Origin of the sequence: Methanoregula sp., from assembly GCA_041645435.1 — an archaeon.
GTDB lineage: Archaea > Halobacteriota > Methanomicrobia > Methanomicrobiales > Methanospirillaceae > Methanoregula.
In genome coordinates this window covers 1-115343 of the sequence record JBAZQB010000003.1, presented here as the reverse complement: position 1 = coordinate 115343, position 115343 = coordinate 1, and the positions used below count along the sequence as shown (strand labels likewise).

Genomic DNA, 115343 nt, shown 5'->3' with positions numbered 1-115343 from the left:
GCCCACTCTCTCTGTGTCACTTGTGTCACTTTAACCCCCTTTTCCGGAAAGTCTTACGAGAAAATCGTACAGAAAAAAGATCCCGGAAAATGCCATCAATGTGACACAAGTGACACGCTCCGGTACCTGCCCGGTCCGGTGCCCGTTCCTGTACCGTGCAATTGTCAAACGGCATGCGATGACCGGTTCAGGGCTGGGCTGTTACAAAGAGACCGGCCAGCCCCCGGCTTCAGCAGAACCGGGAAAACTATATTCTCTTGTGGGAATAATGATGGTACAATGAATGAAATCCAGTACGTTTATGACGCCGGCGGCCATAAGAAAAGCGTCATAATACCCGTTGAACTCTGGGAGCGGACACTTCAGGTGCAAAAGCCGAGGCTTGCACCATGCAATCCGCAGGATTATTACGGGATATACCGTGACAGGATTAAAAATCCACAGGAAGTAGCGCGGGCTCTCCGAAGTGAGTGGAACCGCGGATGACCACCTATCTGATCGATACCAATATCCTCATCTATTATCTCGCGGGTGCAATTCCTGACAACGAGAAACCGGTCATTGACCAGATTCTTCAGGAATCTTTTAACATTTCAATCATCACCCGTATCGAACTTCTCGGTTGGAAAGATCATACTCCTGAAGGACTTGCCCAGGCACGACATCTTCTTGATTGTGCCCAGTGCCTTCCTCTTACTGATACCCTTGCGGAGAAAACCATTGATCTCCGTACGAGGGTAAATATCACCCTTCCCGATGCAGTTATCGCTGCCTCTGCCTTGTCTCTGGATGCGACTCTCGTTACCCGGAACGAGCGGGATTTTGATCAGGTGCCGGATCTGGTAATCTACAATCCGTTTAGTAAAACATCCTGAGTCTAATCCACCCGTTGTTCCCACAATATTCGCTGTCGCATACGCTAAGGCATGGTCTTCAGCGGGGATTGGTGAGGCCTGCCTTCCGGTTCCAAAACATCTAATCCCTCCGGCACTTCCGGCACATTGTACCTGTTTTCCGGAAACTCTCACGAGAAAAATGTACAAAATAAAGATCCCGGAAAATGCTGGCAATGTGCCGGATGTGCCGGTACTGGCACATCCCGGTGCCCGTTCCTGTTCCGGGCAATTGTCAAACGGCATGCAATGACCGGCTCAAGGCTGGGCCGTTACGCGAGAGTGGCCAGCCCCCGGGTTTTTGAGGGGACGGGTGGGGCCCGGGCCTTTCTCATGGTGGGCACATGGGGCACTTAGACCCCATTTTCTGTAAAGTCTTACGAGAAATCTGTACATAAAAAAGATCCCGGAAATGACACTCAATGTGCCCCATGTGCCCCATGTGCCCCATGTGCCCCATTTGTTCACTCACTCCCCCAAAAATTTCCGGTACTTGCATGTCCCGGTGCCCGTTCATGTACCGAACAATTGTCAAACGGCATGCGATCGCCGGCTCAAGGCTGGGCCGTTACGCGGAGACAGGGCCAGCCCCCGGGTTTCAGCGGGGCCGGAAATTTCCCGGCCGGACTTTTCCCGGAAAATTTTCAACCGGAATTTTCACGAAAATTTTTCCCGGCCCCCGCTCAAAAAAGATTTCACGCGATCTCTTCCGGAACGAAGTCCACCTCCAGGATAGTTTGCATGAACTCAGGGTTGGAAATAACGGGAAATTCACGTCGGTGTCAGACGTGAGAGTCCTTCGTTCCGGGCCTCAAAAAGGGGGTTCTTTTCCTTTTGACCGTGCTACCCCCCCAGCCCCTTCGGGTTTTGCCTCCCAATAGCGTACAATAGCGTTTCAGGGCTCGATGGAAATCGCTCCGTTTGGCTTAAATCATGCGGAAAACGCATATTCTAAAAATCTGTGTAAAAGTGCAGTGTTTTTGGCAAGTCGTTTGCGAAAATGATCATCAGAATGGACAATCGGGGGCCGTAGAGCGCCCGGATTGGGGGTGGGAGATAGGGTATCCGGGAGGGTTTTTGCCGACGGTAAATGGGTGCGATCACTGGATACTGCATAAGCTGAGGATTTTTTGCTAAGCCTTGCTACGTTTTCTAAACCCGTCGAATTCGATGGGTTTAAAATCCGGATTATTGAAACGTTTCCGTATTCCAGGAATCCAAATGTATTTCGATTCCGTACTCGGTTCCTGGTTACATCATCGGGGTTGTCCGGTCATAAAATACTCATCACTTTCACTCTCTTGATAGTTATCTCGGGAAAACCCATTCGCTCAACAATCAGTTTGGTTTTGGTATTTCTCACATACCCGCGTTTTGCCAACTGGAGTGGTAATTCAGGTGCAACAAGCTGAACCGAATGTGTGCCATTCAGTGCTGCCCGGATCCAGCGGCTGCGGGTCCACGAAGGTTTGAAGATCATGCGTTGTTCGGCAGGTGTCACATTCCCGCCATTCATGCAGGCATTGAGCGCAATATGCCAGCTCTGGAAGTCCATGAATATTCCATCAATGGTGTCAAACGAGAACACGGCAAGGTTGGTGAAATCTCCCTTGTGGTTGTAGATCTTTTGGTATCTCCCATTGACCATCTCACCGCCCGTCAGGTACCTCCAGTTATCTGCATAACCCGTCATGGGTAACACGGCATCAATCTGCCCGACCGCATAAAAAATGGGAAAGAACCCGGTTATCTCCTCCACCCATTCGTACGCAGGTAAAAATTCCGGATCAGAAAATTTCCGGTCCGGCCTGATTGTTCCAAACCGTACCGCATCCAGAGAGATGCAGTGATGAAAGAGAAGTTCTTCTGAAGAATTACTGCCGGAGGAAGATAGTACGGTATCACCCAATACGGATTGATAGTTTTGTTTTGATTATTTTCTGGTTGGATCGTGATCGGTTATCTTCTGTCAGGCTCACCGGCTATGCGAGTGGTACAGAAACCAAAACGTAAAACTGAATTAAAGAATCAAATAATTGATGAAAAAAGATCAGACCCGGGATTTTATTATTTGTTCTTCGCTTTCTCGTGTGCGATAATCGCGGCAATTTCTTTTTGTAAGACCGGGATCTTATGCACGATGATATCCCAGAGAATCTCCAGGTCAATGCCAAAATATCCATGAATCAGGGTGTCACGGAACCCGGCAACCGCTCTCCAGTCAGTTGCCGGGAACTGTGCCTTCAGGTCATCGCTCAGGTTCTTGACCGCTTCCCCGATAACCTCAAAATTGCGTACAACCGCATCAATTCGCATCCGATCGTTTTTGAACTTCTCAAATGTCAGGTCACCTACATACGACTGGATATTTCCTGCTGCCTCTGAAATATCGTTCAGGTAGAGCAGCTGGGACCTAGGCATAGACTACATCCTGAAGAATCGGATCCCGGATGAGGGGCTTGAGTGCCGCGTCCGTCACCAGATCAACTTTCCGCTTGAAGAGATCTTCGAGATAGAATTTGGTTCCCATAAAATTGTCAAACGTTTTCCTGCCGTTCTGGAATGTGACGAGAACGTCAACATCGCTGTCCGGCCGCTCCTCTCCGCGTGCGAATGAGCCGAAGATGCCGATTTTCGTCACACCGAACTGTTTTTTCAGTTCCGGTTCGTGCTGACGGAGGAGTGCGAGTGCGTCCATATATTCCTGTATGTGTGTGGTTGGTGTGTTCTTGTTATTAATGCATTTACGATTTCGGGAGTTTTATCAATTCCGCTGATCGCTCCCTCTCCCAAACACTCCGGTACATGCACGTTCCGGTACCCGTTCATGTTCCGGCAATTGTCAAACGGCGTGCGATGACCGGGACAAGGCTGGACTGTTACGCGAGAGCCGGCCAGCCCCCGGGTTTCGGAGGGGGCGGGTGGGGCCGGGGGGGCCGGGCCGGAAATTTCCCGGCCGGATTTTTTCGATAGGGGAAGTGTAACCCTTGGAGCTTTGAAAAAAAATTAATCGTAATCCCGGAACAGCGTCGGGTTCTGTCTCCGGATCCACCAGCGCCGGATCAGAAAACCTCCAGCGACAAGCACCACAACGACCCCCCCAATAATCGCGAGGGTCAGAAGCGGGAGAGCGGGTGCCGGTTGAGAGACCGCCGGTATGGCTGTGGTCTGCGTTGTTACGGATCTGACGACAACCGCAACGGGTGTGGGGGTTTTGGTAGCTGTTGCTGGTGACAGTTCACCATAGGTCTGCCCTGCTGGCGTAAGTGTTGCCAACGGTGTACCGGATGTGACACCGGCCTGTCCGGTGATCGCAAACCGCGAGAATCCGGGGCTTGCTGCCGTGTAATACGCGACTCCGTTTTCAACTTTGACCAGCGTTGTGGGGAGTGCAACCCATGTTTGTTCCACCAGATGGTACATGATGACATTCTGCGGGGTAAGTTGGTGTTCAGTCAGCCACGTGACCGGCACCTTGAATGAGATGATCGCTTCGCTGATGGTGGTGTACCGTGCAGGTGTGATATCCATATACTGGTACACGTTACCGGTCGGTGGTGTAGTGTTCTGTCCCGGCCCGGAGACTACGGTACCGGTTACGATAGCTCCGGAGATTCCTGTGCCGGTAATTGTAACCTGCGTGACGGCAGAATCACCGCCAACATTTACTTTAGTGGTTATGGGTACCTGCTGCGGGGTTACCATGCTGACGGGGCCATCGCTATCTCCGCCCCCACCGCCACCTCCGGAAGGACCGGGACCGGGTGTAGTACTTGTTCCACCGAGCCCAAATTCTGAAAATCCGTTCACTGAAGTTGCTATGAAATAATCAATACTTCCCGCATCGGTGACAACGAACGTAGTAGGCAGCATCTGCACTACCCCGGTATCAGAGTACCTGAAGATCCTTATCGCACCAGTACCTCCATTTGCAAGAACCCATGTGTGACTGGCGCTCATGTTTATGATCACGCCGCTTGCAGTGAGATTTCTATTGAACGGTGCAGCACCGCCAATTTGCAATGTGTATGCGATATTTCCCAATGTCAGACCGTTGTTTGTTGCAGCAAGCTGGAACGCATTCGTTACTGTTGTATTAGCTCCGGGTATAATCTCCTGCTGAAGTGTGCCGCTTGTTGTCTGGTTCTGTCCAATGATAAGTGATGTGCTCACCGTTCCAAGACCCGGTAATGATGCTGTAAATGGGGTGCTGTCCATCGTGACATTGGAAACTGATATGTTTACATAGCAGGTATTTTTCGTAATATTCGCGCCGTCAAAGGTATATTTCTGCCACCCGAGTGCAGGATTGATCACAAGAACCTGAGTGGTGGTATTTGTTACGGTCATTCCCGGATCACAAGTGGAAACATTAACATTAGTCTGTCCACCGTTTGTCGTTTGGGTGATATTTGCATTTGCTGTGCTATTCTGTCGGGAAACCGCAGCGACTGATATATACTGAGACATCGTTTTGGCATTCGATCCGAAGGCATTGGCTGCAGTCAGCTTTACCGTGAAGTAGCCGGAGGTTACATACGTGAATACCGGATTCGTTGATGAGCTGGTGTTTCCGTCACCGAAAACCCAGTTCCAGCTTGTCGGAGTTCCGGTTGAGGTGTCTGTGAAGGTCACGGCAAGTGGAGCCGTGCCTGATAGGGGAGTCCCGGCGAAGTTGGCGACCGGGGCTGCCGGCGCGGCACTCACATTCACCCACGTAATTCCGGATATACCGGAGCCTCCGCTGTTTGTTGCGGTTAAATTGACCGACCAGTTCCCTGCAACAAATGCCTGTGTGGCGTTATTGGTTGTGCTGAACTGTTCCCATGCGGCAACAGTGAGATTGTTTCTACCCCATTTCCACGCTGTCGGAGTGTTCGTTGATGTGTCGTTGAACACCATGCTAAACGGTGCAACACCCGCCCAGCCCTGCGAGGAAGTGTTGGTTGCTACTGATGTGTTCGTGGAACTGAAACTGGCGACGGGAGGAGTTCCCGTAGCTGCCGATACATTCACCCACGTGACCTGCGTTGAAATGCTCGACCCTAACGTGTTCGTTGCGTTCAGTTTGATCGTGTAGTTGCCTGCCGTTTTGAATTCGTACGATATGTTTGCCAGCGTCACGGTGGTGGTATTGATGTAAAACGGTACATTATTGCCGGTTACATTCGTTGCGTTCCAGACCCAGCTTGTCGGTGGACCGGTCGATGTGTCATTGAACACCATGCTAAACGGTGCAACACCCGCCCAGCCCTGCGAGGTAGTGTTGGTTGCTACTGATGTGTTCGTGGAACTGAAACTGGCGACCGGGGTTACCGGAGCGGCACTCACATTCACCCACGTGACCTGCGTTGAAATGCTCGACCCTAACGTGTTCGTTGCGTTCAGTTTGATCGTGTAGTTGCCTGCCGTTTTGAATTCGTACGATATGTTTGCCAGCGTCACGGTGGTGGTATTGATGTAAAACGGTACATTATTGCCGGTTACATTCGTTGCGTTCCAGACCCAGCTTGTCGGTGGACCGGTCGATGTGTCATTGAACACCATGCTAAACGGTGCAACACCCGCCCAGCCCTGCGAGGTAGTGTTGGTTGCTACTGATGTGTTCGTGGAACTGAAACTGGCGACCGGGGTTACCGGAGCGGCACTCACATTCACCCACGTGACCTGCGTTGAAATGCTCGACCCTAACGTGTTCGTTGCGTTCAGTTTGATCGTGTAGTTGCCCGCCGTTTTGAATTCGTACGATATGTTTGCCAGCGTCACGGTGGTGGTATTGATGTAAAACGGTACATTATTGCCGGTTACATTCGTTGCGTTCCAGACCCAGCTTGTCGGTGGACCGGTTGATGTGTCGTTGAACACCATGCTAAACGGTGCAACTCCGGACCAGCCCTGCGAGGTAGTGTTGGTTGCTACTGATGTGTTCGTGGAACTGAAGCTGGCGACCGGGGTTACCGGAGCGGCACTCACATTCACCCACGTGACCTGCGTCGAAATGCTCGACCCTAACGTGTTCGTTGCGTTCAGTTTGATCGTGAAGTTGCCTGCCGTTTTGAATTCGTACGATATGTTTGCCAGCGTCACGGTGGTGGTATTGATGTAAAACGGTACATTATTGCCGGTTACATTCGTTGCGTTCCAGACCCAGCTTATCGGAGTACCGGTCGATGTGTCGTTGAACACCATGCTAAACGGTGCAACACCCGCCCAGCCCTGCGAGGTAGTGTTGGTTGCTACTGATGTGTTCCTGGAACTGAAACTCACCACGGGCGCCAGACTCCTTCTGAACTCAAGGCGTGCGCCGACCACCGCATACGTATACGACGCAATATCAGATGGAGCCAGAGCCCCGATCCCCGCGTTCCCGGCATCATTACAATAGCCGCCCGACTGCAGAATATTTGGAGAGGCAGCAGTTTCTGATCTCGGCGCATAATAATAATCCGATAAATAGGAGTTTGTATATCCTGTAGTACTAGTTTGTGACGGTAGGAATAACGGTCGGGCAACATCCGTATTAGTTAAATTTATTTGCCAGCCTTCTGGGGGAAGTGCTCCGACAGATTGGTTGTCGTTTACCCCCAAGGGAATGGCAAATGTTGTTGCCTGACCGGTTAGTCCCAATCCCGTTGCATTAATTACATTAGAACCGGTTGTTGTTGCGGCAAACCCGTCCTGGAACTGCCAGACATTCCCCCACAGGTTTTCAATACCTCTGTAGGATACAGGGGTGTTACCATAGAGACCCGTCCCGTTACCCGTGGCATTAATTGTGTAGATTGCTGCATCGATGCCATCCGCTCCACTGTTTTTAGGGGTGGAGCCACCAGTATCAACAATTCCCCTCGAACCCGTCCATGCTGTCTGACTGTCTAAGGTAACCATTTCGGTATAGAACAGTTGTCGTAACGCTGATAACGTCCAGACGTTGGTTATACCCCACCCGGCACCTTTGTTTTCAGCGTAGGTTCGTGCGGAAGCGATAGTCATATCCACTTTCGGCGATTTGTCGGTTGCACTTTGTAATTTACTGCCAACCAGATTCGCATCGTATCTGCCTACGTAATAGTATGCTGCTGCTGTTCCCGCTTCGGTTCCGGTACCCCGTTGGTTGAACATCGGTGCTGCGGTATAATGGAGTGCTTCTTGTGCAGTGGGTGAAATCCAGTAAGAGAAATTCCCATTGGCATAGGTACTGCACGTATAAAATAGCGGGATCTCCACCATCACATCCCCGTATGTGCCGGTTAAATCCAAACCGTCACCACGATTGTTTGTGCCGTAGAGAACCGGCGTAGAGTTGGTTGCATTTACCACAACCGTTTTCATGCCACTCCACGGCGGGTGAGTGTTGAACCAGTCCCCGGTCGCATTAGGAATTACCGCCCCGTCTGAATCTATCTGATACAACCGGGGGGAAGGATCTGATGTGTTCCACCGGAACCCGATAACACCGTCGATTGCTGCTGCGCTTACGGGCGATGTTCCGACAATTGCCAGAATAAGAATCAGAATGAAAAAAAGTTTCCTGTTAAACAGTTTTGGAATAATCGCTTCGAATAATCGTCTCGATTTATCAATCGAAATAATCACAGTATGTGTTTGTTCAGATCTTGTAAAAAAAGTTGTTGTAAATTCAAAAATGCCCTGCATGGCACCCGACTCGTTCCGGATTAGCCGGGCCCATTCTGGTACCGTTCCCTCTCCCAAAATCTCCGGTACCTGCCCGGTCCGGTGCCCGTTCCTGTTCCGGGCAATTGTCAAACGGCATGCGATGGCCGGCTCAAGGCTGGGCCGTTACGTGGAGACCGGCCAGCCCCCGGCTTTCAGCGGGGACGGGTGGGGGTCCGGGCTTTCCGGTAGCGTAGTGGCCGGAGCCCTTTCCGGTACCGTTCCCCCTCCCAAACGCTCCGGTACATGCCCGTCCCGGTACCCGACCTTTACGGGCTCCGTCTCACCCCAACCGGCCCCGGCTGCATAACCGTTCTACAGTGACAAAAACCCATCTCCCGGCCACTCCAAAAATTCGATTGTATCCAATTTACCAAGAAAACCGTTGTTCATGCCGAAAAATAATAAGCCATCAAGATAGAGATCGTATCGTGACCCGGATTCCGGGAAAGACGGTGCTTGTTGACGATGTGACACATCGACTCCCCCTTTGTCTTATAATGATTGTACTTCTACTTACCGGGTTCATCCTTTTCATGGGATGTACCAGTACGGTTACGGATTCCAGCATTGTCAGGACAGAATCCGGCCCGGTCTCCGGAACCTCCTCTGACGGCATCAGGGCTTACCTCGGCATACCCTACGCAGCGCCCCCGACCGGTGACCTGCGGTGGAGACCACCGGTCCCGGCCCAGCCATGGCAGGGTACCCGCCCGGCAACCGCATATGGGCCGGCATGCCCGCAGGTTGTCCAGTCAGATAGATCTGCAGAAGGCCAGCCGGGGAATATGAGCGAGGACTGCCTGTACCTGAACGTCTGGACCCCGGCCTTGAGCCCGGATGAAAAACGTCCGGTCATGGTGTTCATCCACGGCGGCTCGTTCCTTCAGGGAGCGGGCTCCATACCTCTCTATAACGGGACCAGCCTTGCAAAAAAAGGCGTTGTTCTCGTCAACCTGAATTACCGCCTGGGACCGCTCGGATTTCTGGCCCATCCTGCTCTCGCGAACGAGTCCTTGAAGAACTCTTCGGGCAACTATGGATTGCAGGATCAGGCCGCTGCCCTCCAGTGGGTAAAGAAAAATATCGCGGGATTCGGCGGGGATCCGGATCGCATCACGATCTTCGGGGAATCTGCCGGTGCTACAAGTGTTCTTGTCCATCTCGCGGCCAATGACACGAGGGGGCTGTACCGGCAGGCGATTGTCGAGAGCGGGCCCCTGTGGACAAACGGGTCTGCGTTAAATATCATCAGCTCGAAGGCAGAAGCCGAACAGTATGGCATAGAATATGCAAAAAGCCTCGGGTATGAAGGCCCGGACGCTATCAGGAATATGCGGAGTCTGGATGCATGGACCCTTGTCAATGCAACACCCGATCCGGCATCGGCATTCTGGAAGGTCCACACGCTCCGGTTCAAACCTACTGTTGACGGCCTCCTGATTCGTGAGGATCCGGAGAAGATCTTCTTTGAGAAACGGCAGAACCCGGTCCCCCTTATTATCGGGACCAACACTAATGAAGATTCTACGCTCGCCGCAAATACCGGGATGAACGTTACCCAATACAACACCTATATCCGGTCTCGCTTCGGCGAGTATGCCCCGGAAGTCCTAAAAAAATACCCGGCTACAACTACAGAAGAGGTCCAGCAGCAGATGGGGCGGATCATGACGGATGTTGATTTCAGCGCTGCGGCAAAGTTTGTTGCCGGGTCGCAATCGCAGCTGAACCCGAACACGTACCTGTACCGGTTCTCGTATGTGATGCTGCCGGACAGTTCGCTTGGTGCATTCCATGGCGAGGAACTCTTCTTCGTCTTCCGGCCTTCTTCGATTGTCCCGGATCCCGCTGGCGCCCGGGTCTCCGATATGATGATGGATACCTGGGTACGGTTTGCAAAGAACGGCGATCCGGCCGGTGGCAATGTCACGTGGCCGCAGTACACCCGGGAAAAAGGTCAATACCTTGACATCGGGATAAACCCGGTCGTGAATATGGGGTACTGATTTTTCTTAAATTTTTCAGTTCGGATACGTTCTTTTGAATTCTCCTCCAAAAAGCATGCGATCACCGGCTCAAGGCTGGGCCGTTACGCGGAGACCGGTCAGCCCCCGGGTTTCAGTAAAAAAATTGCGTATTTCATAAGACTTTAAGACGTGTCGTAACCTTTATCCTTTATCGTTCTGTTTATTCTCTCATCGGGAAGCATGTCATCCCGCATATCGTACTGAGGAAAACAAACCATGGCTCAAAAACTCTCGCCCAATCTCACCAATGTGACGTATCACAGATTATATGCAGACGCACAGGGGGGTTCGCACTTTGATACAGTAACGGTCGAACAGAATCTCGCGACTGGAGCGCCCCCCGCTGCCCCGTTCTACATCTCCGTGGACAAACCCGCGTCGAAGTATCGCTTCTATTCGTTTCAGCCCGGCTGGATCGGCGACTGGCACCCCTGTCCCACCCGGCAGTTCCTGGTCCTCATGTCGGGTGCAGTGGAAATGGAGACAACCGATGGCACGGTAAGGCGGTTGGGACCGGGGGACCTCGTCCTGCTGGAGGATACCTCGGGCAAGGGCCACGTGACCAGGAACATCGGTAACGGGTACTCTATGTTCTTCGTGGTCCCCGTCCCCCAAATCCAATAAGTGCATGTTTCGTTGCCCGTTCCTGTTCCGGGCAATTGTCAAACGGCATGCGATGGCCGGCTCAAGGCTGGGCCGTTACGTGGAGACCGGCCAGCCCCCGGGTTTCAGCGGGGACGGGTGGGGCCCGGGCCTTCCGGTTCGAGAAAAAGATCCCGGAAAAATCAGGTCTTGATTTTAATGATTTGCCGGAGAGCAATCTGGATTAAGTTCAAAAGATATCTGTTCTAAGAAAAGGTAAAAAAATGGAAACGAATGAAAAAGTGCCCGGGGATCAGTTGCCAAAGAATGCTCTCGTAGTTGTGTTTTCCTATCATCACAAAAATACCGAGAAGATCGCTCACGTCATCGCAAAAGTGCTTGGTGCACCGGTAAAATCACCACAGCAGGTTAATCCTGACGAGATTTTAGAGTATGACCTTGTAGGTTTTGGCTCAGGGATCTATAGCGCGACATTCGATGCATCCATCCTCGACCTTGCCGACCGGCTGCCGCAGGTAAACAATAAAAAAGCATTCCTCTTCTCGACCTATGGAGCCCCGGCCTTCGCGGCCAACAGGGAATTTGTTGAGAATAACCACTCACAGATCCGGGAAATACTGAAGTCAAAAGGGTACACGGTCATCGGTGAATTCGGGTGTGCGGGGTGGAACACGAACAGTTTCTTAAAATATTTCGGGGGTCTCAACAAGGATAAACCCGATGCCGAAGACCTCAGGAATGCGGAAGAGTTTGCCCGGGACATGAAGCAGAAAGCCCAGGGATAAAGGGCAATTACGAGTGAACCGGATGGCGCCCGTTCCTGTTCCGGCAATTGTCAAGCGGCTTGCGATTCCCGGCTCAAGGCTGGGCCGTCACGCGAACCGGCCAGCCCCCGGGTTTCAATAGGGACGGGTGAGGACTGCCTTCCGGTTCCGGAGTAGCTGAGCCCTTTCCGGTATCGCTCACTCTCCCAAAACTCCCCTTTCGCGAAATTCACCGAGCCCCAAAAACGCCGGAACCGGCCAAACTTTCCACTCCCGTATGGAGATCCCGATTGATCCGAGGCTTTGTCATCGCAAGCACTATCAGGGAGAACGATCACCACATTACTAAGAAACAGACTCCCAAGAGTCCGGGATCTACCCATGCACCGCATCATCGAGCAGAATTTAGAAGAGATAATCAGGATATGTACTCACCGCAGGGTCCGCCGTCTCGCAGTATTCGGCTCAGCGACAGATGACCGGTTTGATCCTGACAGGAGTGATCTTGATCTGCTCGTTGAATTTGAAAAGATGCAACCCGCGGAGCATGCAGACCAGTACTTCGGGCTCGCAGAGGATCTCGAACACCTGCTCAATCGCCCGGTTGATCTTGTCGAGCCGGGTGGAGTCCGCAATCCATATTTCCGCAAATCCCTTGAAGATACGCAGGTCGAAATTTATGCAGCCGCATGAGACAAAGAAATATTTTTTCGATATCGCAGAAGCTTCCGATCTGATTGCACAATTTACTGCCGGTAAGACTCTTGCCGATTACCAGAACGATCCTCTACTTTGATCGGGTGTCGAGCGCCAGTTTGAAATAATCGGAGAGGCGCTCAATCAAGCCATCCAGCACGATCCTTCTGTTGCAGAATTGATCAGCAACTCATCGAGAATTATTTCTTTTCGTAACCGGCTGACTCATGGGTACGCAACAATTTCAGACAAAGTTGTCTGGGGTGTACTGGAAACCAACCTGCCCACGCTCAACCGCGAAGTGAAGGCTCTCCTGGAAAGAGCTGATGACTAATTTATAATAGCACTCGTCCAATCTCCCAAAATCTCCGGTACATGCACATCCCGGGCCCGTTCATGTTCCGGACAATTGTCAAACGCCCCATGCACACCGGCTCCCGGCTGGACCGTTACGCGGTGACCGGCCAGCCCCCGGGTTTCAGCGGGGACTTGGGAAAATAGTCTTCTGAATAAAGATTTGAACGTTAATACACTTCTTCGTGTGAACCGATATCGATCAGTACAACTTGTGTCCGGCTTTCATCAATAAAATCGAAAATGAGGCGGTGCTCGTACGTAATCCTGAACAACCAGAGTCCTTTCAGGACCCCGCTTAACGTATGGGTTTTTAATGAAGGATGAAACGGATCTTCTTCAAACTGAACAATCTTTTTGGCAAATTGTGCTTTCAGATCCGGGTGCTGGTTCGACCATTTCTTGTAGATCTTCTTGAACCGCTCCTCCCAGATGAGTTTAACCATTCAGATCCGCCAGAAGATCTTTTGCCGTTCCGCTCCGGCTTTTGTTTTTCTGCACGTTTGCTTTTGCCTGCTTTGCCCTGCTGACAATAGCCATGCGTTTTGCGTCGATAAGCCTGCGGTGGATGATCTCCTGGAGATATTGCTGGTCTTCGATATCGAGCTTCTCGACGTATTCAAGAACGGTATTGAGGGATACTCCTTCGGTTCCCATAAAGATGCCTCTGTACCATAATTGTTGTTGCCCTACAAAGGCATTTTGATGGTATGGGGAGTTCCCAACCCTCCGGTACCGCTCACTCCCCCAAAATCTCCAGTAACTGCCCGCCCCGGGCCCGTTCATGTACCGGACAATTGTCAAACGGCATGCGATGACCGGCTCAAGGCTGGGCCGTTACGCGGAGACCCGGCCAGCCCCCGGGTTTCGGAGGGGACTGGTGGGGCCCGGGCCTTCCGGTTCCGGAGAAGCTGAGCTCTTTCCGGTACCGCTCACTCTCCCAAAAGTCCCCCCGTGTTTTTCTCCAAGCCCTAAAAACGCCGGCACCAGTCAGAACCGGTGCAGACTGTTTTTTTTTTAAAAATAATCAGCACCATTTTTCACGAATGTAGCACAAAATGGAGGCTGGGCTCCCTTCGTAGTGAGGGAGCCTCTGACCTAAAAAAGGTGGTGGGAAGAAAGCCGGTCTCCGATGGCCGGGGACTATCGTAACCGTACACAAGCATTTATTGTCATTCTATTCCTATCGTCTATAAGTGTCAATGGTTGTGCAGGGAACCGGTTCATGACGTTGTTGTCAATCACACCTCTTGTTGTTGCAGGACTTACTGCCACTTTTTTCCTTCTTATCATCGGTTATCTTACCTTGCAGTTCCCGTACGGTTTGATTGGGCGGGTCGCGGTACTCATTCTGGCTTGTGCATCCCTGTACTCGTTCCTTTTCACCCTCTCTTTGGCAACTGTCGATCCCACGCTGAGCTTGATTCTTGTCATACTTCAACTGCCGCTGCGGCTTTTCTTACCCGTCTTGTCGTTTTATTTCATCCTCTTGTATATCGGAGAAATCGAGCGCATTACTCCCCGTATGCTTGCGCTAACCTGCCTGATTCCCGCTCTCGTACTCATAGTGGCGATGACCCCTTCGCTGCACAACCTCTTTGTAATCGGGATCTCTTCAACAATTATTGATGAAAGGTTAATTTTCTGGTTCACACCCGGCCCATTCTTCTGGCTCAGTCATCTCTATTCTTCGGTGCTGGTCATTGCAGGTCTCTCTCTGGCAGTAAGCAGATTTTTTCGTTCACCCCCTGTCTACCGGATCCAGATTGTGGCAATCCTGCTCGCATTTGTTGTGCCTTTTTTCATGCACAACGTTCTAATTTTCATGCCGGATTCCCTATTTTCGGTAGCGCTTGTTCTCGGTGGTTTCATTCTCACGGCAGTTGCCCTCTATGTTGCGACATCGCGTTACCAGTTCCTCACCCTGACACCGGTTGCCATCCCCGTTCTTTTTGACCAGATGACCGACGGGGTCATCATCGTCAATATCCAGAACAAGGTTGTGGAAGTAAACCCTGCAGCTGCACGGATCATAGGAACAGATCGTAACACGCTCATCGGCGTGATGGCAGATTCCCTTGTTCCTGATGTAGTCCTGTCCGATCCCGGGTGCGGGAAAGGCCTTAAAGCCCCCCGTACCATCACGCTCCCCCTTGAAGGCCAACCCCATTATTACGATCTCCGGCATATCCCGCTCTGCGGCTATGACCGGGTACCCGGTGGAAACATCATCCTGCTCCACGACAGCCATACACGGCACCTTACGGAACTCGGGCTCGTAAAATCGAATGAGAAACTCCAGTTGCTCACTTCCATCACCCGCCATGATATCCTCAATACCCTTACGGCCCTCATGGGTTCGCTCCAGCTGGCCCGGGCCGGACCCCTTCCGAAAGAAACCGATCACTACCTGACAAATGCCGAGAATCACGCGGAGCTTCTCCAGAGCCAGATCGAGTTCACGCGGGATTACCAGACGCTCGGGCTCCAGTCTGCACAATGGCAGAAGGTAAAAAACGCTCTTGACCCGTACCTTCCCGGACTGGAGAAAACGCGGATTTTCGTTGACCCCCTGCTTGCAGATGTTGTCGTCTTTGCAGATCCTATGTTAGGCCGGGTCTTTTACAACATGATCGATAATTCGCTCCGGCACGGGGGTCACATTGCCGAGATCAGGATCAGGGGGCAGGAGTCCGGGGAAGAATTTCTCATCACCTACGAGGATAACGGGGCCGGGATCCTGCAATCTGATAAGGAACGGATCTTCAATAAAGGGTACGGGAAGAATACCGGTCTGGGTCTTTTCCTTACCCGGGAAATCCTTGCCCTCACCAGGATTCAGATCCGGGAAACCGGAATCTACGGGGAAGGTGTCCGGTTTGAGATCCATGTTCCGCACGGGGCGTACAGGATAGTACGAGATAAGGTTTAGCTCATTTGATGATTCAGGTATTCCTGGACTGGTTGCATCGTCACTTCGCCATTCCTTTGTTTAGCCTGCTTATTTTCTATTCCTCCCCCGCCCACTTCACTATTCTGACCTGTTCCTGTCAATCCTCGCGAGACCAGCCAGCCCCCGGGTTTCAGTGGGGGCGGATAGGGGCTGTGCCGGGAAATACCCCGGACGGACCCCGGATGAAAAATTTTCAACCGTACCTTCTAAAAAGTGATTCTGTTAACCGGTCATCACAGAAGGGGTACTATTGATATTGAGATACTGGCCCTTCTGCCGGGTATAGTTCGGCCAGGTGACAGTCATCCCGCCGTTAGGGTTCCCCGTCTTGGCAAACCGTGTCCAGAGATCCACGACATTGTCAGCCACCGCCGGGTCCGCCGGAACTGGCACACCGAACAACAGGAGCGTCTCGCTGCCATGGAAGGCCCCGTTGGGCTGCCCGGGCAGGATATAGCTGTACCGGTACATGTAAGTGTCCGGGTTTATGTCTCCCATCGAGCCGGCGGCATACTTCACCGAGTCGCTGAAATCATAGTCAGTCATGATCTGCGCCAGCCGGAGCTGGACCTCGGCAGTCGAATTGGCAGGATATTTCACCAAGACCGCATCGGCATCCTTCTCGAACCTGCCCTTAATGAAGCTCACGTACTCCAGGACGGTCATATTGGCGCCCGCTGAGAGCGTGGTCCCATCATTGGCATTGTTCCCGATCATGAGGGGGACCGGGTTCTCCTTGTGGAGAAGGTACAGGTTATCCATAGTATCCGAAAGGATCCACCCGTCGACGGTTGGCTCGAACTGGACGGTGTGGGTAGTCCAGAACCCGGGTGACGGGGATGGCGTTGCATTGATCAGGGCTTCGGGATTTACCTGTCGCATCCGGGCGATCGCATCCGGGCCTGAGTACCCGAGGCTTGTTGCGTACTCCACACCGAACTGTTCGGCATACGCTTTCGGGTGAGTGGCATTGATGATCGCCCCGTGTGCCCAGAAGGGGCCGCTCTCAACAATTGCCTGCTGGAAGAGGCCTTTGCTCGTGGGGCTGGCAACGTGGATGAGGACGCTCTCGGCTCCTGCCGACTGCCCGAAGATGGTCACCCGGGACGGGTCCCCGCCAAACGCCCCGATATTTTTCTGCACCCACTTCAGGGCAGCCTGCTGGTCCATAAGTCCGTAATTGCCCGACGTATTATGCACAGACTCGCTGTCCAGCTGGGGATGGGCAAGGAACCCGAGAGCACCCAGCCGGTAATTTGGCGTGACAACGATGACTCCTTTCTGTGCAAGGGTGGTCCCGTTATACATCGGCATGTTGAAGGCAACATCCTTGAATCCCCCGCCAAAGAAAAAGACCATGACCGGCAGTTTCTCGCCAGCACTTTGTGCCGGGGTCCAGACATTGAGGTAGAGGCAGTCCTCGCTCATGTTCAGGGGAGCCGGAGATCCCGGCTGGGGACAGGTCGCTGAATACCCCTTCGTCTCCTTTACGCCGTCCCAGGGCTTGACCGGTGCCGGAGGTCTCCAGCGCAGGTCCCCGGTCGGGGGGGCCGCGAACGGGATGCCGTGGAAGACCCGGAGGTTGTCCTGCCGGATTCCTGAAACAGAGCCGTCGTCAGTCTTCACCATCACCGGTTCAGTGACGACACCGGTTGCCGGTGCCGGCTGGGTACATCCTGCCAGGAAGGAAAATCCGATGAGCAGGCAGATTACCAGAACACAACTTGTTACGTTACCTGTTTGCATACAATTTCATCCTCTTTTTACCGGCAAAAAAGCCGGGTTCTGGCAGGAGGTGAATTTCTCTAAAAAGCCCGCCATCGCGCTCTCGCCCCCGTATAACACGGCGAGTTTATGGTGATTATAGGCGTGTTATTGTTTAATGGTATGGCTGGTTGGATACGAGGACCGGGTACTAACCGGGGTCCGGGTGCTCCTGGTCCCTGAGTAAAATGAGAGCGGGGGTGTTTATTCTCTATTCATGGAAGACAAACATCTTGCCTTCGTCAGGGCACCCGGTTGTTTTACCGGGCAGGGATGGTGAAGGTATCCCCGTTTTCCCACGAACCGGTCACCGGATTCAACTGTTTCTCTACCCCGTCGATCGTCCCGGTCCCTTCGTGGACCGTGATGACAATGTAGCCGACTCTCTGGTCATTCTTGGTGATGGTCTTCTTTGGGTATTCCAGCGTAAGTGTGGGATCCACATTCGCAGGATCGAATGCTATCGCATGTGCCCCGGCGTTCCCGCTGACAACCTGCTGGACACCCTGGGATTGGCCCCTGACATACAGGTGGGCATGCCCGCAGAAATAGGCAGATACGTTGTTGTCCACCATGCTCTTCCAGAAAATATCGCGCTGCGGGGAATGCACATCGATGGCGTAATCATCCTCTTCAGCATCGTTAGCCACTGCATACGCAGGAGAATGCCCGAAGACAAACATGAACGGCCGGGTCTCCTGCGTGAGCTGTTCGTCGACCCAGCTCTGGTTCACCGTCTCTTTCTGACCATTGTGTGCGATATAATTGTCGTTCATGAGGAATTTTGCACCCTTGTGCGTGAACGAATACGTCAGCTTCTCTTCACCGGGCGGGCCGTTTGCCGGCATGCCGGCAGCCGCTGTTGCGAGATAGGCATCGAGGAGGGGCATAACGGTCTGGTTCGGGCCGTCCTCGTGATTACCCCGGATTACATACAGCGGGATACCGGTACCGTCACGGTAATTATGGATGGGAGCAACGTATTCCATCCAGTTTTCGAACTGGCCCGTGTAATTGCCCGCCATCGGGGACGCTTTGGTTAACATCCACCCGTTGACCATATCACCCAGGTACAGGGTGAGGTCAGGCTTCTCTTCAGCTATTGCTTTGGCAATCGGGATGAGGGACGGACTGACACCGGTGGTTGTGTTCCCCGCCGGGTCGGGGGAATCTGCGAATACGACAAATTTCCAGTCCCCGGACCCGGTGGGTGGTGTGGGGACTGCTGTTACCGGAGTGGTGTGAACCGGGGCTTGAGACGGGGCCGTGCATCCGCAGATGCTAACGGCAAGTATCAGGATCAGGGACAGGGACAACTGAAGCAATCGCATGGGGGGGTATTTCCATCCGGGTATTATAAAGTCTGTGATAGTTCGTTGTTGTTGTTTTGCATGCGAAAAAAGGAGTGCTAATACCCGCTCTTCACGATAGGATCAGCCCCGATATCGAGATATTGTTCCCCGACACGGGTATACTTCGGCCAGGTGACATTCATCCCGCCGTTCGGGTCCCCGGTCTTGGCAAACCGGGTCCAGAGATCGATCAGGTTGTCAGCGACAGCATCATTCACCGGATCCGAAGGAATCGGGACCTTGAATAACAGGATGGTCTCGCTCCCGTGGAATGCGCCGTAGGGCTGCCCGGGGAGGATGTAAGAGTACCGGTACAAATATATGCTCGCGTTTAAGTCTGCCATCGATCCCGCTACAAACTTTGCAGCGTCATTAAAGTCGTAGTCCGTCATGATCTGCTCAAGCTGGATCTGGACCTCTGCAGTTGAATTGGCAGGATATTTTGCAAGAACTCTATCTGCGTCCATCTTAAACCGGTTCTGGATGTATGTCCGGTATTCAGGAACGGTCATGTTTGCGTCTGCAGCAAGCGTTGTCCCGTCATCGGTGTTGTGCCCGATGATGAGGGGAACCGGATTCTGACAGTGGAGACGGTACAGGTTGTCCGGGGAATCAGGGATTAACCACCCGTCAATCGTTGGCTCGAAATGCCTGCTGTTTACCATCTGGAACGGGGATGCCGGCCAGGGGGTTGCATTGGCGATCTCCTGTGAACTCAGTTTTCTCATCTGCAAAATCGCATCCGGGCCGGAGTATCCGAGGCTTTGTGCGAATGTTTCCCCGAGCTGCTCCGCGTCGGCTTTTGCATTGAGGGAATCAATTTCCGCACCGTTTGTCCAGAACGTGCCACTCTCGACGATTGCCTGCTGGTAGAGCCCCCTGCTCTGCGGGCTGACAAGATGGATAAGGGTACTCTCCCCTCCCGCCGATTGCCCGAAGATGGTCACCCGGGACGGATCGCCGCCGAACTTCCCGATATTCCGCTGGACCCATTGCATCGCGGAAATCTGGTCGAGGAGCCCGTAATTGCCCGAGACGTTGTTGGGGGACTCGGTATCGAGCTGGGGGTGGGCAAGGAACCCGAGAGCGCCCACCCGGTAATTGGTCGTAACGACAACGACGCCCTTCTCTGCAAGGGCTGTGCCGTTATACAGCGGCATGGAGCCGGCTATCTTTCCGAACGCCCCGCCATAGAAAAAGACCATGACCGGCAGTTTCTCATCGGCACTCTTTGCAGGAGTCCAGACATTGAGATACAGGCAGTCTTCGCTCATGTTGAGAGGAGCCCCGGGACTCGCAGCGGCCGGCTGGGGACAGGCCGGTGAATACATCTTCGTTTCCTTCACGCCGTCCCAGGATTTGACCGGCGCGGGTGGTTTCCACCGAAGCTCACCGGTCGGGGGAGCTGCAAACGGGATGCCGGTGTAAACCTGAAGCCCGTCCTGCTGTAATCCTGAAACCGGGCCGGCGTCCGTTCTGACAACTCCGGCACCGGTTTTCACCGGACCGGCATCCGGTCCCTTCTGGGTACAGCCTGCCAGGAAAGAAAAACCGGTAAGGACCAGGCAGATTACCAGAACACAACTTGTTACTTTACCCGATTGCATACGACTTCATCCCTCTCTGCCTTCAGACAAAAAGTGCCGGTGTTCCGCTGAATGGCAGAATGTTAAGGGATCTGCCTTCTTTTTGTCATCTCGATAAGACCAGAGAACTTTTTGTGAATATTACGCTACAATATTTTTAACGCTATGTATCTGCCATTTTCCCGGCCACCATTCCATTCTGGGATCGCTCAGTCGTTTCCGATGTTCACTCTGCCAAGAGCGGCGAAACGTGCATGTCCGGAGCACATCTTTAAGGTACCCGGCCAAAAGTGACACTCCTCACCAGCCCACGGTTGCACGGACACGGGGGGGCCTGTGCCGTGAAATTTCCCTGCTGACCCTGCCTGGAAAATAGTAACCAGATCCTGCCCGGAATTTTTTCATCGCGATGCGGATCGCAATAAAAATGTGTTTCCGGATCAATCGGACCCTCCGGGAAAAAAGCTACCTCCGACCTTCTGATATTTCATGCAGCGTTTTGCCGCTATCACCTTAAGAAAAAAGAAGTATCAGTAGCCCCCGCCGCCCCCGCCCCCGCTGTCACTACCGCTGTCTCCATAATCAAAGGTCGGGGTTGGTGTCGGAGTTGGAGGAATAGTCGGTACCGTTGTCGGGACGGGAGGTACGAACCCGGACATGTTTGCCACGAACCACACATTGTTTACGCCCTGCCCGTTCATGTCCCCCGGTTTAGTGTCCTTGATGAAATAATAGAGCGGCCGGTCCTGGTACAGGGACTGCATGCTGCCATCCTGGCGTTTACCGCCGGAGAAAGAGGCTGTTTTCAGTATCGATGGCGCTATAAGCGGGCCAGATGAGAACGCCGGCCAGTTAGAAATACATGAACCTGTACAGGCTGTTGCCCCGGGATTGTCGGACGCAAAGAAATACAGGGTCCTGCCAGCCCCGTCTGTCAGGAATTCACCGGCACCGGGCTGCTGGGAGAGCATAACGGAGTAGTCGGGTTTTGCAACAAACCAGTTTTCGGTTATGCCTTCCCCTTTCATGTCGCCGGCTTGTACATCCTCCTGATAGTAGTAGAGCGGCCAGCCCTTGTAGCTTGTCTGGGGTGTACCATCAGCGCGAGTGATCACGGTGAAGTCAGAGGCCGCAAGAGGTGGGGATATGACCGGGGAATTTGTGTAAAATACTGGCCAGATCGTGGCGCATTTTCCGTAGCAGGTGCTGTTCCCGCTGCCGGGACGGTCCCGTGCAAAGAAATAGAGGGTCATTCCCCGTGCATCCGTGAGGATTGTCCCGAGTGAAGAGGTGATAGTTTTAATCGAATCTGAAGGTAAGGACTGTGTGACCGGTGCCGTTGCAACAGGATTCGCAACAGGTACCGGGGTGTTCTGCGTGCATCCTGCAGCCAGAACAATTGCGCATACCGCAATACATAGTACGACATATGCAAGGTTTTTCATACGGAATCACTGTTTCCCGTTTGGAAATATACCGTGGGGTAAATAATCATTGTGGCAAATTACAAAAAAAATAACTTCATGGAGTTCCGGTGTCAAAAACGATCCGGCGGCGGAAAGTACCTCGGATGGGGCCCGGCCTTCCGGTCCCGGCATATATCAGCCCTTTCCGGTATCGTTTACTCCGTCCTCCGGTCACCCGGCTGAACGGGGCTTAGTACCTGCCCTCTGAAGATTTTACCTGTTTTTTCCCTTGCTGCCGGTAAACCGGTACACTCCGTTCGGCACAAAAATCTCGAACCGTGCACCTTTCCCGGGTTCGCCGGTTTCCTTAATTGTCATGTCGGTGATGGAAAGAATCTCACGGGCGAGAAACAGGCCCATACCTTTCTTTTCCTCAAATCGCCTGTCAAAAATCTTTTCTTTCATATCGTTTTGAATCCCTGCACCGTTATCTTCAAAGATCAGGGTGAGCCCGTCCGGGGATTCATGATAACGGAATACGATTTCCGTTGCCGTTTTCCCGTGCATAACCACATTTTCAGCAAGCGTAAAAAAGACATTCTCAAGGAGAGGATCGGCAAAGATCTCCAGTTCTTCAACATCAAGTCTCCGGGATAAATTTGAAATGTCCAGGTGAGAAATACCAAAGAGGAAGGATTGTAAGACATCCTGCCATTCGGGGGGCTTTAATCCCAGGCTCTGATAATTAGCTGAAAATGTTAAGGATTCCTTGATGGTCTCAACAATTCCTATCTCCTTTTTCAGGTACTGCTGCAGTTTTTCATTCATCGGGATTGTTTTTTCCAGATCCAGATACCCGGACAGGGAAAATACCGCGTTCTGGATGTCGGCAAAAGTGATGGAATTCAACAGGTTCAGTTTCTTTGTTGCCCGGTCCAGCGCATCCTGTGCCATCTTTCGCTCCGTAATATCATGGAAGATGCCGAGGATGCCGGTGATATTTCCTGTATCATCCCGTATGGGGGTCTTTGACATGGAAATCCAGGATTCTCTGCCATCCTTGATGTACCGCTCTTCAATCGTCCTCGTTGTTCCGGATGCGATGACGGTCCGGTCAACCTCGTGGTAATGGTCCGCCAGATCGCGGGGAAAAAAATCAAAATCGGTCTTACCCGCAATCCCTTCGGCTGCAATGCCAAGATCGCGGGCATAGTGTTCGTTGCATGATACATAGGCAAGTGCAGTATCCTTGACAAAGATCTTCTCGGGAATATTTTCACCAAGTGTCCGGTACTTGCGTTCGCTCTCCTGCAGCGAATGGAGAAGGGAGTCCCGCTCGGTTACGGTCCGGGCGAGCTGGAGATTGCGGTAACTGATCGACGAGATCATCTGGGCAAACTTCGCATAAAATGTCATTAAGGTGTCAACCTTTTCCCGGCTCCAACGGGGAACCCGTTCAAGCGCGGCAAGGTATGCCTGCTCGTCAAACCCGTACCGGGCAGCCTGCGCACGGAAGAGTTCAATGTCAATGGATTCATCATCATACAGGAACTGGCCAAGGAAAATATTGCCCACGTGGTTCCCGCCAACGATAATGGGGGTGACAATGTCCCACATGTTATTCTTACACCGGTATTTCCTGAAAGTACCCGGCTCAACCTCTTCTGTGAGATGGGTATCGCTTTCAACACAGTTTGCACAGGTCTCGGGATTTACCCGGTGAAATCCTGTGCAGATCTCCTGCCAGCCGGTACCTACAAGGACATTTCCCTGGATATCAATAATGCCGATTCCCATATGCGTAATGGCATAGAAGTCATCCATCATCGACTGGAATTCCTGCGCATTAATGATGTCCCCCAGTTCCAGCGTGCCGATATCCCCTCCGGGAGAGAGGAGACTTTCAAGTTTCACCCTGACCTGTTCCTCACTCTTCCGCAGTTCCTGCTCACTCCTGCTCAGTTCGTCGACCGTATGCCGCAGTTCCTCTTCGGAAGCAGTCAGCTGTTCGTAGGAGCCCCTCAGTTCCTGGTTCTTTCTTTCCAGATCTGATTCAATCCGCTTCCGTTCGGTGATGTCGATGAACGTTCCGATCAGGCCCCCGACAGACCCATCGGATGTGTAGAACGGGGCCTTGTAGAAAATAACATCATGGCGGGAACCGTCCGCAAACATGATCTGCGTTTCATATTGCTGGCGAGCCGGGTTCTCAATCATCTCCTGGTCTGCTGCCCTGTACTTGTCCGCAAGGTCCTTGGGGGAGATATCATACACCGTTTTTCCGATCAGTTCACTGCGGAGGATCCCGATATATTCCTCGAACGGCGGGTTGCATCCAAGGTACTTTCCGTCTGCGCTCTTGTAGAATACCGGGACGGGAAGGGTATCGATCAGGGTTGCAAGGAACCGTGAAGATTCAGCGATCTTCTGCTCTGCCTCTTTACGTTCGGTAATATCACGATTACTGGCGCGGTTCCCCAGGTACTCGCTGTTGGTATTGTATACCGGCTGGCATTCATGACCTATCCATCGTGCTTCCCCGTTTTTCGTAATGATCCGGAATTCAAGCGCGTTATGTTCTCCAACGCCGCTCTTTACATTGGAGAGATGGGTGATAACCCTGCCACGGTCGTCAGGATGGGTAATAGTAACCAGGAGACCAGGATCGTGGATAAACTCTTCAGGACGATAACCGGTGATGCGTTCACAGGATGGAGAGACATAGATAAATTTCCCGTCGGGGACAATCCAGTATTCCCAGTCAAATGTAAAATCAGCGACAACCCGGTACCGCTCCTCGCTCTTATGTAACAACTCTTCGGCCTCTTTACGTTCGGTGATGTCTTCATGCACTACAACGACATTGCGGATCGCCCCCGCTGCATTACGGACCGGATAGATATGGCCCAGTACCCACCGTTTCCCTCCGGCACCCACGGTCTTTCCGGGATCGTAGAGCACCGGGGGAATTGTACACGCTTCTCCGGAGAAGCCTCTATTAATATAGGGCATTATTCCAAGGGCGGTGAGCTGCTCGTCCCAGCGCATATTGTAATCTTTCAGATTCTCAAGGGTCAGTCCCCAGAGTTCCTCAAAGGCACGATTGACCTGCACTGTTCGCCCATCAGGAGACAAAACCTGGATACTCAGGGGGGACTGCTCGATCGTGGTCCTGAAACGTTCCTCGCTCTCCCGCAGCACCTCCGCCGCCATCCGGCGTTCAGTGATATCCCGGCATAAGGTCAGGATGATCTGTCCCGAATCAGCCTGGATGACCGAGGCATTGATCTCCACGGGCTGGATAGTACCGTCCGGTTTCTGGTAATCGATCTCAAGGCCCCGGACCTGTCCCGCTTTAAGGCATTGTTCAACTTCCCGTGCATTCCTCTCGAGATCATAGGGGGCGGTCCAGTCTGTCACCGTTCTCCCCTGTATCTCGCGAAGTGTTGACCGGCCGCAAAGCCGGAGGTATTCCTGGTTTGCCGTTATGACCCGGCCGTCTTTGTCAAGGATAACATACCCGGTACCGGTGGTCTCAACAAGGCTCCGGTACTGTTCCTCGCTCTTTGCGAGATTTTTCTGGATGCGGCTGAGTTCATCGAACTGGCTTTTGAGTTCCTCCTCAGAAGCGGTCAGCTGTTCATAGGACGCCATCAGCTCCTGGTTCTTTTGTTCCAGTTCGGATTCAATCCGTTTGCGCTCATCGATATCGGTATGGGTCCCCACCATACGGATCGGATTGCCCCCGGAATCCCGTTCAACTACTTTACCCCGGGCAAGGATCCATTTCCAGTCCCCCTGTTTTGTCCGCATCCGGAATTCTACTGAATAACTTTCGACTTTTTGCCCGATGTGGTCCTGGATCTTCTGTTCTGCCCGACCCGCATCGTCCGGGTGGAGCAGGGAACGCCATGTGGCATACGTTGCGGGTAGTTCACCGGGGTCATAACCGATCATGGTATACCAGCGGTAGGAAAAAAAAGTCCCGCCGGTGGGGATATTCCAGTCCCAGATCCCGTCATTGGTGGCATCCAGCGTGAGCCGGTATTTCTCCTCGCTCTTTTGTTGCGCCTCTTCTGCCTGCTTTCGAGCTGTTTCATCACTGTAACTCGCAACGATCTCCCCGGAGGGAAGTTTAAAGATAAAATTATCCCGCCACCCGGATATACGGTTATCTTTATAGAACGAGATGGGAAACGATTCTGGAATGCCCGTGCGCCAGACGCGCCGGAAGACGTCAAGAATCCCGAATTCCTGTACCCCGGGAAAAATATCCGTCACCGTGCGCCCGACAATCTCATCCCTTGCTACCCGCTCTGTTTTCTCCGCAGCCTTGTTGAATTCCAGAATCAAAAAGTTCTCACCGTCGGCGACAGCCTTGTAGATCGCTACGCAGTCATGCATGTTATCGACAAGGGAGCGATAGCGGTTCCCGCTCTCTTTCAATGCTCTCTCCGAAGTGCGCCGCTCGACGGCGGTACGGATCTTATGCGAGAGCTCGGCGTACTGCGCTACGGGATCGCCGCCTTTCTGGAGGTAGAAATCCACACCGCTGTTGATTGCCTCAATGACCACTTCTTCCCTGCCCCTCCCGGTAAACAGGATGAACGGGAGGGTTTTGTGGATTTCACGCACCTTCTTTAAGAGGGTGATCCCGTCCATCTCCGGCATCTGGTAATCCGAGACTACTGCATCATAGTGCCCTGCAGCAATCTGGCTGAGGGCTTCGCTTCCCGAGAGGCTGCAGTCAACAGAAAATCCTGCTTTTTTTTCAAGGTACAGTTTGGTAATTTCGAGCAGGGAAGGTTCGTCATCAACATAGAGAACGCGATAGCTGGAGGCCATGGAATAAGATCACTGTATAGTCCAATCGTGAATAAAAAGCCATGGTTGCGGCCCCCCATCCCGGGAACTCCCTGCACAAAACCGGTCAGCCCCCGGGTTTTTGCGGGGACGGGTGGGGCACTACCCTCTCTCTTGTGGGGTACATGGGGCACTTATATCCCATTTACCGGAAAGGCTTACGAGAAAACTGTACAGAAAAAAGATCCCGGAAATGACCCTCAATGTGCCCCATGTGCCCCCGCGATTGTTCCAGGCCCTGCCGGATCAACGTCGGTTGTGAAGATCGAGATCGTATTGTCCATATTGCGGACTATGTCAAACGTGCGGAACTGCTGAGGGTTACCCCCAATCATGAAATTTTTTGGTGGGCGTTTAAGCATTACGAATATTCATATCAATAGAAGGAATATTATCTCCCCTTATAACTCTATAATAATGTCCGGCGAGGTAACACCGGCCGGAATGTGATACCATGTATAAGCTTGACATCAGCACCCTTTTTCTGACACTCTTTCTTGTCAATGTCGTCCTCACGCTGATGCTCTTTACCTTCTGGAGGTCCCAGAAGACCCATGACGGGTTCCGGACATGGATGCTTTCCCTGCTGGTCACATCCTGCGGGTATTTTCTGTACGTGATCGGTGGATCCCTGCCCCTCCTGCTCTCCTCAACGGTGGCAGGTCTTTTGATTATGTTGTCGGTCATGATGCGGCTTGACAGTACCGGGAAATATTTCCGGTCACGGGCGCTCCCTGTGATCATATACTGCAGCCTGATACCGGCCGTTCTCCTGTTACTCTGGTTTACGTTCCGTGTCGATTCGCAAATCATGCGTGGCGTGATTATAGGAGTGGTCATTGTCCCCTGCTTTGTTGCGACCTCACTCATCGCGATCCGGTTCAGGGAACCGGAAACCCGGTCGCTCAGGTACAGCTTTGCCGCGGCCCTCCTGGTTACAGCACTTCTCTGGACCGCGATCACTGTAAACGCGATTATCACTCCCGGTGACCACTCGCTTAGGGGCCCGGATCCCATTAACCCGATCTTCTTTATCGTCACGATCCTCATGGATATCGTCTCCACGGGTTCCTTCCTGATGCTCAATATGGCCCGGTCCCAGGGCGAGCTCCGGCAAAGCGAGGAGCGGTACCGGAACCTTGCGGACAACCTCCCTGATTATATTCTCGTCCACGACAGGGGGTTTATACGGTACGCCAACCCGGCAGCGGCCCAGTTCATGGGACAGCCCGACAAAACCCTTGTGGGATCATCAATCTATTCATTCCTGACAGCGGCGAGTGCTGAAGCTTATCGGGCATATATTCATGCACTCCATAGCAGAGATGCCCCGGATCCCCTCACCATGATTGATATCCAGCTTCACGATGACACGATCAGGCATTGCCTGATCAAGACCGTGCCGATTGCAGACAAAGGAATGCCGGTACTCTTATCCGTGATTACCGATATCACCGAGCGCAAAGCAGCAGAGGATGCACTCTCCCGGGTTAATAAAAAACTCACGATTCTCTCATCAATAACCCGGCACGACATCAAGAACCAGCTCATGGCACTCTCGACATATCTCGAGCTTTCGAAAGAAGAACTCGATACCATTCCCACGGCATCAGAATATCTCAAAAAAGAGATGAAGATTGCTGAAATAATAGGGCATCAGATCGATTTCACAAAAATCTACGAGAATATGGGAACAAAATCTCCAGTCTGGCAGAATATCAATACCAGTGTCCAGCGGGCAGTTGCCGCCCTTCCCCTGCGGGATGTGGGAGTGGTGGTTGAACCGTTGGATCTTGAAATTTATGCCGATTCCCTGTTCGAAAAGGTCTTTTATAACCTGATCGATAATGCCCTGAGATACGGCGGTCGGGCAATGACGACCATTCGCATCACCTCTTCTGAAACCGGTGACGGGCTCGTGATTGCCTGCGAGGATGACGGGGTGGGGATCCTGGGCGACGATAAAAAATGCCTGTTCGAGCAGGGCTACGGGAAAAATACCGGTCTTGGCCTTTTCCTCACCCGGGAGATCCTCTCGATTACCGGCATCACCATCGCTGAGACCGGTGAGCCGGGAAAAGGGGCACGTTTCGAAATCCTGGTGCCGAAGGACTGCTACAGGGTGATACCAGATGCACGTGAATAATTTCGTCCGGTTCCCGTCCGGGTTTCCCGGCCGGACCCTGCATGAAAAGATTCCAACTGCACTTTAATGGAAAATGTTTGTGCAGATCGGGATATTTTGCATAATGAGGGGGAGATGAAAAAGATTTGATACTTTTTGTAAAATCTTACGTGGAAAACTATTCATTTATTGTTTAACTTTCATTAAAAAACAAATAATAATCCTTTTCTCTGTTATCATTAAATCAATATTCTGGATCTCATAATATGCCAAATCTGAAAATTCCCCCTGAAAAAGCAATTCTTCTGATTAGTGAGAGAATCGATGATATAAAAACGATTAGAAGAAATCAATATGGTCTTGAATATTACGATTTTATTGGCTGGTGTTCAAAAACCTGGTCTGTGATTGATGGAATATATGCAGCTGATGATACACATTCCGAAGAAATCCGGAGTATTGGGCTTTCAGGTTGCTCATGTAATTCCCATCTGGCGGCACAAATTCTTGCAGATGCATATCATTCCCGCCTTTTGCATTATATCAATGAAATTGAGAATTCGATGAAGACATCCCCGTAATACTGATCTGAATTATAAACAGATCCAAAAAACAAAGGTAATCAGGTTTTTCCCTTTCTCATCTCTTACCAATAATACACCTCCCCTTTTGTGCCCCAGTCCTGTCGGTGCCATCCCCTGAAAACTCCCCGCTCAGATTCTGGCAGAGATCGGACTGGCTTTCCGATGTAAAATAATCACCGCGGTTATCCCGCAGGTAATACATTAAAGCTCCGGGGGCCGGGCAGGTATCCGTGCAGCGGCCGCAGAGATAGCATTCCCCCTTCGAATCGGGTTTTCCTGCCGTATTGGCCGGGCAGGCCTTCTCACATCTCTTACAGTTAATGCAGGCCCCCGTGCGTCGCAGCCGGAATAAACTGAACCCTGCAAGAAGAGAAAAGAGGACACCAAAGGGGCAGATGATCCTGCAGACCGGGCGGTACAGAAATACTGACAGCAGAATGATACCTGCTGCTACCACCAGCCCTGCCGAAAGGGTAAGGGAGAACACGTCGTACAAGCCGGTGAATGCCATAATGTCGATCAGGTATACCGCAGCAATGACTGTTGCAGCGAAAACGACAAGCCGGATCAGTTCAAGGATTACCGTGCGACGGATAACGATCTTTGTCATTGGTACCGCATATGCCAGTTCCTGCAATGATCCCACCGGGCAGATAGCGCCGCAGAACGTTCTGCCCACGCCGAGCGTGAGTGCAATGACTGCGCAAATCACGATGATGCCCGGATTCAGGTTTGATTGTCCGGTCATCACATTGACAAGTCCCCCCAACTCCATGGGCATGATCGGTGCCAGGAAGATAAAACCGGTGAGCGTGCTTAAGCCCGCCGCCAAAACTACTATCTTTTGTGTCATGACTCCGGTGTGCCAGAGGTATGCGGCGAGCAGGGTTTCGGCCCCCATGTAGCAGAGAGCATACGTGGTCCCTGCAACGGCCGCTCCCGCAAGGAATGAAGTGACAATGAGTGAGATGCCCAGAGCACAGAGGGACGATAGTGCAAGGGCCGGGAGTGTCTTTTCGATCCGTATTCCCAGAATTCCCGTTCGGATGAACACAAATAATATACCGGTAACCATGAGAAAGAGTGCGGTTTCGGTTATGGGTGCAGACAGGTTGAGTGCATCGAGAAAACTCCCTGGGGAGGTATTCTGGAGAACGGATGCAGTAGTATCCGGCATTGCAGGAACTGATGTTCCCGAAGGGGTGGAAACCGGAAGCGAAGATACCTGTACACTCGTCGGATCTGTAGCCGGTGTTGCAGTGGCCCGGGTTGAAATCTGCGGATTTACCGGTGCGGCCGGGCCGGAAGAAACCGGGCCTGCTGAAGCTTGTGATACGGTGCGTGCGGTATAATCGCACAATGAATTGCCGTCTGCATCGACAAAAAGGAAGCACCTGCCCGGAGAAGTACAGCCTCCGATACCTTTTGGACAGACCGCGGCACAGGCCGGGTAGATGAGTCCCGCTGTGAGGAGAACCGACGCGATGGTGCGTCTGATAGAAGTAGTAATCTGCATAATTCTGTTCGTCTCGTGTCGGTAGTATCCAATGCAATAAACCACAGATGCAGGATGGAATTAAAGAATGAGTGCATGGCCCGGCGGTTTTTAATTACCCGGGAGGGATAATATTCCCCGTCCCCATGCTATCAATTCATATATAACAAATCGTTCCCGTTATTTCCCGGGGATTGCTGCTTTTATCAGGACTAAAAAAGTAAACTGGCGCAGAGATAAAAATAATCCTGATAAATACCTCCGTGTTTATTGATAACCGGCTCCGCACGCACCACTCCGCGAGACCCGGCCATTCTCCCGGATTTCAGCAGAAAAAAGGTACGGGGAGATCATCTCCCTGACAGGTCCTGTTCTTTAAGGTACGTGAGAAGTGCCGTTCGGACCGGCCTGAGGTTGTCGGTTGACATATCGGCTGAATTCAGGTTGAGGGTAATGTAGGTATCCTTTTCCGGCAGGTAATCCCAGAGCGTGAACGAACCCGGGTATCCACCGCCATGACCCTGCAAGGTCAGGTTCGAGGCAGCATTGAATCCGGTCATATACCCGAGACCGTAGCCCTGCTCGCGGGATTGTGGCGAGGGTTTTTCCATAGTGGCGAACGACGATTTGCTGATCAGTTTCCCTTCCCGCAGCGCACGGTGGAAGCGGTTGAGATCAGCAGTTGTGCTCACAATGTCTCCAGCCCCGCGATCGAACTGTACATACAGGTTGGATAAATCTACGTACGTGCCATTCTCTCCGCGCTGGGTAGCAGTCATGTGCGATCCGGGGATGTGGTTGATCTCCTGGATGAACGTGTCGTTCATGCCCGCAGGAACAAAGATGTTCCGGGTTACGTAATCCTCATAGGGAACCCCGGCTGCTTTATCGATGATCAGCGTCAGGAGTATATAATTCACGTTCGAGTAGGTGTAATTCGTTCCCGGCGGGTAGAGCGGGCTTTCGCTGATGCCTTGTTCCATGGCTGCCTGGTACGTTACCGGAATTCCCGGGTCCTGGTATTCCCGGAGAATGATGGAGATTTCGTTATAATCCGCGATGCCGCTGGTGTGATCAAGAAGCTGGCGGACCGTGATCACCCGGCCATTGGGAATTTTCTCCACGAGATCGGCCGGCAGCCAGCGTTCGATAGGGTCATCGAGCGAGAGTTTCTTCTCTTCTGCAAGTTTCTGGACTGCAACGCTCGTGAAGGTCTTTGTGACGCTGGCAATCAAAAAGCGCATGCCGGGCTGTGCCTTCTCTCCGGTGATCGGGGACGCGTTTCCGGCAGCGGAATTCCAGGTCCATTTCGAGGTTGCGATTTCCACCTGAGCTCCGGGAATGCCGGCGGTGTGGATCTCGGTATCCATGATCTGCTGGAGGGCAGCCCGGGTCTCTTCGGGTGGCGGATTTGGCCCCTTGCCCCCTGCCTGCTGCTGCGGGGTTACGGATTGCGTGCACCCGGAGGAAACGATTGCTGCGATGACAATGAAGAGGATGAGGATACGCGGGATGTCAGACATAGATGTGCCATCTCTGTTGTTGGTATGAAAGATGATAAATGGCAGTCTTTTTCTTCAGATGGATTTGCCGGAAAAATCCCAACAGAAAAAATCGCTGGTGGAAGGGGTATCCACCCCATATTTTCCGTTGGTTTCTTAACGAAACTAAATCTTCTCCCCAGGGGTACTTCTGTTATCAGTTCCCTTATGCAAGCCCGCTTTTTTTGAACAGGTCAGAGTACTGTTTATCCGTCTCCCGGATATGTTTGTTCACCCAGTCCTTAAGGAAATTCATAAGTTCGATGGTGACACCGAGCCGGTTGCTGGCAAAATCTTTCTGGAAATCGGTAACTTTTTTCACAAATGCAGTATGCTCGGCCTTATGCTTGAGATACCCGGGGTACTTGAACTGCTGCATGTATTTCTCCTCGGTCTGGAAGTGATAGACGGTATATGCAGCAAGCTCCTGGAGCGTTTCCTCGAGCACATGTTTTCCCTGCCCGGCACGCATTGCATCGTGCAGCTTGTTGATCAGCGCGATGAGTTTTTTGTGCTGGTCATCGATCTCTTTGACATTGACACTCAACTCATCAGTCCATTCCATGATTGGCATACCCTGCATTTTCGCAGGTTTTCTATTTAAGCCCTTTTCAGGATCACAAGAACCGCTTCCTGATCTCTACGATCGTACTTGTTCTTCCGTGCCAGGGGATTTTAGGGTACCCCCGGAATTTCCCCTGTTGGTCGACAGGATGGCAGGATTTACCGCAACCGATCTCTTTTTTATTTCGTCCAATTCATTATTATCAACCACCGGTTTTCTCATGAAAAGAGTATGTGCCTATTGTAATGCGGTTATGAGCCCGGGAGATTCACCCGACTCTCCCGATAGTCCGGTTACCCACGGTATCTGCGATTCCTGCTCCCGTCATTTTCTTTCCCAGCTTGGCGTTGACATCAGCAAATACCTTGACATGCTCAATGCACCGGTTATTTTCGTCAATCCGGATGGACAGGTGCTGGATGCAAACAGCGATGCGGTCTGTTTCATGGGTAAGCCGCTTGACAAGATCCTGGATACCCTGACGGGAAATGCCCTCGGATGCAGTCATGCCGGCCTTCCTGAAGGATGCGGAAAAACAGCTTTTTGTTCCGGTTGTGCTATCAGGAACTCAGTTCAAAAAACCTATGAAACCGGAGAACCGGTCGAGCAGTGTCCTGCAGTACTTCAGCAGGGAACACCGGATCACTCCTGTCCGATCAATCTTCTCGTATCTACAAGAAAAGCCGGGCCGGTGATCATGCTCAGGGTTGAGCCTGTAGATGCAGAGGGCACCATTCCACCTGTTGAATAACTGCAGCAACCCCGAATTGTTTTTTTTATCCGGTTGCCGGGAGCCCCCGATCACACCGGTGGACCTACCCGGTCTTACACTCTTTTGCATCCTCCGCAAGCTCCCCCTCGATCCTCTTTGCCCGCTTTGCAAGCACCTCTAAGAGCCGCTCTTCTTCCACCGCGTGCCGTTCATCTGCCGTGGGGCCCTCCGGAATCCATGCTGGCCGCGGCTGGTCTTTGAAATAATTCCGGATTGCCCGGCGCAGGGCCCCAACTGCGAGAATGCCGCAGTGGGCTTTCACCGCAGGAAGCGTCCCGAGTTCGTCCGAGATATTCTTCCAGCTGATCTGCCAGGCCTGTTCGAGGGTTTTTCCTTTGGCCATGACAGTCATGACGCTCGATGCTGCGATATTTGCGGCACATCCGTAACTCTCGAACATCGCTTCGGTAATCGTCTGCGTTGGTTTATCGACCCGTAAAAAGACTGCGATCATATCGCCGCAGGCCAGGCTTCCGGCAACGGCCTCGGCATCCGGGTTCTCCATTTTGCCCAGGTTCTTCGGGTTCCGGAATATCTCAAGAACCTTCGGGTTATAGGCTAAGGGAATGCGACTTGACATGGTTTTACCCTCCTGTTTTAAACGGACTCATGGATCTGATCCGTCGTGCCGCTTCCGCAAAGCACGGGATAACGTACTCGATATCCTCCTGCGTGTGGAACGGTGTGGTCTTCATTAAAATACTGCCGTGAGCTTCTTCGTACTTGCGGTGGATCGCAAGGAGAACGTGGCTGGGCTCCAGCACCCGGCTTGTGCAGGCGCTCCCGCTCGAGACGTACACGCCTTTTAAGCTCATCTCCACCGTCATGGCCTCGCCTTCGCAGTTTAAGAAGCTGATGTTCACATTGTCCGGTGCCCGTCTCCGGCCGGCAGGGCCGTTGAGCAGGGTCTGGCCGACGGTTTCCGTGATACCCGTTATGAGCCGGTCCCGCAGCCGGGCCATATGGGCGGGATACTCATCAGCATGTTCCTGCATGAGTGAGACGGCGGTTGCAAAACCCGCTATCGCAGGGATATTCTCGATACCTGCCCAGAGCTTCTGGGTGCTCAGCTGGCCGTGGATGATGGGTTTGAGTTCGATACCCTCACGGATATACAGGGCCCCGGCACCTTTAGGGCCGTACACCTTGTGGCTGGAGAATGAAGCAAGGTCTGCACCGGTTTTTTCCAGGTCGAGCGGGATCTTCGAAAACGCATCACGGGCATCAAGGTGAATTTTGATCCCGGGATCCCTGTCCTTCACGATATCCACGATGGCCCGGGTGTCCTGGATGGCCCCGATCTCGTGATTGACCGGTGCGATACTGACAAGCAGCGTGTCTTTGTCCAGCTGGCCGGCCAGTGCGTCCAGATTCACCAATCCGTCGCGATCAACCGGAATTTTTACCACCCGGAACCCGGCCTGCGCCAGCTGTTCGGCCGGGAATACAACGCTCAGGTGCTCGATTGAGGAGATGATGATTTTCTTCCTTGTGTCTGCTGCCAGTGCAAGGCCGGTGATGGCGAGGTTGTTTGCTTCCGTGCCGCTGTGGGTGTAGGCGATCTCGTCCGGCTTGCAGTGCATTGCATCCGCAAGGACCAGCGTGGACTGGTAGAGAGTCTCGTAAGCCTCCCAGCCTTTCCGGTGAGTGATTGAGGGATGGCCCATCCCGCTGCCGGTGTATGCACTCTGCATGGCCTCGAGCGCCTGCGGGAAGACCATGCCGGAGTTCTCGGAGTCCAGGTAGACCTCACGTTCAGGAACGCCATGGGATTGAAGAAGCGCTGTCACATCCCGGGACATATCGCTGAACATCAGCCGGACACTCCTACGTAGAACACATAAACATCCCCGCTCTTTTCGGTTGCGATCAGTTTGTGCCCGACGCTCTGCGCCCACTCCTTCACATCCGATGGGGAGGCAGGGTCAGTGGCAAGCAGTTTTACAACCTGTCCCGGCTGAGCCTTTCCTACTGCATCGGCAAGGGCGATAAGCGGACCCGGGCACGATTTGAATTTCGCATCCACCGTTATATCGGCATTCACCTCATTCACCCCCCTTTTTAGGAAATGAAGAGCGAAACATCGGATCCCTTCGCTTTGGAAAGGAACGTTGCGGCCCCGGCGATACTGTCAACGAAACCTTCAAGGTCTTCTTGCTTTAAGTTGAACATCCCGAGAGTGGTGGAACAGGCATAGATTTTGATCCGCCCGGTAGCGAGACCCTGCTCAAGTACGGTTTTCCAGCCGGGTATCGACCCGGAGGCAAGGGCCTCGGTCAGTTTTCCTTCGTAAGCCTTGTAATCGAGCGTCACTCCGGAGGGCTGGTATCCCTTTTTCAGTGCAAGCAGTCCCCAGAAGGTAAAGAACATCTCTGCATTCCACCCGGAGATTGCTGCGGTGGTTGCAAGCGTGACGGCGGGAAAGAGTTTGTCCATCTTCTCCGATGCCACGATAATGGCAATTTTCGACATATGGTACATACCTCCACCCAGTGCGGGTATAATGGGGACTAACCATGCGAGATGATAAAGTTATTGCCGGGACCGGAAACGCCCTTCAGGAAAAAACGGAGCATGGTTTCTTTCCATCTGCGGTCCTGGTAACCTGAACCCGCTCTCTGATCCTCCAAAGAAAAGCCCCGTCCCCCCACATTTGCCCGGAGGGGCGCCATCTTCGGCACCGGCTCACGACTGCACCCACGTTTGCGAGACCCATACCGGCCCCCCGGGTTTCGGCAGGGACAAATGAAGCTTTTCCGGAAAATCTCACATAATCCTTTATCCGATCACGCGGATCAGTAGTACCTATGGAACAAAAAGAGCAGGAACTGCAGGTCAAAAACGATCTGGAGAACCTGACCCGGACACTTACGGGGGATAATCTCAATGTGGATGAGATGTTCTCCCCTAAACGGGGGATACGGGCATGCACTCCCCCGTTCAAAAGTGCGCACGAGCCCGGACATTCGGTCAGTGAGCGGTTAAAACGCGTCAAGCTCCCGGAATAATTCTTTTTCTTCGTTTCTTTACGCTCACTCAGAGGTGAGCCTCGCACACCCAGAGATCGTAGATCGGGTCTGCGGGATTCTCGGTGACTTCAACTGTCCGTCCCATCTCCTCCCCCCATGCGGCCACGAGCCGGGCCTCGGGTTCCCTACCCACCGTGATCAGCGTCTCTTTGGTGGCGGCGAAGAGCTCCTTTACGATCGCTTCCCACATATCCTGGGTAAACGTGTTGATATCGCCCATCATGATGCCGATACCCTTAGGGGAGGGTTCCACGTACTGCGAAGCTACCATCGCATTGATGCACATCGTCTCTGCGGGCAGGAGCCGGCCGGTAAAAAGCCCCCGTGACAGGAGCGAACTATCGTTGTCATACGAGATCGGGGAGTAGCCGATATCCCGGAGTACCAGCGAACCGACACCGGATCCGCAGCAGCAGTCAACGCAGGTCTCACCACTGCCGCCCCCCCAGGTATTCTCAATCAGTGCCCCCAAAATCCCTCTCCGGGCGGGATTGAGATCCTCAATCGCCGGGGGGACTTCAGCGGCCAGCATCGTGCTGAAATATTCCCGCACTGCGGCAGTAAAGACCGACCGGTTCTCCTGGAAGATCTCGCCGTTCACGCTCTCGAACAGGTCGATGAGGGGGACCGAAGGGTGCCGGCAGAGAAAGGTGCCGGCAATCCAGCCATGCGCACCCTGGAACGCAAGGGCGAGCGGCTCTTCCCCTTCATCCAGTAAGAGGCGCCCTTCACGGGCATCCTGTCCTGCAAGCAGGGTATTGTACCTGCTGTCCGTAAGATCGGCAAACGATGGTTCGATCAACCGGAGGTTTTCAAGTTCAAAAATTTCTGCTACGTTCATGGTCCCCTCTCGATCCGCATCCCGTGCGGTGCCTGGATGGTCCCGTCAATTTTTGCATCCTCGTGAAGCACAATCGATTTTGCGATCACATTCCCCAGGATATGGGCCCCCTTCTTCACATGGACGGTGCTGCCACTCTCGACATTACCGTGGATCGTGACCCCGTCAACTACGCTGATCTGGTTCCGTGCCCGCAGGCTTCCGAAGATGACCGAGTTCTGCTGGACATCGATCGAACCAGCCCGTATGTTGCCGTGGAGCCGGCAGTTTTTCCCGATCTTCATGGTGGAGGGGACGGAAAAGAGCTTCATGTTGAGTTTCGAGCGGGCCGGGATCATGAGCGGGATCTCCCGTTTTTCCTCGTCTTCCGAGAAGAGATTGTCGATGATCCGGTCCAGTTCTTTCTCGTTCTGGATCTTTAACATCGTCATGAAGTAGATGAGGATGAACATGAAGACCGGCATCGGGTTTCTCACCTCGATGTCGCCTTTGGCCTCAAACCCTTCTTTGATCTCGACTTTATCGCCGATGTCAAGTGCCCCTGAAACGACCAGCCTGCCGTTGATCTTCACCCCTTCGCCGATGTACGCATCCTGCTTTGCAATGACATCGCTGCCGATCTCGCAGAGGTTGCCGATCCGTGCGTCGCCGTTTGCCCAGACGTACTCGCGGATCTTTGACGACTCACCAACGTAGACGTCTGCACCCCGCAGGCCGTAATCGATCTGGCAGAACTCCCCGATCACGATATCCCGGTCGGTCTTTAAGCTGTGCTCCTGCAGCTCGGTGCCATCAGGAAGCAGGCAGTGTTTATGCCAGTTTTTTACGGCTCGCTCTTTCATCCCCTTCTCCGCCAAAAGCCCTCAGGCTCCGAATTTGTGTGACTTGTTGATCAGGTCGAGTGCAATGGGTAACAGGTCGGTTCCCCGGATCCGGTTAAGCCCGCCGTTCGCGCAATGGTATTCATCGTAGCGGACTACGTCGTCCATCCGGACACCGTCGCCCCGGATCAGGACCGGGACCGGGTCGGCGCTGTGGTCCTTGATGGTACAGGGTGTCGAGTGGTCCCCGCAGATGATAACGATGGTATCTTTGAGGCCCAGCAGGGGTTCGAGCAGCGGGTCGATCTTCTGGATAAAGTCTCTCTTCTGTTCGGCAAGCCCGTCATGGCCAGACTCGTCTGCCCCCTTGATGTTCAGGAGCACGAACTCTTTGGTCTTTAACTCCCCAAGCGCTGCCGAGATTTTGCCGGCAACGTTGCTGTTCTGCGAGCCGGTGGCACCGGCGACCTCGATATGCGGGAGGCCAACTGCCCGTCCGATACCGGTGATGAGGCTTGCTGCGGAGATGACCGATCCCGAGAGGCCGTATTTTGTGGAGAAGGGTTCATACTTCCCCATCTCGCCGGCACCCCGCATCAGCACAATGTTTGCCGGGCTGATGTTCTGTGCGAGACGATCGCGGTTCATCGGATGCTCAAAGAGAATCTTTGTGGACTGCCGGACAAATTCATTGCAGATCGCGGCGGTTTTTTCATGGGTGGGCATGACCTTAGTCGCGCTGACGGTGAGCGGTCTGACGCCCTCTTTCTTGGGATCATTGGAGGTGACACAGTGGCCGATTCCCTCTCCTTTGAGAGCGAGGGCGGCCCGGTGCCCGGCGCCGGAGCGGAACGTGAATTCCACGCCGAACTCCGAGAGATCAACTCCCTTCTGTATGGCGGCACTTAAGGCAGCGGTGTCATGGATGCGCCCGGCACGGCGGTCGATGACCAGCCCTTCTTTGGATATCGTGGCGTAGTTGCACCGGAACCCGATCATGCCCGGCTCCATGTGGATGCCCGAACCCTCGCACTCGAGCGGTCCCCGGCCGGTGTAGTACTTGTAGGGATCATACCCGAGGAGGGCAAGGTGTGCGGTATCGGAACCCGGGCGGATGCCCGGCGCGATGGTATCCATGATGCCGCAGCAGCCTTCCTGCGCAAGTTTGTCCAGAACCGGTGTTTTTGCTGCTGCGAGCGGGGTGGTACCCCCGAGCGCGGGACAGGGGCGATCGGAAATTCCATCGAGAACGATAAAAAGAATCCTGCTCGCGGTCATTGGTAGGGAATGTTGGACGGGCGGGGTAATTAGGTTTCGGGGGGTGGAGGAAAAACCGGATAAAGTCTTTACCCTCCGATTATTGATGACTCTGCCGGGGATTCGCCCTGGTACTGTGGTGTCCATTGAGAGTTATGCCGCTTTCTTCTCATCCGGCACGATTGCCGACAGCACCAGCGGGAGCACTGAAAGCACGAGGCCCGCTGCCATCGTGATGTGGAAACCGGTCAGGAATGTTGCGGAATCGAGTGCGGTAAACGCAACAATCCCCCCGGCATTTGCGGTTGAAAAGGTGAAGAGCATCGCATAGATCGCCGTACCCAGAACGCCGCCGAAATAGATGGTGGTCACCATCAGCGAGGACCCGGTTCCCTCTTCGCCTTTTGGAGCGCTCTCGATGATCCTGCTTGAGGCCGGCCCGGCTGCGATCCCGAAGGCCACTCCCATCAGGACGAGGCCGGCAAGCAGGGGAAGAATCCCGGATCCAGGAGACAGGACCGCAAAGATGGCGCTGAAGAGGACGAACAGTCCGCAGGCTGCGACCGCAAATGCCCGGCGGCCGTGCCGGTCCGACCAGTGCCCGAACGGGATGCTGATGCATGCGATCACTGCAGGTGGAATCAGGAGGCAGAGGCCGCTTGTCGCCATATCGAAGTGCATCTCCATCGTGAGATAGAACGGGAGCAGGTAGATGATGCCCATGAAGATGATATTGACCAGCAGGTATGCGACGAGGACCGCGGTGAACTGCCACTTTAAGAAGATCCGGATATTGAGAAATGGCTCTGTTGTTGTGAGTTCCCGTATGACAAATACCCCCGAGCAGAGCAGGCAGAGTGCTCCACAGGTGAGGATCAGTGGGTCCGTTACCCCGCGGGCGGCTACCTCTTCCAGCACAAAGGTGCAGAACACCATGGCGCCAAAGAGCGTGACCGCGCCCGGGTAATCGAAGGATTCCGTGTGGTCTTCCGGCTCATCACCCGGGATTACCCGGGCCGCAAAGAGGATCCCAAGGATGCCGATCGGGATGTTGACTAAGAAGATCCAGTGCCATGACAGGTACTGGGTGAGGATACCCCCGATTGCCGGCCCGGCCGCAAACCCGATGGAAGCGGTTGCGGCGATAACCCCAAGGGCCGTGCCGAGCATCTCTTTGGGGAGGTACCGTATGCAGAGCAGCGGGGCAACGGCAGCGATCATCGCGGCCCCGAGTCCCTGCACGAGCCGTGCAGCGAGCAGGATGTCAAGCGTAGGGGCGATCCCGCAGGCAGCAGAACCGAGCGTGAAGATGACAAACCCCAGGAGGAACAGTTTTTTTGCATACCCCCGGTCCGCAAGTTTCCCGAAGACGAGGAGGAGCCCTGCCATCATGAGCAGGTACGTGATAATAACCCACGCGATCGTCCCGGTGTCCGTATCGAAGTACGCAGCCATGGTCGGGAGCGCCACGTTCACAATGGATCCGTCGATCCCGTCCATTACCACACCGAGCGCTATAGCAGAAAGCAGGAGTTTCTGGCGGAGAGGATCGGTGATAATGGAGGTCATGGAAGTACCCTTTTTGGCGGGGAATTGTATTAACGTTCGGGACCCGGGCACCGGGCTGCGGCACTCTCAAATCCGCCGGTCACTCCCGGCCGGTTCTGGAATTAATTAAAAGGAAAAAAAATTATGCTGTTGAAATCCGTGCTGCCACGGGCTCAACCTTTGACTTGATGACCTCAACCCTGCGGGTCGGGTAGATGATCTTGACTGCCTTGAAGAGATCGCGTGAGATCTCTCCGGATACAATCACGTTGACAAGCGTGGTCAGGTCCCATGCGGATGCCTGGGCTTTGACGGCTTCGGTAATGATCTTCCGGATTGCGTGCTCCTGCGAGACGTTGGCACGGGCAAACGTGTAGCAGCTGATGGTCAGATGGACTTTCTTGCCATCCTTGGTGACCAGCGGGACATGGCAGTCTACGCGGGTGCTGCGGCGCTTGACGAGCGAGCGGAGGTAGTCCCTCGTTACGTCGTGGCCAACGAACTCGGTGTATGCCGCATCGCCGGTAACGGTTGCGATCTTAAAGCTCATCTTCATGTGCTGCTTGGCGTAATCATTGGTGATCTCGCCGAGTGTTGACGTCATGATCCTGCCGACAACGCTCTCAGCATCGTTTGCAATGGTGTCACCGATGAACACTTTCCCGAGGTTGTCGGGGGTGTGCACCTTGAACCAGCTCTTGGCCTTCCAGCCTTCTACTCTTCTTCCAACCTGTTTCTTCTTTGCCATACTTACATCACCTGGTGATTGTTGTTGGGGGCGGAAACGCTGCACGCGTCTTCCGCTATTGCCAGATTCATCAGATAATCATCCACCGATGCAATGACCGACCGGATCTGTGTTCCGGTGATCACTGTTGTTACCCTGTCGCCCTCTGCGGCGGTGCTCATGTTGTGCATGTTGTCCGGGGTTAATGCCGATGCAACTGCTCCTGCATTCCGGTGCAGGGTTGTGATCCTGCCTTCGATCTGCATCATGATGCCACCGCTTCGTGCCATGCTTTTGTGAACGCACCGATCTGGTCGCAGGGGATAGTTGCGCCTGCCCGCCGGTTGTGACCGCCACCGTTTCCATTGCTTGCATGGGCAAGTGCCCGGAGCAACGGGCCGAGTTCTTTTTCAACGCCGGCAGGACAGCGTGCCGAGATCCGGCAGGCATTTCCATCCCGTGCATAGACCAGCACCGGTTGTGCATTCACCCGGTCGCGGGCTAATATGTCAGCAACATCGCTTGCAAGGGTGACGTCTTTGACTTCGAATACGCCCGGTGCACCGTCTGCAGGGTGGGCAGTCCGGATGGCATCGATCACGCCGACGCGGTGCTTTCGTGCAATCTCCCATGCCCGGTCTATGTCGTGGGACGACCGGAGGCAGAGGGATGCAGCGAGATCGCCACGCCCGGCTTTACCGCAGGCATCGATGACTGCGGTGAGTGCGTGGGCATCCTCGATCACTTCGCGCTGGAGGTGGTAGGTGTCGCCGTAGATCGCACCCAGGCCGGCAAGCGTTGTTTTCGGTGCTGCCGTTATCACGACCTGCGAGAGCAGGGTGTCGAGCCGGACGCCATCAGTGCCAGCGGACTGGTTGATGAGCGTCGAGACGAGTTCTTCTGCGCCACTCACGCCTTCAAGGTAGGGGCTGATCGCGGTGTAGAACCGTTCGGTCATGTCCCTGCCCGGCAGGATGAGTCCCCGGTCCGGTACAATGATGCCGTTTGTTATTGCCTCGTTGAAGATCTCGAGGTTTTTGCCGGTCATCTGTTGTCCGTCACCGAGTATGCCGGGTATCACGAGCCCGGCGAGGTCGCGGTTGTCCCCCATCTTCTGGGCGACGAGATACGCGGTGCCTGCTGCCGAGAGTTCGCGATCGCCGTCGATACTGGCAAGCCGCGGGTTTGCATGGAACTCGCCATCGAATGCCGGGATGTGGTGATCCACCACGATTGCGTCATTCGGGAGATCTTTAATGCCAGAACCGAGATCGCAGAGCAGGTAGGTATCGTCACCGGTCAGGTCCTTTGCAGTAATTTCCTGCCGGACGCGGAGCCGGAAGCGGATACTCAAACGCAGCATCGCATGGCAGAGGATCGAGGCAGCGGCTATGCCGTCTGCATCGTGGTGCGCGAACACCTCGATGAACTCCTGCCGGGAAATCTGTTCGGCCACGGTTTCTGCTGCGGTATCGAGCGACATGATGGTGTGGATAATTATACAGATGGATTATCTGGACAGCAGGATCTCTGCCGTCTCCGGCTTGTACACAAACTCTTTGGGCAGTTTCTTGCTTCCCGTGTAATACTTCACGAGACGGCGAACCTTGGATTCGACCAGCTGAAGCTGCCGTTTGTTGTGCAGATCTTTCTTGTTCTCACTCAGGTGCTTGCGCAGACCGAGCGCCTTTGTCATGAGGTCCCGGAGATCTTCGGGGATCTCGGTTGCGACCTTGTTCTCTTTCAGGATGTCCCCGAGACGCTTGCCGGTGGCAAGTTTAATATCGGGAACTCCATAGCTGTCCCTGAGTACCAGTCCAATCTTGCTGCTCGACGCGCCTTCCTTCCGGAGTTCAAGGATAACTTTTGTGATCCCTGCTACGTCCTTGTTGGACCATGCGGGGACTTCCTTGCGGTAGGGGCGGACTGAGCATGACTTGCCTCTTCTTCGAGCATGCATTCGTGCCATAGTGTAGCCTCCTTATAGACTAAACGTAAGTCCAGAAAAGTACAGTTTATTTACTGACTCTCTGTAATCCCAAAGCCATGTTTGAGGCCATGCGTTTGTGTCGCACGTCGGACTTACATCTGCCAGCACATGTATTAAAAGTGCTTACCATCATTCGATGTGAGGTATAATAAGGGTAACTGAGCCTGACTTCCCGCTTTTCGCGCGAGACCTCCCCTCACTATCCGTAAATACTCCCTCTTCCCAATCTCTCCTGACGATGACTTCCCCGCCCATAGAACTCCATCCCATAGGATACGTCCGCTCTCCCTACAAAGCAAAGGGCGATGCCCCGCGACAGGGTCGCTTATCAGATACCATCTCCGAGATCGTGGTTGATGAACGCTACCGCCCCGCCCTTTACCAGATGGAGGGGCAGAAACATCTCTGGGTCCTCTGCTGGTTCGACCGGGCGGACCGGACCGTGCTCCGGGCAATCCCGCCAGGGACTGTGTATGAGAAGGGAGTGTTTGCGATACGATCCCCGGACCGGCCGAACCCGGTCTCGCTCTGCATGGTTGACCTTCTTGAAGTCAAAGACGGAGTCCTGAAAGTCTGGGGACTGGACGCATTTGACGGGACACCGGTTATCGATATCAAAGTTTATTCCGCTGAGATTTACGGTGTCCGGCAAGGGTGACCGTTCGTACGTAATTTTCAGAGATTGGATGGTGTTGGCGTGAAAAAAATTTTGGTAAAATCCGTTTTCAGACAATTGTCAAAATCTTCACGACCGCTTGGAGTGTGACCCCCTCTCTCCCCCAGAGGGGGAGGCAGCCCAAGGGGAGCATCCCCTTGACCCCCGTTATTTCAGAAGTTTTCATCAACCGTATAAGTTACCGTACTATTGACAGATAATCAAGTGGCGATCAGCCCTGTCGAAAAATTCCGTTGGAGAAAATCTCCTTGCCCCGCCGTGCCTCGGAGAGGCCCTGAGGCGGAGGAGAATCACAAAAACGATTTTCATGGTTTGGGTGTGAATTCCCGTTCATGTCCGTTTCAACAAAATCTAAAAAAAGTGGATATTACCCATTTGCAATCAGCCGCGAGATGTAGGCCCGGGCCCAGATGAACGCGATTGTCCCCCCGACAATATCCCCGACAACAATCCCCCACCATACGCCATGCTCGCCAAACCCGAGCACGATCCCGAACAGGTAGGCAAAGACTGCGATGAAGACAAGGTTCCGCAGCACTGAGATAACAAGCGAAGTCATTCCCTTTCCTGTTGCCTGGAATATCGATCCCGACATGATGCCCGGCGGGATGAACGGGTAGAAGAAGCACATGATAGCAAGGAATGCGGCGATCTCCGGTGCGAGATGGGCGCTGTCCGGCGAGTACGTGAAGATGACGGCGATCTGCCGGGCAAAGATGAAGGTGATGGCGCTGATGACCAGCGAGATCGCAATTCCGAGCGAGATTGAGAAGGTATGGACCGTCCGGAGCTTGGCAAACTGCCGTGCCCCGTAAGCAGCCCCGGCAACGGAGATAACCGAGGTGCTGATGGCGATGAGGGGGATGACCGCGAAGAACACGACCCGCCACCCCGCGGTATAGATTGCGACAGCATCCGTGCCCGCAGTTGCAACTAACAGGCCGTTGATGAAGATCGCGAGGATCGCCATGAGGAAGAACTCAAAGCTTGCCGGAAGGCCAACCCCGAGGATGTCCTTTATTGTCCTTTTGTCCCACGAGAAAGCCGTGTACGAGATCGTGACGTAGGTGTCCCGCTTCATAAAGAACCAGTAGAGGAGTACGCCCGAGACCATGACCAGCGAGATGATCATCCCCCACGCGGCCCCGGCAATGCCCATGCCGGCGGTGTAGATCAGCAGCGGGTCGAGGATCATGTTCAGGACCGACGACGCTGCCATGACATACATCGCCCGTTTGGCATCTCCTTCGGCCCGGAGGATTGCATAAGCAATATTGGTAAAGAGGATGAGCACCATGCCGAGGAAGACAACCTGCCCGTATTCTATTGCAAGCCCGGCAGTCTCTCCCGCCCCAAAGAGGTTGACAATCGGGCCGGTGAGGAAGATTAACGGTATGGTGAGGATTGCCGAGAGGATCAGCGTGATGAATATCGCGTGGATTGCCGCGTTGTCAGCACCGGTCTTATCCTTTGCACCGATACGGCGGGAGATGACGGATGCTGTCCCGGCACCAAGCCCGCTGCCGATCCCGATCAGGATCATGAAGAGCGGCGTGATGAACCCGACAGCCGCCAGCGCATCGGAGCCAAGGCCGGCAACCCAGATTGCGTTGACGATATTGTAGGTGGACATCAGGAACATCGCGATGATCATGGGCCCGGACAGTTTCACGATGGCTTTTTTCGGATCGCCCATCAGGAGCGCGATGCCTTCGGTGTTGTCTCTGCCCGCCGGGGCATCGGTCGCCCTGTCGGGAGAATCAGTTGTCTGCATCGGGATGGTCTCTTGCATGCTGCATGCTCCTGTGGCTGTTCTCTGCCACCGTTCTCATCAGGGAATTGAGGGTCTCTTTCTCATCCCGGGACAGACCGGCACAGACCTGTTCTTCCCACTCGCGATTTATGTCCTGCAGCACGGGGGCAACCCGTTCGCCTTTTTCCGTGAGGAAGAGGCGGACTGCCCTCCGGTTATCGGGGTCGACGATACGCCGGATGTACCCGGCATCTTCAAGTTTCCTGACTGCCCGGGCAATCGTGCCCTTATCGAGATGATAGTGCCGGACAAGGGTCTCCTGCATGATATTCTGCTCCTTGTAAAGCAGCATCAGGACCGGGAACTGGCCGGCGGAGAGGCCCAGCGGCCGGAGCCGGTCATTCAAAAAGATGAACCGGCCGCGACTGGTGATGGAGATCACAGCCCCAAAGGGGATCTCTCCGGTGATCGGGGATTTCATATGCACCAGTATAGGTTGCCGGTCCGGGAGATAACTGTTGTCAATGCAACAATTGGGGGACCTCCGGTTCCCCGCACTCTTTTTACCTCCCAAAGAGAACGGGATAGTACAGATGGACAAGATCCCCCTTGAGACCTGTGGCGAGGAATCCGCGATCCGGTTCCGGGACTGCTTCTCCGTGCGGTATATCCAGTCGGCAGCCCTGCTCTGCCAGCTCGCGTTTGCGATCGAGCAGGAATACCGGGGGGCAAAAGAGGTTCCTGCCGACCTCCAGCTCCGGCATGAAGTCTTTATTCTCAATTCGGTCCTGTCCTCTGTTACGTTCCTCGAATCCACCATCAATGAGCTCTATGCCGATGTTGCTGACGAGGCCTACTTTTTTTCCGATGAAAAGCATGAGGCACTTTTGAGGCTGATCTGTGAGAAGTGGAAGAACGAGAAGAACTTCGACCGTGCCCCGCTGTTAAACAAATACCAGAAGATTCTCCTCATAGCAGGAAAACCTCCGTTCGATGAAGATGACCCGGCATTTGCGAACCTGCGGTCCCTCATTGAGATCCGCAATCATCTCATGCACTACAAGCGGGAATGGGTGGTCATCGGTGAGTCCGGGTCCCGGGAGACTCTCGAAGAAACAACCGGTGGGAAATTTGAAAAAAACCTCCGGAAAAAATTTGCAACAAACCCGTTCGCGCAAAAAAAACAGCCATTTTTCCCTGATAAATGCTTAGGCCACGGGTGTGCGGAATGGGCAGTGGTCAACAGCCTGATCTTCACCGACGAGTTCTTCCGGCGGCTGGATCTGCCGGCGCCGTACGAAGGAATACGGGGCGAGATGAGGACGCGGTAAAAAACGTGGCATAATCGCATCCGGAGGATGCCATCGCCGAGGGAATGAAACCTCAATGAATAACAAAATTATCTGCGATCCATTGGAAATGCAAAAAAATATTCAGAAGTAACCCTTACTTCTTCTTTCCTTTCTTCTTGGGCTCGTCTTTTGCCATGGACATGAGATCGATGATATAACTGCCCTCTTTGCCGACGCTTACGATCCGCTCATCGGTTTTTGCCATCTTCTCAAGGTTCAGCTCATAAGAGCCCGGGGAAACAATCCGGATAGTCTCGACCCGGTCATACATCTCCACTTCCTTTTTTGCAGTAGTGGGCTGCTCGACAATCTCGAGCACCTCTTCTTTGGACTCGTCAGCAATCTCTTCAATAGATTTCTCTTCGAGCACATCCTTGTTGATCTCTTCTTCCTTGACGTAGAGAAACTTCTTGCCGCCGCAGCTTGCGCACCCTCTCAGGATCTCGGTTGAACCATCCTTGTATTCCCGCCCGCATTTCGTACACTTGTGCGGCATGGTCTTCACCCGAAGTATTCGATCATGGTCTCGTAGAGATCCTCAACGTTCCTGCCCTCGAGACCGGAAATAGCAACAACCGGGTGCTGGGGAAACGCGCTGCGGATACGTGCCGGCGTAGCATCGGGCAGGTCAATCTTATTTGCCACAATAATGACGGGCAGGTTCCTGCTCTCGATGATCCCGATCATCATGATATTCACCTGCATGAATGGATCGAGGGTCGAGTCGAGCATGTAGATGACGCCATCGATATCCTCGCGCAGCCAGTGCATGGCCTCGGCAACACCCTCGGTGGCTTCCCGGGAGCGGATGATCGCTTCGTCCTTCTCCATGCCGAACTCCAAAAATTCGTGGTAATCGATCTTGGTCGTTACACCCGGGGTGTCGACAATATCCATCGTTACCGTGCTGCCGTTGGCGCCGGAAATAATGATATCTTCCTTCTTTCTTGCCCTGCGGGTCTCGTGCGGGATCTCGCTTACCGGGCCAACAGCATCGCCGGTCCAGTCACGGGCAATACGGTTTGCCAGCGTGGTCTTACCCGCATTGGGGGGGCCGTAGATGCCTATCCGGGTTCGCTTCTTCTTGAAAAATGAGTTGAGGAAATTGGAAAATTTCTTCTTTGCCGTACCAAACGTCTGTAAAAATATTTTCACTTATGCACCTCGTTGGTTACGCATTGTACCGGGATACAAAGAATTCACCATGATTCGTTAGTAATGTATAGAATACGCAGTTTATTAGGTTTCTCGTATTTTTTCCAGCGGGTCGCCGTAGGGGGTTTCTGCACGGTCCGTGTCGACCTCTTCAATTATTACTGCGCCGCATTGTTGCCCGCCTCGGCCAAATTGTATTTATACAAGGGGAGGGGAGTATGCTAATTGTAAATCATCAGAACAAAAGCGCACCAAGGAGGTGACTCATGAAAAAGACAACCGACGCAATCCGGTTTGAAACCCGTGTCCCCATCGGGGAAGTGATGAAACGCAATCCGACTATGATCGGCATTGAGGCCACAGTAGCAAAAGCTGCAAAGGTGATGTGCCAGGAAGGAGTCGGCAGCGTAATCATCCTCGAGGATCACAAGCCCATCGGCATTGTTACCGAGGAAGACATCAACTGCAAGGTGGTGGCAAAGGATCTCAAACCGAGCAAAGTACACGTGAATGAAATCATGAGCACGCCACTCATTACGGTGAGTGCGGATAAAACATCTGGCGATGCCGCCCATATGATGGTGAAGTATAAGGTAAGGAGACTCCCCGTTGTGGATGAACACCACAAGGTGATTGGTATTGTTACCGTCCGGGATCTTCTTACCGTCTCTACCGAACTCAATGATATACTGGAGGATCTCATCGAGATCAACCGCGAGGAGATCATTGAGCAGGGTATATGTGACCGCTGCAGCCAGATGTCTGATGACCTTAAGCGGGTGGATGGTGTAATGGTCTGCCCAGGCTGCCGTGACGAGGACAAAATCACATGAAAACAGCACAGGATTTCATCTTAGAGATCCCTGTGCTGAAAAACAGTGACCAGATAACAAAGGCACGGCAGATCCTGAGAGATGGCCGGTTCCGAGAAGTCTATGTAGTCGACGGGAAAAAATCCCTTGTCGGCTATATTGACTTGACGGACGGGTTGCGGGTGACTGCAACAAAATCAAATGTGACGGTTGAGGGATTTGTTAAGGATGCACCGATGGTAAGTCCTGAAGACTCAATCGAACAGGTGGCAAAAACAATGAAAAGCTTCCATACGGATAGTGCTGCGGTGGTTGACTCTACGCATCACATACGGGGAGGGGTTCTTCTTTCGGATCTCTTCCCGGTCATCATCTCGCGCAACGAACTGCACGGGACGGTGGCTTCACGCATGACCGGGCACGTGGTTGCAGTAAATCCTGCCGATGAACTCCAGAAAGTCCAGGCACTGATCATGGAGAGCGGGTTCACTGCATTCCCGGTTATCAAAAAGAAGCGGCTCGTTGGGATTATATCACGACGTGACCTGATCAGTCACAAAAGGGTGCGGTCGGCAATCGCCCAGCACGCCCATACCACGATCGAAGACGTGATGACCCATGAAGTGGTCACGATCGCGCCCGATGAGCCGGTAAGGTATGCGGCAGAACTGCTCGTGAAGCATGATATAAGCCGGCTGCCGGTGCTTAACGGGGAGATCCTTGTCGGGATTGTTGACCGGCATGACATCCTTGCTGCACTTGCGTAAAAACCGCGCCATCACCAGCAGGATCAACATGGACAGGATACTTCTGGAAGGAATCTTCCAGGGATAATTACAGAAGTGGGTTTTATGACCCTCCAGAGGTGAGAATGCACCAGAATGATCGGGGCATCAAACAGGGCGACCGGCTCTTAAAGATGCAGGGAAAACTCGACCGCGGGCCGGTTGAGTTTAAATCACATATTGCAGAGCAGGAAGGCGAGATCATGGCGATCGCAACCCGCGATGTCATTTCAGTTCCCCCTACTACGAGTATTTTCGGGGCTGTGGAACAGATGACCGCGTGCGGTTTCCGTCGGCTTCCTGTCACCGATGCAGGCACAAAAAAACTGCGGGGAATCATCACATCGGGTGATGTGATCAATTTCATGGGGGGAGGTGACAAGTACAAGCTCGTACAGGTCAAACATGGCGGCAACCTGCTCTCGGCGGTGAACGAGAACGTTCGAACGATCATGACGCAGCAGACGGTCACGCTCACGCACGATGCAACCATCCGCGATGCGGTTAAAGAGATTGTCGAAAAAATGATCGGGGGGCTCCCGATCGTAGACAACGACGGGGTTCTTACCGGGATTGTAACTGAACGGGATGTGATGCGGGTGCTGGGGGCACAGCAGAGTTCGCTCAAGGTCGAAGATGTGATGAGTACGTCCCTGCGGGTGACTGCGCCGGACTGCCCGATAGAAACAGTCGCCCATGACATGACGAAATACCGGCTCCGCCGGTTACCGGTAGTGAGCGACGATGTCGTGTACGGCATTGTTACGGCAACTGACCTGATGTGCTATCTCGGCAGCCGGGAAGTCTTCTCGCGGCTGACCACCGGGAATATCTCGGAAGTGATGGGACTGCCCGTCAGGACACTGATTAAGGGAAATCTTATCACAACTACTCCGGAAAAGAGCATTAATGAAGCAGCCCGGGAGATGCTTGCAAAGAATATCGGGGCATTACCGGTGATTGAGGATTCCCGGCTGATCGGGCTTGTGACCGAGTTCGATCTGGTCCGGGCATTTGCGAGGGGATGACTGCCATGTTCGCACGCGACGTAATGACCGCACCGGTCTTTTTCATCTCTCCTGACGCAACCGTAGCCCATGCCCGGAACCTGATGGTGCGGCACAAGATATCCCGCATCCTGGTCATGGAAGAGCAGAAACTGACCGGAATACTCACAAAAAAGGATATTGCCTACCGCCTGAAGCAGGGCGAACCGGCATGGAGGCGGCGCCCGCTCGACCGGATCCCGGTGGGCGCCCTTGCCACTGAAAACCCCGTGACTGTCGATCCCGGTACCGGGATCGAGAAGATCGCTAAGCTGTTTACCGAGAAGAATATCAGCAGCGTTCCGGTGGTTGAAGCAGGATCCGTTGTGGGGATCATCACCAAGACTGATCTGATGAAATCCGTCCTTGTCCGGCGCCTGAGCCTCCCGGTCCGGGACGTGATGGAGGATGTGGTGACGGTCAGCCGCTACCATTCGCTCGATCATGTGATCAGCGTGATGCGGGAACGCAATGACAAGGTGCTGGTGATGGACGATGATGGCAAGCCTGCCGGAATCATCACGGAAACGAACCTTGCATTCTATGAAGATGAGCCCAAGATTTCAGGTGTGGTTGGAAAAGACGTAGCAATAACGAGACGTGACAAAGCGGACGGGGCAGGCGGGCAGGGCTCGCTCATGGTCGCCTCGGTGACTGCAGAAGACGTGATGACCAGTCCCGTGATCACGGTACCTGCAAAAACCCGGCTCCCCGACGCTATCGCACTGATGGACAGACATCATGTCAACAGCCTTGTTGTCATGGAGAACAACACGATTTCCGGGATCATAAAACGCGATGATATTATAAAGGAAGTGGCGAAATGACAAAAGAAGTTTTTATCAAAGATGTAATGGTAAAACCGACTACCATAGCCAAATCGGCCAAGATCACCGAAGCGCTCGATAAGATGCTGGCAGAAGGGATCGACCCCCTGATAGCCGTTAATAATAACTCTGTAATCGGCACCGTATCCAGGCAGGCAATCGCCGCGAAGCTGGGGAGCAAGCAGAACTCCGATATCGCCCCGACTTCAATCCATGTATCAAGTGTAATTGAGGAAGACTTCACCAGTGTCTATCCTGATGAGAGTGTCAATGTGCTCGTCCCCCTGCTCCAGCGCTACAAACTGGTTGTGGTATATGACGGGGATCACAAACTCATCGGCCAGGTTAGTGCCGTTGACCTGCTCAAGAAAGTCAAGCCGGAGAACGGGATGGATGATGTGGTAGAAAAGGCCGTCACCATCGAAGCAAACGAACGGGTAGTCCACCTGCGGCGCCGGATGCTGGATGACAACATCACCCGGTTCGTGGTTACGGAGCACGATAAGTTCACCGGCATTGTCACCGAGACGGATGTAGCGGTTGCGATGCGCAAGTTCCGCGAATCGGTTGATGACAACCACCAGGACCACCGGATCCGGAACCTGCTTGTCAAGGACATCATGAGCGCTCCGCTCTTATCAGTGGAACGTACGGCTACCGTCTCCGGGGTTATCGATACGATGGTAAAAAAGAACATCAGCTCGATAGCAGTGATGGACAAGGGCAAACTCTTCGGTCTCATCACCCGCAGATCGCTGATCAATGCGATGTAGGGCGATCCGATAACTTCTTTTTTTGGATTTTTCGATTTCGTTGAAACCCGATTTCTCTTATTGTTCGTTTATTCACTACGGGTGTAAGGAGGGTGACCCCCTCTCTCCCCCAGAGGGGGAGGCAGCCCAAGGGGAGCATCCCCTTGACCCCCTATTTTTTTCGGATTTTAAAAATGCGCCGGCCCCGTCAAAAACCGTCATGTGTATGTAGCTTTCCTGCCAATAACCGTAACAGGAGAATAGGAAAATGGCTGGCATTCAGTTCCGGGTGATGAAAAGAGAGGAAGTTGCTGTCGCAGTAGCGTGGGCTGCGAACGAGGGCTGGAACCCCGGTCTTTCTGATGCGGAATGTTTCTCTGCCGTTGATCCGGGGGGGTTTTTCTGTGCGGAAACAGACGGCAAGATCGTGGGCACGGTTTCGGTGGTCAACTACGATGACCGGTTCTCGTTTTACGGCTTCTTTGTCGTCGACCCGGCCTACCGTGCAAAGGGGATAGGGATGCAGCTCTACCGGTACGCAATGCAGCATGCCGGCACCCGCGTTGTGGGCTGTGATGGCGTGGTCGCAATGGTGGCCAATTACGAGAAGAGCGGCGGCCTTTTCCTGCACTACAACAATGCCCGGTACGAGGGTGTCGGCGGGGGTGCAATGCCAGCGGGACTCACCCCGATACGTGATGTGGATTTCGACACGCTGGCTGACTATGACGCGGCGCACTTCCCGGCCCGTCGCGAGCGGTTCCTCCGGTGCTGGATCCGGCAGAAGGAGCATTATGGTCTGGCACAGCTGGACCGTGACGGGAAAATCGTAGGGTATGGTGTGCGGCGGGTCTGTCACACGGGCCACAAGATCGGTCCGCTCTTCGCCCGTGATCGGGCAACCGCTGAACGGATTCTCGATGGCCTTGTTGCGGGAATTCCCGGCGAGCAGTTCTATCTCGATATCCCGGTCCCGAATGCGGCTGCGGTTGCGCTCGTGCAGGACCGGAAGATGACCCCGGTCTTTTACACCGCCCGGCTCTATACTTCACCGGATCCCGTACCTCTCCTGCTGGATGAGATTTTTGGCGTGACCACGTTTGAGTTGGGGTAGGTTGCGGAGCGATGAGCAGGAACTTCTCCCAACTTTTCCCGGAGTGCGGGATTATTGTTCATCTTTATGATAGAGAGCGAGGAAAACGAGGGTATCCTGGCGCTTATCATACCAGTACGATAACCGGAATGGTGGGATATACACTTCCCGGGTCTGTTTCCGGCAATACCCCATCGGTTTTCCAATCGATGGATTCCCAATGATCTTCCGGATCTGTTGCTTCACGTGTTCTTTAAGCCGGGCATCGTTGATCTTCCGGATTGTTTTCTCAAAATGCGGGTGGTACGAAACGGTTACCATGAGTCTAACTCATCGACGAACTCACCCTCTTTCTTCCGGATAAATGTCCCTTTCTTGTATTCCTCGAATGCCAGTTCGGTTTTTTCCGCGAACAGAATGTCATCCCGCAATGCCGGTTCAAGATCGGTGAGCGGTTTGAGAATGATCCGTTCCCCGTCCTTGATTATCAGGATCTTCTCGCCTTCGGGAAGATCGGCTCGCATCGATGCGGGGATAACGATCTGTCCCTTGGAACTCATTTTAGTGATTGCAACATCCATGGCTTATCAGTAAGATATGTCTTACGTGCAGTGGTCTTATCATTTTGGGTTGGTGCTGGATAATTGGTATTCTGCTCCTTACTCGTTGTCCTGAGGGGGGTGGTACCCTGTCTTGCGAAGGACAGGGGGGTAGGGGGACCCCCCCTCTTGTTTGCGAGAGGGGGTAGGGTAGGCAGGTACCCCCCGCTCACTTTTTGGAGAGGGGGTATGCCCTCTCCCGGATACCTTCTCATGAAATCCCCTTTCCGTCGTGATTCCACACGAAGCCGTGGCCGTGTGCGTGCGACCGGAGGGGGGGTGGTACCCTGTCTTGCGCGAGACAGGGGGGTGGGGTACCCCCTCTCTGTTTTTAGAGTGGGGGGACCCCTTGAGTGTGGGAGGGGTACCCACCCCCTTTTGGGAAAAAAATCGTGGCTATTTTACAAGAAAAAGGAGTTCATCATATTTTTTTGCATGCATATTTTGCAGACATACTTAGTATGTGCAACTTCTTGCTTGCGAATCGTCATACTTAGATGGAGATAATAAACAGTAAGGATGGAGCCGCCGCCCCCGAAGGGGCGCCCCCGCGGCGGATCAAGGCCTGCATCTCCCCCTTTATCTGATAACCGGACCCGGCATTTTTGAAATAGGATGCACACACACTAAGGTACTAAGAATAACAATGCCCCGGAATCCCGGCATACATAATAGGGAAAATATTTGTAAACGTGAGAAGATCCAATAAATTCCTTCTATCCTCTTCGGGTCCCCGGCCCCCATCTCTGTGGAACTGGCTGCCCGCAACACTTATTACCCAACTGTACCCATATTATAAAGCACCATTCATGGAGCAGTGACTATCCACTGCGAGTGTCTGTTACAAGATGCGAGATTCCTCTGTTGAGGTAGCCAAGCCTGGTATGGCGCAGGTTTGCTAAACCTGTGTTCGAAAGGACTCGGGAGTTCAAATCTCCCCCTCAGCGCTCAAAGAGACAATCTCACCAATCGAGGGGATTGGATGGCTCAGGAAAACGATATAAAATACTTTGTAAGGGTTGGAACCACCGATCTCGATGGTACCAAATCCGTGAGAGTAGCGCTCACCGGCATCAAGGGTGTCGGCAGGCATACCTCCACGGTTATTTCCCGGATGGCGAAGGTTGACGAATACGCGTTACTCGGTCGCCTTGAAGAGGAGTCGGTAAACCGGCTCCGGGTCGCTGTTGAAGAGTACATCACGAAGATTCCGGCTTGGATGGCAAACCGGCCGAAAGATGTGTACACTGGCGAAACAAAGCACCTCTTTGGCGGTGATGTCGCTCTCGCAAACGATGAAGACATCAACCTCATGAGAAAGATCCGGTGCTACAAGGGCATCCGCCATGAGACCGGCCAGAAAGTCCGTGGTCAGCGCACCAAGTCGACAGGCAGAACCGGTAAGACCGTCGGTGTGAGCAAGAAGAAAGCCGGAGGAAGCTAATCATGGGATACCCCGGAAAGAACCACAAGACTTACCAGCCACCGAAGCGGCCCTTTGAAAAGACGCGTATCGAATCCGAAACGCGCCTTGTCATCGAATACGGTCTCCGCAACAAGCGTGAAGTCTGGAAAGCCCAGGCAGACCTGCGCAAATACCGCAAGGGTGCCCGTAACCTTCTCGTGCTCGCATCCAGTGCCACCGACAAGCACATTTTCGAAGCAAAGAGGGACGAGCTTATCAGCCACCTCCAGCGCGCAGGACTTCTCGGCCCCGATGCGGATATCGAAGCTGTGCTCTCCTTAAAGGTACAGGCCCAGCTCGATCGCCGTCTCCAGACCCTGGTACACCGCAAGGGACTCGCCCGCTCGCCCAAACAGGCGCGGCAGATGGTCACCCACGGTCATATCGCAATCGCCGGAAGGCGTACCACCATTCCCGGCTACCGCGTCAACCGGATCGAAGAAGGACAGATCTCCTATTACGGAACATCCTCGTTCGTCAGTGACTCGAATGCTGAGAGGACCCGCATTGCCAAGCCGGCAAGCAACCCCAAGGCAGCCCCCCAGCAGGGATACCAGCGTGGAGGTAGATAATGGCAGCAAATGACAAGGAAAAATGGGGTATCGCTCACATCTTTGCGTCCTTCAACAACACTATCATCACGGTAACTGACCTCTCCGGTGCAGAGACGGTCACAAAAAGCAGTGGTGGTATGGTCGTCAAGCAGGACCGCAATGAGAGCTCCCCGTATGCTGCCATGCAGATGGCAGGAAACGTTGCCCAGGCAGCCCGTGAAAAGGGCATTGTCGGTGTCCATGTCAAGGTGCGAGCACCCGGACAGGGCAAGCAGCGCAGCCCCGGGCCCGGTGCCCAGGCAGCCATCCGTGCACTTGCCCGTGCAGGCATGCGCATAGGCCGCATTGAAGATGTTACACCTGTTCCCCACGACTCATGCCGGCCGAAAGGCGGCAGACGCGGAAGGAGAGTGTGATGCAGATAGAATTCGCCAGTCTGGACGATTCCTTGGCGCGATTCACTCTCTCGGGAGCGAGCCCGGCATTTGCCAACGCCTTCCGGCGGGCAATGATCGGCGAAGTGCCAACCCTTGCAATCGAAGATGTGCGCATTTATAACAATACCAGTGCGCTCTTTGACGAGATGCTGGCACACCGCCTCGGACTTATTCCCATAAAGACCGATCTCTCATCCTATTCGACACAAGAGAAATGCACGTGCGGCGGGGCAGGATGCCCGGGCTGCACGGTGACTTACACCTTAAGCGCCGAAGGCCCCCGGATGGTCAGTTCAAATGACCTGATCCCGGCAGACCCGAAAGCGGTGCCGGTGTACGACAATGTCCCCATCGTGAAGCTCACGAAAGGGCAGACCCTTGTCCTTGAAGCAAAAGCGGTCCTCAATACCGGTAAGGTGCACTCAAAATGGCAGCCGACCCTGGTCTGCGGGTACAAAAACCACCCCGTAGTCTCGATCAGCGAAGCCTGTGATGCCTGCGGTATGTGCGTGGACGAGTGTCCCCGCCAGGTGCTTGCGGTTCGCGGCAAGAAAGTCGAAGTAGTGAATGGTAAACTTCCCGACTGTTCCATGTGCAAGCTTTGTGAAAAGGCATGCATGACGAGCGGTATCGGTGATGAACCGGCAATCCGTGTATCCGCCGAAGCAGACCGCTATATTTTCGTGGTCGAGGGCGACGGTTCACTGCCGGTAAAAGAGATCATGAATCGGGCACTTCTGTATATCAAGGAGCAGTCAGACGAGCTGGAACACCAGCTAGGCGAAATATCAGGGGATGAAAAGAAATGACAAGAATTGTAGAGAAGACGAACCCCCGTCTTACCAGCCTTATCTTACTCCTGAAGAACAAGTCACGGGAGAATGAGGCTAAGATCTGGCGCGAGATCGCAAGCAGGTTAGAGACCCCCAACCGGAATTACGCTGAGGTCAACCTGTCCAAGATCAACCGCTATGCCCAGAACGGCGAGACAATCATCGTCCCGGGCAAAGTGCTGGGCAGCGGCCTGCTGGAGCAGTCCGTCAAGGTTGCAGCGCTGAATTTTTCAGCATCAGCGACCAGCAAGATCAAGGACGCTAAGGGACAGTGTATGACGATTGAGCAGCTCCTGCAGGACAACCCGAAAGGCAGCGGTGTCCGGATCCTGAGGTGAAGAAGATATGGTAACAGTAATCAACGGTGACGGACTGCTTCTCGGGCGTCTTGCAAGCCTTGTCGCACAGCGCGGGCTTGCCGGAGAAACGATTGCAATTGTCAACGCAGAAAAAGTAATCATCTCCGGCAGCCGTGCACGCGTGCTCGGCAACTACAAACACAAGGTGGAACGCGGCGCCAGCGGCAACCGCTGGGGACCGTTTGTCCCGCGCCGGCCCGACCATCTCATGAAGCGGACGATCCGCGGCATGCTGCCGTACAAACGCCCCCGTGGTGTTGAGGCCATGAAGCGCATCAAGTGCTACGTCGGTGTTCCAACAGAATTTGTCGGAAAGGAGATGGAAGTGCTCGAAGACGCACACATGAACCGTCTGAACAACCCGAGCCACATCACGCTCGGCGCAGTGAGCACGTTCCTCGGAGCAAAGTTCTAGAGGCTGGTTCCCATGGTAAAGATCATTAACACAAGCGGAAAACGCAAGACTGCAATCGCACGGGCGACCTTAAAGGCAGGCAAAGGCGTTATCCGGGTCAACTCAGTACCGCTCGATCAGTACGGCTCTGATGTCACCCGGATGAAGATCTCTGAGCCTCTCCTCCTGGTACCCAACGCGGTGCACGGTATCGATGTAACCATCGATGTCGCAGGTGGCGGTGTGATGGGACAGGCAGAGGCGGTCAGGACCGCACTTGCCCGTGGCATCCTCCTTTGGCACAACGAACCCCAGATCAAGGATATCTACCTTACCTATGACAGGACACTCCTTGTCAATGACTCGCGGCAGAAAGAAGCCAAGAAGCCGCATGGTTCCGGTGCAAGGGCAAAGTTCCAAAAGTCTTATCGTTAAGATAACAGATATGATGAGAGGTTAAAATAATGATACCCGTACGATGTTTCACCTGTGGAAAACCGATTTCCACCGCGTGGGAAGAGTTCAGGCAGAGGCGGGAGAAAGGCGAGGATCCCAAACAGATCCTCACCGATCTTAATATTACCCGGTACTGCTGCAGGCGCATGCTCCTGACCCATAAAGTCGTCATTGACGAGCTCAACCCTTACAATTAGATTGACCATATGACCGAGGGGTCGTAGGGTAGCCTGGACCATCCTATTGCGTTCGGGACGCAGTGACCTGAGTTCGAATCTCAGCGACCCCATTATCAAACGAAAAACATCATTTTGAGGACAAAAAATGCAGACGCAGACATACTCCCGGTATGAACGGGCAAGGATCATTGGAGCAAGGGCTCTGCAGATATCAATGGGTGCTCCGTTACTTATCACGACGACACGGATCGATCCGCTTGAGATCGCCATCGAGGAATTCAACAACCACACCATCCCCATTACCGTAAAAAGGAAGTAGAGGACTCTTATGACGACCATAGAGGTTATCGAACTGCGGACAATCCTGGACAGCCGGGGCAATGCGACCGTTGAGGCGGACGTATACACGGCGAATGGTTTTGGAAGGTCTGCAGCGCCCAGCGGTGCCAGCACCGGGGCCTTTGAGGCAAAAGTCAAGGAACCCCGCGAGGCGGTTGACTATGCCTACCAGAATGTACTTCCCGCACTCATCGGCATGGATGCGTGTGACCAGGAAGGATTCGACGAGCAGCTCCGTGATATCGACGGGACTGCCGATTTCTCGGAGATCGGGGCTAATATTGCCGTAGCACTCTCGCTTGCCAATGCCAAGGCAGCAGCATCCGCAAGTGACATGCCGCTCTTCCGCTATCTGGGCGGGGCATTTGTCAAGGAAATGCCACTCCCCTTAGGTAACATTATTGGCGGCGGGGCACATGCGGCAAATGCCACCGAGATCCAGGAATTCCTTGTCGTGCCCGGGGGAGCAGCCGATGCAGAAGAGGCCGTATTTGCCAATGCAGCGGTCCACCGGCATGTCAAGGAACTTCTGAAGCAAAAAGGGAAATCCTGCGGCAAGGGTGATGAGGGTGCGTGGGCACCGCAGATTGACGATGCCCTCGCATTTGAGCTCATTGCCGAGGCGACCGGACTTGTTGCCGACGAACTGAATGTAGAAGTCGACATGGGTATTGATGTTGCGGCAAGCCAGATGTGGACCGGGGAAGGGTACAAGTACCGCAACAAGACGCGCTCAACTGAAGACCAGATCGCCTACATTGCCGAGCTGGTTGACACGTATAATCTTGTGTATGTTGAAGATCCTCTCTTCGAGGAAGACTTCGACGCCTTTTCCGAGCTCAACCGCCAGATCGGGGATCGCTGTCTCCTTTGCGGGGACGACATCTTTGTGACCCAGGTTGACCGCATCGCGCAGGGTATCGAGAAGGATGCCGCAAACTGCGTACTCATAAAACCCAACCAGGTGGGAACCCTCACTGAGACCTATGACGCAGTGCGGCTCGCCCACACCCATGGCCTGGACACGGTTATGAGCCACCGGTCCGGTGAAACCACCGATACAACAATCGCCCACCTTGCAACCGCGTTCTCCTGCGTTTTCTTAAAATGCGGAGCCGTTGGCGGAGAACGCATTGCCAAATTAAACGAACTGATACGCATAGAGGAACAGCTATGACTACTGTAAATGAAATGGAAATCGAATTAAAAGAGCCACTCATCCCCGTCGAAGAGTACCTTGCAGCCGGTGTTCACATCGGTACCCAGCAGAAGAGCGAAGATATGAAGAAGTTCATCTACCGCGTCCGCGGCGATGGACTCTATATCCTTGATATCCGCGAGACCGATGCCCGGATCAAGACCACGGCCAAGTTCTTAAACCAGTTCGAGGCACCCAATATCCTCGTGGTCACCTCCCGCCAGTACGGCCAGTACCCGGCAAAGAAGTTTGCCGACACCATCGGTGCAATGTCTGCCACCGGCCGCTTCATCCCGGGTCTCATGACCAACCCCGTTCTCTCTGAATACATTGAGCCGTCGGTCGTTGTTGTAACCGACCCGATCGGTGACGCACAGGTTATCAACGAGGCAGTCCAGTGTGGTATCCCCGTTGTAGCACTCTGCGATACCAACAATATGACCAAGTATGTTGACTTAGTCATCCCGACCAACAACAAAGGTCGCAAGGCACTCTCCATGATCTACTTCCTGCTCACCCGTGAGATGCTCAGGCTCCGCGGCATCTCGACAGCACTCTCTCCCGAAGACTTCGAAACTGAGTTTTGATCAGTTCACCTTTTTTTCAGGGTGACCGATCGTTAGATATATGAGTACGACCAGAGGGTTGATCCGATGAAGATGCGTACATGCGCAGTAGCCGGCATGTTCTATCCGCGAGACCCCTCCCATCTGGAGCAACTGCTCGAGAAGTTTTTCTCCGGCACCCGGGTGGAGGGAACACCTCTGGGTATCGTATCGCCCCATGCAGGATATATCTATTCAGGGCAGGTAGCCGCCCATGCATTCGGTTCTATTGCTCCGGATTTTTCCGGCACTTTTGTGGTGATTGGCCCTTCCCATCGCGGGTATATCAGCTGTGTTTCTGCCGTTCCCTGGGAAACTCCGCTCGGTGTGGTTGATACGGACACCGGGTTTGTAGAAGCGCTGGATATGGAGACCGATGAACTCTCTCACCGGGACGAGCACTCGTTAGAAGTGCAGATGCCGCTGATAAAGTACCGGTTCCCGCGTGCCCGTATTGCCCCGATCATGATGGGGCAGCAGGATTATGCAAGTGCGATCCGGCTTGCAGAGAAGATAGAAGCGGCAGTCCGGCTGACAAAGCGGGATATCAGGATCGTTGCTTCCAGTGATTTCTCACATTATGTGCCGGAGAAGAAGGCAAAATCAGATGATCTTTATGCAATCGAACCCTTAGCTACTCTCGACACGCTGGAATTCTACCGGCGGATCGAGGAGCGACGCGTAACCGCCTGCGGGTATGGCCCGATCACTGCCATGGTGAACGCCTGCAGCAGGCTTGGGGCGAAATCGGCAAAGCTTATCCGGTATGCGACGAGCGGGGATGTGACAGGCGACACCCGCGAAGTCGTCGGGTACGCGGCCATTACGGTGATATAAAGTTGGCAACGTGGAGTGCACCGGGCAAGGTATTCTTGTTCGGTGAGCATGCAGTAGTCTATGGAAAGCCCGGCATAGCCATGGCCATCAAGCCCCGGGTGTTTGTCACGGTGAGGAACACCAAGCGCCCCCAGCGGGCGAAATCGCCGTACATCGACGGGTGTTTCGAGGCGATGGGCGTGATGGGCAGTGTCTATATCAACTCCCAGATCCCGAGTTCGTCCGGGTTGGGATCGTCCGCCGCAGTCACGGTTGCCACCCTGTCGGCCATCAACGATGAATTCTCCCTGCACAAGACCCGGGAAGATATCGCAGACATGGCCTTTGAGATCGAAAAGACCGTGCAGAAAGGGCGGGCCAGCCCCACGGACACAACCGTATCTGCGTACGGGGGAATTGTGCTTATCAGCGGCGGTTCCCGCAGGCGACTGCCCCCGCAGAACATTCACCTGGTGATCGGGGACTCGCTCGTCTCCCACAGCACCTCAAAGATGGTAGAGCAGGTGAGCGAACTGAAAAAGAAGCACCCCAATATTGTCGATCCCGTGCTCGATGCGATCGAAGGGGTGAGCCTGAGCGCGATCCACCACCTCAACAATCCCAAGGAACTGGGAAAATACATGAACATGAACCATGCCCTGCTCGAAGTGCTGGGTGTCGGGCACCCGCAGCTTGGAAAGATGGTCCTTGCTGCACGGGCGGCAGGGGCATTCGGGGCAAAGATCACCGGTGCCGGTGGCGGGGGCTGTATGGTGGCACTCTGCCCCAAGCCCATCAAACACCGGATTGCCAGTGCCATTGAGGCGTGCGATGCCCGGGCAATCATTACGGGTATCGACACGGAAGGGGCACGCAAGGAGAAGAATGTCTGACCGCTTGATCTTAAAACTGGGCGGAAGTGTAATCACCGATAAGAGTGCAGACTGTGCAATCAACCGCGGGCAGCTGGCATCTATTGCCGGCTCGATTGCCCGGGCACGCACGGGTGGCATTGTGGTCATACACGGTGCCGGTTCCTGCGGGCATCCCGAGGCGAAGCGGTACAACCTGGATATCGGTGCCGTAACCGGGCAGACCGAGGGGATCTATGTCACCCACCGGGCAGTCAGCCGTTTGAACGAAGAGGTTGTCGCAACCCTCCGCGAACAGGGGGTTGCCGCGATTGGGGTCCACCCGCTTCATACCGCGATTGCGGACAACGGCCGGCTGGTCTCCTTCGAATGCCGGCACCTTGAAACAATGCTGGGCCTGGGGATGGTCCCTGTGATCCACGGCGACGTGGTGATGGACCTTTCAAAAGGAGCCTGTATCGTCTCGGGCGATCAGCTCGTGCGGTATCTCGCGGTTGGATTAGGTATCAGCCGCGTGGGGCTCGCCACCGATGTACCGGGAGTGCTGGATGGAGAGCGGGTTGTTCCGGAAATTACCCGGGACACGATGCCAACTCTCCGCATCGGCAACTCGATGCATACCGATGTCACCGGTGGAATGAGAGGCAAAATCAACGAACTGCTCGAACTCGCCGATGCGGGAATCGGGTCAGATATCTTTCATGTCTCGCGGGTAGCCGACTTCCTTTCCGGAGCCGGCCACGGCGGGACAACCGTTAAGGGGAATAAAACATGAGTGACAAGAAGCGGTTTACGTCCTCGCGCAAGCTTGACCACCTGCGCATCTGTGCAGAAGAAGCAGTCGAGAGCGGGGATGCCGGGTTTGGGAGCATCAGGTTTGTGCACAACGCACTGCCGGAATGTGACAAGGGAGCGATCAGCCTCTCGACGCGGTTCCTGAACCACACGTTTTCATCCCCCCTGTTCATCTCGGCCATGACCGGTGGTCACCCGGGAACAAAAGATGTGAATGCCCGGCTTGCACGGGCAGCTGAACACTACGGGGCCGGCATGGGTGTCGGCTCCCAGCGTGCGGCGCTGGAGAATCCCCGGCTCGAGGATACGTTCTCGGTTGTCCGGGATGAGGCGCCCCACGCATTCCTGGTTGCAAACCTGGGTGCCGTCCAGCTCCGCGACCACGGGATCGAATGGGCAGAGCGTGCCGTCTCGATGATCGAGGCGGATGCCCTTGCAATCCACTTAAATTTCCTGCAGGAAGCGATCCAGCCGGAAGGCGATCATAACGCCATCGGCTGCTCTGCGGCAATCGAAGAACTCTGCCGGGAATTCAAGACCCCGGTTATCGTAAAAGAGACCGGCTGCGGTATCTCTGCGGCAACGGCCCGGCAGTGCTGGGGTGCTGGTGTCAGTGCGATCGATATCGGTGGCTGGGGCGGTACGTCCTGGGCTGCTGTCGAGAGCGTCCGGGCAGACGAGAGTAAAAATGCAAAAGACCATGCCCTGAAATCATTAGGGCAGGACTTCTCCTGCTGGGGCATTCCCACGGTAGTCAGTCTTGCAGAAGTGCTCGCAACGGGCAGCCCGGTGATTGCCTCGGGGGGAATCCGGAGCGGTCTTGATATCGCAAAGGCGCTTGCACTCGGAGCAGATCTCTGTGGAATGGCACTGCCCCTGCTCAAACCTGCAATGGAAAACGACGAGGCACTCGGTAACGTGATCGATGTGATACACCAGCAGCTTATGGTCACGATGTTTTTGACCGGCTCTGCACGGGTATCCGATCTCAGGAAGGCCCCGATGTATCTTACCGGAATGACCCGCCAGATGATCGATAAGGACAATCCGGCGCGTATCAAGCGATAACCCAATCAAACCGGGGAATTCTTCAGGCAGAATATACATACAGAAACGTAAGGAGATAAAAAAATGGATATAGAAGTCATTGCAGTGGGCGGATACGACGAGGTCGGGCGGAATATGACCGCTGTCCGCTGCGGAAAGGAAATTGTCATCTTTGACATGGGCCTCAGGCTGGACCAGATAATGATCCACGAGGACGCGGAAATTGAGAATATGCATTCCCTTGACCTGATCAAGATCAAGGCGATACCGGATGATACCCTGATGAACGGGATCGAAGGGTCGGTCAAGGCGATCGTCTGCTCGCACGGCCACCTCGACCACATCGGGGCAATCCCGAAACTGGCGCACCGGTACAATGCACCCATCATCGCAACCCCGTATGCCACCGAACTTATCCGGCAGCAGATCTCCGGTGAGCAGAAGTTCGGCGTGAACAACAAGCTCTTTGCCCTCAAGTCCGGCCAGCGCTACACGCTCTCCCCGAACCTTGTGCTCGAGTTCGTCCGCACGCAGCACTCGATCATCGATACCGTGACGCCGGTGCTTCACACTCCCCACGGTGCGATCGTCTATGCGTGTGATTTCAAGCTCGACCGGACACCGGTCATCGGCGAACCGCCGGACTTTGCCCGCTTCCGCCAGATCGGCAAGGAAGGCGTGCTCGCCCTTATCGTGGAGAGCACGTATATCGACCGGCCCGGCCGGTGCCCGAGCGAGCGGATCGCCCGCGATCTCGTCAGGAACGTCATCACCAGTTACGAGGATGACAAGAGCGCCATCATCGTCTCTACCTTCTCTTCGCACATTGCCCGTGTCAAAACGATCGCGGAGTGTGCGCACGAGATCGGCAGGAAGCCGGTGCTGCTCGGCAGGTCCATGGAGAAATACTCCGTGACCGCAGAGCAGATGAAACTCTGCTCCTTCCCCGAGACCACCAGTGTGTTCGGGAACCGCAGGACCGTTGACCGGACCATGCGCCGGATGATGAAGATGGGAAAAGAACAGTTCCTCCCAATCGTCACCGGGCACCAGGGCGAACCGGGCTCCATTCTTACCCGCGTTGCGCTCGGGGATACCCCCTACCAGCTGGCCAAGGGCGACAAGGTCGTCTTCTCGGCCAACGTAATCCCGAACCCCATGAACTTCGGCCAGCGCTACATGGTCGAGCAGCACCTCCGGCATGCCGGTGCACGCATCTTTGAAGACCTGCACGTATCCGGTCACGCCTACCGCGAGGATCACTACGAGTTTATCCAGCTGCTCCAGCCGCAGCACATCATCCCTGCCCACGGGCACCTGAAGATGACGGCCGGCTACACGGACTTTGCCACCGAGATGGGATACACGGCCCAGTCCACGGTCCACATGCTGAAGAACGGGCAGCGGGTCAAACTCAATTAAAACGAGGAATCATACATGTCGGAACTATCCCCGTACCTGGAATCGGTTGCAGCACAGATTGACCGCATGATCGACCGGTATTTTGTTGACACGGTGGGTGAACTGAACAAGGCATCAGCCCACCTGCTTGCTGCCGGCGGCAAACGGCTCCGCCCCGCAGTTGTCATGCTGGCGGCAGATTCTGTGAATCACGGAAGCTCCGATGATATCATGCACGCGGCTCTCGCGCTGGAGATCACGCACACGTTCACGCTCATCCACGATGATATCATGGATGACGACAACCTGCGCCGGGGTGTCCAGACCGTGCACACGAAATGGGATATGCCGACCGGTATTCTTGCCGGCGATGTGCTCTATGCCCGGGCGTTCGAGTATATCTGCATGGCAAAGGCCACCGATGCAGCAAAAGTCCGCTCGGTCACCATGCTCGCCCGCGCCTGCGCCGATATCTGTGCGGGACAACACATGGATATGTCGTTCGAGCACCGCAATGACGTGAGCGAGTTCGAGTACATCGAGATGGTGAGGAAAAAGACCGGGGTGCTGTACGCAGCCGCTGCCGGTATCGGCGGCATTCTTGCCGGGGGCACTGCCCCGCAGGTAAAAGCCCTCTATAACTTCGGGCTCAACACCGGTATCGCGTTCCAGATTCAGGATGACTTAATTGACCTGCTCACGCCTTCAGAGAAGAGCGGCAAAGACCAGGCTTCCGACCTGCGGGAAGGCAAGCAGACGATCATCATGATCAAGGCGCGGGAGAAGGGTATCGACCTGCAGAAATACCGGCGCGAGCTCTCGAAAGCCGATATCGATGCAGCGATAAAAGAGCTGACCTATGCCGGCGTGATCGACGAGGTTAAGAAGATCGCAGCAGACCTTGTCGTTGCCAGCAACAAGCATCTCTCGCTGCTCCCCGCCTCAAAAGAACGCCAGCTCCTGATGGACATCGGCGAATTTTTTGTTACCCGGAGTTATTAACAATGCCCGGGGATGATCCAAAAGAGCTCCTCTTTTTGTGTGCACTCCAGAATGCCGTGAAGCATGGCGGTGTCCCGCAGGCAGGAGCCGTCATGGGTATGGTGATGGGGGCACACCCGGAACTGCGGAGCCGGGCCAAGGAGGTATCCGCGTTTGCAAAGGAAGCGATTGCGGAGGTAGCCGCCCTTTCTCCTGAAGAGCGGGTAACAACTCTCCAGACCCGTGCACCCGAAATGTTTGCGGCACTCTCCGAGAAGCACGAGCACAAGAAAGTGCTGCCCGATCTCGAAGGGGCTGAAAACGGCGTAGTGATGCGGTTTGCCCCCAATCCTTCCGGCCCCCTCCATATCGGGCATGCCCGGGCTGCGGCGCTCAATGATGCGTACATCAAACAGTACGGCGGGCGCTATATCCTGCGCATCGAGGATACCGATCCCAAGCGGGTCGATCCCGAGGCGTACGAGATGGTGGCTGAGGACCTCAGGTGGCTGGGTCTTGGTATTACCGACACCGTGACGCAGAGCGATCGCCTGCACCTGTACTATGTGCTCTGCACGCAGCTGATCGAGCGGAACGGGGCATATGTCTGCACCTGCGACAACGAGCAGTTCAAGGAGCTCAAGAACAAGAAGATCGCCTGCCCCTGCCGGGAGCAGTCGGTCGAGACGAACCTTAAGCTCTGGGACAAGATGCTCACCCACGGGTTCAAGGAAGGCGAGGCATCGGTCAGGATCAAGACCGACCTGCTCCACCCGGATCCGGCCATGCGGGACTTCCCCGCGTTCCGTATCCTTGACGCCCCGGCGCACCCGAAGGTGATAGCGCATGTCTACCCGCTGATGAACTTCTCGGTAGTGGCCGATGATCACCTGCTCGGGGTCACGCACGTGATCCGGGGCAAGGATCATATCGCCAACACCCGGCGCCAGCGCTACATCTACGATCACTTCGGCTGGAAGGTGCCGGTGTACCGGCACTATGGCCGGATGGGCATCGAGGGCGTGGTGCTCTCGACGTCCCAGATGCGGCTCGGCATCAATGACGGGACGTATACCGGCTGGGATGATATCCGGCTCGGCACGTTACGGGCACTCGCCCGCAGGGGGATCAGCCCCGAGGCCGTCAAGAATGCGATGCTTGCGATCGGTATCGGGGACACGGATATCTCATTCTCGTGGGACAACTTGTACTCAGAGAACAAGAAGATCGTTGATCCGGTGGCGAACCGGTATTTCTTTGTTGCAGATCCCGTGAGCATTGTAATCCATGCCGCCCCGCACCTGACAACCCATGCACTGCTCCACCCCGCCGATGAGAAGCGGGGGGTGCGGACGCTCGTTTTCACCGGTGCCGTCTCCATCCCTGCGGCGGAACTGGAGCGAAAAGACAGGCCCATGATCCGGCTCAAGGACCTGTTCAATGTCACGGTGGAGCACGACCGTGGCAGGCCGCATTTCACCTATGCCGGCGATTCGCTGGCCGATGCCCGGGCGGCAAAGGCCCCGATCATCCAGTGGCTGCCTGTTGCAGACCAGGTTCCCTGCACGCTGCGCACGCAGGAAGGGGATATTGCCGGCGTCTGCGAACCTGCTGTACGCTCAGAACTCGGGAAGGTCATCCAGTTCGAGCGGGTCGGGTTTGTGAAGATCGATGCGTTTAGTGATGATGGGATTGTGGCGTATTTTACGCACAAGTGAATTGTTCTCTCTCTCAATCTTCCCTTTTTTTAAAGAAACTCAAAGTGTAACTCAATAAACTTTGTATTTTTTAGTTAATATCTGAAAGTATCTCATGTTTTAATTCCAAATATTGTAAAATGCATATAGAATTTATTGTTCTTGACAAATAAATGAAGAATTATTCCTTTTTATTCGTTGCAGGCTGATTAATTGGTAGAGGTTTATTTCGGGTTCTGTTTAGTGGAATTGTGACATTAATTAAGAAGTATATTATAGATAATGTCAGAATCGTAAGCTCCAACGATACCCCAAGAAAGGCTATTGCCAATGGTGCAGTTGCTGGAAAATAAGAAAATATTATTGTAAATATTCCGGTAATAATTGCTGCTATGGGTACTATCGTTAGGTATAGAAATTCACCCGGAAATGTTTTGTTAAGAGTGACAATGATAGCATATATTGCGAAAATTGCCGCTAGGAAAAATGCAGAAGTGTTAATGCATGCGTTTGTGACATCAATGAAGAAAGTTCCAGGAATAGATTTCAATTGAGCAAGTTCCAGGATTAGAATAAAAGCAGAAATGCCAGCCACTCCAAATATAATTGAAGCAACGATGTCTGTTCCAGTAAGTTCATGATTTCTAATTTTCACATTTTTACCTCTTCTTTTTATGATGCACCTCCATTATCATAACAATTTCGTCAATTCAATTACGAAAACGGGTTTGCAGCATTGTGTGACGTAGGGAATCCGTAATGAAGTATAAAGATGGGGGCTGATGCCCCCATACCCCTGGAAGCGATGAACGCCGCCGCCCCCGGAGGGACGCCCCCGCGGCGGTTCAGGGACCGGGTTCAAAAATATTTCACAATATATTTACCCGATGGAACTGATTTTTGGTTCAGGTAATTTCCTTGACTGCTGGCCGCCCCATAACTTCCATCCGTGTAACGCTTGCCCTGATGCTGGTGATGGTGGCGGTGCTGTTGACGGCGGGGTGTGCGGGGCAACAATCGTTCGGGATTGGGAAGAGTGTGGGAAACGAAACCCTGGCTGGAACAATAAATGCGAATGCCAAGTCCAACGAAGAGATAGTCCTTGCGCTGAAAATGTACCGGGAAAATCTGACATATCCCCGGAATAAAATCCCGGATAACCTTCTCCAGATCATTGATCCGAGTTTTCCAAAAAACATAGTATCTGTTGACGAACTGAAACAGTTCATGATCTTATCCAACCAGTTAATCCCAGCCGATCAGGCAGGTACTAAGTTTAATCTATCGAATAAATCTGGTAATCCGCCAGGTGATCAGGTCCACCTGATTATTCATCTTAATTCGACTGCTCCATTACAACTTATTGATCCCATCGCTACCTCAGTGATAATACGAGATGCAGAATCTCACGTCGTTGTAGTGTGGATTGACGTAAGAAATCTCGATGCTCTTGTCTCAATGGAAGGTGTTAAAAGAATCGAGCTAGTCGTTCCTCCGGAACATTCATGAAAATGAAATAGATGAACGCCGCCGCCCCCGAAGGGACGCCCCCGCGGCGGTTCAGGGACTGCTTATCCCCTTAAACCGACCCGCCCAGCGAGGCCCCGACGAGGTGGCCGAGCGACCCCGCAGACCGTGTGCCTGCACACCCCGGCTCCGCGACCAGCTTCGCGTTTTCCAGCATTTATGGATAAATCAATAACACACTAACCCGTATCTTTAAAAACAGGATTTTAAGCGGGAGTACCTGCCCAATGGACAATCTCACTGCACTTATCCGGCACGGCGAAAGCGAGACTGTGGAATTCAAGGAGCAGTGGAACGACCACGGTCTTGAAGCGCTCGCCTCATTCGTCAATACCAAAGGGGGGACCCTCCTTATCGGGGTGAGGGATAATGGAACGGTTATCGGGTGGACTGGTGATGACCGGGCACAGCAGACCATCATCAACCAGATTGTCGAAATACTCCGGGTCCAGCCATCGGTCTCTGTCCAGCAGGAAAAGAAAAAACCCGTGCTTGTTATCGAAGTAAGGCCCGGCACCACCCTTGCCACATGCAGGGGCAGGTATTTTCAGCGGGTAGGCAACACAACGCGCGAGATCCCGGCCGAGCAGCTGGGGCGTTACTTCATTGCAAAACTGGGTGTTCAATGGGACAGCATCGCTGACGACTATGCTCTTGAGCAGATTGACCCCGCAGCGGTAAAGCGCTTTCGCGAACTTGCAAAAAACCGGCTCCCGTTTGCCCGCGATGATGAATCTGTTGAGAGCCTCCTGCAAAAACTGGAATTGATCCGTGACGGAAAAATCACTCGTGGCGCAATATTGCTGTTTGGGAAAAACCCGCAGGCTTCATTCACTTCTGCCCAGATACACATGGGCCGGTTCAAAGACGCCATTACCATCATTGATGACAAAATCCTGAAAGGCAATCTCTTCTCACAGGTGGATGCAGCGGTGCAACTGTTCCAGCAATATATGCAGGTCCGGTATGAATTCGGTGAAAAGCCGGTCAAAACGGAGCCGCTGTCTGCAATGCAACGAACCGAGATCTGGGATTACCCGATCAAAGCCCTGCGTGAAGCGGTGATCAATGCGCTTATCCACCGGGATTATTTCCAGACCGGTTCCGAGATCCAGATCCGAGTTTACGATGTTCGCGTCGTGATCACAAACCCCGGTGGTCTTCCGGAGGGGATGACGGTCGATGAACTCCGGCAGGAAGGTCATCGTTCACTACCGCGAAATACGCTGCTCGCCCAGGTTTTTTATTACGGTGAATTGCTGGAGAAGTGGGGCACGGGTACAAGCCGCATGATTACGCTCTGCCAGAATCACGGGATTCCCGAGCCGGAATTTTCTGCACATCCGGATTGGTTCAGCGTAACATTCACCAAAGATTTCTACACGGATGAACGACTTCTTGCAATGGGACTTTCTGACCGGCAGGTTCAAGCCGTGCGGTATGTCAGGGAGCAGGACGTAATCACGAATAAAGCGTACCGGGAACTTACCGGTGCTATTGATCGGACTGCTCTCCGGGACTTGAATGATCTTTGCATGAAGGGTATTTTCTTGAAACGGGATAAGAAGGGCAGGGCTACTGAGTATGTTCTGGTGAAAAAGAATCCCGACAATCCCGACATTAGCCCGACATAATCCCGACAATCCCGACATTTCCATTCAGTTGTCACATTCCCCTTTTTTGAAATTGCCATCGAAGAATCGGCTGCTGTAGTATCCGCACTTTTCGCCCCTATTCTCAGCGCCCGCCCCCTTCCGTGAAATCTCCACCGCCTCATATCAATTGCTAAAACAGGTTTGCGGGATTGCATCACTTGGGGAAGGCCACGCGATTTCTGGATAAGTCACCCTTCAAAAATGTCCCGCGACCTTCTCATATATCTTTATTGAAGCCCCCGGCATACAGTCAATATAAGATCAGATTATGAAATTTTCAATTTTAATAGAACAGGATGAAGACGGGCGGTATGTTGTGGAATGTACTGATCTGCCGGGATGCATGACCGAAGGCGCTACTCTCAAGGAAGCAATTGAAAATATCAATGAGGCAATTGTCGGTTGCATCAAGTCCCGGTTGAAGACAACAGCATTGGCATGTATTGCGTGAAGTACAAAGATGGGGACTGATGCCCCCATACCCCCGGATATGATGAACGCCGCCGCACCTAAAAGGGACGCCCCCGCGGCGGTTCAGGGACTGTTTGTCCCATTCCGTGCACAGATCCAAACCCTTCACGAAAACTTTTCAAGCAGACTTTGCCTGAAATTTTTTCATCAGACCCTGCTTGAAAATTTCTCATCGCGATCATGATCGCGTTTGAAAAGTTGATCCGGATCAACCGGACATTGCCTGAAATTTTTCAATCGGATCTTGATTGAAATTTTTTGGGCAGACTTTGATTGAAAAAAAGAAACCGGACCTTGATGAAAAATTTTCAACCAGACTTTGATTTTATTTTTTTAAGCAGACTTTGATTGAAAAAAAATAACCGGACCTTGATTGAAAAATGAATCCGATGCTACCCTTCAGACGTAAACCTTCCCCCGGCAATGCAATCAAACCCTGCTTAAAATTTTTCAACCGGACTTTGATTTGAAATTTTTAAGCAGAGTCTGACTAACATTTTTACGTCAAACCTTGCTTGAAATTTTTCAAGCAGATCTTGATTTTATTTTTTCAGGCAGACTTCGATTGAAAAAAAATAACCGAACCCTGCTTGAAAATTTCGCATCGCGATCACGATCGCGTTTGAAAAACAAATCCGGATCAATCAGACCCTGATTAAAAGTTTTCAACCGGACTTTGATTGAAATTTTTTTTTAAGTAAGCTGTAATTGCAAAAAATTAACCAGAGTCTGTTCAGTTCGATTCATTGAACGTTCCTGAACAGGTAATACGGCACTATCGCAATGCGCAGGGGCGGTTTCTGTGGGGACAGGCACGGTCCCCTCCGTTACGTATAAACGGGATTGTCGCCGTCCTGAAGTTTCATTAGTATTCCAATCATACAGGTATAGACATACATGACAGGTGAAGAGATCAGCAACGGAGGAGGCGAAACCGGAGAGTCCCGCCAGCAGCTGGTCTTTACCGGGCTCTGCATTGATCTCCTTGTCCTGATCCCTGAGTCCATCGCGGTTATCCTCTCCGGATCCATGACCCTGTTTGCCGATATCATCAAGGGTGCAAACGAGATCCTGGCCACCACCTTTGCCCTCATTATCATACGCAGGGTGACGATTGGCGGGAAGTTCACGTACGATTACGGCATGGGAAAGTTCGAGTCCTTAACACGGATCATCACGGGTGGTGTGATGTTCATATCCATCGTGATCCTGCTCTTCTTCACCATGCACCGGATTCTCAATCCCGAACATTTCGATATGGACGCTGCGTTCATCGGTATTCCGCTCATGCTCCTTGTCAGTATCACGGACTCGTACCACTGGAAGAAAAACTATCGCCTCGCGCAGAAAGAGCCCACTCCCATCATGGAGGCCCAGTGGCGGCTCCGGCGGGCCAAGACCTTCTCCGACCTCCTTATCCTCTTTGCGCTGGTGCTTTCGGTGCTCCTCGTCCAGTACAGCTGGTCGGAGTATATCGATCCGATCGCCTCTCTGGTTATTATCGGGTTCCTGCTGTTCGCGGGATACCGGGAGATCTCCTCCTCACTTCCGGATCTGTTTGACAAGACTCTGGAAGAAGAGCTCCAGATTGTCATCTTAAAGGAACTGGTCGGCTCGTTCGAAAAGTTCCATGAATTCCACGGTGTCCGGTCGCGCCGGTCCGGGGCCAGGATCTATATCGACATCTACCTTGGGTTTGATCCGGAGCAGAAGGTGGGGGATATGCAGGAGTCCATCGATTCCTTAAAGGGCTCTCTTGAAGCCCTGATTCCCGGCAGTGTTGTCTGCATTATTCCTACGAGCGAAAAGGATATACAGCCAGTCGCTTCGTAACCGTGATGCGATTGCATTGCTGGTTGTATTCCAGCCACGTTTTTTCCGCATCATAACAGTACAATGAATTATTCTCTTCGTGATGGAAAACCCCCGGGTGTACCTACTATAATCCCGATCATTGGAAAAGAATCAGCATATAAGTAAATCTGCCGTTTTGTGAGGTTATTCGAACTAGTATAGAGAAATGGTATTCCTTCTTGGGTTAACATGAATACCATTAAATTTATCAAATCAAATTCCCCCATATAGGCCCCAAAATTGATTGCACATATCTTGTCATCTTGTTTTTTCATTTTATATTCTGGATAAAGACCAGAAAGTTTGGCCGAATTGATTTGACTATGTGCCCAACATTCTAATTGTTCAATTCCTTTGAAATCGTCAGTAGGTGTAGAATGCCTAATGGGTTGTTTTAACCCGAGTGGTGAAGGTTTCCAATGTAAAGATCCACTTTTATGCCTTGAAGTATGGAAATTTAATCCTTTTTGTTTGTGGAAAATGTAGACATCTCCCTTCTTAGAGACAGAGATTTTGCCGATTGAATATTTCTTATCGTCTAATATTCCAATGATCTCGATCTCCATATAAACTGACCTCAGTGTTACTAATTACAATTCAGAAGTTATATCGACCTCATTTTATTACTACCCGTTCAAAACAACATTACAAAACGCTGAGCTGATCGATCTCCCGCGATCCACCACCCCCGTGAACCAGTGCCGATCTCCCGTCAATGCACCAGAACCTCCGGTCGAGAACCTTTTATACCAATGGACCATAATAATAGTAAGTATCTTGTAATGCAAGATACTGTGTTAAACACTGTGGCCTGCGTACCCGACAACAAATACCCTCTCAAATTTCCCGGGCGAACCGCGTCCTCCATCAGGATGTTTCCGTTCCCTGCCCGGGATTTGGGTACGCAGGTTCTCAGGGAGATGTCATGAATATCCAGTTTAAAAAAGGCGTGCTCGAAATCTGTGTCCTTGCCGTTCTGGCCCGGAAGGACTGCTACGGGTACGAACTTGTCAACGAGATCTCCAAAAGAATTGATATCTCGGAAGGCACGATCTACCCGCTCCTGCGTCGCCTCAAAGATGAAGGGTATGTCACCACGTACCTGCAGGAATCCGAAGAAGGTCCCCCGAGAAAATATTACCGGCTGACCGACAGTGGAAGGAAAGAAGAACATGAACTCAAAGAGGAATGGCTGCGGTTTACAACAGCGGTGAACGCGCTCCTCGTGGGGAAAAACAATGCTGCAGAATGAACAGGAATATATCCGGATTTTGAAAAACCGGCTTGAGGGAACCCTTCCGGCCGAGGATCTTGAAGACCTCCTTTCAGATTACCGGGAGCATTTCAGGCTCGGAAAGGCGGATGGAAGATCGGAAGACGAGCTCTTCTGCTCCCTTGGCTCTCCTGAAGATGTTGCAAAGGAGATCCGGGCAACGCATCTCGTTAAAAAAGCCGAGCACACCTGTTCCTGCCGCAATATCTTCCACGCTGTCGTGGCAACCCTCGGCCTCGGCCTCTTCAACCTGGTATTTGTGCTGGTGCCGTTCATCATTCTCGTTGTCATGCTCCTGGTTATATTCCTGGTCGGGGTTGCGTTCTCTCTCTTTGGGCCGGCGGCCTTTGTCTATGCGATACTGCAGCTCCTGGGATTCCCCTCGTTTTCCATCTGGCTGTCTCCCGTGGCAGGGATATTCCTTTCAGTAGGAATCACTGCAGTCGGGTTTCTCTTGGTAATCGGTGATTTCTATCTCGCCCGGTTCTTCTACCGCATGGGCATCAGCTACCTGAAATGGAATATTCAAATGATTACCGGGACGGTGCATACGGAATGAGCGCAGATATGCCAAATGACGGGAAAAAATATTGCATCAAAGGTTTCCTCAGCGGTTCAGGCACAACACCGACACGAATAATCCTGTGGCTGGTTGCCATTGCTATCGTATCCTTTGCCATCGGGTTTGGCATCCTCGCGGTCTCGGGAGGATTTTCACCCGGTATGGCTCACCCGAATTCTCCGTTTACCCACACCGCATGGATCGCCTCCAATACAACGGATTTCCCGCTGGGTGGTGCCACATCGGGAAATATTTCTGTCACTATGGGTGCCGGGGAGATCACGCTGAATGGTGGTGCCCGGGACAATATACTGATGGAAGCTACCGTCTTTTCGAAATCTCCGGAATGGCAACCGGATTTTTCATCCACCCTTGACAATACAACAAAAACGGTCCGGATGACTGATAAGGGTCATACCGGAAAAGCCTGGTTTGCCGTGGATTCCCCGAACAGCTGGGAAATCCGCCTTACCGATAATGTTCCGGTTTCACTGGATGTGAATATCGGTGCCGGGGATTGCCAGCTGAATCTTGGTTCGGTTAATCTCCACAATCTCAACGTCCATTCCGGTGCCGGGGATACCGGGATAGATCTTGGCCGGTATCGTGGTGGACGGTTTGATGCCACAATCACGAAGGGGATTGGCGACCTGACCCTGAAAGTTCCCGGTTCGGGCAATACCCGTATTACCGTTCACCAGGGTGTTGGCGATATCACCGGCTCCGGGTTCACGCAGAACAATGGAGCGTATGTTACTCCCGGTTTTAACCCGGCCCTACCGGTCAACGAAATAGCGGTAAAACAGGGTGTAGGCTCTGTTCTCCTTGAGATGGTGTGATTATGAAAACCAACCAGAATTATTTAGGTCATGGTACGAAAAAAGAAATTAAACTCTCTCCCGTAAGCAGAGCGATCTCTATGAAGTGGATAATCTCAATTGTTGTTGTCATCGCGCTCATGAGCGCAATGGTGGTTCCTGTGTCCGCAGAAGGTACACCCACCGTAACGATTACTGACTATAAAGTGAACCCCTCGGTGCTCATGCCGGACAGTCTCGGGACTGTCACCATAACGATAAAAAACACTGCGGCAAGTGCATCCATCAGTGAAAAATCCGGGCAGTTATCGGATGCTACCTATGCAACGGTAAAAACCACGGATATCAACGTGAACCTTGAGAACGTGCATCTTGAAGGAAATGGCGTTGAAGTCCTGAGTAAGGATTATGATAGTGTCGGTGAGATCGGTCCCGGGCAGTCAATCCCCATCACCTTCTCGATCCGTGCCCCTTCTAAGAGCGGGATGTATTATCCCGAAGTCTGGATTGACACCACGGGGGGAAAGAGCACCAAGTACCCTGTGCCGGTCAATGTCAATACGGCTGTAGGAATTCAGAGACAGGCGATCCTGATCCTGGATTCATCGCTGGGGGCTACTGCAAACCCGGGAGAGGAGATTCCGGTCACCCTCACGGTCAGGAATGCGGGGCAGACCCTGGCAGATGACGTGACGGTAAAGATCGACAATCTGAGCACGGTCGTTGCACCAAAGAATGCCGATCTTTATCATCTGGGAGTGATCAGTCCCGGTGAGCAGCAGACGGTCAACCTGGTCTTGCTCTCCGATAAGAAGGCAAACGCCGGTCTTGTCCGGATACCGGTGACCCTCAGTTACAATGCCATCGACGGGATTATCCATACCCAGTCAACCGGGATCGATCTGATGATGAAAGGCAAAGCAGAACTGGGTTTTGTCTCAGTGGATACCAATCCGCCCCGTCTCACCGAAAATACCCCCTTTGATCTCACGATTCGTATAGAGAATACCGGCACTGGTGACGCAAAACAGGTATCGGCAAAGATAGATCTCCCGGCAGAAGGGACAAAAGAGGCATTCATCGGGAAGATCAAGCCCGGTAACGATGCTCCGGCCATCTTCCTTCTCGAAGGTGCAAAAGCAGGCAGCCATCCCTACAATCTTACGATCACCTATACCGATGACATGGGTGTCCACACGATGAACCGGCCAATGGGTATGCGGGTGCCTGCTGCGGACAATTCGGGGACTCTCATCCTCGGGCTCATCATACTTGGGATTATCGGGTTCGTTGCCTACCGGTACTGGTACCTGCCTAAAAAGAACGGGGACGGAAAATTCCCATGGGTAAAAAAGAACTAAAGGTTGCCTTCCTGCTGGCGCTGCGCTCGCTCCAGCGGGGAAGCCGCTCAAGTGTAGTCCTGACCGTGCTTATCATTGCCATGTGCTTTGCCAACATGGTCTTTTTGCCCGGACTCTTCAACGGGATAGGCCAGAGTATAACTAAGCAGGTCGTGGATTACGAAATCGGCAATGTGCTCGTCACCCCCAAGTCCGGCGACAAGTACGTGATGGATCTTGATGCAACGCTGGATCTCATCAATGGAATGCCCGGCGTGGAGAGGGCAACCCCTCATATCAGCAAAGGGGCGACTCTCAAATACCGCCAGCGTATGCTCGGGGTCTCAGTGCGGGCTATATCGCCCAATGACGAGAAGTACGTCTCCCCCCTGTATACCAAGATGGTCGCCGGCAGCTACCTTGGCGACGGTGATACCGGGGAAGTGATTATAGGAAAGCCCGTTGCCGGGGATGCCACCATTAAGGAAGAGGATGAATTCCAGGCCTCGCTTGGCGGGGTCCGGGTTGGCGACTCGATCACCATCGAGTTTGCCAACGGGTATACCAGAGACTACCGGATCAAAGGGATCTATTCTACCGGCTGGTCTTCGGCAGATAATACGGTCTATGTGACCATGAGTGATATGCAACTGGTGGAAGGAAAGCCGGTCGATTATGCAGATTATATCACGGTTAAAACAAAGCCCGGCTACTCGGAGAAATTTGTCAAGGACGAACTCCAGCAGTATGGTGTTTCCCAGAAAGTACAGACAACCGCAGATCTCATGGCAAAGAGTATGGGCAAGGCCCTCCAGAGTTTTGCGATCATCAACATGGTCTCTCTCATTGTAGGGATCATCATCACATCGGTCGTGCTCTTCATCGTCATCACCATCAAGACTCTCAACAGCCGCCGGCAGATTGGGATTTTAAAAGCAATCGGTGTGGATAAGGAAGTCATCATGCATAACTACGGGTTCCAGGTCATCATCATGGCAGTCATGGGAATCTTCTTTGGGATCCTCCTCACATCGCTTATGGCCGTATATCTTACCGCCCACCCCATTGTCACTCCTGAATGGTCTGCTACCCTGTACCTGACCCCTATGGACTATATCACGAACTCCCTGATCCTGTTCCTTGCGTCAATCGTGGCCGGGTATGTCCCTGCCTACCAGGTCTCCCGCGAGGATATCCAGTCTGCCATGAGGGCCTGATATGATCGATATAATTGACCTGCGGAAAATTTACCGGATGGGAGATGTCGAAGTCAGGGCGCTGGATGGCGTGAGCCTTGATATTGCAAAGGGCGAGTTTCTCGGCATCATGGGAGCGAGCGGGAGTGGCAAGACCACGCTTCTTCACATGCTGGGTCTCCTTGACGAACCCTCATCGGGCAAGATTATTATTGATGGAACAGATGTCGGGAAATTTTCTGATTACGAAAAGACGATGTTCCGGCTCTACAAGCTCGGGTATGTCTTCCAGGACTATGCACTCGTCCCTGACCTGACGGTGATGGAGAATGTCTCTCTTCCCGCGATGCTCCGCAGGGACCGCGACGATGAGCAGATTAAAAAGGACAGTTTTCACATCCTGCAGCAGATCGGCCTGTGCGACCGGCGGGACCACCTCCCCCGGGAACTCTCCGGTGGCCAGCAGCAGCGTGTTTCCATCGCCCGGGCGATCGTGAACAAGCCGGACATCCTCTTTGCCGATGAGCCGTGTGCAAATCTTGACACCGAGAATTCACGGATGGTGCTGGACCTCTTCCGCGAGATCAACGAAGAGATGCAGCAGACCATCGTAATGGTCTCGCATGAGGACTGGCACAAGGAGTATTTCCACCGCATCGTCCGGCTCAAAGATGGCAAAGTTGTGAGTGACGGGTTCAACGGATCCGGGAAGCATGCGTAATATGGCATAGCGGATGCTGCGAATGAGGCAAACACCAACCCTTTGGTTAAGGGATAGATGGAATACAGGAGAAAGACATGAACGAAAACTGGTGTATGATGAAAGACGAAAAACAACAGGATGGACAACAGAAATTTCCTCTTTGGATGGCACTTGTAATGGCAGCGATCTCCGGCTGGTCGCTGCTTGTCGGCAATGAGACAATCTTTCCCACAACACTGGTATTCTCGCTGCTCTTTCTCGTCATCTGGATCGACCGGAGCGGAGGGATGGCCGGCATCGGAACGAGCCCGGTCCATTTGGGGGATGCAGGACGTTATACCCTTGTCACATTTGCCTGCCTGATTGCGCTCTCGAGCCTAGTCGTCTCGATCTGGCTTCCGGGCTTTGCGGAAGCAAATGGTATGACCGGATTATATGACGGAGATTTTGTGAGGGTGACCATCAACGACTTCCATGAATTTTCCTACATGACGAGCTTCCTGCTCCTCATGGGCGCTGCGTTCCTTCTCTATTTCCGCCGCCGTCATCCTTCCGGGACCCGGGATAATGCCTGCCTGTGACAAGGCAGGGACCCTCTCTTTTGGAACTATTAGTTATTTGCCGGAATAATCACCTTTTTTCATTGTCCCGTTGAGGGTACTGTTGACATCCCGGAACCCTTATGGACGATATCCGCATTGAAAAGATAGTCCGCTCCCGCCGCCGGACAATAGCGCTGGTCATTACACCGGAAGCACAGCTGATTGTCCGGGCACCGCTCCGGGCATCGGCCGCGATGATTGACGATCTTGTACGGGAAAAGCGCAGCTGGATCCAGAAGAAAATCGGGGAGATCCGGCAGCGGCCCGCTGCAACGGCACATGCGTACACAGAGGGTGAGACCTTTCTCTATCTTGGGCGGGCATACCCGCTGCATATCGTGGAAAGCAAAAACGGGGCAATCGAACGCACTGACCGGTTATGCGTATGCAGGACGCTACTCCCGGACATAAAAAACCAGTTAAGACGCTGGTATATGCAGGAGGCCCGGCGGGAAATACGGGCACGGTGCATGTGGTTCTCGATGACAACCGGCCATATCCCGACAACGATCCGCATATCGGATGCCCGGCAGCGCTGGGGTTCCTGCACCCACAAGGGCGGGCTGAATTTCAGCTGGCGGCTCATCCAGGCGCCTCCGGAGATTATCGATTATGTGGTGGTCCATGAACTGGTCCATATCAGCCAGCCGGACCATTCGAAGAAGTTTTGGGCGAAAGTGAAGGCGATTATGCCGGATTACGAGCAGAGACGGAAGTGGCTCCGGGAGAATGAGCGGCTGCTGAGGATATAAAAAACAACGAGAAAATAGGGCAGTCTTGCTATGAACCCCCCCCTCTTGTGCCACGAGTCCCCCGCTGGGGGACCGGGCACAATTGCGATAGTCACAATATGGATTTCTGTTGATCGATGAGGCAGGTATTCAGCAGCCCCCCTTCGCATTGGGACGGTGTTGTATGGCCTGTTCCGGCACTATCGTATTGTGCCCCGCCCCCTTGGGGGCTGGTGGCACAAGGGGGGGTCAGAAAGAAAAACCTGACAAAACCGGACCGGTCGTTTTCTCGCGAAATGTATCTTAACTGTGAATCTACTCTCTCTTACAACAACGCCCCCGCCGCTATCCCCCCCGCGTACAGCACCATCGCCACATGGAAGCACGGCAACACTTTCAGCGTATCCTCGGGGGACTTCGTTTTCAGGATTATAATATTTGCATAGAGAAGGAGCACCAGCCCTGCGACGATACCGGCGCGTGCAATTAAGCCAAGCCGGGTCATGAAGATGATAGCGGTCACCACATGGACGGCGGTAAAACCGGTGATCCAGTACGCGGTCCTGTCCATGCTGTAGAGGGTCGGAATTGTGTTCATCCCGCGTGCCCGGTCGTTTGCCACATCGATTAAGTCATTTGCACCCAGATGGGCCAGTGCAAACGGGTAGAAGAATGCAAAGTACAGGAGCGCGTTCAGGTCCGGGCTTCCAACGCAGAGGTACCCTGCAACCGGGAACAATGCAAAGTCTGTCCTGCCTATGAGTTGCGCAAAGGGAAATTTCTGCCCGCGTTTTTCCTCCTGGTAAAAGCACTCAATCGCAAAGCAATAGCACATCAGGATGAGGACGTAGATCGAATGCGGGGCAGGCAGCGTAAGGATAAGGGTGGCCGCGACAGCAGCAAGGATAAGAAAAAGAACGAGCGCACTACGGGGGGAAACGAGTCCGGCTGGTATGGGTCTTGTGCCAAACACCCTCCAGTATTTCGTCAGCTTATCGGTTTCGATATCTTTCCGGTCATACTCGCGATCAATATAATCATTCAGCACAAGCCCGGCTTCAAACCCGAAAAACCCGATAAGGGCAACCCGCACGAGATCCAGCCATGCAAATCCCCCATAGGTAACCGTGGCGAGGAGGTACCCGGAGCAGAAGAGCAGGGGCCAGGCAAACGAGAACTGGAGCCGGGTGAGATCAATATAGGCCCGCAGGGTTGCGTTCATGGTATCCGGTATAGGATTTTCTCCCAGATACACCCTGTGATTCCCGGTGTGTGAATACTTCGGATTCCCGGCACGTCTCAATCAGATATCTCCCGTAAAAGAGGTCTCCATAAAACACATACTATTATAAAATATTCAAAGACAATGTGAACATATCATGAGTGACGTGAAAGAAACAACAGAGGCATCTGATATAATTGCATGCTACACGAGCCTTTTGCCGTGGTGGCTGGTACTGGTGTGGGGACTCCTTTCCCTGATCATCGGGATTATGTTCCTGACAACGCCGGGCGTAACCACTCTCCTCCTGATCACTTTCATGGGGGCGTACTGGCTGGTGGGTGGATTGTTCACCCTTGGCAGTCTTGTTGTCGATAAGAGCAATATGGGATTGAAGATCTTTCTTGCCGTGGTCAATATCATCGCCGGGATTCTCATCCTCCTGTACCCCCTGTACAGCACGGTGTTTATCCTGGCATTCTTTGCAATCTTCATTGGTTTCTGGGGGTGTTTCATTGGCGCAGCCCACCTGTACCAGGCATTTACCACAAAGGATGCCGGTAACGGTGTGCTGGGAGTGATCAGCCTGATCTTTGGTCTGATTATTCTGATCTACCCCATGTATGCAGCAGAACTCATACCGTTGATCGTTGGGGTGTTTGCCATTGCAACCGGTATTGCAGCAGTGATTGCAGCGTTCCAGGTAAAGAAAACCTCTGCATCCCCTGCTCACGGATAACCCGATTATCCCCGCCCTTTTTACAAAGAAAATGGCTCCGTCTCATGTGCCGGTAGGCTTGGCCATCCGGAATCATAGAGATTTTAAAAACGGGTATACCGGGAAGAACCGATCCAAGAATACCGCGGACTACCATCCATCATTTATCCTCAAGAACCGTATAGGAGATGATGGGATCTTTTTTTATCCGCACGGAAACCCCGTTTGATATCACGGATATTTTTGCCGTGCATAACGATGCCTTTGCGCAGGACGGTGAAGCCCGGCTTGTCAATGCCCTGCGCAAGGATGGAGATTTCACGTCGGATCTTTCCCTTGTCGCAATTCATAATGACCGGATTATCGGGCATGTGCTCTTCCCCCCGATCACGATCGAGTCGCCTGGTAATAATCATACGAGCGTTCCTGCCCGCGCACTGGCACCGCTGGGGGTCGACCCGGCATACCAGTGCCAGGGTGTCGGGGCAGCACTTCTTGAAGAAGGTCTCAATGCCTGCCGGCAACTCGGGCATCGTGCGGTGATTGTCGTCGGCCATCCGGGTTATTATCCCCGGTTCGGCTTTTCCCCGGCCCGGACGTTTGGCATTTCCGCCCCCTTCCCCTGCCCGGATGAAGCGTTCATGGCGATCGAACTTGAGCCCGGAGCACTTGACGGGGTTCATGGGACGGTCCGGTATCCCCCTGCGTTCGATGCAGAGGGTGCCCACACGGGATAAATAAAAAATCCATTTTGATGCCAGATAATCGCGCCTTTTTTTGTCCTGTTACAACCAGAGCGGATATACCCTTCACGGCACAACCTGTACAGTACGATGGGATTGGAGACGAGAGAACCCGGCCGCACAGGATTTGGCCACACTCTTGCAGGATTCACCAGTGATGCCGGCATTCCCACTCATGTTGAACCCCTGGATCCAACCGTCCCGGCACTGAAGAAATACACCAATGAGTTCTGGACGTCCCGCCAGCGTCAGGCCTCCTCCATTCACGAGATCTCGTACCGTGCCTGTTTCAAGCCCCAGCTCCCCCGGTTCTTCATCAATCTCCTGACAAAAAAGGGAGATTTCGTGTATGATCCTTTCAGCGGCAGGGGGACAACGGTAATAGAAGCAGGGCTCTCGGGGCGCAACGCGATCGCAAACGACGCGAATCCCTTATCCCGGATCATGACTGAGCCCCGGTTTTTCCCGCCGGAGTATGAGGCAGTAGAGAAACGGCTGGCATCTATCCAGGCGGAGACCTGCACAGCCGATATTGACTTATCGATGTTCTATCATCCCGATACCGAGAGGGAGATCATTTGCCTGCGGCAGTACCTGCTGGCACGACAAGCCGCCTCACGGGATGATATGATCGATCGCTGGATTGCGATGGTTGCAACGAACCGCCTGACCGGGCATTCGCCGGGTTTCTTCTCGGTCTATACTCTTCCCCCCAACCAGGCGGTATCTCAACTGAGCCAGCAGCGGATCAACATAAAACGAAATCAGGTGCCTGAGTACCGCGACACCCACCGGATCATCCTGAATAAGACAAAAAGCCTGCTGCGCAGTCTTACTCCAGAAGAGCAGAAGAACCTGAACCATGCCGGCAAAAACGCCCGCCTTTTGACCGGGGACTCCCGGAATACCCCGGAGATTCTCAACGATTCCGTGCAGCTTACGGTCACGTCACCCCCGTTTCTCGATATTGTACAGTATAAGGATGACAACTGGCTTCGCTGCTGGTTCAATGGTCTCGATGGCCGGGTGATCGGGAACGGGATTACGATGGCAAAAACGGTGGGTGCCTGGTCCGGGGTGATGGGTGCGGTATTTCATGAGCTCTACCGCATCACCCGCCCCGGGGGATATGTCGCTTTTGAGGTAGGAGAGGTTAAGAAGCGGTCGATCCGGCTGGAAGAACATGTGGTACCGCTGGGGATATCAGCGGGGTTTTCCTGCGAATGTGTGCTTATCAACCAGCAGACCTTTACCAAAACCTCCAACATCTGGGGGGTAGACAACAACACCTCCGGTACCAATACCAACCGGATCGTCATCTTTTCAAAAAACCATTAAGGTGTGCGGCTTGCGGCAGGTAGTGGCTGCGGGATTCTGGCGTTCGTGCCCTGGTGTAACACACCTTTTTATTGATATATGCAGGTAATGTACCGTATCATGTGTGCAGCACAGCGATCACTGACTGGCCGGGAGTCACCATGAGTTGCCACCCCCTGCGGGCAGGGTTCTTTGGAATACTCTGTCTGGCACTGCTCGCCCTCATTGTCTGCGTTCCGGTCCATGCAGCAGATCCCGGGTTATCTGCGGCGGACCGGAATTTTCCCATCCAACAGGCATACCTCGCATGGATGTCAGAAGTTACTGATGCTGAGATGGCTGCATCGGTCTCCTATGTTGAGACTCTCTATGGTGAAGACACCGGCACGATGATATCCCTGCACTCCGATTTCTCGAAAGCCAAATCAGCCATCGGTTCCATTGCATCTCAGCCGGCACTTGACAATCATACCTCCCTGATGCAGAAGACGGCCCTTGCATTTAACCGGGAGACGATAAACCAGACCACTGCCCACCAGGGAAAGATTTCAGACCTGCAAAGCCAGATTGGCAGGGCTGTGAATGCCAATCCCTACATTGCGATGAAAAAAGATGATTACTGGATCATAAGGAGCACTCACCAGATGGATGATTTCGATACCTGGGTTGCACAGACGCAAAAAACCTTAGATGCCCTGCAGGTCCAGGGATTTCCGGTAACCGAGACCCAGCCGTATCTCACCCGCTTTTCCAGTTTAAAGGCCGATATGAAATCTGCTCTCGATTCAAGAGATTTCAATAAAGCTGATACAACCGCTCTCATGATCCGGAATCGCTCGGTTGAAATTACCGACCGTATCGCGGCGCTCCAGGGGGAGGTCTCCCAGGATGAAACCGCAGCGTTCCGGATCGACGAGGCTGACCGGGTTATTGCACGGGGAGACCGGATCAACCGCCAGCTTGTCGAGGCTATCCTCGATATAGGTGCTGCCGAGCCGGCTCTCTCCAAAACAAAAGTGGATGTGAAGCTGGCCCATGGTGCACTGAATGGCGGGCAGCCCCGCCTTATCTCGACCCAGCTTCAGCTGATCAAAAAAGATTACCGTGACCTTGCTGCGGCATACCGGGATATCGCGGTCAGTGCCAGCCTCCCTGAGGGGATGGCAGATATCCTGAAGGCAACGTCGATCTCTTTGGAAGAAACAGCAGACCGGATCGGTGAATCCTGATGACCTCCCAAGCCTTCCGTTTCATAAAAGTCGCCGTCGTCCTCGTGATCCTCTGTCTTCTTTCCGCAGGTTGTATTTCCGGGAAAGATACAACATCCGCTGCTGCAACACCCGCTACTGCAACACCGGCTCCCACAAAAAATCCCGCAAAATTGTCCACCCCCCTGCCGACATCTTCACAAGTGATCGTTTTGGATGATGGAACGAAAACCTGCAGCCAGTTAAAAGGAACCATTGCCATTCCCGGGCAGGTGTGCCCGGGGAGATGGCTGACGGCATCTGACAGTTTCAGCTGCTGTTCAAAAAACCCTGTGGCCGGAACGACTGCAAACCCGCGTCTGACGGTTGCACCCCTCGATCTCCGGATCACCCACAATGATACTTTTGTCGATATCGGAACCGGATAACCACCTTATCCCGGCACTTTTTTACCTTGAAAGATGGGGCCGCTTCATGTGTATGTATGGGTGTGGCCATCGGAAACCTGCAGTATTTTCTTACCCTCTCCCATTACCCACGGCGTAAAAAAAGCACGCATTAAGTATCTCCACTACCAATAGGTATGCATGGTCACCCGTATCAGGCGGTATGCGCAGATCGTGGATGTGCTGGGCCAGTACGGCTTCAGTATCGGGCTTGAAAAGTTATTCCCCGGCAGAGCCCGGTTCAGGCTCTCCTCATCCGGCAAAGCCCCGGAGACGTCCACGGTCTACGAGAGGATGCGGCTCACCTTAGAGGATCTGGGACCCACCTTTGTCAAGTTCGGGCAGATCATGAGCACAAGGACGGAACTGCTACCGCCCGAGCTGATCGAGGAGCTTAAAAAACTGCAGGACCATGCAAAGCCCCTGCCGTTTTGTGATGTGCGGGCTGTGATCGAAGAGAACAGCCCCGATATTTTCGACTGGTTCAGCGAGATCGATGAAACGCCCGTTGCCTCTGCCTCGATCGGACAGGTTCATCGTGCCGTCCTTAAAGACGGAACTAAAGTTGCCATCAAGATCCAGCGCCCGGGTATTGGGGAGATTATCGAGACCGATATCACGATCCTGAAATCCATGGCAGAACGGATCGAGACGGTGTTTCCCGAGACCCGGATCTATAATCCCTCCGGCATGGTGGATGATTTCGCACACCAGATCGTAAAGGAACTTGATTACACACGGGAAGCCCGCAATGTCGAGCGGATGGCCCGGAACTTCCGGGATGTGCCGGGCATACGGTTCCCGAAAATTTACTGGGAATTTACCACGCCCCGTCTGATGGTGATGGAATTTATTGAGGGTGTCAGGATTGATAACCCCGACTCTATCATGGAAATGGGACTGGATCCGCACGACATAGGTGTGCGGGGATTCCACGCCTATCTCAAGATGATCTTCGAAGACGGGTTCTTCCACGGGGATCCGCACCCGGGTAACCTGTTTGTCACCGCGGAAGGAGACATCGTCTTTCTGGACTTCGGGATCGTGGGTATCTTACGGCCCGAGAAACGGCAGAATTTTATCAACCTTCTCTTTGCTCTGGTCACCGATGATATCGAGATGATGCTCCGGTCCCTTGAGGGTTTTGGGATTGCCATTGCCGAAGAGGACCGGGAAGCAATGCGGGACGATCTCTATATCATGATGCATGATTTCGGTGGTGGGGACGAGGTCTCGCAACTGAACTTCCGGCTTGTGGTGACCGAGCTCACCGAAGCGATGCGCCGCTACCGCCTCAAAGTACCCCTGAGCCTGATGCTGCTATTAAAGGTCTTTATCATGGTCCTCGACATCGGCGTCCGGCTTGACCCGAAATTCAACTTGGGAAAAGAGGTCACGCCCTACTTAACGAAACTGGCCGATACCAATACACTCTCTGCCGGTTACATCAAACGGGCATCAACATCGCTCCTTGATGGTGTCGATGCCCTGCTGGACATGCCCCGGAATCTCAACCTGATGCTGCGGCGGTTGTCTACGGGAACATTCAAACTTGAGATCGTGGACACCGATATCCAGAAACTCCAGATGGCACTCGATAAGGCCAGCGACAAACTGATGATCGGTATGGTTGTTGCCTCGCTCGTGGTGGGATCTTCTCTGGTTCTCCAGTCCTCTTCATTCGTACTGCCAAAGGAAGTCTCATGGATTGCAATTCTGGGGTATACCGCTGCGGTGCTGGTCGGTTTCTATGCCATCTACCATGTCATATTCTTAAAATTCCGTATGGAACGGTAACCCCCGGTTACTCTCCCCTTTCACAGTTCGCCCGGATAATGTCCCAGGCTTCAATTTTTTCTGCAAGAGTATACCGGGTGTTTGCAGGGCTCGTTGACGGCAGGATACGGCTTTCAATGGCCGGTGGCATATGCATCCTGCGGAAGTAGCGGCCAGCAGCAGACCCGTTCAGGATGATGAGCCGCACGGTGGGGTGTGCGATGAGGAACCCGCTGATATCGTTGAAGGCCGGCTCCCTGATCTCCTGATCCGCACTCCCTCTCCTTGAACAGGTCCGCACAACATCCCAGAGCGCGATATGGTGCCCCGTAAGGTTCGCAATCCGATCCTGGTACGGGAGCTGGCGATCGATTCCGAACAGCGCATCCATGATCTTCCAGAAATGGTTCTGGGGATTTCCGTAATACTCGCTGTGCCGGAGTGATTGTACGCTGGGAAAACTGCCCAGGATAAGGACCCGGGGGGAGTCCCCGGTCACGGGAGGAAAACCTGCTGAGTCCGCTGCATGGAAACGGGTTCTGCACAGGCCGGCCATAACGAGGTAGACTGTAAAAAAAATTAAAAATCAGGGTTCTTTAAAATACAGGCTGCAGTGGCAGTGTCCCTGCTTTGCCACTTCCTCTTTATGATAGAGGCAGGGGCATTCGATTGCCCGGTCCTTCTCCTCGTCACCACTCCGGAGGCGGCAGGGGCAGTAGGGCCGGCCGAACTTTGTCTTATTGCGCACCAGTCCCTTGATCACGGTATTGAGCTGCTTTTCATCGGTATTGAGTGTCCAGCCGTGTTTATGCGCATAGCCTTTTGCCCATTTAAGCATATCAGCATGCTCTGCACTTTCTTCTGTCATGGTATCCTGCCGAATTCTCCTGATATATCGATAATTATGTATACGAGACGTTAGTCTTTGTGCTCTATGCACCGGCTCATTGCGCGATTTTTCATCCTCTGAACCGGGTATCTTCTTTTCTTCACCGCTTCTTTGGTGACGTGGTGATCCGCTGTGCTACCCGGTTGTAGGTTGCCATCACATCGCCTTTTTCGAAACGATACACGTCCTTGTCCAGTGACTCCCCGCTCTTCTTGTCCCAGAGCCGCATCGAGTCCATGCTGATCTCATCCCCGAGGAAGATTGTTTTTCCCTGCCTGCCGAACTCGATCTTAAAGTCGACAAGGGTGATACCCTGCGCTGCAAGGAGGGAAAAGAGCAGCCGGTTTATTTCCAGGGCAATCTTTTTGATCTTTTTAAGCTCTGCCGGGGTTGCGATTTTGAGGGCGATAATCAGATCGTCATTGAGCATGGGATCATGCCGTGCGTCATCCTTGAAATCGATCACGATAACCGGCGGATCGAGTTTTGTCCCTTCTTTGAACGGGTAATTCCGCACAATGGAACCTGCAGCAACGTTTCTGACAATCACTTCGAGCGGGATCATCCCAAGTTCGCGCACAACCATGTGGCGGGGATCGATCATGCTGACAAAATGGGTTTTTACGCCATTTCTCCCAAGGTATTCGAAGAGGAATGCCGAGACTTCTGCATTGTAACTCCCCTTGTTCTTGAGCACATCTTTCTTTCCGCCATCAAATGCGGTGATGTCGTCACGGAACTCGACGATGAGTTTTCCATCCACATCGGTACGATACACCGATTTTGCCTTGCCGGCGTACAGGAGTTTTTTCTGCTTCACGATCAACTGCCCCTTTGCTTAATTGTTTGTGCGAGCCGGTTTATTAGGGGTTGCAAACCCGGATGGAACCAGCCCCGTTCAATATACTGCGGGTAGATGCAGAGCCGTTCCTTGAGCTCGGCCTCTCCGGCAATGGTTTTGAGTTCCTCCATCGCCGGCCACGGGTGTTCGGGGTTGACATAATCGATGGTGAGCGGGGAGACGCCGCCGAGATCGTCCACACCGCATGATATGAGCAATGTGGCATCGATCAGGTTGGGGGGGATCTGGATCGCGATATCCGCTGGCAGGATGTCGCGTGCCATCCGGATCGTTGTACAGATCTCATCCGTTGTTGGTACCGGCTGACCTGCCATGGGAGTACCGGGTTTGGGGCAGAAGTTCTGGATGATGATCTCCTGGATATGCTGGTAGCGCCGGTGGATATCGCGGATCGCGTAAAGGGATTCCTCCCGGTCCTCCATCGTCTCGCCAATCCCGAGAAGCAGGCCGGTGGTGAACGGGATTTTGAGTTTACCGGCGTCTTCAATCATTGCGAGCCTGACCTCCGGCTCCTTGCCCTTTGATGTGGCATGAGCCGGGATCCGCGCAGTGGTCTCAAGCATGAGCCCCATACTGGCATTCACTGCACGCAGGCGCTCCATTTCCTCGAGCGTGAGTATGCCGGCATTCGTGTGTGGCAGGACCCCGTATTCAATGCTCTTTTTGCACATCGCCTCGCAGTAATCGAGAATCGTTCCATAGCCCAATGGTTTGAGATACTGCGTAAACCCGGGTTCCTCTTCAGGGTGCTCGCCGAAGGTGAAGAGTGCTTCTGTACACCCCATCGCAGCGCCATGCCGGAGGGTCTTTTCGACCTCCTCATTTCCCATGACGCACCCATTCTGGGCAGGTGTGCGGAAACCACAATACCCGCACCGGTTCCGGCATACGGTAGTCAGGGGTAAAAAAACATTTTTTGAGAAGGTGATGACCCGGTGCTGCATAGACAAAGTTCTCTTTATTAACTATTGAAAGGTGATGCCCCGGGTCGATTTCAGGGTTTGCCAGAAAGAACAGGAAGGGGAACCATAAAGTACTGCACGGTGCATAGTTGTCAATACCGGTTACCCGGTATATACATAATCAATATCGGGGGAGTGGGGATGTCAGGACAAGATAACAAAGCGGGTGGCGTCAAAAACCCGGCTGAAGGTGATAGCGGAAAAAGCCCCTCATCTGAACAGACAGATGCCGACCTGAAAAAAGCGCTGGAGTTTGCGCTAAAGAAACTCCAGATCGTCGGAAGCGTAACCCGGCATGATGTGCTTAACCAGCTGACAGCCGTTGTCGGGTACAACGAATTGCTCAGCATGATGGTGGAAGACCCGAAACAGCGGTCGTTTCTTGAAAAGGAGAAGCATGCGATCGATAAGATTCGCCGTCAGTTTAAGTTTGCCAAGGAATACCAGAATATTGGCGTTGAACCCGCCCGCTTGCAGTTGCTGAAGAATGTGATACACCGGGCAATTGAGGACGCCGATCTCAAGGGGATCCGGGTTACGGATCTCACCGGCGGCGCATCGGTCTATGCCGACCCTCTCTTTGAAAAAGTTTTTTCAAACCTGTTCGAAAACACCCTGCGTCACGGCGGTGCTGCTACGGAAATCCGCCTGTTCGTGAGCCGCAAAGATACTGAAGTTGTGCTGGTTGTGGAAGATAATGGAACAGGCATTCCTGTGGAAGAGAAGACCAAGGTATTCGAGCGCGGTTATGGAAAAGGAACCGGCTGGGGGTTATTCCTTGCCCGGGAGATCCTTGCATTCACCGGTATGACGATCACCGAGACCGGAGAGCCCGGAAAAGGGAGCCGGTTTGAGATTCGAATCCCGCAGGATAATTTCCGGTTGGAAGGTGGAGAACCGGAGATTCCGTTGCCTTACTAAAAACGGTTAATAAAAATTATTTTTTCCACAGCCACGCAAAGCGGATGACCTTTTTTGGGCAGGTATCCACACAGCTCCCGCAGAGAATGCATTCCGGGTTCTGCATCTGGTTACCCCTGACCATTTCCTCAACGGTAAGACTCATCGGACATGCGGTATCACATTTTTTACAGTGGATGCAGTCATCCGGTTGTGCTTCAAGATGAAGCGAGGGTATTTTGAGCAGGTTCTTGAGTTTTGTGATGATCATAAAGACAACTGACATCGGGCAGAAATAATTGCACATGCCCCTGCGCCCCAGTATCAGGGCAATGGCGAATACGACCAGAATGATAAGGTAAAAGACTATGTACGTGGCGAGCGACCATGGTGGCATACCGCTGCCCAGCTGGAAGAGCAGGTTGATGACCAGGTTTCCTGCCCCGATCGCCAGAAGGATGGCACCTCCTACCCAGAGAACTGCGAACAGGTATTTCAGGTTGCGCAGGTAAGGTACGGGTCGGAGACTGACTTTCACCGCCCGGTCAATAATCATCTGCTCTGCGCCGGTAGGACAGGCATAGCCGCAAAAACCTCTGCCGAAGATGAATGCGAGGATGAACATGGCAATCCAGAACAGGAGTGCTGCGGTGATCACGCCCTGTAACAGTCCGCTCATCATGACGATCGGTGACAGGTAGACAAAGGTCACCGACATGAGGAGAAATGAGAGGACCAGAATGGCTGAACGGATCTGTTGTCGTTTCATAGATACTATGTTTAAAACCGGTACGAGATATTGTATACGTTCATACCCGTTGGTAATCCCGGATGCATCGTTATCGCCGTAGTCGTAATCACCGCGAGATGAGCCGGCCCCCTATTACCCTGCGACAGGCAGATCTCCTTTTAATTAAGGAATAAGTCTGCGAGGGAATCATTGTCAAAAATGGGAAATAAAACGGGAGGATTTTATTGCAATTTTTTCAGTTCTTCTTCGTTTATCGCCACGTAGACATCGATCTCCTTATTCTCCGGGCGGGTGAAACGGGCATCGTACCACTCAAAATCGCAGGTATACGTACGGGGAAGATTTGTTCCCCAGACTGACATCCAGATGGCAAGGAGCGCATCCGGCATGGGCCCGGCTGCTTTGAAGACTGCGTAGGTCTGGGCGGGGATATAGGTGACAGCAAGTCCCTCGGGAATTGTGTCGGCTTTTGTGACTTCACTGCCGATCAGGTAGGAATATTCTCCTGTCCAGTCACTGTCGTATTCCGAATATACGGCAAACATTGCCGGAGTCCTGGCACGGTTGGTGATCTTTGCAGCCGTGTTTTTTGTGAGAAATTCCTGCCAGCAGGCCGGAATATCCTCAACACTCCGGCCATCCGCGTTAGAAGTCCGGCGTTTGATGCCCATGATGATCTTTGCGGGCATCTTCTTTACCGTAAATCCAGGTACATCCATGCCGGAATTATCAGCATACGGGAAGTTAAACCTGCGGAATTCTCACCTTGTAAAGATCCATATCAGTATCTTTTTTTCCCTGCCCCGCGTACATCGGTACGCAATGTGCCCGCACGCCCTTATCCCGTATAAACCTGTAAACCCGAAGACACGCTTATCCTGTATCCTCGACCAGGCAGAACGGGAGGCATTTGCCCGTGCTATGCTGCAGGATGTCATCACTACTACCATAGATGCCCTCTGCACACCGGTGATCGTCAGCACCGAACTCTATGACAGCGAGGATGTCCAGATCACGATAAAAGATGCCGATCTCAGCAGTTCCCTCAACCAGATCCTGCCGGACTGCACCGGCCCTATTCTCATCCTCATGGCGGATCTTCCTCTCGCCGATCGCGCATCCATCCAGCGGGTCACCAGTACAACGAGTGATATGGCGATAGTGCCCGGGCGGGGCGGGGGCACAAATGTGATCTATATCAAGGACACCAAGCGGTTCCATGTCGATTACTACGGCATGAGTTTTTTAAAGCACATGAAGATCGCCCAGGATGCCGGTCTCTCCTGCGAAGTGATCGACTCGTTCCGCCTCCACACCGATATCGATGAGAAAGAGGATCTGGCTGAGCTGCTGATCCATGGCACTGGCAAGAGCAGGGCATATCTGGAGGAACTCGGCATCTCGTTGGTGGTCGAGAAGGGCAGGGTCGGGGTTGAGCGGAAGCGATAGTTTTATCCAACCGCTCGGCAGAAACCCATGATATGAACAGGCAGGCCGGGTTATCGCTCATAGAACTATTGGGCAATCCTGATCCCGACGTCAACCGGATTATCAATACTTTTGTCACCCGGTTCAATGCTGCCTATGGTATCCCGGGCACCGACCGGTGGGATATCACAAAAGAGGACTGGCAGCGGTATGAGTTTCTCGGTGACCGTGTCCTGAGTCTTATCATTGCACAGTCCCTGTTTACCCAGCGCGATGCGATGCTGAACGAAGGAGAGATGACAAAGATCTTAAGCGGCGTAGTATCGAACCGGGCCCTGGATGCCCTGACGCATCAGCATGAGAAACAGGCCTTTACGCGTCTTATTCCAAAATCCATCGGTGAGCAAAATACCTATGGTGAAAAAATCACCGGTGGGGCGTTTGAAGCGTTTATCGGTGCCCTGTACTGTGAAGTCGGACTGGATGATGTAGCCTATTTTGTCAATGCGATCATGGAAGATGCGCTCAACAGTTACAACCCGGGCCAGAACGCAAAAGGTATCCTGCAGGAATATTTCCAGAAGATCGACAAGTCCGAAGTCCCTGAATACAGGGAGACGATGCGAACGGGTCCAGGTCACAAACCGGTATTTACCTGCCAGGTTTTTTTCAAGAATGCACTTCTGGGCGAGGGAACCGGAGACAGCAAACAACTGGCAGAACAGGCAGCTGCCCGGCGGGCCCTCGAAACGCTCGGGTTGATTCGCCGGTAAACTGGGGAAACAAAAAGCTCCTCGCTGTTTTGGATGAGTAATCCAAGTTTTAAGCAGATTACAAAGATGGGAGCTGATGCCCCCATACCCCCAAAAACGATGAACGCCGCTGCCCCCGGAGGGACGCCCCCGCGGCGGTTTGGATGACTAAAAAAATGTGCATTGTAGAAAACCTTTTTTTCACGTAATAAATTGCCCCCCTCTTGCGCCACCAGTCCCCCGCTGGGGGACGGGCGCAGCGCGATAGCCCGAGTAAGGTTACTGGTAATGCGTTGTCATCGCAATGGCAGGTGCCCCCGTGGCGGGGGCGAAGCCCCCGACAGCGTCAGAGAGTTTTCTAAATGATTCTCCCTGAAAAATCCACGGTTATTCATCATGTTTGCCTGAGTTCGTAACTCATGTGCGTTTCTACAGAGCAAAAAAATGCATTAAACTTCCCCTAACCGATCCTGATTCGGGACATTCTCATTCATTCACGATCTTCAGATTCCGGTATATACCTGACAGAAGCATCTCTGTTTTGTCAGATTAAAAATTGTGGGAAAATGGGGGGTCAAGGGGATGCTCCCCTTGGGCTGCTTCCCCCTCTGGGGGAGTGAGGGGGTCACACTCATAATCTCCAAAGAGCACGAACGAAATGATGGATAAAAACATTTTTTTTTTAAAAAAAAAACTGAGCTAAAATTCCGTAAAAAGCCCAACGTTCACTCAGATGAACGGTTCCTCAGTACCCCCATGAACAGGCACTCATCTGCGGCGATCGAATCAATACCAACCTGATCCCCGATGGGAAGCCCGATGCCCCGGACGATCGCTGCCGGTGTACACTCATCTGCCTCGCCCATCACCAGTTCGGCAGCAGATGCGATATTGTCCGCCACCGCCCGTTTCGTCACTTCGAGTTTGCGCCCGAAGAGATCGCTCCTGCCCCGGTCATCGATAACGGCGGTAATTCCTGCACAGCCAATTGCAACGCCACTGCACCCGAGGCGCATTGCGTGCGTCCGGCTGTCGGCGATGATGACTCCCACCTTCACGCCATATCTCTGTTCAATTACCGTTTTGATGGCAAGGGCACTCCCGTCAGGATTTTTGGGAAGGGGCGTTACGCATCCCGGGGGTGCGTTGGATGCATCGACACCGGCATTGGGTAAGAGGGTACCGGCTTTCATGCACAGCAAAAAGCCGGGTATCCCGCCAACAACCGAATCGCTTTCCCTCAGCACGACTTCAGCGGTGCGGGAGTCCATCTGGTATTTTTTCCCCAGTTCCTCTGCCCGGGGGGTTGGGGTGATGGTGGCGAGATCGATGATATTTCCCTCAGCGGATGCAACCGCTGTCTCGGCAAACACAAGGATGTCGCCCTCATGAATGCCTCCGCATTGCCTGTCTGCTGCATCAGCAGCACGAGCCGCAATGGAGTCCCCGCTGCGGATGATCCCGGTGGAAAGCCCGAACACCTTAAAAGAGGTGTTCACGGTTTCTTCACCATCCGCTCAAAGACCGAGATAAGGTCCCGGGTCTGGGGCACATCGTGGGTCCGCACGATGGATGCCCCTTTCTGGAGCAGCACCATCGTCACTGCCAGGCTGCCGGCCAGCCGGCCTTCGGGCTCCCTGTTCACGAGGTTTCCGATAAAGCTCTTGCGCGAGATTGCGGCAAGGATCGGGCGGCCGAACTCTAAGAAGTGCTCATAATTCTGGCAGAGTTCCCAGTCATTGTCAAGGGATCGCAACGGGCTCCAGTACCCGACACCCGGATCGAGTATATAGTTATCAATCCCCGCAGACTCACACCGCCGGGCAACGGTTTTGAGCGTTGTCATCGTTGCATCCAGCCCGACCGCATCTCCCGGGTTGTAATTGGCTGCCATCAGGATAGCCGGCAGCCCGGCATCCGCCACCCGTTTGGCATAGGCCGGTGAGGATAACCCGGAGATATCGTTTGCCGCATGGATGCCATGTTTCAGGCAGACATCGAGCACCCACGGGTTCATGGTGTCTACCGAGATGGTGAACCCGGTCCCGTCAAGCTCTTTGAGTGCAGCATCGATACGGGAAGCCTCCTCGCTCCCGCTGATCGCCTGAGCATTGGGAGCGGTGCTGCGGGCACCGAGATCGATGAGATCTGCGCCCTGTTCGATCATCTCCACCGCCTTTTTGTGCACTTCGTTGGTGGGGATGTAGGAGTCGTGATAAAACGACTCGTAACTACAGTTGATAACCCCCATCAGCCTGACAGGGGCATCACCGCCGATCGTGAGCTTGTTGATTACGCACTGGTGCATGCCTTCACCTTTGCCGCCCGGTAGGTGTTTTCCATCAGGGTTGCAATCGTCATCGGGCCAACGCCGCCCGGAACCGGGGTGATAGCGGAAGCAATCTCACTGACTTTTGCATATTCCACATCACCGACCAGTTTGCCATCCAGCTGGTTGATCCCCACATCGATGACAACTGCTCCCGGCTTTACCATTGCCGGCTGGATAAAGTGGGCCTTGCCGATGGCGGAAATCAGAATATCAGCCCGCTTCATCTCTTCAGCAAGATCTTTTGTTTTGCTGTGGCAGATCGTCACTGTTGCATCGGCATTGAGCAGTAATGCCGCCATGGGGCGCCCCACATCGATACTGCGCCCGACTACGACTGCACGGGCACCCGCGAGCGGGATCTTGTATTCTGCAAGCAGGGTCATAATCCCGGTCGGGGTGCACGATGTGAACCGGGGCTTGCCGGAGAAAAGGAGCCCCATGTTCTCGGGGTGGTACCCGTCCACATCTTTCTGCGGGCTGATCGCTTCGATCACGCGCTCTGCATCCACCTGTTTCGGGAGGGGGAGCTGGACGAGGATCCCGTCGATATCGGTATCCCTGTTCAGCTGGTGGACCGATTCCAGTACCTTTTCCGTGGTGGCATCGGCAGGAAGTTCGATACCTACCGATCCGATGCCCACCTGCTCGCAGGCGCGGTGTTTCATCCTCACATACATCTGCGATGCAGGGTCATTGCCGACAATCACGGTGGCAAGGCGGGGATAGAGTCCTGAATCCTCGATCTCTTCTTTGAGGAGTTCGAGCCGCATTGCCGAGCACTTTTTTCCATCAAGGATTATGACCATAGGGATTCCTGAAAAATTGGGTGAATTATTCCGGATAGATCGGGAATTTGCTGGACATGGCATGGACCTTTGCGTGGATGTCCTTGATCGCGGCTTCGTTGTGAACGTCCTTGACAATGGTTGCAATCCAGTTCCCGATATTGCGCATCTCCGCCTCTTTCATGCCGCGTGAGGTGACGGCGGGAGTGCCAACCCGGAGGCCGCTGGTAATGAACGGGCTCTTGGTCTCGTTGGGGATCGTGTTCTTGTTCACCGTTATGCCGGCTTTTCCGAGCGCGACTTCCGCTTCAAGACCCGTGATGCCCTGTGCGGTCAGGTCGAGGAGCATCAGGTGGTTGTCGGTACCCCCCGAAACGAGCCGGAGACCGTTGTTCATCAGGGTCTCGGCCAGCACCTTTGCGTTCTTCACTATCTGCTGGCTGTATACCTTGAACGAAGGCTTGAGGGCTTCTTCGAAACAGACTGCTTTTGCCGTAATGGTGTGCATGAGGGGGCCGCCCTGCATGCCGGGGAAGATCGCCTTGTCGATGGCCTGTGCATACTCGCTGTTGCACATGATCGCGCCGCCCCGGGGTCCCCTCAGGGTCTTGTGGGTGGTGGTGGTGGTGAAGTTCACGACGCCGACCGAGTTCGGGTGGACGCCGGTTGCGCAGAGCCCGGCGATGTGGGCGATATCGGCCATACAGTAGGCGCCGACACCATCAGCAATCTCCTGGAATGCCTTGAAATCGATGGTGCGGGGGTACGCGGATGCACCACAGACCAGCATCTTGGGCTTCTCCTTCTTTGCCAGTTCCTCGACTGCGCCGTAATCGATCATCTCGGTCATCGGGTCAACGCCATACTGGGCTACCTTGTAAAACTTGCCGGTAAAGCTGACCGGAGAACCGTGGGACAGGTGACCTCCCTGCTGGAGCTTCATGCTCATCAGGGTGTCTCCGAGGCTCATATACGCAAAATAAACCGCCATGTTTGCCTGGGTGCCGGAGTGGGGCTGCACGTTTGCGTGCTCAGCGCCGAACAGCTGCTTCAACCGGTCGCGGGCTAGATTCTCGGCCATATCGTGATACTCGCAGCCGCCGTAGTACCGTTTCCCGGGATACCCCTCGGCATACTTGTTGGTCATGATAGACCCCATAGCTTCGAGTACCGCATGGGAGACGAGATTTTCAGACGCAATGAGCTCGAGGCCATTGGTCTGGCGAAGTCGTTCTTTTTCGATAATATCTGCTATTTCTGGATCAGTTTTAGACAGATAAGACATATGGACTAGGGTTCGCTCGGATCAGGTAATACCTTTTCTTAGCGTGTAAAAACTGAAGAGAACCGGGAATGATACCATGAACCTCAGCAAAAATCCTTTTCGCGTCACTGTTTTTTAAAACGCAGCAGAAATTATGCCTCTTTTTATTCATGCCCGGCCGGATCCGGCATTACCGGTTAAGATGGCAGGAATTGTGGTTATGTAAAATTCTGGTGCAATTTATCACAATAAAGCACAAAGCTTTTTTCCTAATCAGGCGATCATTACTATTATTAATAAGGTATGCGCCGCACCTGTACACAAGAGTACCTCTGTTGGGTGCAACGGTATGCAAAGATCTAGCATCGTGAGCAATGGGGAAAAACAGGAGTAACTGATTACAATGTTGGAAAATTCAGGAATCGGGGCTGCGACTGAGGACCGGATTGCGGCACTAGAAAAGAAGATGAGAGAGATGGAAGCACTGGTCAAGGGTCTCACCCAGGAGCTTCTGGATCTCAAGTCTGTCTCCATGAAGATGTCCAAACAGACCGAGGAACGCAGCCGGCAGGAACTCAAACGTGCCCCGACTGTTGTCCAGGGTTCGCAGCCATATCCCGCCGCAGAAGCCGGAAGTCCCTCATCGGGCGGGAGCACGGTCGTCATGCGCAAAGGTGCACGGCAACCTGATGTACCGGCAGCACCCGCAGAACCTGCGATGGACATGATCATGCAGCAGGATGGGACGATGAAACTTGAGCCCCGGCGTGGAGACAAGGATTACATTGTTGCCCGTGCCGGTTATGGCCAGAAAAAAGGTGCAGCGGGAAAGCCCAAGCAGGCTGACCTGATCTATGCTGCTGAAGAATCAAAGGATCCTGCAAAGAAGTAAGGAGCCGGATCTTTGCATATCACAGAACTCGAGATAGATAATTTCAAGTCTTTTTCCAAAAAGACAAAAATCCCTTTTTTAGAAGGGTTCACGGTGATATCGGGTCCTAATGGGTCTGGTAAAAGCAATATCATCGATTCTGTTCTTTTTGTACTGGCACTTTCGAGTTCCCGCAATCTCCGTGCAGAGAAGCTCACGGACTTAATCAACCTGAATTCCGGGCGCAATATCGCCGAAGTCGCCCTCCAGTTCTCAGACGGGACGAAGATCCGGCGGAGGATCAAGCGGACCGGCAACGGGTATTACAGCTATAATTACCTCAATGACCGGCTCTGCAAACAGAGCGATATTGTCGATCATCTTGCAAAGCACGGGATCAAACCCCATGGCTACAATGTGGTGATGCAGGGAGATGTGACCCGCATCATGGAGATGAGCGATTTCGAGCGGCGCAAGATCATCGATGAGATCGCCGGGGTTTCTGAGTTCGATACCAAGAAACAGCAGGCGCTCTCGGAGCTCGATATCGTGCGGGAGCGGATCGAACGTGAGGAACTGCTCCTCATCGAGCTGAGCAAACGGGCCCATGAACTCAAACGTGAGCGCGAGCACGCTCTTGAGTACCAGAAATGGCAGAAAGATCTCTCGTATTTCCAGAACTGCCGGTCCGTCGCCCAGCTCCATGACCGGGAAAAAGAACTCAATTCACTCCTGCGTTCAACCGAAGAGCATAAGATCCACCTGTCACGGATCGCCTCTGACCGGAGTATTGAGGAGAATGAACTCGCCTACTTAAAGGCGGATTTAAAGGATATTGACGATCTGATCAACAAGAAGAGCGGTTCGGATTATCTCAAACTGATCGCAGAATTAGAAGAAGCCAAGGGCGGGATCAAGCTCGCCGAGCAGACGATTGTCCGCCTCAGGAAGGAAAAGGAAACCAATCTTGAGGCGATCAACCGTGTGTACATGGATACGAAACGGGCAGAAGCCCGGGTAACCGAATGCACTGACCAGATCCGTTCCCTCACCATCGACCGCACGAATGTTGCCATGGAAGTGGCAACGTTTAAGGCCCAGCTCGAAAAGGTGGAGACCGAGTTAAAGGCACACTCCGAAGATACGGAAGGCTCGCGGGAGAAACTGTTCGCGCTTCTCAAAGAGAGCGAGGAGAAGAAGGCGCAGCGTTCCGGCATCCTGCACCAGCAGGACATGCTGATCGAGAAGAGCCGGATGCGCACCACCGAACTGGAACGCCTCACCCTGCTCTTAAAACAGCTCGATGAAGAGTATACCGCAAAACAGTCCCAGCTCACGGACAGCGAGAAGAGTGTCGGGGACCTTGCAGCAGAGAAGAAGGAGCTGGACCGCAATCTCTCGGAACTCGAAGGAGCGATGTTTGCCCAGCGCTCCACCCTTGAACGGCTGAAAACCGAGATACGATCTGCGGAACAGGACGTGTACCGTCTTGAGGCTGCCCAGCAGGCCCGCGGGGAATCAGGAGGTAAGGCGATCGAGGCGATCATGGCAATGGAAGGGGTGCACGGCACCATTGCCGACCTCGGCAAAGCCCCGCCCGAATACTCGATGGCGCTCAATATTGCCGCAGGCAACAAGCTCCAGTTCGTAGTCTGCGACGACGATCAGATCGCGGCCGATGCGATCCGGTACCTCAAGGAGGAGCGGCTCGGGCGTGCTACGTTCCTCCCCCTCAATAAATTAAAACCCCCTCAGCTTCCCCCGGTCAAGGAACCGGGCGTTATTGATTATGCGGTAAACCTGATCGATTACGACCCGAAATTTGACCGGGCGTTTGCCGTTGCACTGGGAGGCACCGTCGTGGTCGATACCCTTGACCGGGCACGCAAACTGATCGGCAAATACCGCATGGTCACGCTCGAAGGCGAAATACTCGAAAAGAGCGGGGCAATGACGGGTGGGTCGGCAAAGAAGCAGGCCATACGGGGTTTTGGCGCTGCGGTCGATGACGAGATCATGCGGATCCGATCGCACCTCGGTGAATTACAGGGTGAGGCCGCGACGCTGGAAGCAGGGGTAAAGCGTCTCGTCGAAGAAGTGGATGCCCGGCGTGCAACCCGGAACGAGATCGACCAGAAAGTTGCCCGTTTCGGGATGTTCACTGAGGAGTTCTCGCGCCGGTTTGAGGCCATCACGGTCGAGAAACAGACGATTGAAGCGGCGGTTGCCCGGCAGACAGAGGAGACCCGGAACGGCGGTGCAGAGCTTGGCGCGCTCGAAGGCGAGCTGGACAAGACGACTGAGGCTATCAATGCGATCAATGTCCGGATCGAGGAGATCAAGAAGCGCCTCGATGATACCAACATCCCGGCTCTCACCGAGCAGATGGAGAGGAAGCGCAAGGAGATCGAGGAAGCGGAACGCCGGCTCCGGAACAAGGATGCCGATATCAATGATGCCCAGCGCGAGCGCCAGCATTTCAATGCCCGTCTTGTCGAACTCGGGGAAGACCGCGCCCGGCAGGATGAGCGCAACCGCCAGATCGATACCGATATCGCAGGATCAAACGAGCAGATAGGTATCCACAAGTCCCAGATTGCTGCCCTTGAAGAGCGGCAGAAGGAGTTCTCCGGAGTACTTGACGAGCTCCGCGCCAAGCGGGGTGAAGCCTCGCAGCATATCCAGGACTCGGAACTCAAACTTATGAAGTTTGATGCCGACAAGGAGCGGATCAGCATCCAGCTGGGAGCAATCGACGAGCGTGCCAAAACCTTAGGCATTGAAGTCGGGATGCTCCGGCAACAGGTCGGAGAGATGGACACCACCCTTTCCCTGACGGAGATCGAAGGAAAAATTGCAGAAGCGGATGGTGCCCTGCGGAAGATCGGTGCCGTGAACATGCTCGCGATCGAAGAGTACGACAAGGTAGAGCGGCAGGTGGGCGAGCGGACGGAGCGCAAGGAGACCCTGTCGAGCGAGCGGACGAGCCTTATCGAGCGGATCGAGCAGTTCGAGCAGATGAAATACGAAGCATTCACGGCTGCATTCAAGGCTATTGACACCAACTTCCGGGAGATCTTTGCCCGCCTCACCAGCGGGAGCGGGAACCTTGTGCTGGAAAACGAAGAGGACCCGTTTGCCGGGGGAATGACGTTTGCCGTCAAGCCCCGGGACAAGAAAGTGCACCTGCTCTCCTCCCTCTCCGGCGGGGAAAAGTCGCTTACTACCTTAGCGTTCATCTTCTCTATCCAGCGGTACATCCCCGCCCCGTTCTATGCTTTCGATGAAGTGGATATGTCGCTCGACGGCTCGAACGTGGAGCGTATCTCATCGATGGTCACGGAACTTGCACCCAACTCGCAGTTCGTCATCGTATCGCTGCGCAAGCCGATGATCGATGCAGCGCAACGCATCATGGGTGTCACGCTGCGTTCCGACAAGAGCACGCTGGTCACCGGGGTCAAGGCACATGGCGGAGCCTGATGGTTCCGGCCTCACGCCGGATCCGGAACAAGCCCCTTCAACCCCATCGCAGGTTCCTCCTGCAGGTGTCGTGAAAGATATTCCTTTGGACGAGGGGAAAAAACCGGACCCCGGTTTGGCAAACGGGCTTGCCGAAACCTCAGGAGAAGCCCCGCTGTCAATTGAACCGGAGAATGGCGGGGCGCTCGAAGATCCGATCGAGATCCTGGTCGGGCTTGCCGAGCGGGGGGAGATCGATCCGTGGAATATCAATATCATCGAAGTGACCGACCGCTTCCTTTCCGAGCTGGAGCGGCGGCGTGAGCTTAACCTCAAGCTTTCGGGGCGCACCCTTTTTTATGCCGCTACGCTCCTGCGCATGAAGTCGGAGCAGCTTTTGATCCTTGCATCACCGGAAGAAGAAGCGGGTGAGGACGATGGCGACTCGGGCGAAGATTATGATCTGTTTCCCGAGGGGGAGATCGAATATACCGGCCGGCTGGGGATTATCGAGCGGCTCGAACACGAGATCCAGCGCCGGCTGGATCGCAAGCATATGCGGCAGAGCCCGATCACCCTCTTCGAGTTGATCACCGAGCTCAAGAACATCGAGAAGGAAGAGAGGCGGCGCCGGCGGATGGCTGCGGATCCCACCGAGGCGTTCCTGATCGATGCGGATGATGTGGTCAGTATTGCCCACGATGAAGGCTACCAGGCATCCTCATCGACCGTACTGGAGGAGTGCCTTTCCCTCCTTGAGATTGACGGCGAGATGACGCTTGTCGAGCTCTGCGGGAAACTGGGGTGGGGCATGCCGGAAGTGTATATTCCGCTCTTGTTCCTGGCGCATGAGGGGCGGTGTTCCCTCCGGCAGGAAGAGTTTTTCGGGGATATCTGGGTGCAGCTCTGCCGGGTCGAGGGGGAAGAACCCATTTCCGGGTCCGGCGCTGAATAACAAGAGGATGCTCTTTTAATCATCCTGTACTATGGATGGGTTTGATCCGGGGATGCTCTTCTGTGAGTAATTACCCGGTAGTGACTTAAGGATACAACCGGTAAGGGAAATATTTCCCCAGTGAGGGCAATTGCTCAACAAAATTCATTCAGATTTTTTTTAAAAGGTGTTATGAAGGTATAGCATGGGACAACATCCAGGATTCTGCCGCATGACCGGGATCAGTTGAAGAAACAAAAAATCTTCTGGCACTTAAGGCTAAAATAAAAGATTCAGTATAAAATAATATAAAGACATGGGGAAGATATGATAATAATGTCGTCTGATGAGCTCCGGCCCGAACTCATAACACCAGATGAAAAACCTGAGACAAACGAGATGATGATATGAAACTGCCTTTTGCATCAGACCTGGCAATAGATGATTTTTTTGACAAGTTTATCAACAGCTTTTGCGGGTTGCTCAGAGTGAAACGTCTCAATAGACAACTGAATCCGGCGATGTTTAGAGATGACGGAATATATGTATCTCGTAACTTTGACCAAAACGATGCATCGGGCCGCATTATTTTCCGCGGGAACAGGATTATCTGTCTACCAGTGACTTATGAGGTGTACCATGTCTAACCGGTGGTATTACATCGCCGGAATCATCCTGCTTCTGGGTATAGGCAGCATTGTACTGATGACGTTGATCATCCCCCCGCAACCGGATCCTTCTCCTGCTTCGCAGACTGATAAGCTCGCCGAGATCCTGGCACGGGGCAGGATTGTTATCGCTACCGATTCGGCATATCCCCCTAATTCAGACCTTGTCCCCGGTGCCAGCCGCACTGCGGGTACCAAATGCGCTCCAACCGAGTACACTGCCAACCAGGTGACCGGCTATAATGTGGCGGTGGCAGAAGAGATTGCCCGGCAGCTTGGTGTCGAGCCCTGCTTTGTCATGCCTACGAGGACACAGATCATAAGCGGTAGCTGGGCCGAGGGTTGGGACATACATGTCGGATCTCTGACTATCACATCTGACCGTATGAAGGCGCTGTACTTTACCCAGCCGTACTATGCCGGCCCGGTGGTCATGTTTGTGCACAAGAACAATTCTGCCTTTTCAGAGATCAGCGATCTTTCGGGAAAACGGGTGGGTGTATGCGCAGGCTGCATTCTCGAACGGTACCTGCAGGGCACGCTTGAACTGCCCGGACAGACGATTGACTTTGCGGTCAAAAATGCTAGTATTGTGGCATATGATAATGAGGCTAATGCCCTATCAGATCTAGCCGCAGGAGATGGCGTCAAACTGGATGCGGTACTGACAAACCTGCCCATGGGTCAGGACGCGATTAAAAATGGCATCCCCATCAGACCGCTCAATAAGCCAGCCTTTTATGGGTATGTGGCCGCAGCGGTAGACAAAAAGAGCAGCAGGGACCCGGCATCTTTTGTTAATACCGTGACCGGGATCATACGGCAGCAGCATAGCGACGGCACCCTGCAAAAACTCTCGCAGCAGTACTATGGACAGGATCGCTCAACAGAGGCGGGCAAATTCAATATCAGCGCTCTGGGACAGTTTCCCCCATAGCGAGTGTGGAAGATGCCACTCACATTCCTGAAAAAGAGCCTGACAACACGACTTGTCTGCTCGTTCCTTTTGTTGTCCCTGGTCATCGTCAGCCTGGTGGGTTTTTTTGCTTACGTTCAGGCCACGGGAGCCCTGAAACAGTCTGTTTTCGACCGGCTTGAGGCAGTCTCCACGTTGAAGGAAGACGGGTTTGACCACTGGGTGGACGACCAGCTCCAGAATGCGGTCATGATCGCATGGATGCCGGCAGTGCGGGAGCAGACCGGAACGCTGCTCTCTACCTCAGGGTCAGATCCGAAGCATAAAATAGCCTATACGAGCCTTTCGGAATACCTGAATCTTGTGGTGACCCGGAACTCGTACTCAGAAGAGTTGTTAATACTCGACATGAATGGTACCGTAGTCGTGTCGACTGACAAAACCATTGAAGGGCAGTCGCTTGCCAGTGCCCCGTTCTTTTCCGAAGGTCAGTCAAAGACATTTGTGCAGAATGTATATGTCTCATCCCTTACCGGCAGGCCGATCATCACTATCGTTACACCGATATTTGATCCCCAGGGGCGGCGTATCGGGGTGCTCGCATCCCATCTTTCGTTGGCAAGGATTGACCGAATCATCCTGGAACGCACCGGCCTTGGTACGAGCGGTGAAACATACCTGGTAGACCGATCCCATACGATTATCTCAGAAACCTCTCTCCCGAAACAGGGGCTCTCTGCGGGTAAGGTTTATTCTGAAGGTATTGACACTGCATTACTGGGTGGGCAGGGGACCGGGCTTTACCGGAATTATGCGGGAATTCCGGTAATCGGGGTTTACCGCTGGAATAATGAACAGGAAGTGGCCCTGATCGCCGAGATGAGCCAGGAAGAGGCGTTTGCACCGGCCCGTCAGCTGGCCTGGACAATCTTTGCACTGGGAATGATCCTGTCAGTACTGCTGGCTGTCGGGATGTACCTGCTGGCACGCCAGATTACCCGGCCGATTCTTGCGATCACTGACACTGCCTGTAAAGTGACCAATGGTGACCTGAGCCTGAGCGCACCGGTCCTGACCGAAGATGAGGTCGGTGTGCTGGCTCGCGCCTTTAACGAGATGACCACGAAGTTGCGGCAGACGCTGGAAGGCCTGGAACAGAACGTGGCCGAACTCAAACGGACAGAGACTGCTCTGCGGGAGAGCGAACACAAGTACCGGACGCTTGTTGAGAACATCCCGCAGAAGATATTCCTCAAAGACCGGAATTCCACTTTTATTTCCTGCAACAAGAATTTTGCAGCAGACTTAAAGATAGATCAGGAAATGATTGCAGGGAAGACCGATTATGATTTCTTTCCCAAAGAACTTGCAGAAAAATATCGTGCTGATGATAAGCGGCTGATGTCAACCGGTCAGACCGAGGAGATCGTCGAGCAATACCTGCAGGACGGGGTTGTACGTTGGGTCAATACTATCAAAACGCCGGTAAAGGATTCAGAGGCGAATGTCGTAGGTATTTTCGGCATATTCTGGGATATCACCGAACATATGCAGGCGGAGGAAGCCCTGAAACAGTCAGAAATAAAATACAGGGCGATCTTTGAGAACAGCGGAAACCCGTTACTCATCAGCGAAGAGGATACCATCATCACCATGATCAACCGGGAGTTTGAAAAATTTTCAGGGGGTCGTAAGGATAAGATCGAAGGAAAAAAACGCTGGGTAGATTTTATCGCAAATCCGGATGATCTTGCGAAGATGATAGAATATCACCGGTTGCGGAGGATCAATACGGACCTTGCACCTGCTTCCTATGAATCCCATGTTGTGAATAAGACTGGCGAAGTAAAAGATATCATTGTCATGACGTCCGTGATCCCCGGGACGCGACAGAGCCTTATTGCCTTTATCGATATCACCGAGCGCAAAAAATCTGAAAAGGAACTCCATAAACTCTACAATGAACTGGAGATCCGTGTCGAAGAACGCACGGCTGAACTCCGGCAGGTGCAGGAGGCGTATTACCAGGCAAATAAAAAGCTCAACCTGATGAGTTCGATAACGAGGCACGACATTCTCAACCAGCTCACCGCGCTCCAGGGGTGTGTCCAGATAATGTCTGAGGCATTGACCGATCAGAAATATAAGAAGTTGATCGAACTTGCCGAACGGGCAAGCACTACGATCTTCAACCAGATCTCCTTAACGAAAGAATACCAGGAGATCGGTATCAAAAGCCCGAAGTGGCAGAATGTGGGTGATCTCATCACCCATACATCCCAATCCCTCGCGTTTGCCCGTATAGTCAAAGACCCGTTGATCGACAAACTCGAAGTCTTTGTCGATCCGCTCTTCGAGCGGGTTGTCTATACGCTTATTGAGAACACCCAGAGACACGGGATGCATGCAACAGAAGTCCGCTTCTCTTGTAAGAATACCGACAGCAGACTGGTAATATTCTATGAGGACAATGGTATCGGGATACGTAATGAGGACAAAGAACATCTGTTTGAACGAGGGTTCGGAAAGCATACCGGCTTTGGACTCTTCCTCTCCCATGAGATCCTTGCAATCACTGGCATTACGATCCGGGAGACCGGAGAACCCGGTCAGGGTGTGCGGTTCGAGATAACCGTGCCGGAAGGGGCGTACCGGTTTTGCGGGTAGCACGAAATAAGGGTGTGACCCCGGAAACAACCGGTAATGGAAATACTTCCCATAAGGGGCCTTTTTTGCAATGGGGGCAATTGCTCAACAAAATTTATCTTTTTTTTATAAAAGGGTGTTATGAAGTTATATCAGGCGACACTCCCTGTTACCTGGCCAGGTAATCGTGCATACTCCGGGACCAGGACCGTTAGCGGGCCATCACCGGACCGCATGTCATTATCCCCGCGCTTGTCGAAATGACCGGGGGATCCCCGACCCCCTGAATTTCGGGTACCGGCCCCGGAACGAAAAACAATCGGGTGCTGTGCATCGAACCCGACCCGTTTTTATATTAGCCGCGGCGAGACTCTTCTTTATCATGTCCATTCATTACCGAACCCTCGTAGTCGCCTGTGTGATACTTGCCTGTCTTGTTTTGGGCATTGCCCCGGCTGCGGCGGACACTACGCAGTACCGTGTCTACTCTGAACCGTCAGGTGCCTCCTTCTGTGTCGATTACCATTGCGGCTACTCTACCCCCGATGATTTTGGGGTATCGCCCAATACCTGGCACACCATTACCGTATCCATGCCCGGGTACCAGACCTGGAGCACGTACGAGGGTGTCGGGGATATAGGAACGGAAGTAATCAATGCAATCCTGGTACCAAACCCGGTCTCGTACGGGTGGCTTGACCTCAATCCCTTCGAGGCGGACATTTACATCGATGGCGTCTACTATGGAAACGGTGAGCAGACCATTCCTCTTGCCCCGGGAAGCCACACGCTTCTTCTCAAGAAGCCCGGCTATTATGATTCCACGACCCGGTTCTCCATCACTGCCGGCGAGACCTTCCCCACCGCGATCGGGATGGAGCCGTATACGCAGTCGCCCATCTACGGGGATCTCCAGATCCAGTCCGTCCCCCCGGGAGCCGCGGTGTATGTGAACAATAATTACCAGGGTATAACCTATCCGGGCGATCCTGTCTATGTCACCCAGCTTGCACCGGGCACCTACACGGTCAGTCTTTCTATGCAGGATTACCAGACATTCACCCAGACTGCCGTTGTCCAGGCAGGGAAAACAAAGCAGATTACCGCGTCTATGGTACCGGTAACCCCCGGTGCGGCTCCCGATACCACGGGTCAGCTCATCGTTGGTTCTGTCCCCTCCGGAGCCGGCATCTACCTTGACAACAAGTACAGCGGTGTTACCCCCATGGTGCTGGCGAACATTCCTGCGGGAAGCCACACGCTCGTGCTCCGCCAGGGTGGGTTTGCGGAATGGACCTCGGCAGTAACTGTTAACGGGGGAAGCTATACGGAGATATCCGGGACGCTCGTTCCAGGTTCTACGCCGGCCAAACCAGCCTCCGTGAATCCGGTGCCCCAGCCGACAAAGTCCGGGCTTCCGGCAGTCATTCCCCTTGCCGGTCTTGGAATTTGCGGTTTCCTCGTTCTCCTGGGTAAGAAGGAGTAACGGGATCTTTTTTTTTGGAGATTTCCCCTTGTAATGCGGGATTCTTATTGCGGTTACGGTATTTCTTCCCGGAATTATTCCAGTGCCGGAACGCTATCCGCCCAATCTTCAACCCGCTTCCGGATCGCATCATCACTATAGGAAGACACGGTCACCCGGTCCCGGGCGATACTCAGGAAGTATAACTCGCCGTTCGGATCATGGCATTTCAGGATCACGGAGAAGTGGTCGGCATCGGGAAGGTGCCGGGCCTTTCCGCGATGGGCAGCGATATTCGCCATATTGGAGATCACCGCGGCGATACCTAACTGGTATCCTTCGACCGAGTCGTACGTTTCGTGCCCGGCCCCGATCCGTTTCTGCATCGCATCTTCATATACGAATTTCGCGGTGTACATCTCACGAACCTTCTGGACCGGTCGATAATGCTTTTTCACCGTATGGTACGATGTGCACCCAAGGGGATTTTTCAGGATGGATGACTGGACAACAGCGTTGAACGCCATTATATCCGGAAACGGGTTTTTTAAACGGTGGACTGCACTCTTTGTTCCGGCTCTCTGGTTGAAATGTGCCATAATTTTCCTCGTCTGGTATCAGCCGCGCTATCAGTTACGGCTGTTGCTCTCCTAAATTCCCGTGATACGAATAACAGAACACAGGGTTGGAGAGAAGGAATGATCCTGATCAAGGAGAATGAGAGAGACCGATAAATCCTTGGTGGTCGGCTGAACGGGGAAATGGGGGGGTCTGGCGGTGTACATTGATAACTGCAACTTGCTGTTCCGTGCTTGTTGATTCTGTCTGATATTTCAGGATATGCTGTCGTTAAAATGTGGGGATGTCCGGTTATTTTGATACCGTACTGCAACTGTCATGGGGTTGCTCTGATTCAAAAAAGTGGTCCGACCCCCTCAAGGCCCTTACTATTTTATCCGCTTTTTGCATAATAAATGGTAAGTTTTTATGACGATAAATTTGCATTGTAACATTAATACTGGTAGCTTTTTGGATGAGGGGGGTCGGGCAGTGTACTTTGATAACCACGACCCGCTGTTCAGGGATTTTTGTTCCGTTCTGGCATTTTCTGATTTTGCATAGTTAAAATTTGGGTGGGCCTAGTCATTTTGATACTGTGCTGACGTTGTCATCGGGGTTGCTCTGATTCAAAAAAGTGGTCCGACCCTCATGACCTCCCAGTCCCAATCCGCTTTTTTCATGGAAATTTAGGGGATTATTCAACAAAAATTTGCGGAGTGAGGTTGATCCAGCTGGCCTAATGGTTGAGTGGGGGGCCGGGCTAGGTTTTTGGGAACATCAGCGGGAAGTGTAGTGCGGTGATTTGGGGATATCTAAAATTCGGGCGAGGAACTAAAAATCGAGGTTGTTTAATTAATATAATTCTAGTCTCTAATATTTTTACAAGGTATTCGCCATGAAAACTCAACCTGTGTGGATTTCGATAATCTGCATTTTTTGTATCCTTACATGTGGCTGTATTGATTCATCCCGATATTCCCCGGATATCACAACAACGATTACTCCAAATATTGAAGTAGCTCATTCGCAGCAGAGTATATCTTTGGAACTTAATTCGACAGTTCATAACTCTCAAGTCAATCCTGATGAAAAATGGATCATGATTGATAAAATTGGAGATCACCCTCGCGGAGAAATATTCGATATAACGGGATCGACAAATTTAGCGGAAGGGGATGAGTTACTTATCGAAGTTTATTTGGCGTCATATGTGAAAGGGGGTCCATTAGCTTATGACGATAGTAGAATCAGTGGAATATCCAGGACGATAAAAGTTGAGAAAGGACTTTCAGGTAATGTCAACCGATGGCATATTAATGCGAATACATCGTTATCAAAGTGGCGTGCAGAAAAACACATTGTGAATGTAAATGCAATATACTCAAATGCATCAGCCCACACGAGTTTTGTTTTGACTTGAACTCTCTATGTGCATTGAGGATTCGCTTTTCGATCGTTCATATGTCATAGGGTTTCTTTTTATTGGGGTGGATGGGTGGTCGGATTGTGGTCAAAGCGGTCAGATACGATCCATTGGTTTCTCCTTCGAAAGCAGGGGCGGTTAGATCTTGTGGTTGGACTAAGTGTCTTGAGGGTTGACCGGATCGGAAGTGACCGTATCCTATTTTTTTTGGTGAGTCAGTAAACTTACCGTAAGAAAAGGTGAATTCAGGGATTTTTGCCTAACGAAGCAGCCGTGGGATAACTTTGAGGAAAATAGATCTGCGATATCATAAGTCTAAGACCACTGTATATGGTTGGGCATACAAAACCAAGTAACATACAATATAAGTCGGGAGCCTTAGTTGGTGCAAGTTTGTAATGCAGCAAAACTCATCAGACATTGCCTCAATTGTGGATGACTTCCTTTACTAGTGCCGCAGCCCCCCCGCTTTTCACATTACGGCCCGGAAAAAATGCGCGATTGCGCGGAACATGGCACGTACTATAGTAGTGCAAAACCAGCCAGGAAGTTCACTTTCCGGTGTGTTCTTCCAATGCGCGATTGCGGCAAGGGTTTGGACGATTTTTTTGCAAATTGCACTATCCACGACGATAAACCGCACGTATCCAAAAATGCGCTCCGTAATTCTTCTTAAGAAAAAAAGTGAGCCCGGAAGGGTTCCGGCCAGTACGCGCAGTACAGGAAAAAAGGGGTAAAAATCCGGAAAACGAGGCATAAATCAGGTTTCCAACCAGTTTTGTCTTTATGTCCCAAAAAAATAGTTTTCTGAAAATAAAATACGGGGAAGAAACCGGGCACGGGGGGTGGAAAATGTTTAAATGGTTGGCTGTGTTATATGTAGATCCACAAAATCTGATGACAAACCGACGAAACCCCCCTTCGGGAACGGGTGTCGGTTCCGAGGGAAAAACAACGCAGGCAACAAGGTTTAAATATCCTTGAATCCTATGTTGTAAGCCCGTGGACGCGTGAAAAAACACGACGATGTCCACTGTTCAGATACCGTTTGATGAGGAACCAGGCACGCCGGTCACCGGCGCTGGTTCTGATGGGAAAACAATGCAGGTAACAAGGTATAAATATCCTTGAAGCCTACATTGTAAGCCCGTGAACGCGTGAAAAACACGACGATATTCACTGAACAAAAAAGGTTCGATGAGGAACCAAGCACTCCGGTTTAACCGGCCTTGGTTCTGATGGGAAAACAATGCAGGTAACAAGGTATAAATATCCTTGAAGCCTACATTGTAAGCCCGTGAATGCGTGAAAAATCACGACAATAAATTCACCATAAATTTTCTTTGATGGAGATCCAACGATACCTGGCTTGACCAGAGTTGGTTCTGACGTTGGTACTGGCAATGCGGAAATTTGTTTAATAACCGCTAATTCCTTAAAACAAGTTCAGATACGTGTGCGTACAATGTACAATTAAAATTCTGGTTGATCCTGCCAGAGGCCACTGCTATCGGAGTTCGATTAAGCCATGCGAGTCGAGAGGTGTAAGACCTCGGCATACTGCTCAGTAACACGTGGACAATCTAACCTAAGGTGGGGGATAACCCCGGGAAACTGGGGATAATACCCCATAGGCTATGAATGCTGGAATGCTTTGTAGTCGAAAGGTCAGCCGCCTTAGGATGGGTCTGCGGCCGATTAGGTTGTTGTTGGGGTAACGGCCCAACAAGCCTGTAATCGGTACGGGTTGTGGGAGCAAGAGCCCGGAGATGGATTCTGAGACACGAATCCAGGCCCTA

At 53.2% G+C, this 115343-nt stretch carries 114 protein-coding genes, 2 tRNA genes and 1 rRNA gene; 71 read left to right on the top strand and 46 right to left on the bottom strand.

The features are described 5' to 3' along the window. Positions 1 to 100: 100 nt before the first annotated feature. From WC593_07270 to WC593_07260, 3 genes are read left to right on the top strand one after another with little or no spacing between them, the layout of a single operon-like run. Complete coding sequence (locus tag WC593_07270; GenBank protein MFA4824945.1) at positions 101 to 283, top strand: hypothetical protein; 183 nt, start codon at positions 101 to 103, stop codon at positions 281 to 283. Next, positions 280 to 486 (top strand): hypothetical protein, encoded by a 207-nt coding sequence (locus WC593_07265; GenBank protein MFA4824944.1) that lies wholly within the window; start codon positions 280 to 282, stop codon positions 484 to 486. The genes WC593_07270 and WC593_07265 overlap by 4 nt, the downstream gene beginning before the upstream one ends. Then, complete coding sequence (locus tag WC593_07260; protein MFA4824943.1) at positions 483 to 875, top strand: type II toxin-antitoxin system VapC family toxin; 393 nt, start codon at positions 483 to 485, stop codon at positions 873 to 875. The genes WC593_07265 and WC593_07260 overlap by 4 nt, the downstream gene beginning before the upstream one ends. A gap of 1291 nt (positions 876 to 2166) precedes the next feature. Here WC593_07260 and WC593_07255 read toward each other — a convergent pair. From WC593_07255 to WC593_07240, 4 genes are all read right to left on the bottom strand, one after another. After that, positions 2167 to 2802: a hypothetical protein gene (locus tag WC593_07255; GenBank protein MFA4824942.1), complete on the bottom strand. Its 636-nt coding sequence runs from the start codon at positions 2800 to 2802 to the stop codon at positions 2167 to 2169. 158 nt (positions 2803 to 2960) lie between these two features. After that, on the bottom strand, positions 2961 to 3314 hold the full coding sequence (locus WC593_07250) for a DUF86 domain-containing protein (GenBank protein ID MFA4824941.1): 354 nt from the start codon (positions 3312 to 3314) through the stop codon (positions 2961 to 2963). Further along, positions 3307 to 3591: a nucleotidyltransferase family protein gene (locus WC593_07245; protein MFA4824940.1), complete on the bottom strand. Its 285-nt coding sequence runs from the start codon at positions 3589 to 3591 to the stop codon at positions 3307 to 3309. Before WC593_07245 ends, WC593_07250 begins: the two co-directional genes overlap by 8 nt. Before the next feature lie 308 nt (positions 3592 to 3899). Next, positions 3900 to 8489: a PKD domain-containing protein gene (locus tag WC593_07240; protein MFA4824939.1), complete on the bottom strand. Its 4590-nt coding sequence runs from the start codon at positions 8487 to 8489 to the stop codon at positions 3900 to 3902. Positions 8490 to 8538: 49 nt separating this feature from the next. Between WC593_07240 and WC593_07235 the strand changes: the two genes are divergently transcribed. The 6 genes from WC593_07235 (at position 8539) to WC593_07210 (ending at position 13161) form a co-directional block, all read left to right on the top strand. Further along, positions 8539 to 8877, top strand: a complete 339-nt coding sequence (locus WC593_07235; GenBank protein MFA4824938.1) for a hypothetical protein — start codon at positions 8539 to 8541, stop codon at positions 8875 to 8877. Between the two features lie 121 nt (positions 8878 to 8998). Beyond that, positions 8999 to 10576 carry a carboxylesterase/lipase family protein gene (locus WC593_07230; protein MFA4824937.1) on the top strand — a complete coding sequence of 526 codons (1578 nt, stop codon included), beginning with the start codon at positions 8999 to 9001 and terminating at the stop codon, positions 10574 to 10576. A gap of 237 nt (positions 10577 to 10813) precedes the next feature. Further along, positions 10814 to 11221, top strand: coding sequence for a cupin domain-containing protein (locus WC593_07225; GenBank protein MFA4824936.1), 408 nt, complete (start codon positions 10814 to 10816; stop codon positions 11219 to 11221). A 242-nt stretch (positions 11222 to 11463) separates the two neighbouring features. Beyond that, the gene (locus tag WC593_07220; protein ID MFA4824935.1) at positions 11464 to 11985 is read left to right on the top strand and encodes a flavodoxin family protein; all 522 of its coding nucleotides are present in this window, start codon (positions 11464 to 11466) and stop codon (positions 11983 to 11985) included. 360 nt (positions 11986 to 12345) lie between these two features. Further along, positions 12346 to 12657 carry a nucleotidyltransferase domain-containing protein gene (locus tag WC593_07215; GenBank protein MFA4824934.1) on the top strand — a complete coding sequence of 104 codons (312 nt, stop codon included), beginning with the start codon at positions 12346 to 12348 and terminating at the stop codon, positions 12655 to 12657. A 378-nt stretch (positions 12658 to 13035) separates the two neighbouring features. Continuing rightward, positions 13036 to 13161 (top strand): hypothetical protein, encoded by a 126-nt coding sequence (locus WC593_07210; protein MFA4824933.1) that lies wholly within the window; start codon positions 13036 to 13038, stop codon positions 13159 to 13161. A gap of 23 nt (positions 13162 to 13184) precedes the next feature. On the opposite strand, the gene WC593_07205 is transcribed toward WC593_07210, so the two are convergent. Beyond that, entirely contained in the window at positions 13185 to 13460 is a 276-nt protein-coding gene (locus WC593_07205; protein MFA4824932.1) for a type II toxin-antitoxin system mRNA interferase toxin, RelE/StbE family, read from the bottom strand. After that, the gene (locus WC593_07200) at positions 13453 to 13671 is read right to left on the bottom strand and encodes a hypothetical protein (GenBank protein MFA4824931.1); all 219 of its coding nucleotides are present in this window, start codon (positions 13669 to 13671) and stop codon (positions 13453 to 13455) included. Before WC593_07200 ends, WC593_07205 begins: the two co-directional genes overlap by 8 nt. Positions 13672 to 14239: 568 nt before the next feature. Here WC593_07200 and WC593_07195 point away from each other — a divergent pair. After that, on the top strand, positions 14240 to 15946 hold the full coding sequence (locus WC593_07195; GenBank protein ID MFA4824930.1) for a histidine kinase N-terminal 7TM domain-containing protein: 1707 nt from the start codon (positions 14240 to 14242) through the stop codon (positions 15944 to 15946). Positions 15947 to 16189: 243 nt separating this feature from the next. Here the strand turns inward: WC593_07195 and WC593_07190 are convergent, their stop codons facing one another. The 5 genes from WC593_07190 to WC593_07170 form a co-directional block, all read right to left on the bottom strand. Beyond that, positions 16190 to 17713, bottom strand: a complete 1524-nt coding sequence (locus tag WC593_07190) for a carboxylesterase family protein (protein MFA4824929.1) — start codon at positions 17711 to 17713, stop codon at positions 16190 to 16192. A 278-nt stretch (positions 17714 to 17991) separates the two neighbouring features. Next, the gene (locus WC593_07185) at positions 17992 to 19062 is read right to left on the bottom strand and encodes a metallophosphoesterase (protein ID MFA4824928.1); all 1071 of its coding nucleotides are present in this window, start codon (positions 19060 to 19062) and stop codon (positions 17992 to 17994) included. Positions 19063 to 19139: 77 nt separating this feature from the next. Next, positions 19140 to 20690: a carboxylesterase family protein gene (locus WC593_07180; GenBank protein ID MFA4824927.1), complete on the bottom strand. Its 1551-nt coding sequence runs from the start codon at positions 20688 to 20690 to the stop codon at positions 19140 to 19142. 509 nt (positions 20691 to 21199) lie between these two features. Continuing rightward, positions 21200 to 22114: a hypothetical protein gene (locus WC593_07175; protein MFA4824926.1), complete on the bottom strand. Its 915-nt coding sequence runs from the start codon at positions 22112 to 22114 to the stop codon at positions 21200 to 21202. A gap of 234 nt (positions 22115 to 22348) precedes the next feature. Continuing rightward, positions 22349 to 26920, bottom strand: coding sequence for a PAS domain S-box protein (locus WC593_07170; protein ID MFA4824925.1), 4572 nt, complete (start codon positions 26918 to 26920; stop codon positions 22349 to 22351). 472 nt (positions 26921 to 27392) lie between these two features. Between WC593_07170 and WC593_07165 the strand changes: the two genes are divergently transcribed. Then, positions 27393 to 29084, top strand: a complete 1692-nt coding sequence (locus WC593_07165; protein MFA4824924.1) for an ATP-binding protein — start codon at positions 27393 to 27395, stop codon at positions 29082 to 29084. A 245-nt stretch (positions 29085 to 29329) separates the two neighbouring features. Next, positions 29330 to 29644, top strand: a complete 315-nt coding sequence (locus WC593_07160; protein ID MFA4824923.1) for a hypothetical protein — start codon at positions 29330 to 29332, stop codon at positions 29642 to 29644. Positions 29645 to 29702: 58 nt separating this feature from the next. Here WC593_07160 and WC593_07155 read toward each other — a convergent pair whose 3' ends face one another. From WC593_07155 to WC593_07145, 3 genes are all read right to left on the bottom strand, one after another. Continuing rightward, positions 29703 to 31163: a 4Fe-4S binding protein gene (locus WC593_07155; GenBank protein ID MFA4824922.1), complete on the bottom strand. Its 1461-nt coding sequence runs from the start codon at positions 31161 to 31163 to the stop codon at positions 29703 to 29705. A gap of 329 nt (positions 31164 to 31492) precedes the next feature. Further along, positions 31493 to 32665: a serine hydrolase domain-containing protein gene (locus WC593_07150; protein ID MFA4824921.1), complete on the bottom strand. Its 1173-nt coding sequence runs from the start codon at positions 32663 to 32665 to the stop codon at positions 31493 to 31495. 184 nt (positions 32666 to 32849) lie between these two features. Beyond that, on the bottom strand, positions 32850 to 33248 hold the full coding sequence (locus WC593_07145; GenBank protein ID MFA4824920.1) for a bacteriohemerythrin: 399 nt from the start codon (positions 33246 to 33248) through the stop codon (positions 32850 to 32852). 220 nt (positions 33249 to 33468) lie between these two features. Between WC593_07145 and WC593_07140 the strand changes: the two genes are divergently transcribed. Then, a complete protein-coding gene (locus WC593_07140; GenBank protein MFA4824919.1) occupies positions 33469 to 33999 on the top strand; it encodes a hypothetical protein in 531 nt (176 codons plus the stop codon). Positions 34000 to 34063: 64 nt separating this feature from the next. On the opposite strand, the gene WC593_07135 is transcribed toward WC593_07140, so the two are convergent. Genes WC593_07135 through WC593_07120 form a run of 4 tightly spaced genes read right to left on the bottom strand, consistent with a single transcriptional unit; the run spans position 34064 to position 36492 of the window. Beyond that, positions 34064 to 34600 (bottom strand): iron-sulfur cluster assembly scaffold protein, encoded by a 537-nt coding sequence (locus WC593_07135; protein MFA4824918.1) that lies wholly within the window; start codon positions 34598 to 34600, stop codon positions 34064 to 34066. 4 nt (positions 34601 to 34604) lie between these two features. After that, positions 34605 to 35834 (bottom strand): cysteine desulfurase family protein, encoded by a 1230-nt coding sequence (locus WC593_07130; protein MFA4824917.1) that lies wholly within the window; start codon positions 35832 to 35834, stop codon positions 34605 to 34607. After that, on the bottom strand, positions 35834 to 36064 hold the full coding sequence (locus tag WC593_07125; GenBank protein MFA4824916.1) for a sulfurtransferase TusA family protein: 231 nt from the start codon (positions 36062 to 36064) through the stop codon (positions 35834 to 35836). The genes WC593_07130 and WC593_07125 overlap by 1 nt, the downstream gene beginning before the upstream one ends. A gap of 17 nt (positions 36065 to 36081) precedes the next feature. Next, positions 36082 to 36492 carry a DsrE/DsrF/DrsH-like family protein gene (locus WC593_07120; protein ID MFA4824915.1) on the bottom strand — a complete coding sequence of 137 codons (411 nt, stop codon included), beginning with the start codon at positions 36490 to 36492 and terminating at the stop codon, positions 36082 to 36084. A gap of 335 nt (positions 36493 to 36827) precedes the next feature. On the opposite strand from WC593_07120, the gene WC593_07115 reads away from it, so the two are divergent. Further along, complete coding sequence (locus WC593_07115) at positions 36828 to 37028, top strand: hypothetical protein (GenBank protein ID MFA4824914.1); 201 nt, start codon at positions 36828 to 36830, stop codon at positions 37026 to 37028. Positions 37029 to 37056: 28 nt separating this feature from the next. On the opposite strand, the gene WC593_07110 is transcribed toward WC593_07115, so the two are convergent. The 8 genes from WC593_07110 to WC593_07075 form a co-directional block, all read right to left on the bottom strand. After that, positions 37057 to 37890, bottom strand: a complete 834-nt coding sequence (locus WC593_07110; GenBank protein ID MFA4824913.1) for a hypothetical protein — start codon at positions 37888 to 37890, stop codon at positions 37057 to 37059. Further along, positions 37887 to 38732 carry a polymer-forming cytoskeletal protein gene (locus WC593_07105; GenBank protein ID MFA4824912.1) on the bottom strand — a complete coding sequence of 282 codons (846 nt, stop codon included), beginning with the start codon at positions 38730 to 38732 and terminating at the stop codon, positions 37887 to 37889. The genes WC593_07110 and WC593_07105 overlap by 4 nt, the downstream gene beginning before the upstream one ends. 21 nt (positions 38733 to 38753) lie before the next feature. Then, a complete protein-coding gene (locus tag WC593_07100) occupies positions 38754 to 39989 on the bottom strand; it encodes a 2,3-bisphosphoglycerate-independent phosphoglycerate mutase (GenBank protein ID MFA4824911.1) in 1236 nt (411 codons plus the stop codon). Positions 39990 to 40121: 132 nt separating this feature from the next. Next, the gene (locus WC593_07095; GenBank protein ID MFA4824910.1) at positions 40122 to 41537 is read right to left on the bottom strand and encodes an MFS transporter; all 1416 of its coding nucleotides are present in this window, start codon (positions 41535 to 41537) and stop codon (positions 40122 to 40124) included. Positions 41538 to 41658: 121 nt separating this feature from the next. Continuing rightward, positions 41659 to 42264 carry a 30S ribosomal protein S3ae gene (locus tag WC593_07090; protein MFA4824909.1) on the bottom strand — a complete coding sequence of 202 codons (606 nt, stop codon included), beginning with the start codon at positions 42262 to 42264 and terminating at the stop codon, positions 41659 to 41661. 2 nt (positions 42265 to 42266) lie between these two features. After that, positions 42267 to 42512, bottom strand: a complete 246-nt coding sequence (locus tag WC593_07085; protein ID MFA4824908.1) for a KEOPS complex subunit Pcc1 — start codon at positions 42510 to 42512, stop codon at positions 42267 to 42269. Beyond that, entirely contained in the window at positions 42509 to 43726 is a 1218-nt protein-coding gene (locus tag WC593_07080) for a DHHA1 domain-containing protein (protein MFA4824907.1), read from the bottom strand. The genes WC593_07085 and WC593_07080 overlap by 4 nt, the downstream gene beginning before the upstream one ends. A gap of 27 nt (positions 43727 to 43753) precedes the next feature. Then, positions 43754 to 44212, bottom strand: a complete 459-nt coding sequence (locus WC593_07075) for a 30S ribosomal protein S15 (protein ID MFA4824906.1) — start codon at positions 44210 to 44212, stop codon at positions 43754 to 43756. 259 nt (positions 44213 to 44471) lie between these two features. Between WC593_07075 and tsaA the strand changes: the two genes are divergently transcribed. Next, on the top strand, positions 44472 to 44891 hold the full coding sequence (tsaA, locus tag WC593_07070; GenBank protein MFA4824905.1) for a tRNA (N6-threonylcarbamoyladenosine(37)-N6)-methyltransferase TrmO: 420 nt from the start codon (positions 44472 to 44474) through the stop codon (positions 44889 to 44891). Between the two features lie 385 nt (positions 44892 to 45276). Here tsaA and WC593_07065 read toward each other — a convergent pair whose 3' ends face one another. Further along, positions 45277 to 46701 (bottom strand): MATE family efflux transporter, encoded by a 1425-nt coding sequence (locus tag WC593_07065; GenBank protein ID MFA4824904.1) that lies wholly within the window; start codon positions 46699 to 46701, stop codon positions 45277 to 45279. Then, a complete protein-coding gene (locus WC593_07060; protein MFA4824903.1) occupies positions 46670 to 47143 on the bottom strand; it encodes a MarR family transcriptional regulator in 474 nt (157 codons plus the stop codon). The genes WC593_07065 and WC593_07060 overlap by 32 nt, the downstream gene beginning before the upstream one ends. 43 nt (positions 47144 to 47186) lie before the next feature. Here WC593_07060 and WC593_07055 point away from each other — a divergent pair, with 43 nt between their 5' ends. Further along, positions 47187 to 47993 carry a hypothetical protein gene (locus WC593_07055; protein ID MFA4824902.1) on the top strand — a complete coding sequence of 269 codons (807 nt, stop codon included), beginning with the start codon at positions 47187 to 47189 and terminating at the stop codon, positions 47991 to 47993. A gap of 115 nt (positions 47994 to 48108) precedes the next feature. Here the strand turns inward: WC593_07055 and WC593_07050 are convergent, their stop codons facing one another. Beyond that, the gene (locus WC593_07050; protein MFA4824901.1) at positions 48109 to 48510 is read right to left on the bottom strand and encodes a Zn-ribbon domain-containing protein; all 402 of its coding nucleotides are present in this window, start codon (positions 48508 to 48510) and stop codon (positions 48109 to 48111) included. Positions 48511 to 48515: 5 nt separating this feature from the next. Further along, a complete protein-coding gene (locus WC593_07045) occupies positions 48516 to 49169 on the bottom strand; it encodes an Era-like GTP-binding protein (protein MFA4824900.1) in 654 nt (217 codons plus the stop codon). 266 nt (positions 49170 to 49435) lie between these two features. Here WC593_07045 and WC593_07040 point away from each other — a divergent pair, with 266 nt between their 5' ends. The 6 genes from WC593_07040 to WC593_07015 all read left to right on the top strand — a co-directional run bounded on the left by WC593_07040 (position 49436) and on the right by WC593_07015 (position 54505). After that, positions 49436 to 50002, top strand: coding sequence for a CBS domain-containing protein (locus WC593_07040; protein ID MFA4824899.1), 567 nt, complete (start codon positions 49436 to 49438; stop codon positions 50000 to 50002). Then, the gene (locus WC593_07035) at positions 49999 to 50748 is read left to right on the top strand and encodes a CBS domain-containing protein (protein MFA4824898.1); all 750 of its coding nucleotides are present in this window, start codon (positions 49999 to 50001) and stop codon (positions 50746 to 50748) included. Before WC593_07040 ends, WC593_07035 begins: the two co-directional genes overlap by 4 nt. A 104-nt stretch (positions 50749 to 50852) precedes the next feature. Further along, positions 50853 to 51794 carry a CBS domain-containing protein gene (locus WC593_07030; GenBank protein MFA4824897.1) on the top strand — a complete coding sequence of 314 codons (942 nt, stop codon included), beginning with the start codon at positions 50853 to 50855 and terminating at the stop codon, positions 51792 to 51794. Positions 51795 to 51799: 5 nt separating this feature from the next. Beyond that, the gene (locus tag WC593_07025) at positions 51800 to 52639 is read left to right on the top strand and encodes a CBS domain-containing protein (protein ID MFA4824896.1); all 840 of its coding nucleotides are present in this window, start codon (positions 51800 to 51802) and stop codon (positions 52637 to 52639) included. Continuing rightward, positions 52636 to 53412, top strand: a complete 777-nt coding sequence (locus WC593_07020) for a CBS domain-containing protein (protein MFA4824895.1) — start codon at positions 52636 to 52638, stop codon at positions 53410 to 53412. The genes WC593_07025 and WC593_07020 overlap by 4 nt, the downstream gene beginning before the upstream one ends. A gap of 247 nt (positions 53413 to 53659) precedes the next feature. Further along, positions 53660 to 54505, top strand: a complete 846-nt coding sequence (locus tag WC593_07015) for a GNAT family N-acetyltransferase (GenBank protein MFA4824894.1) — start codon at positions 53660 to 53662, stop codon at positions 54503 to 54505. 51 nt (positions 54506 to 54556) lie between these two features. Here the strand turns inward: WC593_07015 and WC593_07010 are convergent, their stop codons facing one another. Beyond that, a complete protein-coding gene (locus WC593_07010) occupies positions 54557 to 54805 on the bottom strand; it encodes a type II toxin-antitoxin system RelE/ParE family toxin (GenBank protein ID MFA4824893.1) in 249 nt (82 codons plus the stop codon). Further along, positions 54799 to 55065 (bottom strand): AbrB/MazE/SpoVT family DNA-binding domain-containing protein, encoded by a 267-nt coding sequence (locus WC593_07005; protein ID MFA4824892.1) that lies wholly within the window; start codon positions 55063 to 55065, stop codon positions 54799 to 54801. The genes WC593_07010 and WC593_07005 overlap by 7 nt, the downstream gene beginning before the upstream one ends. An 881-nt stretch (positions 55066 to 55946) precedes the next feature. Between WC593_07005 and WC593_07000 the strand changes: the two genes are divergently transcribed. From WC593_07000 to WC593_06905, 20 genes are all read left to right on the top strand, one after another. Beyond that, a tRNA-Ser gene (locus WC593_07000) sits at positions 55947 to 56030 on the top strand. A gap of 35 nt (positions 56031 to 56065) precedes the next feature. Then, positions 56066 to 56527, top strand: coding sequence for a 30S ribosomal protein S13 (locus tag WC593_06995; protein MFA4824891.1), 462 nt, complete (start codon positions 56066 to 56068; stop codon positions 56525 to 56527). Positions 56528 to 56529: 2 nt separating this feature from the next. Further along, positions 56530 to 57120, top strand: coding sequence for a 30S ribosomal protein S4 (locus WC593_06990; protein ID MFA4824890.1), 591 nt, complete (start codon positions 56530 to 56532; stop codon positions 57118 to 57120). Continuing rightward, positions 57120 to 57518 (top strand): 30S ribosomal protein S11, encoded by a 399-nt coding sequence (locus WC593_06985; GenBank protein ID MFA4824889.1) that lies wholly within the window; start codon positions 57120 to 57122, stop codon positions 57516 to 57518. The genes WC593_06990 and WC593_06985 overlap by 1 nt, the downstream gene beginning before the upstream one ends. Next, complete coding sequence (locus WC593_06980; GenBank protein ID MFA4824888.1) at positions 57518 to 58348, top strand: DNA-directed RNA polymerase subunit D; 831 nt, start codon at positions 57518 to 57520, stop codon at positions 58346 to 58348. Before WC593_06985 ends, WC593_06980 begins: the two co-directional genes overlap by 1 nt. Next, on the top strand, positions 58345 to 58710 hold the full coding sequence (locus WC593_06975) for a 50S ribosomal protein L18e (GenBank protein MFA4824887.1): 366 nt from the start codon (positions 58345 to 58347) through the stop codon (positions 58708 to 58710). Before WC593_06980 ends, WC593_06975 begins: the two co-directional genes overlap by 4 nt. A 7-nt stretch (positions 58711 to 58717) precedes the next feature. After that, positions 58718 to 59146, top strand: coding sequence for a 50S ribosomal protein L13 (locus WC593_06970; protein MFA4824886.1), 429 nt, complete (start codon positions 58718 to 58720; stop codon positions 59144 to 59146). Positions 59147 to 59158: 12 nt separating this feature from the next. Then, a complete protein-coding gene (locus WC593_06965; protein MFA4824885.1) occupies positions 59159 to 59560 on the top strand; it encodes a 30S ribosomal protein S9 in 402 nt (133 codons plus the stop codon). A 29-nt stretch (positions 59561 to 59589) separates the two neighbouring features. Further along, positions 59590 to 59778: a DNA-directed RNA polymerase subunit N gene (locus WC593_06960; protein ID MFA4824884.1), complete on the top strand. Its 189-nt coding sequence runs from the start codon at positions 59590 to 59592 to the stop codon at positions 59776 to 59778. A 17-nt stretch (positions 59779 to 59795) separates the two neighbouring features. Further along, positions 59796 to 59870: transfer RNA gene (locus tag WC593_06955), tRNA-Pro, on the top strand. A gap of 35 nt (positions 59871 to 59905) precedes the next feature. Next, the gene (locus WC593_06950) at positions 59906 to 60079 is read left to right on the top strand and encodes a DNA-directed RNA polymerase subunit K (protein ID MFA4824883.1); all 174 of its coding nucleotides are present in this window, start codon (positions 59906 to 59908) and stop codon (positions 60077 to 60079) included. A 9-nt stretch (positions 60080 to 60088) separates the two neighbouring features. Continuing rightward, on the top strand, positions 60089 to 61276 hold the full coding sequence (gene eno / locus WC593_06945) for a phosphopyruvate hydratase (GenBank protein MFA4824882.1): 1188 nt from the start codon (positions 60089 to 60091) through the stop codon (positions 61274 to 61276). After that, on the top strand, positions 61273 to 61884 hold the full coding sequence (gene rpsB / locus WC593_06940) for a 30S ribosomal protein S2 (protein MFA4824881.1): 612 nt from the start codon (positions 61273 to 61275) through the stop codon (positions 61882 to 61884). The genes eno and rpsB overlap by 4 nt, the downstream gene beginning before the upstream one ends. A 66-nt stretch (positions 61885 to 61950) precedes the next feature. After that, on the top strand, positions 61951 to 62739 hold the full coding sequence (amrB, locus tag WC593_06935; GenBank protein MFA4824880.1) for an AmmeMemoRadiSam system protein B: 789 nt from the start codon (positions 61951 to 61953) through the stop codon (positions 62737 to 62739). 2 nt (positions 62740 to 62741) lie between these two features. After that, positions 62742 to 63611 (top strand): mevalonate kinase, encoded by an 870-nt coding sequence (gene mvk / locus WC593_06930; GenBank protein ID MFA4824879.1) that lies wholly within the window; start codon positions 62742 to 62744, stop codon positions 63609 to 63611. Further along, the gene (locus tag WC593_06925) at positions 63604 to 64365 is read left to right on the top strand and encodes an isopentenyl phosphate kinase (GenBank protein MFA4824878.1); all 762 of its coding nucleotides are present in this window, start codon (positions 63604 to 63606) and stop codon (positions 64363 to 64365) included. Before mvk ends, WC593_06925 begins: the two co-directional genes overlap by 8 nt. Continuing rightward, a complete protein-coding gene (fni, locus tag WC593_06920; protein MFA4824877.1) occupies positions 64362 to 65453 on the top strand; it encodes a type 2 isopentenyl-diphosphate Delta-isomerase in 1092 nt (363 codons plus the stop codon). Before WC593_06925 ends, fni begins: the two co-directional genes overlap by 4 nt. 63 nt (positions 65454 to 65516) lie before the next feature. Continuing rightward, positions 65517 to 66854: an RNase J family beta-CASP ribonuclease gene (locus tag WC593_06915; protein ID MFA4824876.1), complete on the top strand. Its 1338-nt coding sequence runs from the start codon at positions 65517 to 65519 to the stop codon at positions 66852 to 66854. 15 nt (positions 66855 to 66869) lie between these two features. After that, positions 66870 to 67835: a polyprenyl synthetase family protein gene (locus WC593_06910; protein ID MFA4824875.1), complete on the top strand. Its 966-nt coding sequence runs from the start codon at positions 66870 to 66872 to the stop codon at positions 67833 to 67835. 2 nt (positions 67836 to 67837) lie between these two features. After that, on the top strand, positions 67838 to 69532 hold the full coding sequence (locus WC593_06905) for a glutamate--tRNA ligase (GenBank protein ID MFA4824874.1): 1695 nt from the start codon (positions 67838 to 67840) through the stop codon (positions 69530 to 69532). 160 nt (positions 69533 to 69692) lie between these two features. Here the strand turns inward: WC593_06905 and WC593_06900 are convergent, their stop codons facing one another. Further along, on the bottom strand, positions 69693 to 70166 hold the full coding sequence (locus WC593_06900; protein ID MFA4824873.1) for a hypothetical protein: 474 nt from the start codon (positions 70164 to 70166) through the stop codon (positions 69693 to 69695). A gap of 263 nt (positions 70167 to 70429) precedes the next feature. Here WC593_06900 and WC593_06895 point away from each other — a divergent pair, with 263 nt between their 5' ends. The 4 genes from WC593_06895 (at position 70430) to WC593_06880 (ending at position 74997) form a co-directional block, all read left to right on the top strand. After that, positions 70430 to 71020, top strand: coding sequence for a hypothetical protein (locus WC593_06895; GenBank protein MFA4824872.1), 591 nt, complete (start codon positions 70430 to 70432; stop codon positions 71018 to 71020). 245 nt (positions 71021 to 71265) lie between these two features. Continuing rightward, the gene (locus WC593_06890; protein MFA4824871.1) at positions 71266 to 72672 is read left to right on the top strand and encodes a helix-turn-helix domain-containing protein; all 1407 of its coding nucleotides are present in this window, start codon (positions 71266 to 71268) and stop codon (positions 72670 to 72672) included. Positions 72673 to 72961: 289 nt separating this feature from the next. Continuing rightward, entirely contained in the window at positions 72962 to 73144 is a 183-nt protein-coding gene (locus WC593_06885) for a type II toxin-antitoxin system HicB family antitoxin (protein MFA4824870.1), read from the top strand. Between the two features lie 917 nt (positions 73145 to 74061). Further along, positions 74062 to 74997, top strand: a complete 936-nt coding sequence (locus WC593_06880; protein ID MFA4824869.1) for a cation diffusion facilitator family transporter — start codon at positions 74062 to 74064, stop codon at positions 74995 to 74997. A 68-nt stretch (positions 74998 to 75065) separates the two neighbouring features. Here the strand turns inward: WC593_06880 and WC593_06875 are convergent, their stop codons facing one another. Continuing rightward, positions 75066 to 75584 (bottom strand): hypothetical protein, encoded by a 519-nt coding sequence (locus WC593_06875; protein ID MFA4824868.1) that lies wholly within the window; start codon positions 75582 to 75584, stop codon positions 75066 to 75068. Between the two features lie 359 nt (positions 75585 to 75943). Between WC593_06875 and WC593_06870 the strand changes: the two genes are divergently transcribed. From WC593_06870 to WC593_06835, 8 genes are all read left to right on the top strand, one after another. Beyond that, positions 75944 to 76270 carry a PadR family transcriptional regulator gene (locus WC593_06870; protein ID MFA4824867.1) on the top strand — a complete coding sequence of 109 codons (327 nt, stop codon included), beginning with the start codon at positions 75944 to 75946 and terminating at the stop codon, positions 76268 to 76270. Next, a complete protein-coding gene (locus WC593_06865; GenBank protein ID MFA4824866.1) occupies positions 76257 to 76850 on the top strand; it encodes a DUF1700 domain-containing protein in 594 nt (197 codons plus the stop codon). Before WC593_06870 ends, WC593_06865 begins: the two co-directional genes overlap by 14 nt. Next, complete coding sequence (locus tag WC593_06860) at positions 76847 to 77692, top strand: toast rack family protein (protein ID MFA4824865.1); 846 nt, start codon at positions 76847 to 76849, stop codon at positions 77690 to 77692. Before WC593_06865 ends, WC593_06860 begins: the two co-directional genes overlap by 4 nt. A gap of 80 nt (positions 77693 to 77772) precedes the next feature. Next, a complete protein-coding gene (locus WC593_06855; protein MFA4824864.1) occupies positions 77773 to 79032 on the top strand; it encodes an S-layer protein in 1260 nt (419 codons plus the stop codon). Next, positions 79014 to 80228, top strand: coding sequence for an ABC transporter permease (locus tag WC593_06850; GenBank protein MFA4824863.1), 1215 nt, complete (start codon positions 79014 to 79016; stop codon positions 80226 to 80228). Before WC593_06855 ends, WC593_06850 begins: the two co-directional genes overlap by 19 nt. Before the next feature lies 1 nt (position 80229). Beyond that, positions 80230 to 80928, top strand: a complete 699-nt coding sequence (locus WC593_06845) for an ABC transporter ATP-binding protein (GenBank protein MFA4824862.1) — start codon at positions 80230 to 80232, stop codon at positions 80926 to 80928. A gap of 77 nt (positions 80929 to 81005) precedes the next feature. Beyond that, complete coding sequence (locus WC593_06840) at positions 81006 to 81491, top strand: hypothetical protein (GenBank protein ID MFA4824861.1); 486 nt, start codon at positions 81006 to 81008, stop codon at positions 81489 to 81491. 101 nt (positions 81492 to 81592) lie between these two features. Continuing rightward, the gene (locus tag WC593_06835; protein MFA4824860.1) at positions 81593 to 82264 is read left to right on the top strand and encodes a SprT family zinc-dependent metalloprotease; all 672 of its coding nucleotides are present in this window, start codon (positions 81593 to 81595) and stop codon (positions 82262 to 82264) included. 304 nt (positions 82265 to 82568) lie between these two features. Here WC593_06835 and WC593_06830 read toward each other — a convergent pair whose 3' ends face one another. Next, complete coding sequence (locus WC593_06830; GenBank protein ID MFA4824859.1) at positions 82569 to 83465, bottom strand: UbiA family prenyltransferase; 897 nt, start codon at positions 83463 to 83465, stop codon at positions 82569 to 82571. A gap of 157 nt (positions 83466 to 83622) precedes the next feature. On the opposite strand from WC593_06830, the gene WC593_06825 reads away from it, so the two are divergent. The 6 genes from WC593_06825 to WC593_06800 all read left to right on the top strand — a co-directional run bounded on the left by WC593_06825 (position 83623) and on the right by WC593_06800 (position 89694). Further along, positions 83623 to 84204, top strand: coding sequence for a DUF308 domain-containing protein (locus WC593_06825; GenBank protein MFA4824858.1), 582 nt, complete (start codon positions 83623 to 83625; stop codon positions 84202 to 84204). 167 nt (positions 84205 to 84371) lie between these two features. Then, a complete protein-coding gene (locus tag WC593_06820; GenBank protein ID MFA4824857.1) occupies positions 84372 to 84920 on the top strand; it encodes an N-acetyltransferase in 549 nt (182 codons plus the stop codon). 96 nt (positions 84921 to 85016) lie between these two features. Continuing rightward, complete coding sequence (locus tag WC593_06815) at positions 85017 to 86264, top strand: DNA methyltransferase (protein ID MFA4824856.1); 1248 nt, start codon at positions 85017 to 85019, stop codon at positions 86262 to 86264. Between the two features lie 140 nt (positions 86265 to 86404). Further along, positions 86405 to 87472 (top strand): hypothetical protein, encoded by a 1068-nt coding sequence (locus WC593_06810; protein ID MFA4824855.1) that lies wholly within the window; start codon positions 86405 to 86407, stop codon positions 87470 to 87472. Then, entirely contained in the window at positions 87472 to 87879 is a 408-nt protein-coding gene (locus WC593_06805; GenBank protein ID MFA4824854.1) for a hypothetical protein, read from the top strand. Before WC593_06810 ends, WC593_06805 begins: the two co-directional genes overlap by 1 nt. A gap of 159 nt (positions 87880 to 88038) precedes the next feature. After that, positions 88039 to 89694 carry an AarF/ABC1/UbiB kinase family protein gene (locus tag WC593_06800; GenBank protein ID MFA4824853.1) on the top strand — a complete coding sequence of 552 codons (1656 nt, stop codon included), beginning with the start codon at positions 88039 to 88041 and terminating at the stop codon, positions 89692 to 89694. Positions 89695 to 89701: 7 nt separating this feature from the next. Here WC593_06800 and WC593_06795 read toward each other — a convergent pair whose 3' ends face one another. From WC593_06795 to cofG, 4 genes are all read right to left on the bottom strand, one after another. Then, a complete protein-coding gene (locus WC593_06795; GenBank protein ID MFA4824852.1) occupies positions 89702 to 90229 on the bottom strand; it encodes a DNA-deoxyinosine glycosylase in 528 nt (175 codons plus the stop codon). Positions 90230 to 90259: 30 nt separating this feature from the next. After that, a complete protein-coding gene (locus tag WC593_06790; GenBank protein MFA4824851.1) occupies positions 90260 to 90541 on the bottom strand; it encodes a ferredoxin-thioredoxin reductase catalytic domain-containing protein in 282 nt (93 codons plus the stop codon). 121 nt (positions 90542 to 90662) lie between these two features. After that, the gene (gene purC, locus WC593_06785; protein ID MFA4824850.1) at positions 90663 to 91382 is read right to left on the bottom strand and encodes a phosphoribosylaminoimidazolesuccinocarboxamide synthase; all 720 of its coding nucleotides are present in this window, start codon (positions 91380 to 91382) and stop codon (positions 90663 to 90665) included. A 2-nt stretch (positions 91383 to 91384) separates the two neighbouring features. Continuing rightward, positions 91385 to 92368, bottom strand: coding sequence for a 7,8-didemethyl-8-hydroxy-5-deazariboflavin synthase CofG (gene cofG / locus WC593_06780; protein ID MFA4824849.1), 984 nt, complete (start codon positions 92366 to 92368; stop codon positions 91385 to 91387). 159 nt (positions 92369 to 92527) lie between these two features. Between cofG and WC593_06775 the strand changes: the two genes are divergently transcribed. Then, complete coding sequence (locus WC593_06775; protein MFA4824848.1) at positions 92528 to 93307, top strand: HAMP domain-containing sensor histidine kinase; 780 nt, start codon at positions 92528 to 92530, stop codon at positions 93305 to 93307. A 16-nt stretch (positions 93308 to 93323) separates the two neighbouring features. On the opposite strand, the gene WC593_06770 is transcribed toward WC593_06775, so the two are convergent. Both WC593_06770 and WC593_06765 read right to left on the bottom strand, forming a co-directional pair. Then, entirely contained in the window at positions 93324 to 94055 is a 732-nt protein-coding gene (locus tag WC593_06770; protein ID MFA4824847.1) for a 4Fe-4S binding protein, read from the bottom strand. Between the two features lie 203 nt (positions 94056 to 94258). Next, complete coding sequence (locus tag WC593_06765) at positions 94259 to 94756, bottom strand: GyrI-like domain-containing protein (protein MFA4824846.1); 498 nt, start codon at positions 94754 to 94756, stop codon at positions 94259 to 94261. A 103-nt stretch (positions 94757 to 94859) separates the two neighbouring features. Here WC593_06765 and cofC point away from each other — a divergent pair, with 103 nt between their 5' ends. Together cofC and WC593_06755 are read left to right on the top strand one after the other, a co-directional pair. Beyond that, the gene (cofC, locus tag WC593_06760; protein MFA4824845.1) at positions 94860 to 95486 is read left to right on the top strand and encodes a 2-phospho-L-lactate guanylyltransferase; all 627 of its coding nucleotides are present in this window, start codon (positions 94860 to 94862) and stop codon (positions 95484 to 95486) included. 32 nt (positions 95487 to 95518) lie between these two features. Beyond that, a complete protein-coding gene (locus WC593_06755; protein ID MFA4824844.1) occupies positions 95519 to 96238 on the top strand; it encodes a putative dsRNA-binding protein in 720 nt (239 codons plus the stop codon). A gap of 704 nt (positions 96239 to 96942) precedes the next feature. Here the strand turns inward: WC593_06755 and cofE are convergent. Genes cofE through glyA form a run of 4 tightly spaced genes read right to left on the bottom strand, consistent with a single transcriptional unit; the run spans position 96943 to position 100619 of the window. Next, on the bottom strand, positions 96943 to 97716 hold the full coding sequence (gene cofE / locus WC593_06750; GenBank protein MFA4824843.1) for a coenzyme F420-0:L-glutamate ligase: 774 nt from the start codon (positions 97714 to 97716) through the stop codon (positions 96943 to 96945). Then, positions 97713 to 98525 (bottom strand): dihydropteroate synthase, encoded by an 813-nt coding sequence (gene folP / locus WC593_06745; GenBank protein MFA4824842.1) that lies wholly within the window; start codon positions 98523 to 98525, stop codon positions 97713 to 97715. Before folP ends, cofE begins: the two co-directional genes overlap by 4 nt. Continuing rightward, the gene (gene folD / locus WC593_06740; protein ID MFA4824841.1) at positions 98510 to 99349 is read right to left on the bottom strand and encodes a bifunctional methylenetetrahydrofolate dehydrogenase/methenyltetrahydrofolate cyclohydrolase FolD; all 840 of its coding nucleotides are present in this window, start codon (positions 99347 to 99349) and stop codon (positions 98510 to 98512) included. Before folD ends, folP begins: the two co-directional genes overlap by 16 nt. A gap of 31 nt (positions 99350 to 99380) precedes the next feature. Further along, a complete protein-coding gene (gene glyA, locus WC593_06735; protein MFA4824840.1) occupies positions 99381 to 100619 on the bottom strand; it encodes a serine hydroxymethyltransferase in 1239 nt (412 codons plus the stop codon). Positions 100620 to 101001: 382 nt separating this feature from the next. Between glyA and WC593_06730 the strand changes: the two genes are divergently transcribed. The 6 genes from WC593_06730 to WC593_06705 all read left to right on the top strand — a co-directional run bounded on the left by WC593_06730 (position 101002) and on the right by WC593_06705 (position 111581). Next, positions 101002 to 101490, top strand: a complete 489-nt coding sequence (locus WC593_06730) for a hypothetical protein (protein MFA4824839.1) — start codon at positions 101002 to 101004, stop codon at positions 101488 to 101490. Between the two features lie 12 nt (positions 101491 to 101502). Further along, entirely contained in the window at positions 101503 to 104952 is a 3450-nt protein-coding gene (smc, locus tag WC593_06725) for a chromosome segregation protein SMC (protein ID MFA4824838.1), read from the top strand. Further along, the gene (locus tag WC593_06720) at positions 104939 to 105886 is read left to right on the top strand and encodes a ScpA family protein (GenBank protein MFA4824837.1); all 948 of its coding nucleotides are present in this window, start codon (positions 104939 to 104941) and stop codon (positions 105884 to 105886) included. Before smc ends, WC593_06720 begins: the two co-directional genes overlap by 14 nt. A 618-nt stretch (positions 105887 to 106504) precedes the next feature. Then, a complete protein-coding gene (locus tag WC593_06715) occupies positions 106505 to 107470 on the top strand; it encodes a transporter substrate-binding domain-containing protein (GenBank protein MFA4824836.1) in 966 nt (321 codons plus the stop codon). A 12-nt stretch (positions 107471 to 107482) separates the two neighbouring features. Beyond that, entirely contained in the window at positions 107483 to 110116 is a 2634-nt protein-coding gene (locus WC593_06710) for a PAS domain S-box protein (GenBank protein ID MFA4824835.1), read from the top strand. Positions 110117 to 110477: 361 nt separating this feature from the next. Beyond that, positions 110478 to 111581 (top strand): PEGA domain-containing protein, encoded by a 1104-nt coding sequence (locus WC593_06705; protein ID MFA4824834.1) that lies wholly within the window; start codon positions 110478 to 110480, stop codon positions 111579 to 111581. A gap of 74 nt (positions 111582 to 111655) precedes the next feature. Here WC593_06705 and WC593_06700 read toward each other — a convergent pair whose 3' ends face one another. Then, positions 111656 to 112159, bottom strand: a complete 504-nt coding sequence (locus WC593_06700) for a hypothetical protein (GenBank protein MFA4824833.1) — start codon at positions 112157 to 112159, stop codon at positions 111656 to 111658. A gap of 857 nt (positions 112160 to 113016) precedes the next feature. On the opposite strand from WC593_06700, the gene WC593_06695 reads away from it, so the two are divergent. Then, the gene (locus tag WC593_06695; protein MFA4824832.1) at positions 113017 to 113541 is read left to right on the top strand and encodes a hypothetical protein; all 525 of its coding nucleotides are present in this window, start codon (positions 113017 to 113019) and stop codon (positions 113539 to 113541) included. Positions 113542 to 115022: 1481 nt separating this feature from the next. Beyond that, positions 115023 to 115343, top strand: a 16S ribosomal RNA gene (locus WC593_06690); the annotation flags it as partial.

Excerpts from the sequence above, each read along its gene's own strand:
- WC593_07265 (MFA4824944.1), top strand. The coding sequence starts at position 280 with ATGAATGAAATCCAGTACGTTTATGACGCCGGCGGCCATAAGAAAAGC.
- WC593_07260 (MFA4824943.1), top strand. The coding sequence starts at position 483 with ATGACCACCTATCTGATCGATACCAATATCCTCATCTATTATCTCGCG.
- WC593_07250 (MFA4824941.1), bottom strand. The coding sequence starts at position 3,314 with ATGCCTAGGTCCCAGCTGCTCTACCTGAACGATATTTCAGAGGCAGCA.
- WC593_07245 (MFA4824940.1), bottom strand. The coding sequence starts at position 3,591 with ATGGACGCACTCGCACTCCTCCGTCAGCACGAACCGGAACTGAAAAAA.
- WC593_07235 (MFA4824938.1), top strand. The coding sequence starts at position 8,539 with ATGCCCTGCATGGCACCCGACTCGTTCCGGATTAGCCGGGCCCATTCT.
- WC593_07225 (MFA4824936.1), top strand. The coding sequence starts at position 10,814 with ATGGCTCAAAAACTCTCGCCCAATCTCACCAATGTGACGTATCACAGA.
- WC593_07220 (MFA4824935.1), top strand. The coding sequence starts at position 11,464 with ATGGAAACGAATGAAAAAGTGCCCGGGGATCAGTTGCCAAAGAATGCT.
- WC593_07215 (MFA4824934.1), top strand. The coding sequence starts at position 12,346 with ATGCACCGCATCATCGAGCAGAATTTAGAAGAGATAATCAGGATATGT.
- WC593_07210 (MFA4824933.1), top strand. The coding sequence starts at position 13,036 with ATGCACATCCCGGGCCCGTTCATGTTCCGGACAATTGTCAAACGCCCC.
- WC593_07205 (MFA4824932.1), bottom strand. The coding sequence starts at position 13,460 with ATGGTTAAACTCATCTGGGAGGAGCGGTTCAAGAAGATCTACAAGAAA.
- WC593_07200 (MFA4824931.1), bottom strand. The coding sequence starts at position 13,671 with ATGGGAACCGAAGGAGTATCCCTCAATACCGTTCTTGAATACGTCGAG.
- WC593_07195 (MFA4824930.1), top strand. The coding sequence starts at position 14,240 with ATGACGTTGTTGTCAATCACACCTCTTGTTGTTGCAGGACTTACTGCC.
- WC593_07190 (MFA4824929.1), bottom strand. The coding sequence starts at position 17,713 with ATGCAAACAGGTAACGTAACAAGTTGTGTTCTGGTAATCTGCCTGCTC.
- WC593_07185 (MFA4824928.1), bottom strand. The coding sequence starts at position 19,062 with ATGCGATTGCTTCAGTTGTCCCTGTCCCTGATCCTGATACTTGCCGTT.
- WC593_07180 (MFA4824927.1), bottom strand. The coding sequence starts at position 20,690 with ATGCAATCGGGTAAAGTAACAAGTTGTGTTCTGGTAATCTGCCTGGTC.
- WC593_07175 (MFA4824926.1), bottom strand. The coding sequence starts at position 22,114 with ATGAAAAACCTTGCATATGTCGTACTATGTATTGCGGTATGCGCAATT.
- WC593_07170 (MFA4824925.1), bottom strand. The coding sequence starts at position 26,920 with ATGGCCTCCAGCTATCGCGTTCTCTATGTTGATGACGAACCTTCCCTG.
- WC593_07165 (MFA4824924.1), top strand. The coding sequence starts at position 27,393 with ATGTATAAGCTTGACATCAGCACCCTTTTTCTGACACTCTTTCTTGTC.
- WC593_07160 (MFA4824923.1), top strand. The coding sequence starts at position 29,330 with ATGCCAAATCTGAAAATTCCCCCTGAAAAAGCAATTCTTCTGATTAGT.
- WC593_07155 (MFA4824922.1), bottom strand. The coding sequence starts at position 31,163 with ATGCAGATTACTACTTCTATCAGACGCACCATCGCGTCGGTTCTCCTC.
- WC593_07150 (MFA4824921.1), bottom strand. The coding sequence starts at position 32,665 with ATGTCTGACATCCCGCGTATCCTCATCCTCTTCATTGTCATCGCAGCA.
- WC593_07145 (MFA4824920.1), bottom strand. The coding sequence starts at position 33,248 with ATGGAATGGACTGATGAGTTGAGTGTCAATGTCAAAGAGATCGATGAC.
- WC593_07140 (MFA4824919.1), top strand. The coding sequence starts at position 33,469 with ATGAAAAGAGTATGTGCCTATTGTAATGCGGTTATGAGCCCGGGAGAT.
- WC593_07135 (MFA4824918.1), bottom strand. The coding sequence starts at position 34,600 with ATGTCAAGTCGCATTCCCTTAGCCTATAACCCGAAGGTTCTTGAGATA.
- WC593_07130 (MFA4824917.1), bottom strand. The coding sequence starts at position 35,834 with ATGTTCAGCGATATGTCCCGGGATGTGACAGCGCTTCTTCAATCCCAT.
- WC593_07120 (MFA4824915.1), bottom strand. The coding sequence starts at position 36,492 with ATGTCGAAAATTGCCATTATCGTGGCATCGGAGAAGATGGACAAACTC.
- WC593_07115 (MFA4824914.1), top strand. The coding sequence starts at position 36,828 with ATGGAACAAAAAGAGCAGGAACTGCAGGTCAAAAACGATCTGGAGAAC.
- WC593_07110 (MFA4824913.1), bottom strand. The coding sequence starts at position 37,890 with ATGAACGTAGCAGAAATTTTTGAACTTGAAAACCTCCGGTTGATCGAA.
- WC593_07105 (MFA4824912.1), bottom strand. The coding sequence starts at position 38,732 with ATGAAAGAGCGAGCCGTAAAAAACTGGCATAAACACTGCCTGCTTCCT.
- WC593_07100 (MFA4824911.1), bottom strand. The coding sequence starts at position 39,989 with ATGACCGCGAGCAGGATTCTTTTTATCGTTCTCGATGGAATTTCCGAT.
- WC593_07095 (MFA4824910.1), bottom strand. The coding sequence starts at position 41,537 with ATGACCTCCATTATCACCGATCCTCTCCGCCAGAAACTCCTGCTTTCT.
- WC593_07090 (MFA4824909.1), bottom strand. The coding sequence starts at position 42,264 with ATGGCAAAGAAGAAACAGGTTGGAAGAAGAGTAGAAGGCTGGAAGGCC.
- WC593_07085 (MFA4824908.1), bottom strand. The coding sequence starts at position 42,512 with ATGATGCAGATCGAAGGCAGGATCACAACCCTGCACCGGAATGCAGGA.
- WC593_07080 (MFA4824907.1), bottom strand. The coding sequence starts at position 43,726 with ATGTCGCTCGATACCGCAGCAGAAACCGTGGCCGAACAGATTTCCCGG.
- WC593_07075 (MFA4824906.1), bottom strand. The coding sequence starts at position 44,212 with ATGGCACGAATGCATGCTCGAAGAAGAGGCAAGTCATGCTCAGTCCGC.
- tsaA (MFA4824905.1), top strand. The coding sequence starts at position 44,472 with ATGACTTCCCCGCCCATAGAACTCCATCCCATAGGATACGTCCGCTCT.
- WC593_07065 (MFA4824904.1), bottom strand. The coding sequence starts at position 46,701 with ATGCAAGAGACCATCCCGATGCAGACAACTGATTCTCCCGACAGGGCG.
- WC593_07060 (MFA4824903.1), bottom strand. The coding sequence starts at position 47,143 with ATGAAATCCCCGATCACCGGAGAGATCCCCTTTGGGGCTGTGATCTCC.
- WC593_07055 (MFA4824902.1), top strand. The coding sequence starts at position 47,187 with ATGCAACAATTGGGGGACCTCCGGTTCCCCGCACTCTTTTTACCTCCC.
- WC593_07050 (MFA4824901.1), bottom strand. The coding sequence starts at position 48,510 with ATGCCGCACAAGTGTACGAAATGCGGGCGGGAATACAAGGATGGTTCA.
- WC593_07040 (MFA4824899.1), top strand. The coding sequence starts at position 49,436 with ATGAAAAAGACAACCGACGCAATCCGGTTTGAAACCCGTGTCCCCATC.
- WC593_07035 (MFA4824898.1), top strand. The coding sequence starts at position 49,999 with ATGAAAACAGCACAGGATTTCATCTTAGAGATCCCTGTGCTGAAAAAC.
- WC593_07030 (MFA4824897.1), top strand. The coding sequence starts at position 50,853 with ATGCACCAGAATGATCGGGGCATCAAACAGGGCGACCGGCTCTTAAAG.
- WC593_07025 (MFA4824896.1), top strand. The coding sequence starts at position 51,800 with ATGTTCGCACGCGACGTAATGACCGCACCGGTCTTTTTCATCTCTCCT.
- WC593_07020 (MFA4824895.1), top strand. The coding sequence starts at position 52,636 with ATGACAAAAGAAGTTTTTATCAAAGATGTAATGGTAAAACCGACTACC.
- WC593_07015 (MFA4824894.1), top strand. The coding sequence starts at position 53,660 with ATGGCTGGCATTCAGTTCCGGGTGATGAAAAGAGAGGAAGTTGCTGTC.
- WC593_07010 (MFA4824893.1), bottom strand. The coding sequence starts at position 54,805 with ATGGTAACCGTTTCGTACCACCCGCATTTTGAGAAAACAATCCGGAAG.
- WC593_07005 (MFA4824892.1), bottom strand. The coding sequence starts at position 55,065 with ATGGATGTTGCAATCACTAAAATGAGTTCCAAGGGACAGATCGTTATC.
- WC593_06995 (MFA4824891.1), top strand. The coding sequence starts at position 56,066 with ATGGCTCAGGAAAACGATATAAAATACTTTGTAAGGGTTGGAACCACC.
- WC593_06990 (MFA4824890.1), top strand. The coding sequence starts at position 56,530 with ATGGGATACCCCGGAAAGAACCACAAGACTTACCAGCCACCGAAGCGG.
- WC593_06985 (MFA4824889.1), top strand. The coding sequence starts at position 57,120 with ATGGCAGCAAATGACAAGGAAAAATGGGGTATCGCTCACATCTTTGCG.
- WC593_06980 (MFA4824888.1), top strand. The coding sequence starts at position 57,518 with ATGCAGATAGAATTCGCCAGTCTGGACGATTCCTTGGCGCGATTCACT.
- WC593_06975 (MFA4824887.1), top strand. The coding sequence starts at position 58,345 with ATGACAAGAATTGTAGAGAAGACGAACCCCCGTCTTACCAGCCTTATC.
- WC593_06970 (MFA4824886.1), top strand. The coding sequence starts at position 58,718 with ATGGTAACAGTAATCAACGGTGACGGACTGCTTCTCGGGCGTCTTGCA.
- WC593_06965 (MFA4824885.1), top strand. The coding sequence starts at position 59,159 with ATGGTAAAGATCATTAACACAAGCGGAAAACGCAAGACTGCAATCGCA.
- WC593_06960 (MFA4824884.1), top strand. The coding sequence starts at position 59,590 with ATGATACCCGTACGATGTTTCACCTGTGGAAAACCGATTTCCACCGCG.
- WC593_06950 (MFA4824883.1), top strand. The coding sequence starts at position 59,906 with ATGCAGACGCAGACATACTCCCGGTATGAACGGGCAAGGATCATTGGA.
- eno (MFA4824882.1), top strand. The coding sequence starts at position 60,089 with ATGACGACCATAGAGGTTATCGAACTGCGGACAATCCTGGACAGCCGG.
- rpsB (MFA4824881.1), top strand. The coding sequence starts at position 61,273 with ATGACTACTGTAAATGAAATGGAAATCGAATTAAAAGAGCCACTCATC.
- amrB (MFA4824880.1), top strand. The coding sequence starts at position 61,951 with ATGAAGATGCGTACATGCGCAGTAGCCGGCATGTTCTATCCGCGAGAC.
- WC593_06925 (MFA4824878.1), top strand. The coding sequence starts at position 63,604 with ATGTCTGACCGCTTGATCTTAAAACTGGGCGGAAGTGTAATCACCGAT.
- fni (MFA4824877.1), top strand. The coding sequence starts at position 64,362 with ATGAGTGACAAGAAGCGGTTTACGTCCTCGCGCAAGCTTGACCACCTG.
- WC593_06915 (MFA4824876.1), top strand. The coding sequence starts at position 65,517 with ATGGATATAGAAGTCATTGCAGTGGGCGGATACGACGAGGTCGGGCGG.
- WC593_06910 (MFA4824875.1), top strand. The coding sequence starts at position 66,870 with ATGTCGGAACTATCCCCGTACCTGGAATCGGTTGCAGCACAGATTGAC.
- WC593_06905 (MFA4824874.1), top strand. The coding sequence starts at position 67,838 with ATGCCCGGGGATGATCCAAAAGAGCTCCTCTTTTTGTGTGCACTCCAG.
- WC593_06890 (MFA4824871.1), top strand. The coding sequence starts at position 71,266 with ATGGACAATCTCACTGCACTTATCCGGCACGGCGAAAGCGAGACTGTG.
- WC593_06885 (MFA4824870.1), top strand. The coding sequence starts at position 72,962 with ATGAAATTTTCAATTTTAATAGAACAGGATGAAGACGGGCGGTATGTT.
- WC593_06880 (MFA4824869.1), top strand. The coding sequence starts at position 74,062 with ATGACAGGTGAAGAGATCAGCAACGGAGGAGGCGAAACCGGAGAGTCC.
- WC593_06875 (MFA4824868.1), bottom strand. The coding sequence starts at position 75,584 with ATGGAGATCGAGATCATTGGAATATTAGACGATAAGAAATATTCAATC.
- WC593_06870 (MFA4824867.1), top strand. The coding sequence starts at position 75,944 with ATGAATATCCAGTTTAAAAAAGGCGTGCTCGAAATCTGTGTCCTTGCC.
- WC593_06865 (MFA4824866.1), top strand. The coding sequence starts at position 76,257 with ATGCTGCAGAATGAACAGGAATATATCCGGATTTTGAAAAACCGGCTT.
- WC593_06860 (MFA4824865.1), top strand. The coding sequence starts at position 76,847 with ATGAGCGCAGATATGCCAAATGACGGGAAAAAATATTGCATCAAAGGT.
- WC593_06855 (MFA4824864.1), top strand. The coding sequence starts at position 77,773 with ATGAAGTGGATAATCTCAATTGTTGTTGTCATCGCGCTCATGAGCGCA.
- WC593_06850 (MFA4824863.1), top strand. The coding sequence starts at position 79,014 with ATGGGTAAAAAAGAACTAAAGGTTGCCTTCCTGCTGGCGCTGCGCTCG.
- WC593_06845 (MFA4824862.1), top strand. The coding sequence starts at position 80,230 with ATGATCGATATAATTGACCTGCGGAAAATTTACCGGATGGGAGATGTC.
- WC593_06840 (MFA4824861.1), top strand. The coding sequence starts at position 81,006 with ATGAACGAAAACTGGTGTATGATGAAAGACGAAAAACAACAGGATGGA.
- WC593_06835 (MFA4824860.1), top strand. The coding sequence starts at position 81,593 with ATGGACGATATCCGCATTGAAAAGATAGTCCGCTCCCGCCGCCGGACA.
- WC593_06830 (MFA4824859.1), bottom strand. The coding sequence starts at position 83,465 with ATGAACGCAACCCTGCGGGCCTATATTGATCTCACCCGGCTCCAGTTC.
- WC593_06825 (MFA4824858.1), top strand. The coding sequence starts at position 83,623 with ATGAGTGACGTGAAAGAAACAACAGAGGCATCTGATATAATTGCATGC.
- WC593_06820 (MFA4824857.1), top strand. The coding sequence starts at position 84,372 with ATGATGGGATCTTTTTTTATCCGCACGGAAACCCCGTTTGATATCACG.
- WC593_06815 (MFA4824856.1), top strand. The coding sequence starts at position 85,017 with ATGGGATTGGAGACGAGAGAACCCGGCCGCACAGGATTTGGCCACACT.
- WC593_06810 (MFA4824855.1), top strand. The coding sequence starts at position 86,405 with ATGAGTTGCCACCCCCTGCGGGCAGGGTTCTTTGGAATACTCTGTCTG.
- WC593_06805 (MFA4824854.1), top strand. The coding sequence starts at position 87,472 with ATGACCTCCCAAGCCTTCCGTTTCATAAAAGTCGCCGTCGTCCTCGTG.
- WC593_06800 (MFA4824853.1), top strand. The coding sequence starts at position 88,039 with ATGGTCACCCGTATCAGGCGGTATGCGCAGATCGTGGATGTGCTGGGC.
- WC593_06795 (MFA4824852.1), bottom strand. The coding sequence starts at position 90,229 with ATGGCCGGCCTGTGCAGAACCCGTTTCCATGCAGCGGACTCAGCAGGT.
- WC593_06790 (MFA4824851.1), bottom strand. The coding sequence starts at position 90,541 with ATGACAGAAGAAAGTGCAGAGCATGCTGATATGCTTAAATGGGCAAAA.
- cofG (MFA4824849.1), bottom strand. The coding sequence starts at position 92,368 with ATGCAGCACCGGGTCATCACCTTCTCAAAAAATGTTTTTTTACCCCTG.
- WC593_06775 (MFA4824848.1), top strand. The coding sequence starts at position 92,528 with ATGTCAGGACAAGATAACAAAGCGGGTGGCGTCAAAAACCCGGCTGAA.
- WC593_06770 (MFA4824847.1), bottom strand. The coding sequence starts at position 94,055 with ATGAAACGACAACAGATCCGTTCAGCCATTCTGGTCCTCTCATTTCTC.
- WC593_06765 (MFA4824846.1), bottom strand. The coding sequence starts at position 94,756 with ATGGATGTACCTGGATTTACGGTAAAGAAGATGCCCGCAAAGATCATC.
- cofC (MFA4824845.1), top strand. The coding sequence starts at position 94,860 with ATGTGCCCGCACGCCCTTATCCCGTATAAACCTGTAAACCCGAAGACA.
- WC593_06755 (MFA4824844.1), top strand. The coding sequence starts at position 95,519 with ATGAACAGGCAGGCCGGGTTATCGCTCATAGAACTATTGGGCAATCCT.
- folP (MFA4824842.1), bottom strand. The coding sequence starts at position 98,525 with ATGCACCAGTGCGTAATCAACAAGCTCACGATCGGCGGTGATGCCCCT.
- glyA (MFA4824840.1), bottom strand. The coding sequence starts at position 100,619 with ATGTCTTATCTGTCTAAAACTGATCCAGAAATAGCAGATATTATCGAA.
- WC593_06730 (MFA4824839.1), top strand. The coding sequence starts at position 101,002 with ATGTTGGAAAATTCAGGAATCGGGGCTGCGACTGAGGACCGGATTGCG.
- WC593_06720 (MFA4824837.1), top strand. The coding sequence starts at position 104,939 with ATGGCGGAGCCTGATGGTTCCGGCCTCACGCCGGATCCGGAACAAGCC.
- WC593_06715 (MFA4824836.1), top strand. The coding sequence starts at position 106,505 with ATGTCTAACCGGTGGTATTACATCGCCGGAATCATCCTGCTTCTGGGT.
- WC593_06710 (MFA4824835.1), top strand. The coding sequence starts at position 107,483 with ATGCCACTCACATTCCTGAAAAAGAGCCTGACAACACGACTTGTCTGC.
- WC593_06705 (MFA4824834.1), top strand. The coding sequence starts at position 110,478 with ATGTCCATTCATTACCGAACCCTCGTAGTCGCCTGTGTGATACTTGCC.
- WC593_06700 (MFA4824833.1), bottom strand. The coding sequence starts at position 112,159 with ATGGCACATTTCAACCAGAGAGCCGGAACAAAGAGTGCAGTCCACCGT.
- WC593_06695 (MFA4824832.1), top strand. The coding sequence starts at position 113,017 with ATGAAAACTCAACCTGTGTGGATTTCGATAATCTGCATTTTTTGTATC.